This is a genomic window from Amycolatopsis sp. NPDC051102 (assembly GCF_040682815.1).
Taxonomy (GTDB): Bacteria; Actinomycetota; Actinomycetes; order Mycobacteriales; family Pseudonocardiaceae; genus Amycolatopsis.
In genome coordinates this window covers 1-111,078 of record NZ_JBFBBT010000017.1, presented here as the reverse complement: position 1 = coordinate 111,078, position 111,078 = coordinate 1, and the positions used below count along the sequence as shown (strand labels likewise).

The window sequence follows — 111,078 nt, the reverse complement described above, 5'->3', positions numbered from 1 at the left end:
CGGCCGCGGGTGTGGTTCGGCGAGCGCTGGATCACGTCGATCTTCGACCTGTTCGAGGAGAACGTCCGCTATTTCCCGGGCCTGCTCCCGGAAACCGACACCGAGGATCCGATCGAGGCGCTCGACGCGGGCCAGGCGCCGAAACTCACCGAGCTGCGCATGCACAACGGGACGATCTGGCGCTGGAACCGCCCGGTGTACGACGTCGTCGACGGCCTGCCGCACCTGCGCGTGGAGAACCGGGTGCTGCCGGCCGGGCCGACGGTGGTCGACACGGTGGCGAACGCGGCGTTCTTCTACGGCGCCCAGCGCGCGCTGGCCGAGGCGGAACGCCCGGTGTGGAGCCAGATGTCGTTCCAGGCGGCCGAGGAAAACCTGTACGCGGGCGCCCGCCGCTCCTTCGACGGGCAGCTGTACTGGCCGGGCATCGGCTGGATCCCGCCGGACGAGCTGGCGCTGCGCGTGCTGCTGCCCCTGGCCCACGAGGGCCTGCGCCGCTCCGACGTCTCCGACGAGGCCCGTGAGCGCTACCTCGGGATCATCGAACGCCGGTGCCTGGCGCGGCGGACCGGGGCGACCTGGCAGCGTGACTACGTGCTGCACGCCCAGGAACGCGGGCTGGACCGCGAGGCGGCGCTCAGCCTGATGCTGGGGCGCTACCTGGAGCTGTCGGAGTCGGGCGAGCCGGTGCACACCTGGCCGATCTCGGACTGAGCGCTAGCCTGGGTGGATGCCGAAGATTCTCGGTGCGTCACTGGAGGCGCACCGGCGTGAGGTGCGGACCCGGGTCTTCGACGTCCTGCGCGCCCAGCTCTACGAGCGCGGCTTCGACGCGATCACGCTCGCCGGCGTCGCGTCGGCGGCCGGCGTGGGCCGGACGGCGCTGTACAACCACTTCCCGGACAAGGAAAGCCTGCTCGTCGCGTTCGTCGAAGACGAGGCGGCGCGGTATGTCACGCGGCTGACCGACGCCGTCGAGGCGCAGGCCGACCCGGTCGAGCAGCTGGCCACCTTCGTCCGGCTGCAGCTGCGCGTGCTGGCCGAGTACCACATGCCACCGGGCACGGCGCTGGCGTCGGCGCTGGCCCCCGCGGCGTACCGGCGGATCAGCGCGCACGCGGACCCGATCACCGACCGCCTGCGCGCGATCCTCGCGGGCGGCGTCGACCTGGGCCGCTGGCCGGCCGAGGACCCGGACGTGCTGATCCCGATGATCACCGCGGCGCTGGGCAACCGCACCCTGGTCGACGGGCCGGCCGAGCAGCTGGAAGACGTCGTCGAAGCGGCGGTCCGGTTCGTCCTGCGGGCGGTGGGCGCGACGATTTAGGGTAGCCTAAGTCCGAGTCATGCCCTACGATCTTTCTGACAGCGTGTCAGATCGATCGCCGGGAGGCCTGCCCATGTCGGTGACCACGGACGCCCGCCCGTTCTCGGCCACCCTGCGCGCGTCGACGCTCGAGGTGCACGAAAAGGCGAACTACTCGACGTACATGCGCGCCCTGCTCGGCGGCGAGCTGACCCGGGACGGCTACACCCGGCTGGCGATCCAGTACTACTACATCTACGGCGCGATCGAGGCGGCGAGCGACGCGATGGCCGGCGACAGCGTCGGCAGCGCCTTCGTCTTCGACGAGCTGCGGCGGCTTCCGCTCCTCGAGCGCGACCTCGCCCACCTGGTCGGCCCGGACTGGCGGGCGACGATCTCGCCGCTCGCTTCCACGCGCGAGTACGTCTCGCGGATCCGCGAAGCGTCGGCGTGGGCCGGCGGGTACGTCGCCCACCACTACACGCGCTACCTCGGTGACATCGCCGGCGGCCAGGTCATCCGGCGGACGCTCGAGAAGAACTACGACGTCGCCGAAGCCGGCGCGCTCTTCTACCACTTCGACGGCATCGGCAGCGCGCCCCGCTTCCGCGATGCCTACCGGGCGAAGCTGGACAACGCGCCGTGGGACGAGGACGAGCGCGCCCGCGTGATCGACGAGACGCTGGTGGCGTTCGAGTGCAACGTCGCCGTGTTCGACGAGCTCGCGCAGCGGCTGGACGAGGTCCGCGCCTGAATGATCGATCTCACAGCTCGTTGACCTCCAGTTAAGTCCAAGTTGCAGGCTCGGTTTCGGGTGGTGCGCCTTCGGGGTACGCCACTTGCGAACCGCCGTCTCACGGTGTGACGGCCGCCCGCCCCCGCTCGCCGCGAGGGGGCATGTGCTACTAGGTTCGGTACCGGAAACTTGTGTCGAAGACAGAAGGAGGGCCAATGGCCCGCTACGAGCTGCCCGATCTCGACTACGACTACGGCGCCCTCGCGCCGCACATCTCCGGCGAGATCAACGAGCTGCACCACAGCAAGCACCACGCGACCTACGTCAAGGGCGCGAACGACACGCTCGACAAGCTCGAAGCCGCCCGCGAAGCGAACGACTTCGGCTCGATCGTCGGCCTGGAGACCACGCTGGCCTTCAACCTGGCCGGCCACGCCAACCACGTCGTGTGGTGGAAGATCCTGTCGCCGGAAGGCGGCGACAAGCCGACCGGCGAGCTGGCCGCGGCGATCGACGAGGCGTTCGGCTCCTTCGACAAGTTCAAGGCGCAGTTCACCGCCGTCTCCACCACGATCCAGGGCAACGGCTGGGGCGCGCTCTCCTGGGACCCGATCGGCAAGACGCTGATCACCCAGCAGCTGCGCGACCACCACAACAACCTGATCCTGCCGACCGTGCCGATCCTGCTGGTCGACGTCTGGGAGCACGCGTTCTACCTGGACTACAAGAACGTGAAGCCGGACTACGTCAAGGCCCTGTGGAACATCTTCAACTGGGCGGAGATCTCCAAGCGCTTCGACAACGCCGTCGCGGGCGGCAACGGCCTGCTGCTCGGCTGAGCTGCTTTTCGCCGAACGGGGCTCTCCCTTCCGGGAGGGCCCCGTTTTTCGTCGCCGGGTGAAAATCCCTTGACCTCGAGTGCGGTCGAGGTGTTTGGGTGGGCGGCATGGACATCGACGCGTACCTGGACCGCCTCGGCGTCGCCCGGCCGGCGGCGCCCGACCTCGCGACCCTGCTTCACCTGCAGGAACGCCACCTGGCCGCAGTGCCGTTCGAGAACCTGAGCAGCCACCTCGGCGAGCCCGTCGTGCTGGCCGAGGACGCGCTGTTCGACAAGATCGTGCACCGCCGCCGGGGCGGGTTCTGCTACGAACTGAACGGCCTGTTCGCCGCGCTGCTGCGCACGCTGGGGTACGACGCTTCGCTGCACGCGGCGCAGGTGTTCCGCGCCGACGGCACGCCCGGCCCGCCGCTGGACCACGCGGCGATCGTCGTGTCCCTGGCCGAGGACTGGCTGGTGGACGTCGGTTTCGGCCGGTTCGCCCGGCACCCGCTGCGGCTGACGGCCGTGGACCCGCAGATCGACCCCGAGGGCGAGTTCCTGCTGCTGGACGCGCCCCACGGTGACGTCGACGTGCTGCTGGACGGCAAGCCGCAGTACCGCCTTGAGCGCCGCCCCCGGCCGCTGACCGACTTCATCCCGATGGCGTGGTGGCAGACGACGTCACCGGAGTCGCACTTCACGCAGTCCCTGACGTGCTCCCGCCCGACCTCCCAGGGCCGCGTGACGCTGTCGGGCGACCGGCTGATCGAGACGGTCGACGGCGTCCGGAACGAGGTTCGCCTGCCTTCGCCGGACGCGATCCGGACGGCGTACCGCGTGTACTTCGGGGTGACGTTGACGCGGCTGCCGGTGCCACCGGGTGAGAGCCCCTTGACCAGCAGTGCGAGCCAGCCGGACACTGCGCTGACGTGAACGAAGCCCCGGCCTGGGGTTCCCAGGGCCGGGGCTCCGTCCGTTCCCGAACTGACTGCCGCTCCCACCACGAAGCGGACGTATATGAGGTTAGCCTAACCTCAACAATCACGGCAAGAGGTTCGGCTGGGAGACCCCGATCTCACTCTTTCGGGTGACATCAGGGCCTGGAACCGCCCATTTTTGTCGGTGCCCGCGGATACGGTCACGCCATGAACATGACCCGATACTTCCTGTCAGACCTTCGTCCGCTTCAGCACCCGCAGCCCGAGCCCGCGCTTCACCGGCCAGGAAACGCCACCCCGCCGGACCAGCACGAGCGCGCACACGACCGCGGCCACCGCCGAAACCGCCCCGCCGATGTAGAACGGAGACCGCCCGCCGAACTCCTGGGCCATCCACCCGACCATCGGGCCGCCGACCGGGTTGCCGCCGATCAGCACGAGCACGTACAGCCCCATCACGCGGCCGCGCATCTCCGGGCTGACCGACGTCTGCACCAGCGCGTTCGCCGTGTTGAGGAACGTCATCGTGGCGAAGCCGAGCGGGATCAGGCCGAGGCCGAACGTCAGGTACGTCGGCATGAACCCGGTGATCAGCTCGAACACGCCGAGGAAGAACGCCGACACGAGCATCAGCCGCACCCGCGGCCGGCCCTTGGTCCCCCGGCGGGCGGACATCACCGCGCCGGTGAAGGTGCCCACCGCGACCAGGGTCGACAGCAGGCCGTAGCCGTCGGCCGCGGTGTGGAAGACGTTCGCCGCGACGATCGGCAGCGAGCTGAAGTACGTGATGCCGAACGTGCTGACGAACAGCACCAGCACCATCACCGTCATCAGGTCCGACCGGCGGCGGACGTACCGCAGGCCCTCGGCCAGCTGCCCCTTTTCGCGCGGCACGGCCGCGACGCGGAACAGCTTGTCCGGGTTCATCAGGATCAGCCCGGTGATCACCGCGACCGTGCTGAGCGCGTTCGCGATGAACAGCCAGCCGGTGCCGATCCAGGTGATCGCGAACCCGGCGATCGCCGGCCCGACGATCCGCGCCATGTTGAAGATGGAGGAGTTCAGCGCGACCGCGTTGGCGATCTGGTCGCGGCCCACCATCTCGGCGACGAACGACTGCCGCGTCGGCACTTCGAGCGCCGCGGTCACGCCGAGGGTGAAGCACAGAACGTAGACCTGCCACAGGGCGACGACCCCGCTGATGTCGAGCACGCCCAGCACGGCGGCCTGCGCGCACGCCGCCGTCTGGATCCAGGTGAGCAGCCGGCGCTTGTCGACGCGGTCGGCGAGGACGCCGGCCCAGAGCGAAAGGAACAACGTCGGCGTGAACTGCAGCGCGACCGCGACGCCGAGGGCGATCGGGTTGTTGCCGCTGAGGGTGAACACCAGCCAGTCCTGGGCGATGCGCTGCATCCAGGTGCCGATGTTCGAGATGACCTGGCCGGTGAAGAACAGCCGGTAGTTGCGGACCCGCAGGGAGGCGAACATCCCGCCGCGCTTGGTTCCGGATGGCGGTGATGCGGACGGCGGTGGGGCCGTGTCCCGGGTAGCAGTGGTCTGGATCGAACGCTTCGTTTCGCTACCCGTGGCCGTCACCGTGGTTAGTTCCCCGCCATCCTGTCGATGATTTCGGCGGCTTGGGAGAGCACTTCGCGCTCTTCGTCGCCGAGTTCCGCCAATTGCCGGTCCAGCCACGCTTCCCGCACGGAGATGGCCTTCTGCACGTAGGCCAGTCCGCTCTCGGACAGCTCGACGATGGCCTGCCTGCCATCGGTCGGGTGCGGGCGCCGCTCGACGAACCCCAGCTCCTCGAGCGCGGCGATCACCCTCGTCATCGAAGGTGGCTGAACGCCTTCCTTCGCGGCGAGCTGACCCGGGGTCAGCGCACCGCACTTGTGCAGGGTGGACAGCGCGGCGACCTGCGTCAGCGTGAGGTCGTCCCCGACGCGCTGTGCCCGCAGCCGGCGGTTGAGCCGGACCACCGCGAGACGCAGACGGCCCGCCAAGGAGCGTTCGTGCGTGTCGCCGGACATATAGTTAGCATACCTTACGAAACTTCGGCCGCACGGGTGATCTCTGCCGCAACCCGGGCGCGGTCCGTGCGTCCTCCCGAGGACGAGACCTGGGGGTCGGATGAACAAAAAGCTGGCGGGCACGGCCGTGGTCGGCGCGGCGATCGCGGCGATCGTGGCGGCACAGTTCCTCGGCGGCGGTGACGACGCACCCGCGGCCGCGCCGCCGCCGTCGTCGTCGCACCCGCCGGCGATCGCCGTCGGCAAGCTGGAGATCTACCAGCTCGCCGACGGGACCGGGCCCGGCTCGGCCATCGAGATCCCGGTGCCGTCGTGGAGCGTGAGCCGTGACAAGGAGCGCGCGACCTACCGCCAAGGCGAGCTGCTGCTCGAGACCGACCGGGTGGCGATCACGCAGGAGGATCCGGTGAGCGGGCTGCGCGCGCTGGCCGGCTCACAGGGCGGCACAGTGGCCGGGCACGCCCCGATCGCCGACCGGGACACCGCGGAATGGGACTTCACCTACTCCCGCGATGGCGTGCCGCGGCGAGTGACCGTGGTCGGCCTCGGCGCCGGCGACGCCCTGGTGACGGTGCGGTTCGAAGCCCCGGTCGCCGAATTCGAGCGCAACCGGGGCGTCCTCGACGAAGCCCTGAAGATCCGGGGCTGACTACTTGAACGCCGCCTGGATCGGCCCGACCGCGAAGTACGCCACGAAGGCCAGCGCGATCACCCACATCAGCGGGTGCACCTGGCGGGCCTTGCCGGTGGCCGCGCGGATCACGACGTAGCTGACGAAGCCGGCGCCGATGCCGTTGGCGATCGAGTACGTGAACGGCATGACGACGATCGTCAGGAACGCCGGCAGCGCGATCGAATAGTCGGTGAAGTCGATGTCGCGGACCTGCGACATCAGCATCGCGCCGACCACGACCAGCGCCGGCGCGGCCGCCTCGACCGGCACCACCTGGTAGAGCGGGGTCAGGAACATCGCGGCGATGAACAGCACGCCGGTGACGACGTTGGCCAGGCCGGTCCGCGCGCCCTCGGCGATGCCGGAGGCCGACTCGACGAACACCGTGTTGGAGCTGGCCGAGCCGAAGCCGCCGGCCGCGCCCGCGAGGCCCTCGACGAACAGCGCCTTGCCGACGTTGGGCAGCTGGCCGTCGGCCGGCAGCAGGTCGGCCTCCTTCGCGAGGCCGGTCATGGTGCCCATCGCGTCGAAGAAGTCGGCCAGCACCAGCGTGAACACCAGCAGGCAGACGGTGATGATCGGCAGCCGCGTCCAGGCGCCGAACGAGACGTCGCCGACCAGCGACAGGTTCGGCAGGCCGAGCACCTGGTCCGGCAGCGCCGGGTAGCCGAGGTTCCACCCCTTCGGGTTGGTGCCCTGCGACGGCCCGGCCTTGACGATCGCCTCGACGACGATGGCCAGCACGGTCGAGGCGAGCACGCCGATCAGGATCGCGCCCTTGACCTTCCGCACGACGAGGACGCCGGTGACCAGCAGGCCGACGACGAACACCGCGGTCGGCCAGGAGGCGATCGAGCCGTTGATGCCGAGGCCCACCGGGACGGTGGTGTGCGCGGCGTCCGGCAGCCGGCGCACGAACCCGGCGTCGACCAGGCCGATCAGGCAGATGAACACGCCGATGCCGACGGCGATCGCCGACTTCAGCGCGGCCGGCACGGCCCGGAACACCGCGGTGCGGAACCCGGTGAGCACGAGCAGCACGATGATCACGCCCTCGATGACCACCAGGCCCATCGCCTCGGGCCAGGTCATCTGCGGGGCGATGGTGACCGCGACCAGGCTGTTGATGCCCAGGCCGGTGGCGATGGCGAACGGGTAGTTCGCGACCAGGCCCATCAGGATGGTCATCACCCCGGCGACGAGCGCCGTCACCGCGGCGACCTGCGGCACCGGGAGGATGCCGCCGAGGACGTCCTTGTGCGCGCCCGCGTCGTCGGCCGAGAAGCTGCCGATGATCAGCGGGTTCAGCACCACGATGTAGGCCATCGTGACGAAGGTGACCAGCCCGCCGCGCAGTTCGCGCGGCACGGTCGAACCCCGCTCGGTGATCTTGAAGAACCGGTCCAGTGTGGACGTCCCGGTGCGGGTCGTCTCCTGCTCCGCCATTCGCCTGCCCATTCTCTCGCTGCTGCGGAGTACCCTGCACCTCGTGAGTGAACCGATCAATCCACCGGAGGTTACGGGCTCGTTGCGGCCCACGCCGGAGCTGCCCAAGAGGCTGACCGACCTGACGCCGGTGGTGATCGTAGGCACCTCGATCTGGGCTGTCGCGCTGGTGGTGCTCTTCTTCACGACTTCGGGCCTGTGGGTGCAGACGGCGCTGTCCGGGTTCGCGCTCGGTTTCGTCGGCATGGCGATCATCGCCTGGCAGCGCGCCGCCGCCCGCCGCGGGTCGAAATCGGCCCAGCGGCTCTGACGCTTACGCGAGCAGCGTCCGCGGCGACGGGTCGTCGAGCAGAGCCGTGATCAGGTGCCGGTCGGGCCAGCGCCCGGCCGCCCAGGCGAACGCGCGCGCCAGGCCCTCGGACGTGTCGGCCGCGTGCAGCCGGTCGTCGGACCACCACTGGACGTCGTGCTCGGCGCCCTCGATGCGCACGGTGAGCGGGTCGTGCACCAGGACGCCGCCGTCGGGCAGCCGGATGCCGAGCTGGTCCGCGACGAGCTTCAGCGCGGGCAGCTCGGCCCAGGGCGCGTACTCGCCTTCGCTGGTCACCTCGGCGGGCGCGCCACTCGCGAGCGGCAGGTCGAGCAGGTCCGCGAGCCGCTCCGGCTCCTCGGGCGCGACCACGTACCGGTCGGGCTCGAGCGCCCCGGCCACCCACGGCACGTCCAGGACGAGCGCATCGTCCACAACGGACCCGTCCGCGGCCCGGACACCCCGCGGCGGGCGCGGCTCCACTCCGGACTCGACGACGGCGTCGTAGGCACGCGTCGCCAGCCCGGGCGAAACCACGCGTTCCGGATCGGCGAGCCGGTCGAGCAGATCAGCGGCTTCATCCACAGTGGACAGAGTGAGCTCGGCGCGCACCCCGGCGACCCGGAGGAGGTCTTCACTCAGGCCGACGTCGGGCACCTCGTCGAAGAGCCCCGCCAGATCGGCGTCCGGCAGCCGCCATTCGTTCGGCGCAGCCCCTTCGAGCACTGCGTACTGCGCGATCCACCAGGCAGCGTGCCCCAGCGGCGTGCGCAGGGCGTGCCAGGTTTCGGGCCGCGCGGCGAGCAACCGCAGCGCCGCGGGCCAGGCGTCATCGGCGACGAGATCGAGGTCCCGGATCGCGACCACCGTGCTCGGCGGTTCCACCAGGGAGTCCCACCAGATTTCCTCGTCGGGAAGAGCGTGGTCGGGCTCGTGCGGCTCGTCATCGACGACGACCGCGAAGGAATCGAGCACCCCGGCGGCTTCGAGCGTGCTCTGCGGCCAGTCTTCGGCGAAGTCCTCGTCGAGGACGTCGAGCGCGCCATCCTCCTCGAAGACCTCTTCGTCGAAGATCTCCAGCAGTGGCGACGTCGGAAGAACCAGCTCGTCGGCGCGGCGCCAGGTTTCGGTACCGGGCAGGGCCAGCGCGCCAACCCAGCGCGGAGCATCGTCCCCGCAGTCGGCGATCAGCCGCAGCACGGCCCCGGCGAGCGTCGTACCGTCCAAACCGGACCGAACGTCCTCGACACTGCGCTCGACGGCGTCGCGGAGCTGATCGGAGTTGAGCAGCTCTCGGGCGTCGGCGTGCTTGGCCCCCAACCGTTCCAGCAGCGGGTGCGACGCGGCGGGGTGCACCAGCCGCAGCCCAGGGATATCCACATCGGACAACAGGTCGAGCAGTTCCGCAGAACCCTCCACGAGCAGACAGCCACGGGCACCGGGCAGCGTCCGGCCGTCCGACAGCGGAACGGGCAGCCCATCCAGCCGTTCCGCGGCCAGGGCGTGCGACTCGACGGCGATCGCGAGGGCTGCGTAGACGTCCCGCCACCAGCCCGGATCCCGGCTGACACCGGTCAGCGTTTCCAGCACCTCTTCGATGCCGATCACCTGCGCCGAAACGGCTTTCAGCGTTTGCGCGGGCGCGGATCCCCCGAGCAGCCTCGGCACGAGGTCGGCGAGCAGCGCAGTCAGTCCGGGCACGTCGACGTCGAGCACCCGGGCCTGGCGGCCGGAGACCTCCACACCGTCCTGAGTGGACAGCCAGCGCTCATCGCTGAGCGTGACGAGCACCTCGTCCCGCAGCTTGGCATCCACAGTGGACTTCGGAAACCCCGGCTTGGGAACGAGGGCGAACCGGTGCTCGGCCGGCAGCAACCGGACGAGCTCGACGTACTCTTTCGCGGCTCGCTCGAGCACTTCCGTGAGTTCGGCCCCGGGCAGCACCCGGCGACGCGAGGGTTCGACGGGCACGGACGCGAGAAGCCGAGCGGGCAGCGACAGCCCGTCATCGGTCGGAGTGGGTGCGCGCAGAACGTCTTCTTCGAGCGGCTCCGGCGTACCTTCTGCGTTGACCGGAACGGCCCAAACGACGTCACCCCGGTGGGTCAGCCACCGCGTTTCCGTGACGGGGCCCCGAATCCGGACGACATCCCCGTCGGCCGTCCGTGTCCAAACGCGACCGTCCACTTCGAACTCGGCCAGCCACGGCAGGGCGAGCAGCAGATCACCGACGTCCTCGGCGAGTTCGGCCAGGAGCCGCGCCCCGTCGACGCCGTCCCGCAGCGGAAGCCGGACTTCGGTGTCGAAGCCGGCGGGGACGTCGGCGGGGAGGGGCCAGGGCAGGCGCAGGACGGGAACGTCGCCGTCGATGCCCGCGGCTTCCCGGGTGCGCTCGGCGGAGAAGGCGACCCCGCCGCTGGTGGAGAGAACGCGGGGTTCATCGGAAACGGTCCGCACGGCGGCGAAGCCGACACCGAAGCGCCCGACGGTGGCGCCGGTCTTGCCGGAGGCCCGCAGCGAAGCGAGCGACGCGACACCGCGGGCGTCGAGCGGAGCACCGGTGTTGGCGAACCGGAGTTCGGAGTCCACAAGGGACACCCGAACCCGCCCGGGAGAGCCACCGGCCATGGCGGCATCGGCGGCATTCTGGGCAAGCTCGACGAACAGCCGGTCCCGATAGGCACCAACGCGCAGATCCCGCTCGACGTTGGTGTCCTCGGTGAGCCGGGTGGGCGAATCCCGCCAGCCACGCAGGGTGGTCTCACGAAGCCGCGCGGTCCCGAAGGGATCACCCCCGGCGGCGGCCTCGGTGGCGAGGCCGCTCACCGATCGTTGTCGAGCTGGGCTTGCGCTTCATCAGCCTGCCCGGCTTCGGCGCCCTCGGTCACAACGGTGTCGGTAAGAGCGGCTTCGGGCACTTCGGCTTCATCACCGGCCTGCGCGGCCACGTCGGCGGGCAGCGGATCAACCTCGGCCGCATCGGATTCCGCAGCCACCGGCTCGGAGTCAGCGGCCGTCCCGACCAGTTCCGGAGCGGCCGGCAGTTCGACGGCATCGGTCACCTCGGCCTGGGCAGGCTCCGACTCAGCAGGCTCCGCCTCAACCGGCTCAGCCTGCGCAGCCTCCGGCGCTGCCCGCACCTCGGCCGCATCGGTCACCTCGGCCTGCGTCGGCTCCGCATCCGCGGGCTCCGGCACAACCGGCTCGACCTGCGCAGGCTCCGACGCTGCCCGCACCTCGGCCGCATCGGTCACATCGGCTTGCGTCGGCTCCGCTTCAGCGGGTTCCGGCACCTCGGCCGCAACCGCCTCCGGCGCTGTCCGGACCTCGACCGCATCGGTGACCTCCGCCTGCGTCGGCTCCGCATCCGCGGGCTCCGGCACCTCAGCCACCACCGGTTCGGCAACCTCACCAGCCGCAGCCGGGGCCTCCGCAGCCGGCTCAACCGACTCGGCCTCGACCGCCACCGACTCGGCCTCTGCCACAACCGGCGCGTCTGCCTCAACCGCTTCGGCCTCCGCCGCAGCCGGCGTCTCCGCCCCGGCCTCAACCGGCTCGGCCTCCACCGCAGCCGGCGCCTCGGCCCCAGCCTCAACCGGCGCCGCGGCCTCCGCAGCCACCGGCTCCGCAACCTCCGCCGCCTCCGACGCGGCCTCCGGCTCCACCTCCGCCGGCGACACGTCCGACTCCGCGACCCCCGTCTCGCCCTCCGCGACGGCCGCCTCCACGACCTCCGGGGCCGGTGCGAAGTCCAGCAGCGAGTCGTCGTACACCAGTTCCGCCACCGGGACCGATGACGTCACCTCGACCTCTACCTCCGAGTGCGCTCCGCAGCCGTACTCCACGTCCACCACGTGGCCGTCCGCCGGGGCTATGTCGTTGCTGCACACCCCGAACACTCCGCGCAACGAGCCCGCCAGCGGCACGAAGAACCCGCATGTCCCGCACACGTCCGGGGCACTCCGCGCCATGTCCGACCGGGGGCCGAACTCGCCCGCGTGCCAGCGTGACGCCGCTTCCGTGCGGCCGAAGCGGGACAGCACGTGGACGCGGCCCAAGCCCACCTCGCGGGCCGTCTCCTCCACCGCCGGGTCGTCCGACTGGAGGTACGCCGGGGCCAGGCGGGGGTCGTTCTCGTCCGTCGGGAAGATGTCGCCCACGCCCAGGTCGCCCGCGCGGACGCGGCGCTCCCACGGCACCCAGGCCGGCGCCACCAGGGCCGACGGGCCCGGGACCAGCACGACCTCGCTGACCGTCACCGGCTCGTCGTCGCCCGCCAGGGCCACCGTCACCGACCAGCGCCAGCCTCCGTAGCCCGGGACCTGGGCCTCGAACAGGTGACTCGCCGTGACCGCGTCTTCGCGGGTGACCCCCACGTGCGCGCCGAGCTGCTCCTCGGGTGCGTCCTCCAGCACCGCAGCTCGCGCGAACTCCACCGCATCGGCGAGTTTGCGCTGCACGGAGCCGTCGTCCAGGGTCAGCAGCAGAGTCATGTGGCCAATTGTGCCGCACGCATCCGCGGCGCCCGTGCCAGGCTGTTCATCGTGCGCACCCCGATCGTCACCTGCCTGCTGCTGGCCGCCGCGCTCGGCGGCTGCGCCGGCGCCCCGGCGCAGGAACCCGGCCCCGAACGCCTCACCGTCCAGGTGCTCTCGACCCTGCCCCACGACGCCGCCGCTTTCACCGAAGGCCTCGAGTTCGCCGGCGACACCCTCTACGAGAGCACCGGCCTGGCGGGACAGTCGACGCTCACCGCCGGACCACCCGGCGGCGCGCCCCGGACCACCGTCGCGCTGCCGTCGCCGCTGTTCGGCGAGGGCGTCACCGTTCTCGGGCCGAGGCTGTGGCAGCTCACCTGGCAGGACGGGTTCGCCATCGAACGTGACTCCCAGTCCCTCGCCGAGCTGCGGCGCGTGCCGTTCCAGGGTGAGGGCTGGGGCCTCTGCCACCAGGCCGACGGGCGGCTCGTGATGAGCAACGGCTCCGCGCGGCTCACCTTCCGCGATCCGAAGACCTTCGCGGTCACCGGGGGCGTCGACGTCGGCCGTGACCAGCTCAACGAGCTCGAGTGCGTCGCCGGCGACGTCTACGCAAACGTTTGGCACACCGACACCGTGCTGCGCATCGACGCCGCCTCCGGACGCGTGACCGGGACGATCGACGCAGGTCAGCTGCGTGCGCAGGTGAACGCGCCGGGCTCCGAAGCCGTGCTCAACGGTATCGCCGCCGTTCCGGGCACCGGCGATTTCCTCCTCACCGGGAAGCAGTGGCCGGTCACGTTCCGGGTGAGGTTCGTCCCGGCTCCGGCGTGAAAGCACGGATGAGCAGGCGGAACCGGCCCCCGGTAAGGCAGGATTGACACGTGGCACTCTTCGGCTCCCGCTCCGGCTCCGACGGCACCCGGTCGGGTCAGCCGCGCGGCCGGAAGTCCAAGCGGCGCTGGACGCCGGAGCCCGGCGCGGCGCAGGCCAGGGACTGGCGGGACGCGGCCGCGCCCGGCAGCCAGCCGCCGCCCACCCGCGTCGCCCACCAGAGCGCGCCGCCGCCCACCCGCGTCGACCGGCCCGTCCAGCCGCCGCGCGGCGGGTTCCGCGACGGCCGCGTGCCGAACGCGGACGAGGCACCCACCGCCGCCGCGCCGACCGGTCGCCGGCCGCCGCCACCGCGCGGGGCGCGGCCGTATGACCCGCACCGCACCGAACCGGTGCGCCGCGAGCCGCCCGGCGGCTTCTACCAGGGCGAACGCTATCCGGGCAGCGGTGAGTACGAGCACTACGACACCGGTGGCTACGCGGGTGAACCGCGGCCGCCGGAGCCGGAAGCGCCGCCGCATGAGGAACCGCGGACGCCGGGTGGCACGCCGAAGCTGCCGAAGAAGATCACCGTCACGCGGGTGGCGGCGATGCGCAGCCGCCAGCTCACCGGCCAGGCCGTCGACGCCTTCCAGCGCGCGACGAAGGCCGACGGCGCCGAGAAGTCCGGCCTCACTTCGCTGACCTACGCCGTGATGCTGAACTACGCCAGCGACGCGGCGATGGCGATCGCGCTGGCCAACACGCTGTTCTTCGCCGCGACCAGCGGCGAGAGCAAGGGCAAGGTGGCGCTCTACCTGCTCATCACGATCGCGCCGTTCGCGCTGGTCGCGCCGGTGATCGGCCCGGCGCTCGACAAGGTGCAGCGCGGCAGGCGGCTGGCGATGTGCGCGTCGTCGATCGGCCAAGGGCTGATGGCCGTCGTGATGGCGCTGCACTTCGACGACTGGCTGCTCTACCCGGCCGCGCTCGGCATGATGGTGCTGTCGAAGTCGTTCACCGTGCTCAAGGCCGCGGTGACGCCGCGGGTGCTGCCCTCCGAGATCACGCTCTCCAAGACGAACGCCCGGTTGACCACGTTCGGGCTGGTCGCCGCGGGCGTGTTCGGCGCGCTGGCCAGCGGCATCAACGCGATCAGCGGTTCGGCGGGCGCGCTCTGGTTCACCGCGCTGATCTGCGTCGCCGCGGCGGTGCAGTCGATGCGGATCCCGGCCTGGGTGGAGGCGACCGAGGGCGAGGTGCCGACGTCGCTTTCGGCCCACCCAAAGGAGAAGAAACGCCGTCAGCCGATGGGGCGCCACATCGTCGTCGCGCTGTGGGGCAACGGCTCGGTGCGCGTGCTCACCGGCTTCCTCATGATGTTCGCCGCGTTCGCGGTCAAGGCCCAGACCGAGGGCAGCGGGCAGACGCCGTTCATGCAGCTGCTGCTGCTCGGCGTGATCGGCGCCGCGGCGGGCGCCGGCGGGTTCCTCGGCAACGCGCTGGGCTCGCGCCTGCACTTCGGCAGCCCCGACCAGGTGATCGTCGGCTGCGTGGCGGGCTGCGTGCTGGCCGCGCTGGTCGCGACGATCCTGCCCGGGCTGGCCACGGCCGCGATCGTCGGCCTGGTCGGCGCCACGGCCAGCGCGCTGGCCAAGATCAGCCTCGACGCCGTCATCCAGGAAGACCTGCCCGAGGAGTCGCGCGCGTCGGCGTTCGGCCGCTCGGAAACCGTGCTGCAGCTGGCGTGGTGCCTCGGCGGGGCGGTCGGCCTGCTGCTGCCGCCGACGTACTGGATCGGCTTCCTGGTGATCACGGTCGTGCTGGCCGTCGGGTGCGCGCAGACGTTCCTCGTGCGCCGCGGCGGCTCGCTCGTGCCCGGCCTCGGCGGCGACCGGCCGCTGCGCCCCGAGCCGACCGGCAGCTTCCCGGCCCAGGGCCTGCCCGGCGACCCCAGGGCCCGCCGGTAGGCTCCGGCGCATGCGACGTTCCCGGGTGGTGGCCCTGCTTGCGGCCGGTGGGTTCGCGGTGGCCGGTTGCTCGGCACCCGGCCCGGCCGAGGTCACCTTCTACGCCGACGGCCACACGATCAACGCCACGCCGGTGCTCACGTGCGACTACTCGCAGCAGCTCGCCCAGCCGTGCAGCGCCAAGGGCGACACGCAGTCGCTGAAGGTCCGCCCCGGCAAGCCGGTGCAGATCTCGGTGCCCGGCGAGGTCGCCGACGCGCCGTGGCAGATCGTCTACGAGTACGTCACCCCGCAGGGCGAGTACAAGCAGAGCGACCCGATCCCGTTCACGTCACTGGACCGCTACGCCTACACGGTCACGCCGCCGACGCCCGCCGACCGCATCTCGGCGGTCGACGTCCAGAAGTACACCGCCGTGCTGAACGCGAGCACCGGCGAGTCGGGCCTGCTGCCCAGCGACGTCTGGGGTCTCCGGCTGGAGGCCTAGGGATCGATGTCCCGGGCCACCGCGCGCATGATCTCGGCGATCTGCTTGGTGTGCTTGCGGTCCGGGTAGCGGTTGCGCCGCAGGTCCGGCTGCACCTTGAGCTCCAGCAGCTTGATCATGTCCTCGATCAGGCCGTGCAGCTCTTCGGCGGGGCGACGGCGCGCCTCGGCGACGGACGGCGGCGGGTCGAGCAGCCGGACGGAGAGCGCCTGCGGACCGCGACGGCCGTCGGCGACGCCGAACTCCAGCCGCTGCCCGGCCTTCAGCCCCTCGACGCCCTGCGGCAGCGCGGCCTTGCGAATGTAGACGTCGGCGCCACCGTCCTGCGTGACGAACCCGAACCCCTTCTCCGCGTCGTACCACTTGACCTTGCCGGTCGGCACTTCCCTCACCAGTCCTTCTGCTGTCCGCTCACGACGAACGCGCCCGGGGCGTACCCAGGGCGCGCTGGGTAAAGGGTATCTCGCCACACGCCCTGGGGAGAAGTCGATACCGCCGGATACGCTCTTGCGTCATGAAGAGCACGACGAAGGAGGCGGGCGTGGCCGCTCCCGGCAAACCGTTCCTGATGCGCGTCGGCATCGGGCTTTTCGGGCTCGGCATGCTCGCCGTGCTGGCGGTGTTCATCATGTTCGCCGCCGGCCTGGAGAACCTGCCGGTGTGGCTGTCCCTCGCCGCCGGGGTGATCACGCCCCTGGGCCTGGCGCTGGGCTTGATCGCGCTGGTGATCGAGGCGCGCGCCAAGAAATAGCAGCGCAGCGCAGCTGCTCCGTTGAGGGCGGCGGCGGGGGCATGGATGGAATAGGGCTACGGCACCACGCTCCCCGCGAACGTCCGCTCGAACCACGGCAGGAACTCGGTCAGCGACTCGAACACCACCTCCGCCCCTTCGCTCAGCAGGAGCGTGCGATCACACGGCCCGGTGGTGACGCCGACCGCGATCGCCCCGGCGGCGAGCGCACCCCGGATGTCGCCGGCGTGATCTCCGACATAGACCCGGGCGTCGTGCGCCAGGAGCGCCTCGGCCTTCTGCGTGGACCACAGCTCGCCGACGACCTCGTCGACGTCGAGCCCCAGCGCGTCGACGTGCAGCTGTGCGTTGGGCCCGTACTTCCCGGTGACGACCAGCGTGCGGCCGCCTGCGGCCCGGACCGCCCGGAGCGACTCGACCGCGCCGGGCAGCGCGACCGTGCTCGGCACGACCACCTCGGGGTACATCGCGCGGAACCGGTCGACGAGCCCGGGAATGCGTTCCTCGGGCGCTTCGAAGCCGCGCAGGATGTCGTCGAGCGGCGGCCCGAGGTTGGCCGCGAACGCGTCGCCGTCCAGCGGCAGGCCGGATTCGGCGCCCAGCGCGTTCATCGCCGCGGCCATGCCCGGCCGGGCGTCGATCAGTGTCATGTCGAGGTCGAACCCCACGGTGATGCCCACGCCCCACACGGTAACCGCCACCACCGACAGTTTTACGCGCGAACCGAACGTGTACAGCGCCTTGACACGAGAGTGATCTGTGTCAAGGTGAGGGTGTGACCAGCTTCACCGAGCGGACGAAGGCGTCCCTGCGCGAAGCACTGCTCGACGCCGCCGCCGACCTGCTGCCCGACCGGGGCCACGCGGGCCTGCGGATGGCCGACGTCGCCGCGAAAGCCGGCGTGAGCAGGCAGACGGTCTACAACGAGTTCGGCAACAAGGCGGCGCTGACCCAGGCGGTGGCGCTGCGCACCGCGTCGGAGTTCCTCGACGGGATCCGGCAGCGGTTCGAAACGGCGGACGGGCTCCTGGCGGGCATCCACCACGCCGTCGTCTACACGATCGAGCACGCGCGGGAGAACCGCCTGGTCGCGGCGGCGCTCGGCACCGAAGCCGGCGAGGACCTGCTGCCCCTGCTCACGACCCGGGGCGAGCCGATCCTCACCGCGGCCGCAGACCTCGCCGCCGAGCAGTACCGCGAGTTCGAACCCGGGCTCTCCGCCGAAGCCGCGGCCCTGCTCGCCGAAACCGTCGTCCGGCTTTCCCTGTCGCACCTGGTGCTTTCCACGCATTCGGCGGCCGAAGCGGCCGACGCCGTCACCGCGGTCATGGAACCCGCCATCCGCCAATTCGCCCACTGAATCGCTATCGGAGTGAAACGATGACCGACACGCTTCCGGAGCTGCGGACCGGCTTCTCCTCGCTGCGCAAGGGCGGCCTGAACTGGGACTCGTTCCCGCTGCGCCTGTTCGTCAAAGGCAACAAGAAGTTCTGGAACCCGGCGGACATCGACTTCAGCCGCGAACGCGAAGGCTGGGACACGCTCAACCCGGAACAGCAGCGAAGCACGACGTACCTGGTCGCGCAGTTCATCGCCGGCGAAGAGGCCGTCACCGAGGACATCCAGCCGTTCATGCGGGCGATGTCGGCGACCGGCCGGTTCGGCGACGAGATGTACCTGACGCAGTTCTGCTTCGAGGAAGCCAAGCACACCGAGGTGTTCCGGCGCTGGATGGACGCGGTCGGGCTGACCGAGGACCTCCACCCGTACGTCGCCGAAAACCCGCACTACCGCAAGCTGTTCTACGAAGAGCTGCCGCAGTCGCTACGCGCGCTGGAGGACGATCCCAGCCCGCTCAACCAGATCCGCGCGAGCGTCACGTACAACCACGTCATCGAGGGCAGCCTGGCGCTGACGGGCTACTACTCGTGGCAGCTGATCTGCACCCAGCACGACATCCTGCCGGGCATGCAGGAACTGGTCCGCCGCATCGGCGACGACGAGCGCCGTCACATGGCCTGGGGCACGTTCACCTGCCGCCGGCACGTCGCCGCGGACGACTCCCTGTGGGACGCGGTGCAGCAGCGGATGGGCGAGCTGCTGCCGCACGCGCTCGACATGATCCAGTGGGTGCAGGACCAGTTCGAGGAACTGCCGTTCGACAACGACCCGCAGGAGATCGTCCAGTACGCGGCCGACCGGGCCCAGCGCCGGCTGGGCGCGATCGAATCGGCACGCGGGATGCCGGTGGAGCAGATCGACCTGGACTATTCGCCCGAGCACCTCGAGGAAACCTTCGGCGAGGAAGACGCGAAGGCGATCGCGGAGGCCGCCGCCGCGGTTTCGTGACAGCCCTTGGGCGGCCGGACCGGGTCCGGCCGCCCAGGGTGGCTCAGGCGTGCTTCGCCGCCGCCGCCTTTTCCAGGCCCAGCAGGCTGATCGACTTCTCGCGCATCTCCACCTTGCGGACCTTGCCGGTCACGGTCATCGGGAACTCCTCGACGACGTGGACGTACCGCGGGATCTTGTAGCGCGCCAGCTTGCCTTCGCAGAACTCGCGCACCTTCTCGGTGGTCAGCGGTTCCGCGCCCTCGCGCATGCGGACCCAGGCCATCAGCTCTTCGCCGTACTTCTCGTCCGGGACGCCGATGACCTGCGCGTCGAGGATGTCCGGGTGGGTGTAGAGGAACTCCTCGATTTCGCGCGGGTACAGGTTTTCGCCGCCGCGGATGACCATGTCCTTGATCCGGCCGGTGATGTTGAGGTAGCCGTCGGCGTCCATCACCGCCAGGTCGCCGGTGTGCATCCAGCGCGCCGCGTCGATCGCCTCGGCCGTCTTGTCCGGCTGCTCCCAGTACCCCAGCATCACCGAATACCCGCGGGTGCACAGCTCGCCCGGCTCGCCGCGCGGGACCGTCAGGCCGGTTTCCGGGTCGACGACCTTGACTTCAAGGTGCGGCCCGACCCGGCCGACCGTCGACACGCGGCGCTCGATCGAGTCGTCCGCCCGGGTCTGCGTCGACACCGGGGACGTCTCGGTCATGCCGTAGCAGATGGACACCTCACGCATCCCCATCCGGTCGATGACCTGCTTCATCACCTCGACCGGGCACGGCGAGCCCGCCATGATCCCGGTGCGCAGCGACGACAGGTCGAACTCGCCGAAGCGCGGGTGGCTGAGCTCGGCGATGAACATCGTCGGCACGCCGTAGAGCGACGTGCACCGCTCGGCCGCGACCGCTTCCAGCGTCGCTTCCGGGTCGAACGCGGGTGCCGGGATGACCATGCAGGCGCCGTGGCTGGTGCAGGCCAGGTTGCCCATCACCATGCCGAAGCAGTGGTAGAAGGGCACCGGGATGCACACCCGGTCCTGCTCGGTGTAGTTGCACAGCTCGCCGACGAAGTAGCCGTTGTTGAGGATGTTGTGGTGGGACAGCGTGGCGCCCTTGGGGAAGCCCGTCGTCCCGGACGTGTACTGGATGTTGATCGGGTCGTCGGCCGACAGCCCGGCCTGCAGGTGCGCCAGCTGCGCCCGGTCGCCGCCGCGGCCCGCCTCCAGCAGCGCCTGCCAGCCCTCGCCGCCGAGGATGACGACGTGTTCGAGCGCGGCGCACTTGTCGCGCACCTCGTCCACCATGGCCGGGTAGTCGGACGTCTTGAACTCGTCCGAGGCGACCAGCAGCCGGATCCCGGCCTGGTTCAGCACGTACGCCAGCTCGTGCGACCGGTAGGCGGGGTTGATGTTGACCAGGATGGCGCCGATCTTGGCCGTCGCGTACTGCAGGAAGGTCCACTCCGCCCGGTTCGGCGACCAGATCCCCACCCGGTCGCCCTTGCCGAGGCCCCGCGCGACCAGCCCCAGCGCCAGTGCGTCCACTTCGGCGGCCAGCTCCCGGTAGGTCCACCGGCGGCCGGCGGCCCGGTCGACCAGCGCGTCGCGATCACCGAAGGCGGCCACCGTCCGGTCGAAGTTGTCACCGATGGTGTCCCCGAGCAGCGGGACCTCCGAGGTCCCCGAGGCGTAGCTCGGCAGGGCGGGCGCGTCAGGCATGGTGCCTCCTGAAGTCGACGATGACTGCCGCCGAGTCTAGGAACCGCGGGACCCGGCAGCCAGCTCGGAAAAGCCCTCTCCGCGGACCCGCTGCCGGTGGCAGGATGCCGGTAGGGAACTAAGGGGAGGGACCCGATGCGAAGAGTGCTGGCCTTGGCCACTGCCGTCCTGCTGCTCGCGGTGGCCGCACCGGCGTCGGCGGCGCCCCGGGTGATCGTGCTGCCGGGCGCCACGTCCGCCGAAGGGATCACCGCGGCCGGCGGCGGCGAGTACTACACCGGCGACCTCATCGCCGGCACGATCTTCCGCGAGGACGTCCGCCGCGGCACCGCCGAACGCTTCATCGAGGCGCCACCCGGCACGATGGCGGCCGGCGTGGACCTGGACCACCGCCACGACCTGCTGTTCGTCGCCGGCGGCAAGGGCGGCAAGGCGTACGTCTACAACGTCCGCACGAAGGCGAAAGTCGCGGACTACACCTTCGGCGACCCGCAGACGTCCTTCGTCAACGACGTGGCGGTCACCCCGTACGGCGCGTGGTTCACCGACTCCTACCACCCGCAGCTGTTCTTCGTGCCGGTGGTGGCGGGCGTGCCCGGACCGCCGCGAACCCTGCCGCTGACCGGCCCGGGAGCGGGCGGTTCCCCGGAGAACTTCTTCATGAACGACGTCATCGCGACACCGTCCGGCGACAAGCTGCTGGTGGCCGCAACGACACCGGGCAAGGTGTACACGATCGACCCGCTCACCGGAGCCAGCAAGGAGATCGCCGGGCTGACGGCGCCCAGCGTGGCCAGCATGGTGCTCGAAGGGCACTGCCTCTGGGCGGTGCAGCTCGACGACAAAATCACCCGCTGGCACCTCGACGGCGACCTGAGCAACGCCACCCCCGCAGGCACGATCACGGACCCCCTGTTCGACCAACCGGTTTCGGCGGCGAAGATCGGCAACCACCTGGCGGTGGTCAATTCCCACATCTACAGCGGCTACCCGCCCACCAGCCCGACATACGAGGTCCTCATCGTCGACGCGTGACCCGATCGGCTCCGCTACGCTCGGGACGTGCCGGAGGAATTCTCACTGGGCCTGACGGAGGTAGCAGCGGCGGTCCGCCGCACGGGCCTCCCGGCGAACTGGCACCCGTTCGAGATCCGCAGCCCGGGCCACACGCTGGAAGAGCACGACCGCGTGCTGGCGGAAGCGTGGGAGTCGTTGCGGGCGCGGGGCTTGGCGGGACCGGAGAAGCTGGACATCGAGGTGGAGCAGACCCTCCGCGCGTGGACGCAGCCGGAGGTGCTGATCATCGTCCGCGCGGCGGAGGTGGCGGACGGCCGGCAGGTGTTCTACCGGGCCACCATCGGCCACGGCCTCGGCGTCTACTCGGAGCTGCTCCCGGACGCGATCAACTTCGTCCGGATCCGCCCCGACCACCTGGTCGATTCCCTGGTCGGGATCCTGCCCCGCTACGGACCCCTGCCGGTGGCCCCGGTGACGTTGACGCATGGCCCGAGCGGGCAGCCGGACGCGGAAGCGCTGAAGGAGTACGCCCAGTGGGCCACGCACCGCCACGGCACGTTCGAGCTGTCGACCCGCATGGGCCAGGCCGCCCTCCGCCCGGCGGGCACGGTGACATTCGCGGACACCGACGGCGGCCGGTACCTGACGTTCACGGAACAGCTGTCGGGCGGCGAGTCGAGGCTGAGGTTCGTCCCCTCGGACGGAGGACACCTGAGAGGGTGGTTGCACGAACGCATCGAGGAGACGACCCACCGGTGACCCGCATCCTCGCCTCGGCGTGGCGGCCTACCCGTAGTGTTCAGGTCGTGACCCGAGCAGTTCGCCTTCGCGCCACCGTCCTCGCCCTGGCCACCCTGGCGCTCGCGCTGAGCGCCTGCGACAGCAAGGTGGGGGGCACTCCGCAAGCCGCGGGCACCTCGTCGAGCAGCGCCAGCCCCACTTCGGCCACCACCGGCAGCTCGAGCGGTAACCCGTTCGAAGGTGTTAGCCCCTGCACCATTATCAACCAGGTCATGGAGGGCGAGGGGTTCCCGGCGGCCACGCCCGGCACCGTGGACAGCGAGCGAAGCTGCGCCTCGAACAAGCCAGGCGACGCCAACGTCGGCGTTGCGCTCCAGGACAACGCCGGTTACGACCAAGGCATCCCGGACCCTTCGAAGGCGTCGCGAGGCCACGTCGGGACGCGAAACGCGATCATCGAGCGCGAGGCCATCGGGGCCGTGGGCCAGTGCACCATTTCCATCGAGGTCAAGCCGAAGTCGCGGGCACTCGTGTCCGTTTCCGGCAACGGCACGACGCAGCAGGCGTGCGACCGAGTGACCGCGATCGCGGTCAAGGTGGAGAAATTGCTCCCGCCCGGCTCCTGAGCCGGGCCGAGGGAGTGACATACGTCCGGCTGTCGCCTCTGCCGCTGATCGCCGGTCACTACTACAGTAGGACCCGGGCACCGAGAGTACTGCTCGACGGGAGGGGACCTGACGTGAGCTCGGATGCGAGTTTCAGTGACCAGCCGATCGCCGCGCCCGCCTCGGGCGACGCAGGGTCGAACTTCCTTTCGGGGCTCCTCAACACCCCAACCGACCCGGACGGGGCGAAGCGCCTCAACGAAGGCGCCCAAGGGCTGAAGAATCTGGCGTTGAACGGTGGCTTCGCCATCAACCAGGCCGGACTCGACAAGTACACGAAGGTCTGCGACGAATTCATCGACGGTTACCGCGGCATCGAATACGAGCTCGAGGTGCTGGCCTGGAAACCGCGGATGGGATCCAGCGACTACGCCGACCAGGTAGCTCAGTTCAACGTGAAGGTCGCTGCGGGCGACGAGCAGTCCCTCGTCCCGAACCTCGAGTTGCTCATCAAAGGATTCCAGCAGGTCAAAGAGGCTTTGGCGATCGCTCGCAAGAACTATCGCGAGACCGAGGACGCCCACGCCCAGACGTTCGCCAAGCTGCGCGGGAGCGAGTGACGATGGCCCAGGGGCACGCCGGACATCGGCAGTACGAAGGGGACTTCTACGCCGAGACGCAGCAGAAACTCCAGCAGAACGTCCACCATTTCGGAGCCGAGGACCAGGGCGACGCTCGTGACGGCGTGACGCCGCAAACCCAGAACCAGGCGGCGCAGTACTCGGTCGAGCAGGGCAAGGTGCTCCTGCACAACCAATCCACCCGCGGCGACGCGCCTGCCCCGGGGCAGAACTACTCCGCCAGCACGCACGAAGACCTGTACAACATGGTCCACCAGAACATGGACCCCAAGGACCTCGACGACCGGGGACGACTGGCCAACCGGATCGGCAACTGGCTCGCCGATGTCTCCAACGCGGCGAACGACGCCGTCAACTCGAGCGAAATCCAGTGGCAGGGCTCAGGTGCCGCGCAGGCGCACGGGTTCTTCCAGAACACCGCCAGCTACACCGCCGAGACCGCCAACGCGGCCCAGCTCAGCTCCAACCGCTACTCGCAGCAAGCTGCCGCCGCTGACTACGCGCAGAAGAACATGCCCGAACCCACCGGGTTCAATCAGCAGGCCGAAATCAACAAGGCCACCCAGCAGTACCAGGCCGGTGACCTCGTCGGCGCGACGCAGACCATGACCAACGTCGCCGCCAAGCAGCAGCAGGCTGATGCCGCTCATCAGCAGGCCGTTCAGGTCCTCCAGAACCTCGACTCCACCTACCACGAGACCGCCAGCACCCAGCCCACCTACACTCCGCCGCCCCAGCTCGGGCAGGGTGACTCCACCTCCGCGAGCGGCTTCCACGGCACCAGCAGCACCGCCTTCACCGGCACCCCCACCCTCGGCGGCGCCGGCGGCACCGGCGGCCAAAGCGGCACCACCGGCACCTTCGTCCCCGGTGGCGCGAACCCGCCGACAGGAACGCCCGGAACCACCCCGCCCCCGACGTACGTCCCCCCGGGGACCACCAGCGGCACCGGCACCTTCAGCGGCAACACCAACTTCCGCGCCGCCCCTGCAGCCGGCGGTACCTTCGGGCGCATGACTCCCGATGGGCTTGCCCTGCCCGGGACCACCGCCGGTGGCACCACCGGCGGCAGCGGGGACATCACCCGCGGCAAGGGCATCGGGTCCGGGCGGGCCGGTACCGGGTTCGCCGGGTCCCGGGTGTCCGGTAGTGCCGGCGCCGCCGCCCCCAAGGAAGCGCCCGGGGAAGGTGGCGGCAAGACCGGCAGCAAGACCGGAGAACGGCTCGAGCGCGGGGCCACCGCCGCCGCGGCTGCCAAGGGCGGCAAGGGTGGCACTCCGGGCGCCGCCGGTGCCGCCGGGAAAAAGAAAGAAGACGACAAAGAACACAAGAACAAGTACGTCGTCGACGAAGACGTCTTCGAGCTCAAGGCCGAACGTGGGCCGGATGGGGAAAAGGTCGTCAAACCGACCATCGGGGAAACCTCCTAGGGGTCATCCCGGGAATCCGGATCAAGAGCACGCGCCGCGGCTACATTGGTGGCATGCGCTTCTTCATCGTCGACGCCTTCACCGATCGCGCCTTCGCCGGGAACTCCGCCGGGGTCGTCCTCCTGGACGAGCCCGCCGACGAGACCTGGATGCAGGCCGTTGCCGCCGAGATGAAACACGCCGAGACCGCTTTCTTCGTCAGGAAGACGAAGTCGCTCCGGTGGTTCACCCCCGCCGTCGAGGTTGCCCTCTGCGGGCACGCCACCCTCGCCGTCACCCACGTTCTCGGCGGCGCGCAGACCTACGCCACCAAGAGCGGGGAACTGCGGGCCCACGCCGAAAACGGCTGGGTCGAGATGGATTTCCCCGCCGATCCGCCGCAGCCGACCGGCGACGACCTGTCCGGAATCCTGCCCGGCGTCGAGATCGAATACACCGGCCGCGGCGTCGAGAACCTCTTCGCCGTCGTGAAGGACGCCGAGACCGTGCGCACCCTCGAACCGGACCTCGGCAAGCTCAAGCACACCTGGACCGGGCGGCTGCTGGTCACCGCACCCGGGGACAAAACTGACTACGTCAGCCGCTTCTTCGCCCCCGGCGTCGGCATCGACGAAGACCCCGTCACCGGCTCCGCGCACTGCATCCTGTCGCCCTACTGGTCCGCGCGACTCGGGAAAACCGACCTCATCGGCGAGCAAGCGTCCGAACGCGGCGGGATCGTCCGGACCCGGCAGGACGGCGACCGCGTCCACCTCGCCGGCCAGGCCATCACCGTGCTGAGCGGGGAGCTGCACGTCTGATGCGCACCCTGCTGAACATCATCTGGCTCATCCTCTGCGGCTTCTGGATGGCCGTCGGCTACCTCGTCGCCGGCGTCATCTGCTGCGTCCTCATCGTCACCATCCCGTTCGGGCTGGCGTCGTTCCGGATCGCGCAGTACGCGTTCTGGCCGTTCGGGCGCACCGTCGTCGACCGGCGGGACGCGGGCGTCGCCTCCTGTCTCGGCAACGTCGTCTGGTTCGTCTTCGCCGGGTGGTGGCTCGCTCTCGGACACGTCGTCACCGGCGTCATGCTGTGCCTGACGGTCGTCGGCATCCCGCTCGGCATCGCGAACTTCAAGATGATCCCCGTGTCGCTGGTGCCGCTCGGCAAGGAGATCGTCGAGATCGCCTAGGACTCCGGCTCGTACGGCAGCTTCACCACCAGGCACGGCCCGCCCACGAACAAGCCGCCGTCGACGCCCAGTGCCTTGCCGCCCGCGTACAGGAACGGGCCCTCGATCTGCGTCGGGTGGATCCCCAGCTGGTCCGCGATGACGCTGTGCCCGTGCACGATCCGCGACCCGCCGAGCACCTCCATCAGCTTCTGCGCGTTCTCCTCACCGTCCGGGCCGCGGAACGCGTACCGCGTCGTCATGCGGCGCCAGACGTCCCACCACGCCTCGATGTCGGACCCCGCGAGGATTTCGCCCGCCGCCTCGTTGATCTCCTCGATCGAGGACCCCCAGTCGAGGTACTCGAGCGTGTCCGAGTGCAGCAGCAGGTGGTCGGCGGCGAGCGCGGCCAGCGGGCGCGCGGCCAGCCACTCGATGTGCTGCGGGGTCAGGCGGTCCTGGTCCGACAGCAGGCCGCCGTTGATCTCCCAGCTGCGGGCGAAGCTGCGCGGGCCGAAGTCGGACGGCACCGGCTCGTCGCCGAAGTGGTACATCCCCAGCGCGAGGATCTCGTGGTTGCCCAGCAGCGTCTGGACCTGGCCGCCGGCCTCCGCCGCCTGCGCTTCCAGCCGCATGACCAGGTCGATCGCGCCGACGCCGTCCGGGCCGCGGTCGACGAAGTCGCCGAGGAACCACAGCTGGTCCTCACCGCCGGACCAGTTGTCCTCCTCGTCGACCAGGCCTTCGGATCTCAGCGCGTCGGCGAGTTCGTCACGGTGCCCGTGGACGTCGCCGACCACGTACGTCGACTTGCTCATCCGGTGACGATAAGCCCTGCTTCCGCCCGGCCCACGCTCAGCCTTCGCCGAACGGGTCCAGGGTCCGCCCGATCAGGTCGGCGATCGAGTCGATCACCAGTGTGGGGCGGTACGGATAGCGTTCGGCTGTCTCACGGGTGGAGATGCCGGTGAGCACCAGGATGGTCTGCAGTCCCGCCTCGATGCCGGAGTGCACGTCGGTGTCCATCCGGTCGCCGATCATCAGCGTCGACTCCGAGTGCGCGCCGAGCCGGCGCAGCGCCGAGCGCATCATCAGCGGGTTCGGCTTGCCGACGTAGTACGGCGAACGCCCGGTGGCCTTCTCGATCAGCGCCGCGACGGACCCGGTGGCGGGCATCGAGCCCTCCAGGCTGGGGCCGGTCGCGTCGGGGTTCGTCGCGATGAACTTCGCGCCGCCCTCGATCAGCCGGATCGCGCGCGTGATCGCGCTGAAGCTGTACGTGCGGGTTTCGCCCAGCACGACGTAATCGGGGTCACGCTCGGTGAGCACGTAGCCGACCTCGTGCAACGCCGTCGTCAGGCCCGCTTCGCCGATGACGTACGCGGAGCCGTTCGGCCGCTGCGAGGAGAGGAACTTCGCGGTCGCCAGCGCCGAGGTCCAGATCGACTCCTCGGGGATGTCGAGCCCGGTGCGCTCCAGCCGCGCCCGCAGGTCGCGCGGGGTGTAGATCGAGTTGTTCGTCAGCACCAGGAAGTCGATGCCGTTCGCCTTCAGCTCGGCGAGGAACTCGTCGGCCCCCGGGACGAGGTGCTCCTCCTTCACCAGGACGCCGTCCATGTCGGAGAGGTACGTCCACCGGCGTTCGTTCATGACGCGGAACCTATCACGCGCGCGAGACACCTGCGGGCCGCGCCGAAAAGGGTTACAGTGGGAATTGCCGGTTGCGCGCGGGGAGTCGCGTTGCCGGTCACCGAGGGGGTTCGGGGGAATACTTTTCGACGTCGACGGCGTGCGCGCCGTCGCGCTATTCGTCCTGCCCCCGCACCGAAGGGGGAAACAAATGACCGAAATCATCGAGCACCCGGCGGCGGCCGGGCCGATCACCGCGCCGAACTGGGGGCTCACCAAGTTCCTCGACCCGCTGCGCATTCCGCCGGTGCTCCGGCCGCATTCGTGGTGGGGCCAGGACATGATCACCATTCCGATGATCACGAAGCGGCAGCGGCTGCACTCAGAATTGCCCGAAAGCACGTTGTGGACGTACGCCGGGCATTTCCCGGGTCCGACGATCGAAGTGCGCAGCGGCAAGCAGCTGCGAATTTCGTGGTCGAACGAAATCGACGGCGAGTTCCCGTTGGTCGCCGTCCAGGGCCCGCTCACGGACGGGCCGACGAGCCGCCCCGGCCGGGACCTGGACCGGCCGGGCTATTCGATCATCGACGGCGTCGCCGACCTGCCGGCGTGGACCGTCGTCCACCTCCACGGCGCGCGCACCAACGCCGGCAACGACGGCTGGGCGCACAACGCGGGCCTCAAGCGGACGTCGCAGCTGGCCGAGTACCAGAACCAGCAGCAGGCGATGCCGCTGTGGTACCACGACCACGCCATGGCGATCACCCGCTTCAACGTCCACACGGGCCTCGCGGGCATGTACCTCGTCCGCGACGACGAGGAGGACGCGCTGGGCCTGCCGCACGGCGACCACGAGATCCCGCTGATCATCACCGACCGGAACCTCGACACCGACCCGGCGACCCAGGCGCTCACCGGGCAGCTGCTGTTCAAGGTCCCGGCCCTGCCGAACGGCACGCTGATTCCGTTCTCCGGGCCGTTCAACCTGGTCAACGGCGTGATCTGGCCGCACCTGGACGTCGACGCCCGGTGGTACCGCTTCCGCCTGCTCAACGCGGCGAACTCGCGGTTCTACACGCTCAACCTGGTCGACGAGAACAACGTCCCGCAGAACGACGCCGTCCGGCTGATCGGCACCGACGGCGGCCTGCTGCCGGCCCCCGCCGAGCTGCCGGCGGGCGGCCTGACCGTCGCCCCGGCCGAGCGGTTCGACGTGCTGATCGACTTCAGCCGCTTCAAGGGGCAGCACCTCAGGCTGCGCAACGCCGACCCGCTGCTGGGCATCGTCGAACCGGACCTGATGGAGTTCCGGGTGGACAGCCGGGCCAAGCACGACCCGTTCACGCTGCCGGAGAAGGTCTCGACGTCGTACGTCCGGCTGCAGCACGGCACGACGCTGCCGGAGGACCACGACCACGTCTGGGTCGCGCTGCTGCTCAACGCCCAGGGCCACCCGGAGATGTGGGACCTGCAGGAGGTCGACGCGGACCCGGGCGGCGCGGGGATCATCCAGCTCCAGGACCCGAACGGCGGGCTGAAGACGTTCCGGATGAACGGGCGGCTCTTCGACGACACCACCGGGATCTTCATCGACCACGACCGGTGGGCGGTGTGGAACCTGGTGCACGTGGCGAACGGCGGTCCCGCGCACCCGATCCACATCCACCTGACGGAGTTCCAGGCGCTGTTCCGGCGCAGCTTCACGACGACGTTCGACCAGGCCGCCGAGCGGACGACGACGCCGATCAGCGGCTTCACCGACGTCCCGCTGGAGAAGTACGAGGAGGGCTGGAAGGACACGATCATCGTGCGGCCCGGCCAGTGGGTGAGCGTCGCCGGCCGGTTCGGCGGCGGAACCGGCGAGTTCATGTTCCACTGCCACATCCTCGACCACGAGGACGAGGGGATGATGCGGCCGTTCGTCGTGCACCCGCCCGAGGTGGCGAAGTTCCACGTCCACCCGGGCGGCCACCACCACGACGGCTGACCCACCTGCTCGTGAGTGGTAAGGCGCGTTCTAACGCGCCTTACCACTCACGACGAGCCGGGAGGGGCCGCGGCCGGGTGGATCGTCACGGTCGCGGCCTTCACCGACAGCGTCACCGCCGAGCCGGGCTCGAGGGCGAGCTCGGCGACGGCGGCCGGGGTGAGGTCGGCGGTCAGGCCGTGGGCCCAGCCGTCGCCCTCGGCCCGGACGCGGATCACCGGCCCGTGCGGTTCCAGGGCCGCGACGACGCCGTCGGCGGTGTTGCGCGGGCTGCCGCGGTGCTCGCCGTCGCGGGAGTAGACGGCGACGGCGTTCGGCGGGAACACCGCCACCGCGGGCTCCCCGGGCACGACGTCGGCCGCCGGGAGCCCGCTGACCACCTCGCCGGACGCCGTCCGCAGCCCCTCGGGGACCGCCGTGCCGGCGACGAGGTTGAGCCCGGCGATCCGCGCGGTGAACGCCGTCCGCGGCGCCGAAAGGACTTCACGGGTGGGGCCGCGTTCGACGATGCGGCCGTCGTTCATCACCGCGACGTGGTCGGCGAGCGCGAGCGCGTCCAGCGGGTCGTGGGTGACGAGCACCGTCGTCGGCCCGGTCTTGAGCACCCGCCGCAGCAGGCCGCGGATCGCCGGGGCCGCGTCGACGTCGAGGGCGGCGAACGGCTCGTCGAGCAGGAGCAGGTCCGGTTCGGCGGCCAGCGCCCTGGCGATCGCGACGCGCTGCGCCTGCCCGCCGGACAGCTGCCCCGGCCGCCGGTCGGCCAGCGAAACGGCGTCCACCTCGGCCAGCCAGTAGTAGGCGCGCTCCCGGGCGGCGCGGCGGCCGGCGCCGGTCGACCGCGGCGCGAAGGCGACGTTGTCGACCGCCGAGAGGTGCGGGAAGAGCAGCGCGTCCTGGGAGAGCAGCCCGATCCCGCGGCGGTGCGGCGGCACGGCGGCCAGCGGGCGCCCGGCCACGGTGATCTCCGCCGACGACGGCGTGATCAGGCCCGAGAGGCAGCCCAGCACCGTCGACTTGCCCGAGCCGTTCGGGCCGAGCAGCGCGAGCACCGTCCCGGCGGGGACGTCGAGGTCCACCGCCAGCGCGAACGAGCCGCGGACGGCCTCGATCCGGGCGGTCAGGCTCACCGCAGGCCGCCTTCCCACGAACGCGGGCGGGCCACCGCGATGACGACGACCGCCACGACGATGAGCAGCAGGGACAGCGCGACGGCGCTGTCGATGTCCGCTTCGGCCTGCGTGTAGACCTCGAGCGGGAGGGTGCGCGTGACGTCTTCGAGGCTGCCGGCGAAGGTGATCGTCGCGCCGAACTCGCCGAGCGCGCGGGCGAAGCTCAGGACGACGCCGGAGCCGAGCGCGGGCAGCAGCAGCGGGAGCGTCACGCGCCGGAAGACGGTCCACGGGCGCGCGCCGAGCGTCGCGGCGACCTGCTCGTAGCGGTCGCCGGAGCCGCGCAGCGCGCCTTCGAGGCTGACCACGAGGAACGGCATCGCGACGAACGTCTGCGCGATGACCACCGCGGTCGTGGTGAACGGGACCGATTCCCCGGTCAGTGCGGTGATCAGCATGCCGAGGAAGCCCTTGCGGCCGAGCAGGTAGAGCAGCGCGAGGCCGCCGACCACCGGCGGCAGCACCAGCGGCAGCAGCACGATCGAGCGCAGCAGCCGGACGCCGCGGAACCGGGCCCTGGCCAGCACCACGGCCAGCGGCACCCCGAGCAGCACGCAGGCCAGCGTGGACAGGCCCGCGGTGAGCAGCGACAGCCGCAGCGCGTGCCACGACGACGGCGTGACGACCAGCGACGGCAGCCGCGTCAGGTTCGAGCGGACCAGCAGGCCGACGACCGGCAGCACGACGAGCGCCAGCGCCAGCGTGGCCGGGACGGCGAGCACCCACGGAACCCGCGCACGGCCGGCCGGGACGGATCCCGGCCGGCCGCTCGTGCCGCGCCTACTGAGCAGGGCCGAACCCGACCTTGGCCAGCTCGGTCTTGCCCTCGGTGCCGAGCACGAAGTCGTCGAACTCCTTGGCCAGCTCGGCCTGCCCGCCCTTGACCACGGCGATCGGGTAGCTGTTGATCGCCTGGGCCGCCTCGGGGAAGTCGACCTTGCCCGCGGACGAGGTGACGTCGGTGACGTAGACCAGGCCCGCGTCGGCGTCGCCGGAGGCGACCTTGTTCAGCACCTGCTTGACGTCCTGCTCCTCGCTCTTCGGCTTGAGCGTGACGCCGGTGGCGGTCTCCACCTTCTTGGTGGCCGAGCCGCACGGCACCTGCGGGGCGCAGGTGATCACGGTCAGCCCGGCCTTGTTCAGGTCCGCGAAGGACTTGATGCCCTTGGGATTGCCGGGCGCGACCGCGATGGCGAGCTTGTTGGTGGCGAAGACGGCCGGCTGGCCGTCGATCACGCCGCCCTGGACGGCCTTGTTCATGTTGGGCTGGTCGGCCGAGGCGAAGACGTCGGCCTTCGCGCCGTTGGTCAGCTGCTGGGCCAGGCCGGACGAGCCCGCGAAGCTGAACTTCACGGTGGTGCCGGGGTGCTTGGCCTCGAACTCCTTGCCGAGCGCGGTGAACGACTCGGTGAGCGACGCGGCGGCGAACACGGTCAGCGTGCCGCCGCCGCCCGCGTTGCCGGCCCCCTTGGGCGCGGGCGCGGTGACCGACGCGCCGCCGGACTGCGTGCTGGGCTCGTCCGAGCTGCTGCACGCGCCCGCGAACAGGGCGACAGCGGCCACGGCGAGAGCGAACTGTGTCATCCGGGGCTTCGCCCCGGGCCGGGGGCTCCGCCACCCGGACCCCCGAAAAGCGGGCTTGTTCATTTACTTCCTTCCGGTGTTTCCACCACGACGGTGGTCGCCTTGACCACCGCGACCGCGAGCACCCCGGGGCGCAGGCCCAGCTCGCGGACGGCTTCGGTACTCATCAGGGACACCACGCGGTGCGCCCCGCACTGCAGTTCCACCTGGGCCATCACCTTGTCGGTGATGACCTCGGTGACCAGCCCCACGAACCTATTGCGGGCGGACCGGCCGACCGCCGAGGGGTCGTCGGGGGCGGCGGCCTGCGCTCGGGCGAACCCGGCGAGCTGGGCGCCGTCGACGACCTTGCGGCCGGCGGCGTCGTCGGTCGCGGTCAGCTGCCCCGCGCGCACCCACCTCCGGACGGTGTCGTCGCTGACCCCGAGCAGGCGCGCGGCCTCGGACAACCGAAATTGCGGCATGCCGCAGACATTATCTCCGCAGTTGAGGAAAAGCTACGCGGGGCGCGAATTGTCCATGACTTCGGCGCGCAGCTCTTCGAGCATGACATTCTGATAACGCTCGATGACTTTTCGCTCGGCCGGGGAGAACTGCGCGAGCAGGTCGCGAAGGGCCCCGAAGGCCGACTCGAAGAGCGGGGCGAAGCGCTCCGCCGCCCCCGGGACCACCTCGACGAGGACCTTGCGGCGGTCGTGCGTGTCGCGCACCCGGCGGACCAGGCCGACCTTCTCCAGCCGGTCGACCACGCCGGTGACGGCGCCGGTCGACAGGCCCGTCAGCTCGGCGATCCGGCCGGCCGTGAGCGGGCCGCCCGCCTGGATGACCAGGTCGAACGCCTTGTGGTCGGTGCCGGACAGGCCCATCCGCTCGGCGATCCTGGCGTGCCGCAGGACGGTGAAGGTGCTGCTCGCACGACCCAGTTCCGCGAACCGGAAGAGCTCCTCTTCCGTGACCGGGTAAGTCTTTTCCGTCACAAGCCCTCGTTAGTTCGGCCACTGAACCACTCACTGCGCAAAGTATCCTAGAGAAGAGGCCAGTCCGCCCGTTCCGGAGCTACTCTGGGCCTAATGACGGCAGTGGATCTCGGGTTTCCTCGCGTCCCCGGTACACGAGGGTCTTCTCGCGTGCCCAGGCCCGAGAACCCGCACCTCATAGACACCTTCGGCCGGGTGGCCACCGATCTCCGGGTTTCCCTGACGGATCGGTGCAACCTGCGCTGCACCTACTGCATGCCCGCCGAGGGCCTCGACTGGATGCCCGGCGAGCAAGTGCTGACCGACGACGAGCTGATCCGGCTGATGCGGATCGCCGTCGAGCAGCTCGGGATCACCGACATCCGGCTCACCGGCGGGGAACCGCTGCTGCGGCAGGGTCTCGAAGACCTCGTCGCGCGGATCACGGCACTGGAACCGCGGCCGCGGTTGTCCATGACCACCAACGGGATCGGGCTGGCCCGCCGCGCCGCGGGTCTCGCCGCGGCCGGGCTGGACCGGATCAACGTCTCGCTCGACACGATCGATCCCGAGCTGTTCAAGACGATCACCCGGCGCGACCGGCTCTCGCACGTGCTCGCGGGCCTCGCCGCGGCGCGGGACGCCGGCATGTCGCCGGTCAAGGTCAACGCCGTGCTGATCCGCGGGCTCAACGAGACCGAAGCCGTGCCGCTGCTGAAGTTCTGCCTCGACGAGGGCTACCACCTGCGGTTCATCGAGCAGATGCCGCTGGACGCCCAGCACGGCTGGAACCGCGGCGAGATGATCACCGCGGCCGAGATCCTCGGGATGCTCGGTGAGTCGTTCACGCTGACGCCGTTCCCGGTGGCGCGGGGCGGCGCCCCGGCCGAGCGCTGGCTGGTCGACGGCGGCCCCGGCGACGTCGGCGTGATCGCGTCGGTGACGAGGCCGTTCTGCTCGGCCTGCGAGCGCACGCGGCTGACCGCGGACGGCGCGGTCCGATCCTGCCTGTTCAGCAACGACGAAACGGATCTGCGGTCCCTCGTGCGCGCGGGCGCGCGCGATGAGGAGGTGGCGGACGCTTGGCGGGCGACGATGTGGGGCAAGCTCGCCGGCCACGAGATCAACGACGCCGGGTTCGCGCAGCCGATCCGGCCGATGAGCGCGATCGGCGGTTGAGATGGGGCCCGTGACCATCGTGGTGCGGTACTTCGCGGCGGCGCGTGCGGCCGCGGGGACGGAAGAGGAGAAGGTGCAGCTGCCGGACGGCGCGACGGTCGCCGACGCGGTGGCCGAGCTGCGCCGCCGCCACCCGGACGGCCTGCCGCGGATCCTGGAGGCGGTCAGCTACCTGCTCGACGGCATCGCGGTCCGCGACCTCACCCGCCCCCTCACCGACGGCGCGGAGCTGGACGTCCTCCCGCCCTTCGCCGGCGGCTGACCCACCTCACGTCCCCAGACGGTCATCTCGCGTACCTGGACAGTCGGCTCGCGTACCTGGACGGTCGGCTCGCGTACCTGGACGGTCGGCTCGCGAGGGTAGCCAGTCGGCTTGGCGCGGCTGCGAGTCGCCCTCCGGGTGCGTGAACCGGCCGGCTGGGGGCGTGGGGCAGGCCGTCCGGCGGAGGGGTGACGACTTCGTCCTGGCTGTATCTCCGCGACCGCTCGGGTACGGCGGCCGACCACTCGCCGACGCGGGTTTCGGGCCCTCGGCGTGGCGCGTCACCGTTTCCGGGCGTTCGCGAGAAGCTGATCGCGACCGGCCACCACCCGTCCGGTGACCTGTTTCACCTGGTCCGCGCCCCGCGTCGAACCCGGCGAGCGAGGGCGGCGGCCGGCGCGGCTCCGGGCGTGGCCGCAAACCCCCCGAACAGGTGGGACTACTGTGACTCACGGGGCAAGTGGGGCACGATTGTCAAGTCTGGCGCCGTCCGGTCACTGGTCATAAGATGCGCGCTTCAATCGCGATCCGGGCGTCGCGAATGGCCCATTCGCTACGCGAAACACGTGATGCAAGCCTCACGATCCGTGTTTTATCTCGGCCAGGAAACGGGCAGATAACGGCCCGCTGACCTGCACAAACAAGGCTATCGGCCAGGGTTGCGTGTCGTTACTGTGACGTAGGTCACGCCCCGAATAATTTCCGATCACGGCCATCGTTACGTACCGTCGCTTTTCGGTTGGCCCCGACCGACCGCGCAACACCCGGGAATCCGTAGCGCCTAGCCCTGTCCGACGGATCCCCGGCCCATACCCCGAGCGAAAGCATTTCCGGACAGGGACGAGGGGACGAAGATGACGCGCCGTGCGTCGGACTCGTCTGCCGGTCTGAGACGGCCGGCGCCAGGACCCCGATCCTGACCCTCACCACCAGGTCGTAGGCGCTGGAAAACCGAGAAGCATTCAAATGTCTTACCGAGGCAAGCACCGCAAGATGTCCGCTGCCACCCGCACCGTCGCTCGCGTCGCCATCGCGGGCATCGCGGTCGGCGCGCCCATCGCGATCGCCGCGACCCCCGCGTCGGCGACCAACTGGGACGCCATCGCGCAGTGTGAGAGCAGCGGCAACTGGAACACCAACACCGGCAACGGCTACTACGGCGGCCTGCAGTTCACGCAGAGCACCTGGAAGGCCTACGGCGGTTCCGGCAGCGCGGCGAACGCTTCCCGCGAGGAGCAGATCGCCGTGGCCGAGCGCGTCCTGCAGGGTCAGGGCATCGGCGCGTGGCCGGTCTGCGGCAAGAAGGGCGGCGGCGGTTCGTCGGCCCCGAAGGCCACCCACAAGACCACCACGAAGCAGGCCACCCCGAAGAAGAGCACGACGACCGCCCCGAAGAAGGCGGCCGTGGCTCCGGCGGCCCCCGCGGCCCCGGCGGCGACCGGTGTGAGCAGCTCCAACCCGGCCGGTGACTACACCGTCGTGGCGGGCGACACGCTGTCCAAGATCGCCAAGCAGTTCAACGTCCAGGGCGGCTACCAGAAGCTGCAGGACCTGAACGCGAAGTACATCCCGAACGCGGACCTGATCCTCGTCGGCCAGAAGATCGCCACCAAGTGACGATCACGCAGTGATGCGCGAGTCCGGCCTCGAGCCGTGACCTGACAGGGCTCCCACCGCCGATCCCCCGGGCGGTGGGAGCCCTTCACGCGTTCCACGGCGCGCCGGCGCGGGTTTTCACCCGCGGGAGCTCCCCTGGCCGCACCGGGCAAATCGGGCGGCCCTACGGGCACTCACAGCGGCCGCGAGCCGCGAGGTGCTCCAGCGCTCCGGACGGTCCGCCGGGTCAGGGCGAGTTGACCCACTCGTCCGTGCCGTCGGTGAAGTGCTGGTGCTTCCACACCGGCAGCCGCGCCTTGACCTCGTCCACCAGCTCCGAGCACGCCGAGAACGCCTGGCCCCGGTGCTCCGCCGCGACCGCACACGCCAGTGCCACGTCGCCGATCGTCAGGGCGCCCAGGCGGTGGCTCACCGCCACCGCGCGGACCCCCGCCCAGCGGGCCGACAGGTCCGCCACCACGTCCGCGATCACCTGGCCCGCGCTCGGGTGGCCCTCGTACGTCAGGTCGCGGACGCCCTTGCCGCCGTCGTGGTCGCGGACCACCCCGGAGAACGTCACCACCGCGCCCGCCGCGTCGTCCTCGACCAGGCGGGCGTGCTCCTCCACCGACAGCGGCTCCTCGGTCACCAGGGCGCGCGCGACCCGCACCGAGGGAGCCGGGCTCGGGGTACGCGGGTGGTCGCCGCCCGCCAGCTGGTCCACCGCGTGCTCCAAAACGCCCTCCAGCACGCCCAGGCCGTCCCGGACGCCGCCGGTGGAGCCCGGGAGGTTCACCACCAGCGTCCGCCCCGCCACGCCCGCCACACCGCGCGACAGCACCGCCGTCGGCACCTTCGGCAGGCCGGCCGCGCGGATCGCGTCCGCCACGCCCGGCAGTTCGTGGTCGAGGACCGCGCGGGTGACGTCCGGGGTGCGGTCCGTCGGCGAGATGCCGGTGCCGCCCGTGGTGAGCACCACCGCGACGCCGTCGGCCAGCGCGGCCCGCAGCGCCGCGCCCACCGGGTCGCCGTCCTCGACGACGACCGGGGCCGGCACGTCGTACCCGCGGTCCGCCAGCCAGGCCGTGATGACCGGGCCCGTCTTGTCCTCGTAGACGCCCTTCGCGGCGCGGTTGGACGCCACGATCACGCGCGCGGTGCGCTTCACGGCCGCTCCCACGTTCCGGTCTTGCCGCCGTCCTTGCGGAGCAGGCGGACCTCGTCCAGGGTGGCCGCCGGGTCGACGGCCTTGATCATGTCGTGCAGCGTCAGCCCGGCGACCGCCACCGCGGTCAGGGCCTCCATCTCGACGCCGGTGACGTCGGTGGTCTTCGCGGTCGCGCGGATGCCGACCTCGGCCTCGCCGAGGGTGAACTCGACCTTGACCCCGGACAACGCGATCTGGTGGCACAGCGGGATCAGTTCGGGCACGCGCTTGGCGCCCATGATCCCGGCGATCCGGGCGGTGGCCAGCGCGTCGCCCTTCGGGAGGCCGTCGGTGGCCAGCAGCCGGAGCACCTCGGCGGTGGTCCGCACGGTCCCGGCGGCGAGCGCGGTGCGCGCGGTGGCGGTCTTGCCGGAGACGTCGACCATCCGGGCGGCGCCGGTCTCGTCGACGTGGCTGAGTTCACTCACGCCCCGAGGCTACTTCCGCCGCCGGGCCGGGGGTGCCGCACCTCGACGATCGTCGCGGTTCCCGCGATCGGCGATCGTTCGTGCATGGTGATCGAGTCCCCCGGTGCGAGATGGCGCCAGCTCGGCGGCACGAGCGGAGCGAGCCGGACGGAGCCGTGCCCACCGGGCTCGAGGGCGGGAGCGAACTCGACCCAGAGCCTCGCGACGTGCAGGTCATCGCGCCCTCCGGCGACAGACCGGCCGAGCGCCCACATCGGCCGCAGCTGTCCCTCCCCGGGAACCGGGGTGCGACGGCCGCCGGCTTCGGGCGGGACCAGCCGAAGGTCGGCCCTGATGATGCCGTGGCGGGTTTCCCAGCCCCGCCACCGGCACCAGGCGGCCTTGCGTTCGAGGAACATCTGCCGGGCGGCCTCCGCGAGGAGCTCCCAGTACTCGGCGGTCTGCCACCGGACGCCGTCGAAGTCCTCGAGGATGTCGAGCGCGACCTCCCATTCGTCTTCGCGGAGACAGTCGTGCACGTCGACGGCCCCGAACCCGGCGTCGCTCCTGGCCTCGTCCGGGACGAGGCCGGCAGCGCGCCGAAGCAGCTCGGTAGTGTCCATGAGCCGATTCCCGGCCCGGCTCAGCGCTCCGCGAGCACGGCCTTCCGGACCGCCTCGGCGACCGCCGGGGCCACCGCGCTGTCGAACACGCTCGGCACGATGAACGAGGCGTTCAGCTTGCCGTTGTCCACCACGTCCGCGATCGCGTCGGCCGCCGCCAGGAGCATCGTGTCGTCGATGTTGTGGGCGTGGGCGTCCAGCAGGCCGCGGAACACGCCCGGGAACGCCAGGACGTTGTTGATCTGGTTCGGGTAGTCGCTGCGGCCCGTCGCCACCACCGCGGCGTGCTTCTGGGCTTCCAGCGGGTCGACCTCCGGGTCCGGGTTCGCCAGCGCGAAGACCACCGCGTCGGACTTCATCGTCGCCACCTGCTCGGCGCCGAACAGGTTGGGCGCCGAGACGCCGATGAACACGTCCGCGCCCGCCAGTGCCTCGTGCAGCGTGCCGCTGACCTGCTCCTTGTTCGTGTGCGAGGCGATCCAGGTCAGGTTGTCGTCGAGGTTGCCGCGTGCCGAGTGGACGATGCCGTCGATGTCCGCCGCGACGATGTCGCCCGGGTTCTTCTGCAGCAGCAGGCGGATGATCGCCGAGCCGGCCGCGCCGACGCCGCTGATCACGATCTTGCAGTCCTCGATGTTCTTGCCGACCACGCGCAGGGCGTTGCGCAGCGCCGCGACCACCACGATCGCCGTGCCGTGCTGGTCGTCGTGGAACACCGGGATGTCCAGCTGCTCGCGCAGGCGCTTCTCGATCTCGAAGCAGCGCGGCGCGGCGATGTCCTCGAGGTTGATCCCCGCGTACACCGGGGCCAGCGCCTTGGCGATCATGATGATCTCTTCGGTGTCCTGGGTGTCCAGGCAGACCGGCCACGCGTCGACGTCGGCGAACTTCTTGAACAGCGCCGCCTTGCCCTCCATCACCGGCAGCGCCGCGGCCGGGCCGATGTTGCCCAGGCCGAGCACCGCGGACCCGTCGGTCAGCACCGCGACGGTGTTGCGCTTGATGGTCAGCCGGCGCGCGTCCTCGGGGTTGTTCGCGATCGCCTGGCAGACGCGGGCGACGCCCGGGGTGTAGGCGCGGGAGAGGTCGTCACGGTTGCGGAGCGCGACCTTCGGGGTGACCTCGATCTTGCCGCCGAGGTGGATCAGGAACGTCCGGTCGGAGACCTTGCGGACCTTCACGCCGGGCAGCGAGTCCAGCGTCTGGGTGATGTCGTTCGCGTGGTTCTCCGACAGCGCGTTCGCGCTGATGTCGACCACGATCGAGTCGGAGTGGGACTCCACGACGTCGAACGCGGTCAGCACGCCGCCGACACGCCCGACGGCGGTGGTCAGGTCACCGGCCGCGCTGGACGAGGCCGGGGCCTCGACCCGGACGGTGATCGAATATCCGGGACCGGGAACCGGCATGGCACTTACCCCCGCATGGGAAAGGTGGCTGGGACGGGAGGGAACCTACTCCCGTGACCGCCCTCACCAGGGGCCGATACCGGTACTGACCAGTAACGACCTCAGCGGTTGATCTCGGTCTCCGGGTGCACGTAGGGCACCGTGTCGAGGGGGAAGGTGATGTCGCCGAACGGCGACAGCGCGCCCTGGCGGTCGGCCGCGAGCTCGGTCACGGGGTGCTCGCCGTCCTCGCCCGGCCAGGTCGGGTCGACGCCCTTGTGCTTCTTCTCACCCTTGGCCACAACGTCCTCCACAGCCGTTCCTAGTCTGATACATCCGGGGCTTCGCCCCGGGCCGGGGGCTCCGCCACCCGGACCCCCGAAAGCTTCCGTGGGACAGTCTGCCTGAGCCCAGGCAGCGCGGCGCAACCGCCCGGTATCCTGGTCGTCTATGCCCGCGACCTCCTTGGCGGACTGGCTGCGTGCGGAGTCCGACGGCGCACTCGCGGAGCTGCTCCGCACGCGGCGCGACCTGTCCACGCCCCCGCCCTCCGACAGCACGGTGCTGGCCACCCGGGCCGGCACTCCGGGCTCGGTCGCGCGCGCCTGCGAAGACCTCGACACCGTCACCCTCGCCGTGCTCGAAGCCTGCCTGCTGGCCGGCGCGGACCGCGACCCCGTGCCGGTCGAAGACGTCGCGAAGCTCGTCGGCGCCGACGTCGGCGAACAGCTGGCCCGGCTGCGCGCGCGGGCGCTGGCCTGGGGGTCCGACGACGCGCTGCGCGTGCCGCCCGCCGCCCGCGAGGCGCTCGGGCCGTTCCCGGCCGGGCTGGGCGCCTCGGTGCCGTCGCTGGCCGGCGAAGATCTCGAAACCCGGCTCGCCGAGCTGTCCGACGACGAGCGCGGCGTGCTGAACGCCCTCGCCGCCGGTCCGCCGATCGGCCGCACCCGCGATGCCGGCCGGGAGTTCTCGCTCGAGAACGCCGAGACGCCGGTGCAGAAGCTGCTCGCCCGCGGCCTGCTGCTGCGGCGCGACGACCAGACTGTCGAGCTGCCGCGCGAACTCGGTGTCGCGCTGCGCGGCGGCGTGTTCGCGCCGGGCACGCTCACCGAGCCCGAGCTGCCCGTCCACCCGCACCAGCCGTCCACTTTGGACGAAGCGGCGGCCGGTGAAGCGATGGAGTTCCTGCGCCACACCGAAGCCCTGCTGCGCTCGTGGTCGGCGGCACCGCCGCCGGTGCTCAAGTCGGGCGGCCTCGGCGTGCGCGAGCTGAAGAAGCTCGCCAAGGACCTGGAGATCGACGAGACGCAGGCGGTGCTGCTGGCCGAGCTGGCCGTGGGCGCCGGGCTCGTCGCGGACAGCGAGGCGACGGTGCCCGAGTGGGTGCCGACGACGCTGACCGACTCGTGGCTCGCGTCGCCGACCGCGCAGCGGTGGATGACCCTCGCCCAGGCGTGGCTGGAACTGCCGCGGCTGCCGGGGCTGGCCGGCGGGCGCGACGCCAAGGACAAGCCCATCGCGCCGCTGTCGGAGGAGCTGCGGCGCCCGCTGGCGCCGGTCACCCGGCGGCGGGTCCTCACGGCGCTGGCCGACCTGCCCGCGGGCACCGGGGTGAAGAGCGTCGACGAGCTCGTCGCGGTGCTGGCCTGGCGTGCCCCGCGCCGCGGCGGGCGGCTGCGGGACGAGACCGTCCGCTGGACGATGGCCGAGGCGTCGGCGCTGGGCCTGGTCGCCCTCGGCGGCGTCACGACGGCGACGCGGGCGTTGCTCGCCGAAGACCGGCCGGCCGCGGTCGAGGCGATCCTGGACGCGCTGCCCGCGCCGGTCGGCCACGTGCTGCTGCAGGCGGACCTGACGGTCGTCGCGCCAGGGCCGCTGGAGCCGGAGCTGGCGACGGAGATGGCCGCGGTGGCCGACGTCGAGTCGGCCGGGCACGCGACGGTCTACCGGATCACCGAGGGCTCGGTGCGGCGGGCGCTGGACACCGGGCGCACGGCCGACGAGCTGCACGCGCTGTTCAAGGCGAAGTCGGCGACCCCGGTGCCGCAGGGCCTGAGTTACCTGGTCGACGACGTCGCCCGGCGGCACGGGCGGCTGCGCGGCGGCACGGCGGCGTCCTTCCTGCGGTGTGACGACGAGGCGTTGCTGGCCGAGGTGCTGGCCCACCCGATCGCGGCGGAGCACGCCCTGCGGCTGATCGCGCCGACGGTCGTGATCAGCCCGGACCCGCTGCACGAGGTCCTGGCGGGGCTGCGCGGAGCCGGCTTCGCGCCGGCCGCGGAAGGCCCGGACGGCCGGGTGGTCGACATCCGGCCCGGCGGCCGGCGCCTGCCGGCGAAGGCGCGGACGGCCCGCCGCAGCCCGGGCGAGCAGGCGGTGCTGACCGAGGACCAGGCGGCCCGGATCGTCTCCAACCTCCGGGCGGGCGACGCGGCCACGGCCCGGCGCCGGGGTTCGGCGGTCCGCGCGCCGGTCGGCGGCGGCGCGGACACGTCGGCGACGCTGGAGCTGCTGTCCCGAGCGACGCTCGAACGCCGTGAGGTGTGGATCGGGTTCGTGGACGCGAAGGGGACGGCGAGCCAGCGCGTGGTCCGGCCGGTGCGCGTCGGCGGCGGGGTGCTCGAAGGCGAGAACAACGAGCGCTACTCCCTCCACCGCATCACCTCCGCCGCGCTCGTGGAGGATTGACGCCGGATTCGGTGAATCCCCGCCGGAGCGTGCGGCGGAGTGGTAAGCCTGGTTCATGAAGTGGGGAACGCGCGTGACCGCCGTGGCGGCCACGACCGTCGTCTGCGGGGCGGTTTTCGCCGGAACGGCCGCCGCGGCCGGGCCGCCGGTCTACTCGAAGTACACCGCCACCGGGACCACGCACATCGCGAAACCGGACGCCGGCCTGCACCTCGGGCCGGGGCAGTTCGACATGTACACGCTGATCGGGCCGTACAGCTTCACCGGGACGATCACCCTGCCGCCGGTGCCGGTCACCCGGTCCGTGCTGGGGATCGGCAAGGTCAGCGGCACCGTCACGTTCGGCCCCGGCCACGCCGAGGGCTCGGTGTTCGGCGGCTTCTCCGGCTCGGCGACCTGGCCGGTGAAGATCTCCGACGTCCGGGTCAACGGCGTGCCGTTCGACGTCGGTACCGGCTGCGGCACGGCCGAGCCGGTGACGACCGAGCTCGCGTCGGACGACTTCGCCGAGGGCAAGGGCGGCCGTCTCGAATCGACTTACCCGATCGGCGCCTTCGAGAACTGCGGGGCGGCGACGCCGCTGATCAACGGCTTCGTGCCGGGCGAGGGCAACACCCTGGCCCTCGACCTCGCCGCGGCCGGTTAGAGGGCGCGCAGGCCGGCCAGCACGCGTTCCATGAACTCGCGGGACGACCGGTCCCCGAGAACCAGCTCGGTCTGGTGGATCAGCACCAGGCCGATGTCGGCCATGTCGCCGACCAGCACCTTCACCACGCCCAGGGGCAGGCGCAGGTGCGCGGCGATCTCCGCCACGGAGCGGGTGTCCAGACACAGGTCGCAGATGCGGCGGTGCTCGACCGAGCGGACCCCGCGGTAGCGGCGCCCGTCGTCGGACGTCGAGACCAGTGCCTCCAGCGCCAGGTTGTGGTCGGACCGCGTGCGGCCGCCCGTGCGGGTGTACGGGCGGACCCGCGAGTTCACGACGGGCACCGGGCTCGCGACGCGGGCGCGCTCGTTCCACGGTGGCTCTTCCCACGCCTCCGGCTGCGGGATCCAGCGGGTCTCCGGGTCCGGCGGGGGCGTCCAGTCGGCCGGCGGCGGGGCCCACGAGGGCGGCGGCGCGGCCTGCGAGCGCTGGGTGGGCGGGCGGGGTGCCAGTGGCCGGGGTGCCGGTGGCCGGGGCGCCAGGGGACGCGGCGGAGGGGGCGGGTGCGCACCCCGCGGCGGGGTCCACGCCGGCTCCAGCGGCGGCGGTTCCGGCTGGTAGGTCTCCTCGTCCTGCCACTCCGGCTCGACGGGGTCGTAGCCGTCGTCGGCGAACTCGCGCGCGGCCGTGCCCGGGTAGTCCGGGTAGTCCGCGGGCTCGGGACGCGCGTAACCGTTGCCGTACTCCGCCGGACGCCGGCCCGGGTAACCCCCGGGTTCAGGACGGCCGTAGTCGTCGACCGCGGGCGAGTGCGGGCCCGCGTAGCCCGTGGGCTCCGGAGCGGCGTAGTCGTCGTCCTCGTCGGACGAGCCCCACTCGCGGGTGTCCTCGTCGGTGTAGCCCTGCGGATCCGGCTGCGGGCGCGCCGGCTTGCGCTTGGGCATGATCATCGACAGCGTCGACATGTCGAACTTGCTGGGCGAATCGAAACCCTCGCGCTCGGTGCCGCGGTGCAGTGCGTCCCAGCCGCTGGAGTCAGGATCGTCGAATCCCGAAATCCTCATCTCGTCCTACCCACGCACGCCGCCCTGGAGCTGCGCGCGCAACTCGGGGGTGATCTGCTGGCCGACCCGCTCGACGAGCAGGGTCATCTCGTAGGCGACCGTGCCGATGTCGCACGTCGGCGCGGCCAGCACCGCCAGCGACGAACCGTCCGAGACCGACATCAGGAACAGGTAGCCGCGCTCCATCTCGACCACGGTCTGGTTGACGCCGCCCGCCTCGAAGCAGCGCGCGGCCCCCGCCGTCAGGCTGATCAGCCCGGACGCGACCGCCGACAGCTGCTCGGCGCGTTCCTGGGGCAGCCCTTCGGAGGGCGCCAGGAGCAGACCGTCCGCGGACACCAGAACGGCGTGCGCGGCGCCGGGTACCCGGCGCACGAAGTCCGTGATGAGCCAGCCGAATGTGCCCTGGCCGGAAGCCGTCACTACTGCTCCTCCTTGCTCGTGCGGCACCGCGCGCCGCACCCCGGAGCGCCCGGCACGGCCGGTCGGCGACGCCACCGTAAAGCGTATTCGCACCACCGGCGGTGTCGAGCCCGCCACCGCCCGGCCGCTGCGCACCCTACGTGTGCGGGCGGCCGTGTCCGGCGCCGACCCGGCCCGCGACCCGCGTCCGGACGTCACTCCGCGACGTCGCCCGTGATCCGCGTCGGCACACTGTCCGTGCAGGTCAACCCCGGTGACAGCGACCCAGGTGGGTGACCCCGGCCCGGGGCGCACCCGGCGAGAGTGGCCTGATCTTCCTTCGGACGGGGGTAGCACTCCCCGAAAGGGGTGAAGCACGCGGAGTTCACTCCAACGGCCGCATCCGGATCGGGGCGTCATGGGCTAGCCCGCGCGCAACGCCGAATCGTGCGCGATCGCGTGCTGGACGACCGAGATCAACACCTGCTTCGCGGACTCGCGCTCACGCGCGTCGCACGCCATGATCGGGACCGACGGCGCGATGGTGAGCGCGTGCCGGACGTCCTCGATCTGGTGGTGCAGCAGCCGGTCGAAGCAGTTGATGGCCACGACGTAGGGCAGCTTCCGGTTCTCGAAGAAGTCGATCGAGGGGAACGCGTCGGCGAGCCGCCGCGTGTCCACCAGCACGACCGCGCCGATGGCGCCGACCGCGAGGTCGTCCCACATGAACCAGAACCGGTGCTGGCCCGGGGTGCCGAACACGTACAGCACCAGGTCCGAGTCCAGCGAGATGCGCCCGAAGTCCATCGCCACGGTCGTGGTGGTCTTGTTGGGCGTGGCCGAGGTGTCGTCGTGTCCGACGCTCGCCTCGGTCATCATGGCCTCGGTGGTCAGCGGGTCGATCTCGGAGATCGCTCCGACCAGCGTTGTCTTCCCCGAACCGAACCCGCCGGCGACCACGATCTTGGCCGACGAGGTCGGACCCGTCACCTGCGGCGCGTTCGCGTCGGAGTCAAATTCTCCGAAGCCCACTGAGCACCCTTTCCATGAACTCGATACTCGGGCGGTCGCCCACGGTCGCGCTGCTGGAGTGCACCAGCACCAGCCCGAGGCCCGCCACGTCACCAATCAACACCCGCACCACGCCGAGCGGCAGGCGCAGCAGCGCCGCCACCTCGGCCACCGACCGGGTGTCGAGGCACAGGTCGCAGATCGACCGGTGCTCGGGCACCCGGACCCGGTCGAGCATCCGGCCCTGTTCGCTCGTCGAAATCAGCGCCTCGATCGCCAGATCGAGGGTCGCCTTCGTCCGGCCCCGGGTCCGGAAGTACGGCCGGACCAGGCCCGACGTCTCCATCTCGGTCGGTGCCGGCTCGTCGACGTACTCCTGGCTCGCCTGCCGCGGCAGCGCCGCGGCGAACTCACCGGAGTCCGGCCCCGCGCCGAAGTCACGCTCGGTCGTGTACGCCGCGAAATCGCGTGCGTCGTACAGCGGCCCGCTCGACCCGCCGAACAGCTCCGCACCCGGTCCGCCGAGCAGGCGGTCACGGTACTCCGTGCCGCCGGCGATCGGCCGGATCGGTTCCTGCCCGGCGTTGCTGTCGGTCAGCCAGTTGGGTGGTTCCCGCACCGGGTCGCTGTCGGAGGCCTGCACCCGCCGCGCCCGCCACTCCCGGTCGACGCGGTCCCGGAACGACTGCCAGTCCTCCCGGCCGTCGTCCGCTTGGTCGGACCACCCGCCGGAGAAGTCGTCACCGAGCCGGCCATCACCCCTCAAGCGCCCGTCGTCCACGGCTCTCTCCTCGGTTCCCAGGTCCTCAGCGCCGGACTGCTGCGCCCTGCAGTTGCGCCCGCATCTCCGGAGTCAGCTGCTGGCCGACCCGCTCCACCAGCAGGGTCATCTCGTAGACGACCAGGCCGATGTCACTCTCCGGCGACCCGAGGACCGCCAGGCACGAACCGTCGGATACCGACATGAGGAAGAGGAAACCGTTGGCCATCTCGACCACGGTCTGCGCCACCGTGCCGCCTTCGAACACCTTGGCGGCGCCGCGCGCGAGGCTGGTCAGCCCCGACGCCACCGCCGCCAGCTGGTCGGCCCGGTCCTTCGGAAGGCCACGCGAAGCCGCCAGGAGCAGGCCGTCGGCCGACACCACGACCGCGTGGGCCGCGCCGGGCACCCGGTGCACGAAATCCGTGATCAGCCAAGCGAAGCTGCCGGCATTGTTCGCCTTGGCATGCGCCTGGCCGTTCGGCTGCGCGGAGCCACCCGGCTGCATTGCACCCGCCCGTGTCACTTTCACTCCTCACTGCTGTCTGTGGTGTTGCCACGCCCCGGAACCCTGCTGGTTTCCAGCTGTTCTTCGCCCGGGAGTTCCTTCAACGCATGCCGTCCCGAGGTGTAGCCCCGCTGGAAGCTTGCCATCCGGCTCCGCGCCGCGGACGCCGAGCGGGTGATCGCACCCGTTCCGGGCATCCCCGCGGTGTTGTCCGCGAAGCTGTTCTGCGGCGGTGCGTCGGCCGAAGGACTGCTGATCGACCCCGGCACCAGGTAGGCGTTCGGGACGCGCTTCGGCAGCCCGGCCGGGGTGATCTCCTCGTTCTTCGCCTCCAGCAGCGACTGCGCCGCCTGCCAGCCGTCGTCGGAGGCACTGTGCCAGCCGTCGTCGGGCGGGAGGAGCGGGTGCCGGGTCGCGGCGGTCGGCTGCAGCTCGTCGCGGGGCCGCTCGGCCGGTTCGACCCGGGCGGCCGGCTCGGGGGAGCCGGTGAGCGGCGGCAGGTTCGGGTCGTCGCCCTCGCTCTGCGGTGCCACCGGGTCGGCAGCCGAGTCGTCGCCCTCACTGAACCAGCGTGACAGCACCGACTGGTAGATCGGCAACCGCCGGGTGGGTACATCGTCTTCGAGGGCCGACGAACCGACCTCGGGGACGGGCGGCGGCGCCGGGGGCGGCTCCTCGGGCGGGACGAACTTCGGCTCGCGCTTGGGCAGCACCAGCGGCGCGAACTGGGTGTCACCGGCCCGCGAGCTGGCGCCGTCGCCGTTCGCCGACGGCGTCAGCGGCGCCAGGTCCTCGGCGGTCGGCCAGGCCGGCGGCTCGGGCTTCGGCAGCTCCGGCGACAGGAACGGGCCCGCCGCGCGGCCGCCGCTGACCAGGTCGTCCAGGCTGATCGGCTGGTCGAGCGGCACCAGGCCGCCCTGGTTGGGCACGGGTTCGTGCACCGGTGGCGGCGGAGGTGGCGGTGGTGCCGACGGCGGCGGAGGCGTCTGCGCGAACGTCTGCGTCTGGTCGAAGTCGGACCGGGCCGCCGGGATCGGGATGCTCGGCATCGACATCGACGTCTCGGAGCGGTTCGCCGGCGGCGGGGTCTGCCGCTGCATGCCCGGGCGGAGCTGGGTCAGCAGCTCGGCCGGGACGACGACGCGGGCGATGACGCCGCCCTCGATGTCCTCGTTCTCACGCAGCCGGACCTCGATGCCGTGGCGCTTGGCCAGCCGCGAAACCACGTACAGACCCATTCGCCGGGTCACCGACACGTCCAGGTCCGGCGGGTCGGCCAAGCGCGCGTTGACTTCGGCCAGGCGCTCCTCGCTCATGCCGACACCGTGGTCGGTGACCTGGATGGCCAGCGCCTTGCGGCGGGTCACCACGGCCCGGACGATGACCTTCGTCTCCGGCTCGGAGAAGTAGGTCGCGTTGTCCAGCAGCTCGGCGAGGACGTGCACGAGGTCGTGGATCGCCAGGCCCTGGACCGCGACGTCGGGCACGATGCCGACCTCGATCCGGGCGTACTGCTCGATCTCCGACACCGCGGCGCCGATGACGTCGGCGGCGGGCACCGGCTTGGGCACCGACTTCGCCAGGCCGGCGCCGGAGAGCACCAGCAGCGACTCACCGTTGCGCCGCAGCCGCGTCGCGAGGTGGTCGAGCTCGAACAGGCTGGCCAAGTGGTCCGGGTCCTGCTCGTCGGCCTCGAGGCGGTCGATGACGCCGAGCTGGCGTTCCACCAGCCGCTGCGACCGCCGGGAGAGGTTCACGAAGATGCCGTTGACGTTCTCGCGCAGGAGGGCCTGCTCGGCGGCCATCTTGACGGCCTGTTCGTGGACGATGTCGAACGACCGCGCGACCTCGCCGATCTCGTCGCGGGAGGTGACGGGCACCGGCTGGACGGCCTTCTTCGAGGCGCCGACCGGGTCCGGGTCGTCGAGGATCGCCTGCACGGTTTCCGGCAGCCGGGTGTAGGCGACGTCCAGCGCGCTCTTCCGCAGGATCCGCAGCGGGCGCAGCATCAGGCGGGCGACGACGAGCATCAGCGCGATCGCGGCGGCCAGCGCGGCGAGCACGCCGGCACCGCCGAGCCAGGCCGAGTTGACCGCCTGCGTGGCGCGGTCGTCGGCGGTCGTCTTCAGCTGGGCCAGCAGGTTCGACTCGACCGCGTGCAGCTTGTCGGCCGACACGGTGCTGTCCTTGCCGAGCGCGGTGGTGTCGATGCTCGGCGGGTCGTTCTGCTGGGCCAGCGAGAACGCGTTGGTCTGGATCCGGCGGCGGTCGTCGACCTCCGGGCCGGAGTAGGTGTCGTTGTAGAGCTGGCGCTGGTCGTCGTCGGCGTTCGCGAGGAACGCCGCGACGGAGGCGTCCGCGCTGGAGGCCGACGCGTGCGTCTGGTCCAGGAGGTCGCCGGGGAAGACGCCGCGGAACGCGGCGATCTGCAGCTGGGCGTCGGCGCGGGTGGTGAACTCCTTCGCCTCGCTGATCGCCTGCGTGCTCGTGCCGAGGCGCAGCACCTCCCGGTCGGTGACCGCGGTGGTCACCTCGCGGCCGAGCTCGATGAGCGAGTCGAGGACGCCCGAGTAGGCGGTCAGCACCGTGATGTCGGGCAGGCCGTTCTGGGCGTTGAACGCCGCCCGCAGCGGACGCAGCGCGTCGAGGCGCTGGAGACCGCGCGTGTAGCGGTCCTTCGTCGCCTGGTCGTCGTACTGGAGGGTGCCCGCCGCGTTGCGCAGGTCCGAGACCTCGCGGTCGACCTTGGCGATCTGCGCGTCCAGGCCGGTCTGCAGCAGCGGGTTGTTCGACGCGATCCGCGCGACGGCGAGGGAGCGCTCGTTCTGCAGCTCGTGCACCACTGTGGTGACCTTGACGGCGAACGCCACCTGGTCGGCGGTGCGCTGGAACTCGGCCGCCTCCCGGGCGTCGTCGACCACGCGCAGCGCCCCCAGCGCGAGCGCGGTCAACGTCGGGATGATCAGGACGGCGGCCAGCTTGGAACGCAGCCGCCAGTCGCGCATGCCGGAGAAGAACCCGGCCTTCCTGCCCGGACTCTCACCGGGTGACTGCGCAGGGGCCCCTCCCACCCCCGCGGTGTCTTCGTTCGGCACCGCCGCACCACCATCATCGTTCGTGCTCGTGAAGCCCTGGTCGGTCCAGCGCCCGCCAGGGCGCATCGCGTTCTCCTCAGTCACTCGTCTGCACGCTCCCGGCGCTCCGGCGCTCCGGCCGATCGGAAGGAGCCCAGCGCGAGACGCTACCCGTACGGGTGAAAAGATCGTCTCCAGTGTCGGCACTGGGGGTACCTGAACCCCGTCCGGCCGGACGGAATCGGTTCAGCTCGAGCATCACGGTCGGGTCCCTGCGCTGGTGTTGCATCGTCTGTTGGTCCGGCCTAGCCCACCGGCGCGGCGGCTGTCGCCGGCCGGGCTGTGGCCAGTGCGGGGAAGTTTCTCTCAGGAAAAGCACAGCCTGCCCTGGTAAACCGAAGGTCGGTTGGCTCGGCCATCCAGGCACTCTCTCTCACTACATCGGAGGTTGTTACCTCCCCGCAGGTGCAGAGGGTAGCGAACGCCCGGGGAAGATGTAACCCTCCCGACTCGACCCGCTCGATGTTGCACAGCGTTCGCTCAGCCGACACACAGCTGGTCATCCCCGATTCCGAACCTGCCCCCTACGCTGGGTGAACCGTTACGGCGAGTGGAGCAGTGGGTCTAGACCAGAGGCCGCGAGAGTGACGTGCGCCACTCTATCCGGTAGTGATTCCACCCATTGTGAGCAAGCTGTCACGTTCTCTACAGTGGCCCGCGTGGTTCCGAGAATGAGTCACGCACTTCCACTGAAATCGGTTCCCCAACCGTCACTTTTCTTCAAGGAGCAGGCCTTGCTTGGAAACGCCATGAGCAGTGGCCGGGTTCGCACTCGCCGCGCCGCGCTCGGGCTCGCCCTCACCGTCGCAGCCGCCACGGCCCTCACCGGCTGCAGTGCGCTCGGCTCGGACAGCTCGAACGCCTCGTCGAACGGGGGCGGCCTGGAGAAGTCGAAGATCAAGGTCTCGATCATGCCGACCACGGACCTCGGTCCCTTCTGGCTCGCCCAGGACGGCGGCTACTTCAAGGCCGAGGGTCTCGAGGTCGAGCAGATCGTCGCCAAGAGCGGCCAGGAGTCGATGCAGAAAGCGATCTCCGGCGAGGCCGACATCGCCCTCTCGACGTACACGCCGTTCTTCATCGCCAAGAGCAAGGGCGCCGCGGACATCCAGCTCGTGGCCGACGGCACGTCCGTCAACGCGAAGAGCAACGCCATCGTCACCGTGCCGACCTCGAACGTGAAGACGGTCAACGACCTGGCCGGCAAGCGGATCGCGATCACGGCCAAGAACACCGCGTCCGACATCCTCACCAAGTCCGTCATGAAGGACCACGGCGTCGACTTCAACGGGGTCCAGTGGACCCTGGTCCCGCTGCCGAACATGGCGGCGGCGCTGAAGGACAACCAAGTGGACGCGGCCTACATGCCGGAGCCGATGCTCTCGCAGGCGGCGAAGACCGTCGGCGCGACGCCGGTCATCGACATCAACACCGGTGCCAGCCAGGACTTCCCCCTGACCGGCTACGGCGCGATGACGAAGTGGGTGCAGGCGAACCCGAAGACCCTCGCGGCGTTCCAGCGGGCGATGAAGAAGGCCACCGGCGACGCGATCAACGACCGGTCGAAGGTCGAGCCGCTGCTGGTCAAGTACGCGAAGATCGACGAGGACACGGCCAAGCTGCTCACCCTGCCCGGGTACGGCTCCACGCTGGACGCCCGGCGCCTGCAGCGGGTGCCCGACCTGCTGCTGCAGATGGGCGTCATCACCAGCAAGGTCGACGCCGCGCCGATGATCGCCCCGCAGGCGACCAGCTGACGTGAAGAAACTGCTTCGCGGCCTGGCCGGTCTGGTCGGCTTCCTCCTGTTGTGGGAGGTCGTCGTCCAGGTCGGCCTGGTCAGCAGGACGTTCACCCCGCCGCCGAGCGTCGTCCTGGTCACCGTCGGGCACCTGCTGGGCGACCCCGAATTCCTCCGCGACGTCGTCGCCACCATGCTGGCCTGGCTGATCGCCATCGTCATCGCGATCGCCATCGGCGTCCCCGCCGGGCTGCTGCTGGGCAGCATCCCGGCGCTGCGCTCGGCCACCGCCGCGATCGTGGAGTTCCTCCGGCCGATCCCGGTCACCGCGCTGGTCCCCCTGGTGCTGCTGGTGATCGGCTCCGGGCCCGACGCGAAGATCACCCTCGCCGTCTACGCCTCGCTGTGGCCGATCATGTTCAACACGATCTACGGCATGGGCGAGATCGACCCGGTGCTGATGGAGACCGCCCGTGCGTGCGGGACGAGCCGGTTCCGCATCCTCACGTCGGTCGCGCTGCCGCAGACCGCGCCGTTCGTCTTCACCGGCGTCCGGCTGTCGGCGACCATCTCGCTGATCGCCGTCGTCAGCGTCGAGTTCCTGGCCGGTTCCCAGGTCGGTCTCGGCAGCTTCATCATCGTCGCCAGCACCGGTTCGACCCGGTTCGACCTGGTACTGGCCGGCACGGTGGTCGCCGGGACGCTGGGCTACCTGATCAACGAGGGACTCGAACAGCTCGGCAAGCGGCTGTTCCGCTGGAGCACCGTGGACCGGGAGGCGATCGCATGACCGCGGCGACTCTGTCCGGCCGGGTCGGCAGGCGCGCCGCGCGCGGTGCCACCGCGGTCGTGCGCAACTGGCTGCTGTTCGCGGTCCTGGTGGTCGGCTGGGAGTTCGCCGCCCGGGCCGGCGGCAGCAAGTTCTTCCCCCCGCCGTCGGAGATCGCGGTCACCGCGGCCAAGCTGTGGTTCACCGGGCCGGCGTCCCACCTGTTCCTCACCGCCGCGGTGTTCGACAACGTGGTCCCCAGCCTCGCCCGGACGCTCGGCGGCTGGGCGCTGGCGGCCGTCGTCGGCATCGTCCTCGGCGTGCTGATCGGCCGGTCCCGGACGGCGATGGACTACGTCGGCCCGCTGTTCGCGTTCTTCCGCTCGATCCCGCCGCCCACGCTGATCCCGGTGTTCGCGGTGCTGTTCGGGCTGAGCTCGGGCATGCAGATCGGGTCGATCATCTTCGGTGCGGTGTGGCCGGTGCTGCTCAACACCGTCGACGGCGTCCGCTCGGTCGACCAGGTGAAGGTGGAGACGGCCCGTTCGTTCCGCACGCCCAAGCGGTACTGGGTCGGCATGGTGGTGCTGCCGGCGGCGGCGCCGAAGATCTTCGCCGGGATGCGGGTGAGCCTGTCGATCTCGCTGCTGCTGATGGTCGTGTCCGAACTGGTCGGCGCCTACAACGGCATCGGCCGGTCACTGCTGAACGCCCAGCAGGACTTCGACTTCCCGACCATGTGGTCGTGGCTGGTGCTGCTGGGCATCCTCGGCTACGTCTTCAACACGATCTTCCTGGCCGCGGAACGGCGGGTGCTGGCCTGGCAGCCGGCCCGTCTCGGCCGCGACTGACGCTCGGAAAGGCCTCTCCCCATGGCAACCATGCTCGAAGTGTCCGGCCTCAGTCACACTTACGGCAGCGGCGCGAAGGCACACACCGCGGTCAACGACCTGTCGTTCACCGTCGAGGCCGGGCAGCTGGCCAGCATCGTGGGCCCGTCCGGCTGCGGGAAGTCCACGCTGCTGCGCTGCATCGCCGGGCTCACCCCGTCGACCAAGGGCACGGTGAGCCTGCACGGCGACCGGGTCTCGGGCGTGCCCGACGACCTCGCCGTCGTGTTCCAGGACTACAGCCGGTCGCTGTTCCCGTGGCTTTCGGTGCAGAAGAACGTCGAATTCCCGTTGCGGTGGCGGCCGATCTCCCGCGCGGAACGGCGTTCGCGGGCGGCCGAAGCGCTGGAGCAGGTCGGGCTGTCCGGCGTCGGCGGCAAGTACCCGTGGCAGCTGTCCGGCGGCATGCAGCAGCGGGTGTCGATCGCCCGCGCGCTGGCCAGCCGCCCGGCGCTGCTGCTGATGGACGAGCCGTTCGCCTCGGTCGACGCCCAGACGCGGTTCGAGCTCGAGGACCTGACCCGGCGCGTGCAGCGCGAACAGGGCAGCACGATCCTGGTCGTCACGCACGACATCGACGAGAGCGTCTACCTGTCCGACCGGGTGCTGGTGCTGTCGAAGTCGCCGGCGTCGATCGTGGCGGACCTGCCCGTCGGCCTGCCCGCCGCGCGGGACCAGATCACCACGCGCGAATCGGCGGAGTTCGTGACGCTGCGCGGCGAAGTGGCGCGGCTGCTGCACGGCGGCACCCCGGCGGAGGCGGCCACGGCCGCGTCCGACGCCGCCGAGTGGGACCTGGCCGAGCGGTCTTCGGACGTCACGGAAAGCCGGGCCGCGAACTAGCTGCAGTGCCCTGCCGCGGCTTGTCGTGAGTGGTAAGGCGAGTTAGAACTCGCCTTACCACTCACGAGGCGTCAGTACAGGGACTTCGTCGACGCGACGACCCGGACGTGCACCAGCGTCGGCCGCGGGTCGGCCAGGGCCGCCGTCAGGCCGGGGACCAGCTCCGCCGGCTCGGTGATCGTCACGCCGTGACAGCCCATGCTCTCCGCCAGGGCCGCGAAGCCGATGCCGCCCAGTTCGGTGCCCGGCAGCTTCTCGCCGCCGATCGCGTCGCCGAGGATGCGAACGGCCGCGTACTCGGAGTTGTCCATGATGACGAACGTGACCGGCAGTTCCTGGCGCGCCGCCGTCCAGAGCGCCTGGATGCCGTACATGCTCGAGCCGTCGCCGATGACGCCGACGACCTTGCGGTCCGGCCGGGCGAGCGCGGCGCCGACCGCGCCGGGGACGCCGTAGCCGAGCGTGCCGCTGGCCATCGTCAGGAACCCGGTGTCGGTGGCCGTGATCGGCAGGTGGTCGTGCAGGATCCCGCGGTGGCTGGGCGTCTCCTCGACGACCAAGGCGTTGTCCGGCAACAGGTCCGCGAGCGTCGAATAGACGAACTCGCCGGTGAGCGCGTCACCGCTGGGCTTGGCGGGCCGCTTCCGCGGCGCCGGCGCGGGCCGGCTGCTCTGCTCGACGACGTCGAGCAGAGCCCGGATCCCCAGCTTCGGCGTGGCCCGGATGCCGGTGCCTTCGAAGGCACGCGCGAGGACCTGCTCGTCGTCGCTGACGATGAACAGCGGCGGCAGCGGAGCTTCCCCGCGCCCGCGGTCGACGTGGTAGGTGAAGGCGGGCGCGCCGAGCACGACGACGAGATCGTGCGGCGCAAGGGCATCGGCGACGGCACCGCGTTCGGGGTCGAGGAACCCCTGGAACAGCGGGTGGTCCTCGGGGAACGAGCACCGGAAGGACATCGGCGCAACCCACACGGCGGCGTTGAGCCGTTCGGCAAGCGCAACGGTTTCGGGGACGGCCCCGTCCTGGTCGACGGCACCCCCGACGACGATCGCCGGCCGTTCGGCGGCTTCGAGAGCGGCCTTGAGCTCGTCGACGGCCTCGGGATCGGGCGCGAACCCCCGGATCCGCGGGCGCGAGACGATGGGCCGTTCGGTGGCGGCGGTCCAGTCATCGGCGGGAACGGACACGAAAACGGGCCCGGACGGCGCCTGGGTCGCGACGTGGTAAGCCCGGGCGAGCGCGGCCGGGACGTCCTCGGCGCAGGCGGGCTCGACCGACCACTTGACGTAGGGCTTGGGGAATTCGGGCGCATCCATGGCCCCGAGGAAGGGTTCGTGCGGGATGAGCGACCGGATCTGCTGCCCGGCGACGATGATCATCGGCGTCCGGTTCCGGTAGGCGTTGAAGAGGCTGCCGAGCCCGTGCCCGACCCCACCGGCGGAGTGCAGGTTGACGAGCACGGCCCGCCGGGTGGCCTGGGCATAGGCATCGGCCATCGCGACGACGGCGGATTCCTGCAGGCCAAGGACGTAGTCGAAGTCGTCGGGCCAGTCGGTGAGGAACGGCACCTCGGTGGTGCCGGGATTGCCGAACACCGTGGTGAGACCGAGTTCGCGGAGGAGTTCACGGGTGGCGTCCAGCACCGTGCGCTTGATCATGCGGACAGGTTAACGCTTAGCCTTGCGAAGGAAAGCCCGCCAAGCGGCCGAACCGACGGTGAGAGAGCCCCCGGAGCGGTCCTTGGTGTCGCGGATCTGCGACACCGGCCCGAGCTTGACCTCGACACAGTTCTCTTCGCTGCCGCTATAGCTGGACTTATGCCACATCACGCCTCCAAGTCGGCGATCACCTCCCCGAGGAGCGCGCAGGATTCCTGCTCACTCAGGGCCAGTGCCGCCATCGCCCGCTGGGCCGCCCGGTAATCGGCCACCTGCTGCTCATCGTAGAGGTAGGCGCTGCCACGGTACTGCTCCACGAAGACGATCGGAGGCAGGTCGGCGTAGTCGAAGATGACGAAAGAACCGTTGAGGCCGGGGTGAAACTCCTCGGTCTCGGGCAGAACCCGCAGGCTGATGTTCCGCCGAGCGGCCAGCTCGGCGAGGTGCCTCAGCTGCGGAAGCATGATCTCGCGGCCGCCGAGGCGCTGCCGGATCACGGGCTCGGCGAGGAACACGGTGTAGGGAGAAGGGTCGCGACCGGTCAAAACCTCCTGCCGCAGCAGGCGAACCTTCAGCCTCAGCCGCAGCTCCTCCTCCGCCCGCCGCCGACCGCCGGTGCCGAGGATCGCCCAAGCGTATTCCGGGGTCTGCAGCAGCCCGGGGATCAGCAGCGGCTCCCACGCGAAGATCGCCGAGGCCGTGCGCTCGTACTCGATGAAGGCCGAGAGCCTCGGTGAGATCCCGGGAACGCTGTGCTCGAGCCAGTTGGGCTCGCGAGCGTTGCTCGCCAGCTCCAGCAACCGCTTCCGCTCCACCGGATCCACCCGCAACGCCCCGAGCAGCAGCGCCACCTGCTCGATCTTGGGCACGCGAGTCCCGCTCTCCCAGTGCGAGAGGTTCTGCGCCGCCACCTTCGCCATCCGGGCGAGTTCGCGCACGCCCAGATTGCGCGTCTCTCTCGCCGTCCGGAGGCCGAAGCCCAGCGCGCGGGACCTCGGTGTCGCTACCAGTACTGCCATGTACGCATTCTGTCACCGGGCACCGACCAAACCGGGAAACCGGGGCCGTCGCGAACTCGCGACGGCCCCGGTCCACCACACTCAGCCGATCAGGCCGGACAGGCCGCTCGCCTTGAACGAACCCCAGCCCGTGACCTGGTCATACCCCGTCCCGGCGCTGAACCCGGTCGTCCCGTGCAGGGTGTTGTTGCCCGTCGTCACGTCGTGGAAGCCCGTCCCGTACGACGTCCCGTTCCCGATCGAGTAGAACTTCGGGTTCAGGTTGCCCAGCCCGCCGCCGTGGACCTGGTTCTGCAGCGTCGCGAACGCTGCCCACAGCGGGGCCGCGCCCGACGTTCCGCCCACCGTTCCCCAGCTGCCCGCGCTGTAGACGTAGTAACCCGACGTCGGGGAGGCGTCCGCCGAGACGTCCGGGACCTTGCGGTACGTCGTGCTCTGCGACGACTGCCACGACGGGGCCGTGAACACCGTCGAGATGCCGCCGCCCGTCGAACCGCCGCTGCTGCCGTCGTTCCACGTCGTCTCGCTGCTGTAGCCGTTGGACGACGTCACCGTCAGCTTCGTGCCGCCGACGCCCGTCACGTTCGGGCTCGACGCCGGGAAGTCCACGCCGCGCGCCGCCGATCCCGTCTGGCGGTAGCAGTCCGTCGTGCCGTCGTCGCCGGCCGCCGCGAAGTACGAGATGCCCTCCGCCGTGCCGGTCGCGATCGCGCTGCTGACGCTCTTCGCCGCGCTCGATCCCTCCGCCGCTTCGCAGGCACCCCAGGAGATCGAGACGACGTTGACCTTCGCGTCCGAGGCGATCTTCTGGTACATCGCCAGTTCGCCGGCGCTGGAGTTCGGTGCTTCGTAGACGTAGTCGTTGGCCGCCGCCGCCAGTGCGTGCACGACCTCGATGTCGAGCTCGACCTCGATCTGGCCGTCGCCCGGCGAGGAGTCGTAGTTCGCGCCGCTGACGCCGACCGTCGTCAGCGAACCCGCGGAAAGGCCGTACGTGCTGTCGTACCTGGTGATGTTGGACTTCTGGTAGCCGTCGAATTCGACGAAACCGACGTTCACGCCCTGGCCGGTCGCCGACAGGCCGCTGGTGCCGTAGGCGGTCTTGAGCACCGGCGGTGTCACGGACTTGACGACGTTCGGCTGGGCGAGCGGCTTGGCCGAATGCGTCCGCACGGCGTGGTTGTCGAGGCCGACGACGTTGCCCACGACGTCCGACACGCCCGCGGGCACGGCCGGCGCGGCGTCGTTGGCGAAGAAGTCCCGGCCGGACACCTTGTCGTGGTAGGTCCCGATCCGGGTGCGGAACGCCGATTCCAGCCGGGCCGCCGAGCCGGTGAACGTGACCGCCTGCCGGTTTCCGGAAACCTCGATCCCGGTGGCACCCGATTTCCCGAGGAATGAGACGACCTTGTCGACGTCGGCCTGGGTCGGGCCGAACTCGGCATTGAACTGCGCCGGGCTCAGGAAGTGGTGATATTGCGGCGAAGCGGGGTTCTGCACGTCGGCGAGGAACTTTTCCAGCGCCTGCTGGTTGTGCAGTTTCAGGGAGACCGCCGCGGTGATCGGCCGGTCGGCCGGGACCTCGCCGGTGCGGTCGCTGTTGACCAGCGGGGCGACGTTGTCAGCCAGCGTGACCAGCGGTTCCGGCGCGGCGGCGGCCGGCACGGCCACGGCGAGGCCGAGCAACGCAGGCAGCGGCACAGCGGCCGCGACGAGCTTGCGCAAGCGCATGGGGGAATTTCCTCTCGGCGGTGGGGACCGGGCCTGCGCGGAATGCTCGCCGCAGGTTGCCGAGAAGCATAAGAAGACGTGATCACGTCGAGGAACCTACTTTTGGCCGGTCTTCGACGGGATCCCATTTTCATTTTTAGAATTGTTTACCTTTGCATGATCATTCGATTATCGTCCGGAATGCCGGAGATCGTCGATGCGATCCACGATCTCCCGCGCGTCCGCGTTGCCGGAGAACCGGCCGGCGGCCGCCGAAAGCGGGTGCAGCCGCTGCCGCACCCGCGGCGACCGCAGCGCGCCGGCCAGCTCGACCGCCTCCTCGCCGACGGTGGCGGCGACGTCGAGATCACCATCGAGCGCGTGCACGGTGGCCAGCCAGATCAACGTCAGCGAGCGGCTGCGCGTCATGCCCCGCGGGTAGCCCTCGATCGCCTCGGCGAGGGCGGGGATGCCGTCGCGGCCGTGGCGGACGTCGACCACCTGGGCCAGTTCGCCGTGCACCGTCCCGATCATCGCCGCCATGTCGGCCGGCCCGAAGAACGCGGCCCACGGCGACGGCTCCCGGCCCGCGGCCTCCGCGAACTCCTCGCGGGCGCGGCGCAGGTAGGACAGCGCACCGGTGACGTCGGCCTTCTTGGCGTACGCCCACGCCTGGTTGGCCGACAGGATCGCCTGCGCGAGCTTGGAGTGGGCCAGCAACGCCGCTTCCCGGCCGCGCGCGAACTCCACCAGCGCCGCGTCGACGGCGTCGTAGTGCAGGTGCAGCCGGCCGACGCGGTACCGGATGTTGGCCTGCAGGTCGTCGTTGCCCGCTTCGACGGCCAGCTCCAGCGCCCGCGCGAACGCCGCCAGCGCGGCGCCCGGGCGGTCCTGGTCGAAGTTCGTCCAGCCGGCCAGGTTGTACAGGTCGGCGACGGCGGTGTAGAGCCGCGCCTTGACCACGGCCTTCGTCACGCTGTCCAGCTGGGCCGCGGCGGCGGGCAGCCGCGACTCCACGGCCACCCGGCACGAGCCACCGCCGTAGCGGTAGTCCAGCGCCCTGAGCTCGGCGACGACGTCTTCGAGCCGGCGCGCGTCGGCGAGACCCACCCGCGTGCCCTGCCGTTCGTCCCGTCCTCCACTGCCGGTCATGGCAGCCCTCCGTCCGTAGAGAGCTGCCGATCGGGCAGCTCCGCTCATTCCCCGCCAGGCCAGGCCGGAGCCCGCTCCTTCGAGGGACTGGCACCGGGCAGCACCCCGGTGGCGGTCAGCACCACGCCCGTGGCGGTTTCCGCGATCTTGACGACGGCCAGCAGCCCGGTCAGGGCGAGGGAGCCGCCGAGCCCCAGTTTCGCGAAATCGTCTTCGGAGGTTTCGGTTCCGCGTTGCCGCGGTATCGTGCCGGTCACGATTCCGCCTTCCGGCTCACCGCGGATACGCTCGGGCGACACTCGCGAGGAATCAACCACTCCAAGGCGAGCGAAACCCACCGAATGGCCGAACTCCTGGCTTCCTGTTGTCCACGCAACGAGTTCTCGAACTGAATACGCGCGCACACGGCGACGCCTCCTGCACTGCAGATCGATTACTGTAGATCGCCCGGATCGCGAAATGCGGGACCACCGTAGCCAGCCGATCGCCTCGAAATCAGCCACCAACCAGGTCATAACTCGAACTGCTTGTGCAGTCGCACGCGCAGTTCCGGACGCGACTCTGCACAGGACGGACGCAATTCCGGCTGCCCGGTTCAAGGCGGCCGCGAGAACGCGAAAACATCGGCGGAAATCGTTTTATCCCGCCGATGTTCCGGACGGTCGGCGGAGTCGATCAGGATTTGACGAGTTCGACCCAGGTGCGCACCGCGGCGGCGTCGACCGGCGCCTGCCAGCCACCCGGCCGCACCGCGCTCCCGACATGGAACCCGCGCACCCCGCCCGCGCGCAAGAGGTGGACCTGCTGGGCGCGCAGGCCGCCGCCCACGAGCAGTTCCGGCCCGCTCTCGCGCTGCGCGAGCCGCTGCAGCACGGAAAGCCCGCTGCCCACGCCGTTGGGGTGGCCGGCGGCGAGCACGGTGTCACAACCGAGCGACGCCAGCTGGTCGTAGGCGCGCAGCGGGTCGCGGGTGCGGTCGATGGCCCGGTGGAACGTCCAGGGCAGGTCGCCGACCTCCTTGATCAGCACCTCACAGGCGTCGAGGTCGATCTCGCTGTCGACGGTGAGGAAGCCGAAGACGAACTCGCGGGCACCCGCGTCGATCAGGCGGCCGGTGTCCGCGCGCAGCCCTTCGAGGTCCCCGACGGCGAAGGAACCGTTGTCCCGCAGCATGACCCGCACCGGGAGGTCGGTCGCCGAAAGCACGTCACGCAGGGTCTCGAGGGACGGCGTCAGGCCGTCCTGCGCCATGTCCGCAACCAGTTCGAGGCGGTCCGCTCCACCCGCCTGCGCGCTTTCGGCGTCCGCCGCGTCCAGCGCGATCACTTCCAGCAGGGGCGTTTTCGAGCTCATGCCTCATCCGTTCACTGGTTCCGGGTGTCGTCTCCCCTCGCGTGCCGCCCTCGCCGGAAGCCGCCTTGAAGGCTCGTCATCCGCTCGCGTACCGCTTCCGGGGAAAGAGAGAGTATCGGCCGCTGCTCCGGCACCGCTCCCGGGCCAGCCGCGGAATCCAGCGGCTGCAGGAACGGCCAGGTGTCCTCCGCGCCGTCCTCCTGCTCCAGTTCGGCCGGGGTGGGCCATTCGTACGAGGGCTGGACCGCGGGCGGCGGAGCGACGGGCGTCAGCCGCGGTTCGGTGTCTTCGTCGTCGGGCCGCGACACGACGGGCACCGGTGGCGGCGGGGGTGGCGGCGGCGGTGGGGGTGGCGGCGCCGGGACCGGCTCGGGCGCGCGGACCGGCGCGGGCTCGCGGATCGCTCCCTGCGAGGTGAGCGCGTGCCGCGGCTGGGCCTCGGCCGGGCGCGGCTGCTCGGCGACCGGACGCGGCTCCGCCGGCCGCCGCGGCGCTTCGGGCGCGGCGGAGGCGTCGAACCAGCGGGACAGGACGTCGCGGTAGGCGGGCATCCGCTCGGTCGGGGCGTCGAGGTCCAGGTGGGCCTCGGCGTCCACGGTCGGCCACTCCGGCGCGTGGTCGCGGGCCACCACCGGCGCGCGGCGCGGCGGGCCGGCCTCGATCGACGGCGGGCTCAGTTCCCCCCGCTCCGGCTCCGGCTCAGGCTCGGGTTCCGGCTCCGGCGGCGTCAGCGGCGCGAGCGGCGCCAGCAGCTCGGGTTCCGGGGCCGCGGGCGGCTCCGCGGGCGGGGGCGGCGCGGGCATCGGCGGCAGCTCGACGATCAGCGCGGCGGGCACCAGCACCGTCGCGACCAGCCCGGAATCCGCACCGGCGCTGAGGCTGACGTCGATGTGGTGGCGCCTGGCCAGCGTCGCGACGACGAACAGGCCCATCCGGCGGGACACCTCGACGTCGACGTCCGGCGGGTGCGCCAGCCGCTCGTTGGTGCGGTCGATCTCCGCCTGCGGCATGCCGGCGCCGTGGTCGATGATTTCGATCTGCCAGTCGCCGTCGTGGGTTTCGGCGCTCGCCACGGTGACCACTTCGTCGCCCGAGTAGCGCGTCGCGTTCTCCAGCAGCTCCGAAACGACGTGCACGAGGTCGTTGACGGCCTCGCCGCGGACCGCGACCTGCGGCGCCGGCCCGAGTTCGATGCGCTGGTAGTGCTCGACCTCCGACAGCGCGGCGCCGACGATCTCGTCGGCCGCGACCGAGCCGGCGTCCTCGCGCGCCGAGTCGTGACCGGACAGGACCAGCAGGTTTTCGCTGTTGCGCCGCATCCGCGTCGCGAGGTGGTCGAGTTCGAACAGCCCGGCGAGGGTGTCCGGGTCCTGCTCGTCGGCCTCCATCCGGTCGAGCACCGACAGCTGCCGTTCGACCAGGTCCTGGCTGCGCTGCGAGAGGTTGACGAACATCGCGTTGACGTTCTCGCGCAGCATCGCCTGCTCGCCGGCGAGCCGGACGGCCTCGCCGTGCACGGCGTCGAACGCGCGCGCCACCTGGCCGAGCTCTTCGCGCGTGAACACCGGCACCGGCGCGACGGCCAGCCGTTTCCGCAGGTTCTCCGGGGCGGGTTCGGGTTCGGTGAGCAGGTTCTGCACCGCCGCCGGCAGCCGGTGCTCGGCGACCTCGAGGGCCGTCCGGCGCAGGATCCGCAAGGGGCGCAACAAGGACCGCGCGATGACCACCGACAGCACGCCCGCGACGAGCAGGACGCCGAGCACGACACCGCCGTCCCACAGCGCGGCCGTGCGGGCCTGCGCCGCCAAGGAGTCCGTGCGTTCCTGCAACTGGACCAGCAGCGCCTGCTGCACCTGGTGGGCGAGGTTCACCGTGTGGGTCGCCGAAGTGTCCCACTGGTTCGGGTCGAGGCCCGAGAGGTTCTGGCCGTTTTCGGTGCGGGTCAGCGCGGATTCGACCATGTCGTTGCCGATGTCGACGACCAGGCCGATCACCGTGTCGTCGAACATCCGCTGCTGGTCGGGGGTGGCGAAGGTGCGGTAGTCGCTGCGCGCGGCGGCCAGCTCGGCTTCGGCGCCGAGCAGCGCGCGCGTGCGGTCGCGGTTGAGGGTGCCTTCCGCGAGCGCCTCGGCCATCACCGCGCGCTTGACCGACATCTGGTCCTTGATCCGGGCCAGCGCGTTGCCCGCCAGCCGCATCCGCGCGAGCTCCGGGTCGGAGACGTCGGCGGCCGCGGAGTCGCTGATGTCGAGCAGGCCGGAGATCAGCTCGCTGTAGGAACGCAGCACGGCGTCGGCGGGGAACGCCGAATGCTCCGCGGAAAACCGCAGGCCACCGAGCACGCGCAGCCGGTCGTCGGTCTGCTGCAGGCTTTCCGCGGCCTTCGCGTCGAGCCGCGGCTTGCTCTCGGCGAGCGTCCGTTCGAAGGCGCCGATGGCCTGGTCGACGCGGTTGCGCTGGGCGGTGAGGTCCGCGGTGTCGCCCTGCCGGTTCTGCGCGACGAAGCGCACGGTGAGGTCGCGCTCGCGTTGCAGCTCGTGCAAGGCTTCGGCGACCGTGCTGTCGACGCGGCCGCGCGTGGCGAACTCGGCGAGCTGCCGGGCGTCCCGCAGGTCGGAGCTGATCCGGAGGCCGACGAGCGCGATCACGGCCAGCGCGGGGATGAGGAGGACGGCGAAGAGCTTCGTGCCGAGACGCCAGTTCCGCAACCGCCAGCGGCCGCCCGCCGGACGCGGATCCGCCGCGTCGCCGCCCTTGCGGGGACGCTTGTCGCGACGGGTCACCTGGTTTCCTTTTCCGCCGCGGGCGGGAACCCGCGGATCGAACGACACTCGAACCTACTGAACGGTAGCCCGCCCCATGAAGATCCGAAAGCCGCGCTGGCACGATACGGCCCTGCCCGCGATCGTATGGGGCGCGGACCATACGATCCAGCACGAGAACCAGATTCTCGCGGTAGGTGAAGGTTCATGATCAGACGCGGACGGACGATTCCGCTGGTAGCGGCGCTTCTGGCGACCGCGGGCTGCAGCGTGTTCTCTTCCGGCTCCGCCACGGCCCCGCCGCCCTTGGAACGGACCACCCTGCGCGTGGGTGTGGGCAACGCCATCGACACGGCCCCGCTGCGGATCGCCGTCGCGGGCGGGAAGTTCGGCTCCGCGGGGCTGACCGTGCGGCTGGTCGAACTCGGCGCCGACGACGGGCTCGCGAAGCTGGCCTCCGGCGATCTCGACGTCACCTTCGCCTCCGACATCGCGATGTTCCGCGCCGCGGCCGGCGGGACGCCGTTGCAGCTGCAGGGGGAGGCCTACACGGCAGGCCCGAACACGATGGCCCTGGTCACGCTGCCGGACTCGGACTACACCGTGCCGACGGGGAAGCGGGCGCCCAAGATCGCGGTGAACATGCTCGACGACGTCGGCTCGCTCGTCGCGCGCTCGGTGCTGGGCACCGCGGGCGTCGACGTGACGAAGATCAAGTTCAGCGCGGTGCCGTTCGACCGGATGCCGCAGGCGCTGCAGGCGGGCGACGCCGATGCCGCGCTGATGATCGAGCCGTACATCACCCGCGCCGAGAAGGACCTCGGCGCGCACATCCTCGCCGACGGCGCCCGCGGCTCGACGCTCGACTTCCCGCTGTCCGGCTACGCGGCGGCCAAGCCGTTCGCGCAGGCCAACCCCCGGACGCTGGCGGCGTTCCGCACCGCGCTCGGCACGGCCCAGCAGAGCGCGACGGACCCGGCGGTCGTGCGCGACGCGCTGCCGAAGTTCTCCGACATCGACACGACGACGGCCGCGCTGATCTCACTCGGCTCGTACCCGGCGTCGCTCAATGGCATCCGGCTGCAGCGCGTCGCCGACCTGATGCACAACTCCGGACTGCTCGACAGCCGCCTCGACGTCCAGGCCCTGCTCCCCGACAAAGCCGGGTATTAGCTACCGCGAAATCTGCACTTGGTCTACTTTTGCACTCAGTCTACTTGAGGAGTGCACGATGACCGACGTCCTGATCGCCGGAGCCGGCCCGACGGGCCTGCTGCTGGCCGCCGAACTCGCCCTGGCCGGCGTCGAAGTGACCGTGCTCGAACGCCGCGCCGGGCCGGGCCTGCCGCGGCCGGTCGGGCTCCAGCCCCGCACCGCCGAGCTGCTGGACATGCGCGGCCTGGCCCCGGCCGAGCAGGTGATCGACGGGCCGAGCGGGCACTTCGCCGGGTTGCCCGTGCCGCTGGACTACGGCGTCTGGCGGACGCGTCACCCGCGGGTGCTCAACCGGACCCAGGACGACGTCGAGGCGATGCTGGCCGAGCACGCCGTCAAGCAGGGGGCCGTGCTGCGCCGGGGGCACGAAGTGACCGCCGTCGACGTCGGCACCGAAGGCGTCACCGTCGACGGGCTCCGGGCGCGCTGGCTGGTGGCGTGCGACGGCGCGCACAGCACCGTGCGGCGGCTGCTCGGCGTGCCGTTCCCCGGCCGCACCGAGACCTACGTCGCCACGCTCGCGCACATCCGGCTCACCGCGGCGTCCGACTTGGTCCCGGCTCGCGCCGCGCACTTCAGCCAGGTCACCCGGCAGGCCGACGGCTACTGGTCGATGCTCACGCCGCTTGAGGACGGCGGCCACCGGTTCGTCTTCGGCACCACGGCGGAACAGCCGGGCCGCGACGCGCCGGTGTCGGACACCGAAGTGACCGAAGCGCTGACGGCCCTGTACGGCGCCGAGACGCGCCTGGGCGAGGTGTACGGCGCTTCGCGGTTCAACGACGCGACGCGGCAGCTGGCGCAGTACCGGCACGGCCCGGTCCTGTTCGCCGGCGACGCCGCGCACATCCACCCGCCGCTCGGCGGGCAGGGGCTCAACCTCGGCGTCCAGGACGCGATGAACCTCGGCTGGAAGCTGGCCGCGACGGTCCGCGGCACCGCGCCGGCCGGGCTGCTGGACACCTACCACGCCGAGCGCCACCCGGCCGCCGAACGCGTCCTGCGGCACACGGCGGCGCAACGCGTGTTCACGGCCCCTGGGCGCAGCGAGAACGTCGAGGCGCTGCGCGAGATCTTCGTCGACCTCATGCGGCTGCCGGACGCGAACCGCTACTTCAGCGGCCTGCTGTCCGGCCTCGGCCTGGACTACCCCGGGGCGCACCGCGTCCCCGACCTGGACCTGACGACGGCGTCCGGGCCCACGCGGCTTTCGGCGTTGCTGCACGGCGGCCGCGGGCTGCTGCTCGACCTCGGCGACCACACGACCCCGGCCGGCTGCAACGGCCAGGTCGACGTCGTGCGCGCGGCCACCGCCGACGACGAGTACCGCGGGCGGCTGCTGCTCGTCCGGCCGGACGGGTACGCCGCCGACCCCGCCGAGCTGGGCAGGTGGTTCGGCTAGATGTTCTCGCCGGGCGGCAGCAGGCACACCACGCGGGCCGGCGGACCGTAGTAGACCCGCACGTCGTCAGCGTTTTCGCAGGCCTCCCCGTGGCTGTAGCCGGTGACCACCTGGGCGCGTTCCTTCGCCGCCGGGTCGGTACAGCTCACCTTGGCGATCGTGGCCTCGTCGTCGACGTCGCGGAGGCAGTCGCCGGTGCGGACGTTCAGGGCGAGGCAGAGCGTCCGCCCGGCCCCGGAACCGCTCGAGGTCCTGAACCGCACGTAGCCTTCGGAGGGGCAGGTCAAGGTGCTGGTGTAGGACCGGTCGACCGTGTACGTCGCTTCGGCCGCGGTGCAGCCGGCGCGGTGGTAGGCGAGCTTGCCGCCGGCTTCGCGCGTCAAGTACAGGCAGTCGCCTTCCGACGGCGGGCCGCTGCGGACGGCCCAGGAGATGCCCAGCGCACCGAGCGCGCCCAGGCCCAGCGCCGCGACGACGCACGCGATCAGCGTGATCCGCACCTTGGTGCTGAACCAGTGCGGGATCGGCTGGTGGCCGGGCACCGGCGGCATCGGGGCCGGTGGCGCCGCGTAGTCCGGCGACCGGAACGGGTTGTCGTCGAACGGTGGCGTGGTCAACGTGCCTCCCAGTGATCCCCTCGGCACCTCGGCCCACCGGCGGACCCGCGACGGGAGCGGGCCGGAGCGAGGCACGTATAACAGTAGTTGTGACTGATGGCCCGCTGATCGTCCAGTCCGACAAGACCGTGCTCCTGGAGGTCGACCACCCCCAGGCCGATGACGCGCGCGTCGCGATCGCGCCGTTCGCGGAGCTGGAACGGGCGCCGGAGCACGTGCACACCTACCGGATCACGCCGCTGGCGTTGTGGAACGCGCGCGCCGCGGGGCACGACGCCGAGCAGGTCGTCGACGCGCTGACGACGTACTCGCGCTTCCCGGTGCCGCAGCCGCTGCTGATCGACGTCGTCGACGTGATGGGCCGGTTCGGGCGGCTGCAGATCGCCAACCACCCGGCGCACGGGCTGGTCATGTCGACCACCGACCGCGCGGTGCTGACCGAGGTGATCCGGAACAAGAAGATCAGCCCGATGCTCGGCGCCCGGATCGACGAGGACACGGTCATCGTGCACCCGTCCGAGCGCGGGCGGCTCAAGCAGGCGCTGCTGAAGGTCGGCTGGCCGGCCGAGGACCTCGCCGGGTACGTCGACGGCGAAGCGCACCCGATCGCCCTCGACGAGACGGACTGGCAGCTGCGCGACTACCAGCGCCAGGCCGCGGAGGCGTTCTGGGCAGGCGGTTCCGGCGTCGTCGTGCTGCCGTGCGGCGCGGGCAAGACGATGGTCGGCGCGGCGGCCATGGCGAAGGCGGCGGCGACGACGCTGATCCTGGTGACGAACACGGTCGCCGGACGGCAGTGGAAGCGCGAGCTGATCGCGCGGACGTCGCTGACCGAGGAGGAGATCGGCGAGTACTCCGGGGAGAAGAAGGAGATCCGGCCGGTCACCATCGCCACCTACCAGGTGATCACCCGCAAGACCAAGGGCGAGTACAAGCACCTGGAGCTGTTCGACTCCCGCGACTGGGGCCTGGTCGTTTACGACGAGGTCCACCTGCTGCCGGCACCGGTGTTCCGGATGACGGCGGACCTGCAGTCCCGGCGCCGGCTCGGCCTGACCGCGACGCTGGTGCGCGAGGACGGCCGCGAGGGCGACGTCTTCTCGCTGATCGGGCCGAAGCGCTACGACGTGCCGTGGCGCGACATCGAGGCACAGGGCTGGATCGCGCCCGCGGAGTGCACCGAGGTCCGCGTGACGCTGACCGACGCGGAACGGCTCGAGTACGCCACGGCCGAGGCCGACGAGCGGTACAAGCTGGCGGCGACGGCGATGACGAAGACCCCGGTGATCAAGTCGATCGTGGAGAAGCACGCGGGCGAGCCGACGCTGGTGATCGGCGCGTACCTCGACCAGCTGGAGATGCTGGGCGACGAGCTCGACGCCCCGGTGATCCAGGGCGCGACCCGCAACAAGGAGCGCGAGGAGCTGTTCGACAAGTTCCGCCGCGGCGAGATCCGGACGCTCGTGGTGTCGAAGGTGGCGAACTTCTCGATCGACCTGCCCGAAGCGTCGGTGGCGATCCAGATCTCGGGCACGTTCGGCTCGCGGCAGGAGGAGGCCCAGCGGCTGGGACGCCTCCTGCGTCCCAAGGGCGACGGCCGGCAGGCGCACTTCTACTCGATCGTCTCGCGCGACACGGTCGACACGGAGTACGCGGCGCACCGGCAGCGGTTCCTCGCGGAACAGGGCTACGCGTACCACATCGTGGACGCCGACGACCTGCTCCGGCCGCTGTGAGGGACCTGCTCGACGACCTCGCCGCCGCGTCCGCCGCAGCCCGCGACCTGCTCGACCGGATCGGCCCGGAGCAGTGGACGGCGCCCACACCGTGCGACGAGTGGGACGTGCGGGCGCTGACCGGCCACCTCGTCGGGATGGACCTGCTGCTCACGGCGATGTTCACGGGTTCCGAGCCACCTCCACGCGAAGCGGACCACCTCGGCGAGGATCCGGCAGCGGCGTTCCGCCGGTCGTCCGCGGCGCTACGGGAGGCGGCCGCTTTGCCGGGTGTGCTGGACCGCGTGCAGACGACGCCGGTGGGCACCACGACCGGCCGGGAGCGGCTGCGGTGGCGGGTCACGGACCTGCTGACGCACTGCTGGGACCTGGCGCAGGCGACCGGCCTGGCGGTGAACCTGCCGGACGACGCCGTCGAGCGGGCGCTGGCTTTCGCGCAGGCTCAGCTGCCTTCGCAGCAGCGAGGCAGCCGCTTCGCCTCGCCACGGCCGGTGGCGGCCGGCGCACCCGCGCTCGACCGGCTGGCGGCGTTCACCGGACGCACGGTGCCCCCTTCGGACTAGCGGATCGTCACAGGAGCAACTTCCGCCACTTGCCTCTCACATAGGGCTTTGACCTGCGGTTTTCCGGATTCACTCGAACGGATGAGCGGCCGGAACGCTGGAAAATGTCAGACCCTCGAACTACTGTTCGACATGCACCAGCCGAACACAAGTTCGAGGGGACGTCCATGACGATCGCACCGCTCCGCCCCGGTACGCCAGCGCCGCCGGTCCAGACCCTCCCACCGGGGTCGTGGCACGGCCGGCTGTGGGTGTCCGACCTGCCGCTGACCCGGCCCGAGCGTTACCTCGGCTGCGTGGCCGAGTTCGAGCGGTCGGGCCTGTGGCCGGTGCTGATCCCCCACGACCAGCGTTTCGCGGCGAACGGCGAGGACTGGATAGACGACCGCGGCCGCCTCGCCCCGGCAGGCCACCGCGTCCCGACGGCGGACCCGGCGGCAGCCCTGTCCCGCTGGTGGGACGGTTCCTGCTGCGACGGCGCATGCCTGCGCCCGTTCGGCGCCCGCTTCCCGGGCCTGGCCAAGCGCAGCCCCCGCCGGTCGGACCCGCTGGCAGAGGCGGGCAACACGGGCTCGATCCTGGCCAACCGAGCCCCCCACCGGCTCGGCCTGGTCCAGACAGAGCGCCCGGCGGACATCCCGGCCCTGCTGGGCTGGACGGGCATGATCAAGTGCACGGACCAGGTGGCCGAGCTGTCGGCGGTGCTGCGGAGCTGGGAGGACAGGTTCGGAGCAACGCTGGTGGTGTTGGGCTTCGACGCGATAGAGCTGTCGGTGGCGGCACCCCCGAGGAACCAGGCCCGGGCGTTGACGGTGGCGGCGGAGCATCGGGCGTTTTGCTTGCCGACGTTCGCCGGGCAGCCGGGAAACCTGCGGGAGTACGCGTCGGGGTTGGTGCAGTCGCGGCATTGGCGATTTTCCTGGGCGTGAGGCGGGGAGCGGGAGGGGGGTTGCGGCGGTTTGCGCCGACCAAGCGGCGGCGCGAGCCGCCAGGCGACGAGCGGCGGCCCCAGCCATCCCAAGAAGAGCGGGGTGGTCATCCCGTCGCCTGAGGCCGTCAAATCACTTTGAGCCAGGCCCGCAACCCACAGCCCAAGGCAAGCCAACAACGCACCCTTGCGGGCCTGGCTCAAAGTGATAGGCCTCAATCAGGCGACGGGATGACCACCCAGCGGCCCACCCCCCGAACGAGAGATGACAGCGGCAAGGGATGGCCATCCCAGAGCCTGCCCGTCCGGCGAGGACAGCCCTTCCCCCACAGCAACCCACCCAGGGCGGCAAGATGAGCAAACGCTTCAAAGGCCCAGCCAGACGCGCGCCCGACAACTTGGGTCAACCGTCCCGATTCCCAGGCCGGCCATCCCGCCCCCGCCGCCGCGTTTGGCGCCCCCACCGAACGGGAATCACCTCCCGCGGAAAGGCGGTGAGGGCGATCGCCGAGATCCGGATCGGGACCTCCGGGTGGCGCTACGCACCCTGGCGCGGGGTCTTCTACCCACCCAAACTCGCCCAGCGGCGCGAGCTCGAATACCTCTCCCGGCGGATGAACTCCGTCGAAATCAACGGTTCCTTCTACTCCCTCCAGCGACCCGAGCGGTACCGAGCCTGGTTCGACGAAACCCCGGCCGACTTCCTCTTCGCCGTCAAAGGCGGCCGCTTCATCACCCACATGAAGCAGCTTCGGGACGTCGAGAGCGCGCTCGCCAACTTCTACGCCTCCGGTGTGCTCGCGCTCGGGGCGAAGCTCGGGCCCTTCCTCTGGCAACTGCCGCCCCGGCTGGCGTTCGACCCCGATCGGCTCACGAACTTCTTCGACCTGCTGCCGCGGACCACCACCGAAGCCGCGCAGCTCGCCACCAAGCACGATGACAAGCTCAAGGGCATCCCGTTCCTCGAAGCCGGCCCGAGCCGGCCCTTGAAGCACGCTCTCGAAGTCCGGCATCCCAGCTTCGAGCAGCCGGCCGCGAAACAGCTCCTGCAGGAACACGGCATCGCCCTCGTGGTCGCCGACACCGCCGGGAAGTGGCCGTTCCTCGAAGACCAGACCGCCGACTTCGCCTACGTCCGGCTGCACGGGGACGAGGAGCTCTACGTCAGCGGCTACTCCGACCGGGCCTTGCGGAACTGGGCGAGCAAGATCCGGGCGTGGCACGACGGTGGGCGGCGGGACGTGCACGTCTACTTCGACAACGACGTCAAGGTCGAGGCGCCGCGCAACGCCGAATGCCTCGCCGATCTGCTCGGGGTGGCTCCGCCGACTGGACAGTGAGTGGACAGTGAGCGCCGTCGGCTTGGATGAGCGCTACGGGCCGGACCGGCTTGGGTGCTGTCGCTGGGGGTCGGCACGCGAGCCGTCCGGAACCCTCACGGTCCCCGGACGACCAGTGCCGCCAGCTTGGCGCGGACGTCGTCCGCGTCCGGGTGGCCCAGCTCCGTCAGCAGCCGCACCGATCTGACCCAGCACTCGCGGGCCAGTGCCGGGTCGCCGTGGCGGAGGTGGATCGAGCCCAGCTGGGCCAGTACGTCCGCCGCCTCGTACTGCTCGTCCATCGCGAAGAACATCTCGACCGACTCCCGGATGCACGCGATGCCCTCGTCGAGACGGCCCAGGCCGACCAGGGCCAAGCCACGCGTGTGCTGTGTGAACCGCGTGTCCGTCGGCCGCCCGTCCGGGTCCAGGATCGCCAGCGCCGCGTCGGCCAGGCGCAGCGCCTGCTCGTGGTCGCCCATCGACGTGCAGATGTCGCCCAGCGCGCGCAAGACGCTCGCCTCGAAGTGGCCCAGCCCCAGCTCGCGGACGATCTCCAGCGCCTGCATCCCGTGCTCGTACGCCCAGGCGCAGTCCTCGCCGTGGTGCGCCGCCATCGCCAGGTTGTACTGCGCCCGCGCCTCGCCTTCGCGCGCGCCGAGCTCGCGCTGGATCGCCAGCACCTGCTCCAGGTACCGCCGGGACTCGGCGTACTGCCGGGCGACGCCGTTGACGACGCCGAGGCCGCTCAGGATCCCCGCCTCCCCGGGCCGGTGGCCGCTCGCCCGCGCGGCTTCGAGCGCCACCGCGAACACCGACCGCCAGTCGTCGAGCCGCGAGCGCGTCACGAAGTAGCTCTGCAGCAGCCACGCCAGCTTCCAGCAGACGTCGTCGCGGCCCCGGCGCCGCGCCAGGTGCACCGCCGCGATGAGGTTGCCGTACTCCTCGCCGAACCAGTCCAGCCCGTCGTGGTACGAATCGAACGAAAGGCCGCCCTCGAGGCCGTCGAGCTCCAGCAGCCGGTAGTAGCGCTCCGGCCGCATCCGCCGTGACGCGTTCAGCGCCGACGCGAGGTACCAGCCGAGCAGCCGGTCCAAAGCGGACTCGCGCTCGGCCTCCGGGTCCAGCTGCGAAGCGGCTTCGCCGGCGTAGGCGCGGATGAGGTCGTGGAACTGGTAGCGGCCCGGCCGCGGCTGGGCGAGCAGGTGCGCCGCGGCCAGGGTTTCGAGCATCGGGCGGGTCGCCGCGACGTCCAGCCCGGCGACCGCGGCCGCCGCCGGCGCGGTGAAGTCGACGCCGGTGGGCAGCCCGAGCAGCCGCAGCAGCCGAGCCGTCGACGGCTGAAGGGCCTGGTAGGAGTAGGAAAACACCGACCGGATGTTGGTGCCTTCGCCGTCGGCGAGGTCGAACGAACCGAGCAGGTCGGCGGCGAGGGAGCCGGCGAACTCGTCGAGCGGCAGGTCGGGGAACTGCGCCGCGCGCACGGCGAGGATCCGGATCGCCAGCGGCAGCCCGCCGCAGTAGCGCACGAACCGCGCGGCCGCCGCCGGGTCGCGGGCGACGCGGTCGAAACCGATCGTGGACGCCAGCAGCTCGACCGCGTCCTCGTCGCCGAGCTCCTCCAGCGCGATCCGGCGCGCGCCGTGCGTCGCGACCAGCGCACGCAGCTGCCAGCGGCTGGTGACCAGCACCAGGCAGCCCGGCCCGGGCAGCAGCGGGCTCACCTGCTCGCTGCGGTTGGCGTTGTCGAGCAGGAGCAGCAGCCGCCGTCCCGCGGTGTGCGTCCGCCAGCTCGCCGCGCGGCCGTCGAGGTCGCCGGGGATCTGGTCGCACGGCACGCCCAGGGCGGTGAGCATGGCCTCCAGCGCCACTGACGGCTCGACGGGCTCGCCGGGCCCGTAGCCGCGCAGGTTGAGGTGGACCTGCCCGCCGGGGAACCGGTCGGCGACTTCGTGCGCGAAGTGCACAGCCAGCGTCGTCTTCCCGATGCCGCCCATGCCTTCGACGGACGCGATCGGCGTCGACGCGGTGGCGTCGACGGCCTCCGGCAGCAGCGCGTGCAACGCCTTGAGGTCGCACTCGCGGCCGGAGAACGCCGGCAGGTCGGCGGGCAGCTGGTGCGGCACCTGCGGGTCGACGCCGAGCCGGTAGCGCGCGCCCGGATCACCGGCGCCGGTGAGGATCGCCTGGCGGGTGCGCTGCAGCGACGGGCCCGGGTCGAGGCCGAGCTCGTCGGCCAGCACGCGGCTGATCCGGCGGTGGACCTCGAGCGCCTCGGCCTGGCGGCCCGATCGGTACAGCGCGATCATCAGCTGCTCGTGCAGCCGCTCCCGCAGCGGGTTCTCCCTGGTCAGCCGGGTGAGTTCAGGGATGACGGTGCCGTACTCGCCGACTTCGAGCAGCGCGTCCGCCCACTGCTCGCGCACGCGCAGCCGTTCCTCGGCCAGCTGGCCGGCTTCGTCGCGGTGCAGCGCGTCGGACTCGACGTTCAGCAGCGCCGGCCCGCGCCATTGCGCGAGCGCCTCGGCGAAGTGCGCGGCCGCCCGGCGGCTCTCGCCGCGGTCCATCGCCGCCTTGCCGCGGACGGCGAGCGCGCGGAAGCGGGTGAGGTCGAGCAGGTCGTCGTCGACTTCGATCAGGTAGCCGCCGCTCTCGGTGCGGATCGCGACCTGGTCGCCCAGCGCCCGGCGCAGGCGCAGCACGTACGTCTGGAGCGCGCCCTTGGAACGGCGGCGGTCGTCGTTCCACAGCCAGCGGCCCAGCTCGTCGACCGGCACGACCCGGTTCGCGCGCAGCAGCAGGCCGGCCAGCACGATCAGCGGCCGGCTGCCCCCGAGCGGTACCGGGCGGCCGTCGGCCGTGACCTCGGCCGGACCCAGCACGCGGAAATCGAGGACCACGGGGTCATTCTGGCCGGAAACGCGCAGTTCGGCACCTGTTTGCCCAACCCGGGCGGGTGGCATGATCGGCCTCGATGAAGGTCTACGCGATCCCCCTGCGCACCCGGTTCCGCGGCATCACCGTCCGTGAAGGCGTGCTGCTGCACGGCCCGGCGGGCTGGGGCGAGTTCTGCCCGTTCGCCGACTACTCCGACGCCGAAAGCGTGCCGTGGCTGCGGGCGGCGCTGGAAGCGACCGAAGCCGGCTGGCCCGCGCCGGTCCGCGACCGGGTCGAGGTCAACACGACGGTCCCGGTGGTCGGGCCGGAGCAGGCGTACGAGCTGGTCCGCGCGTCCGGCTGCCGGACGGCCAAGGTGAAGGTCGCCGACCCGCGCGTCTCCCTGGCCGACGACTGCGCGCGGGTGGAAGCGGTCCGCGCCGCGCTGGGCCCGGACGGCGCGATCCGCGTCGACGCCAACACGGCCTGGGACGTCGACACGGCGGTGCGGGCGATCACCGACCTCGACAAGGCGGCGGGCGGCCTGGAGTACGCGGAACAGCCGTGCCCGTCGATCGAGGAGCTGGCCGCGGTGCGGCGCCGGGTGGGCGTCCGGATCGCGGCCGACGAGTCGATCCGCCGGGCCGAGGACCCGCTGAAGGTGGCGGTCGCCGGAGCGGCGGACATCGCGGTCCTGAAGGTCTCCCCCCTCGGCGGCGTGCGGCGCGCGCTGGAGGTCGCCGAGGCGTGCGGGCTGCCGTGCGTGGTGTCGTCGGCGGTGGAGACGAGCGTGGGCCTGGCGGCGGGACTGGCGCTGGCGGGCGCGCTGCCGTCGCTGGAATTCGCTTGTGGACTGGGCACGATTTCGTTGCTGCAAGGCGATGTTGCCGCGAATCCACTGTCTCCTGTGGACGGATACCTGCCGGTTCCGCGGCGCGCACCGGAGCCCGCGGACGCGTACCCGGCGCCCCCCGAGGTCGCGGCCGCGTGGGAAGCGCGGCTGAGCCGGGTGCGTGCGCTCACCTGACCCCGAGGGCGAAGTTCAGGGTCGGGGTCGGGGCCGTTCCGGATGTGGTCAGGGTGCTCCCGGCGCCAGTATTGAGCCATGACGAACAGCGTGTACACCCCGGAAACCACCAAGAAGCTCCGCCGCAGCCGGAGCGACAAGATGCTCACCGGCGTCTGCGGCGGCTGGGCCACCTACCTCGGCATCGACGCGAACGTGCTGCGCATCGGCCTCGTCGCCGCCGTGTTCCTCTCGGTCGGCATCGCCATCCCGATCTACGTCGCCGCCGCCATCCTGACGCCGGAAGAGGACTCCTGAACCGGGGCGGGCGCCGGTTCGCAGGGGGAACCGGAGCCCGCCCGACGACGGGGGTGCACGAAGAGGAGAACGGCCCGGGCGCCAGGGGACGCCCGGGCCGTTCGGCCGATGCGGCTGGGCCGAACGGCAGAAATGCGCGGCGCGGATCCCGTTCGAGGGGTTAGGGTTCGCGCTCGTGGATCAAGGGAGCAAAACGGCCGCGAAGGTCGTCGTCGGGATCCTCGGCGGGCTGTACCTGATCGCCGGGCTGGGGCTGACCGCCTTCGCCGCGTTCCACGCGCTCGACGACCCCGGTAGCCGGTCCGCGGCCAAGGTCGTGCTCTACAGCGCCGCCGCGTTCGCGATCTGGGTGATGCTGACCGGGATCGGCGCGGTCGTCCTCGCGATGGAAGCGGACGAACCGAGCACGGCGTGGCTCGGGGGCCTCTTCGTGCTCGCGCTCGGCGTTGTCACCGTCGGCGCGTTCGCCGTCTGGTTCTTCACCAAGCCATAGCAAAGAAAAAGCCCGGCCCGCCGAAGCGGACCGGGCTTTCCCTGCGTGGATCAGAAGTCCATGCCACCCATGCCACCGGACGGGTCGGCGGGAGCGGCCGAAGCCTTCTCCGGCTTGTCCGCCACGACGGCCTCGGTGGTCAGGAACAGCGCCGCGATGGACGCGGCGTTCTGCAGCGCGGAGCGGGTGACCTTCGTCGGGTCCGGCACGCCGGCGGCGAGCAGGTCCTCGTAGACACCCGTGGCGGCGTTGAGGCCGTGACCCTGCGGCAGGCCCTTGACCTTCTCCACCACGACGCCGCCCTCGAGGCCGGCGTTGATCGCGATCTGCTTGAGCGGGGCCTCGACGGCCACCTTGACGATGTTGGCGCCAGTGGCCTCGTCGCCCTCGAGCTTCAGGCCCGCGAACGCGGCCTCGGCGGCCTGGATCAGGGCCACGCCACCACCGGCGACGATGCCCTCTTCCACGGCGGCCTTCGCGTTGCGCACCGCGTCCTCGATGCGGTGCTTGCGCTCCTTGAGCTCGACCTCGGTCGCGGCGCCGGCCTTGATGACGGCCACGCCGCCGGCCAGCTTCGCGAGCCGCTCCTGCAGCTTCTCGCGGTCGTAGTCCGAGTCCGAGTTGTCGATCTCGGCGCGGATCTGGTTGACGCGACCCTGGATCTGGTCGGCGTCGCCCGCACCCTCGACGATGGTCGTCTCGTCCTTGGTGATGACGGCCTTGCGGGCCTTGCCCAGCAGGGACAGGTCCGCGTTCTCCAGCTTGAGGCCGACGTCCTCGGAGATGACCTGGCCACCGGTCAGGATCGCGATGTCCTGCAGGATCGCCTTGCGGCGGTCACCGAAGCCCGGGGCCTTGACGGCGACGGACTTGAAGGTGCCGCGCATCTTGTTGACGATGAGGGTGGCCAGGGCCTCGCCCTCGACGTCCTCGGCGATGATCAGCAGCGGCTTGCCGGACTGGATGACCTTCTCCAGCAGCGGCAGGACGTCCTTGACGGTGGAGATCTTGGAGCCGAAGAGGAGGATGTACGGGTCCTCGAGCTCGGCTTCCTGACGCTCCGGGTCGGTCACGAAGTAACCGGAGATGTAGCCCTTGTCGAAGCGCATGCCCTCGGTGAGCTCGAGCTCGAGGCCGAAGGTGTTGCTCTCCTCGACGGTGACGACGCCTTCCTTGCCGACCTTGTCCAGCGCCTCGGCGATCAGCTCGCCGATGGTGCGGTCAGCGGCCGAGATCGAGGCGGTAGCAGCGATCTGCTCCTTGGTCTCGATCTGGACGGCGGCCTTGTGCAGCTGCTCGGTGATGGCCTCGACGGCCGCCTCGATGCCGCGCTTCAGGCTGATCGGGTCGGCGCCGGCGGCAACGTTGCGCAGGCCTTCCTTGACCAGGGCCTGGGCGAGCACGGTGGCGGTGGTGGTGCCGTCACCCGCGACGTCGTCGGTCTTCTTGGCAACTTCCTTGACGAGCTCGGCCCCGATCTTCTCCCACGGGTCTTCGAGCTCGATCTCCTTGGCGATGGAGACGCCGTCGTTGGTGATGGTCGGCGCGCCCCACTTCTTTTCGAGCACGACGTTCCGGCCCCGCGGGCCGAGGGTCACCTTGACGGCTTCGGCGAGGATGTTCAAGCCACGCTCGAGACCGCGGCGGGCGTCCTCGTCGAACGCGATCAGTTTGGCCATTGCGGTGTGGTCCTCCGGTATTGGGCGCCACCGCCGCGCTGTATCTCATGCAGCGGCGGCAGCAGGACTCTTTCCTCGGCCAGGCTCGGTGCCCGCGACGGACGACTGGACCCGGGTGGGGGTTCAGCCTCACCGTCCCGACCTTTGGCACTCGACGGCGTCGAGTGCCAAGTTCGTGTTTAGCACTCTCGGGGGGAGAGTGCAAGAAGCCCAGCTCAGCGTCGCACGATCAGGAGCTTGTTCTCTCACCCTATGCCTCCTCCGACACCTGAGGACCACGGGCTTCGACCGGCTGAAACACGCGCTGCCTGCCCTACGACTACCTCACATGCCTGGAATGGAAGCCGCCATCGGCCAAGTGGTCGTTCGCGCACTGATCGCCGGCTCCAAAGGTGGCAGCGACCTTCCCTGGCGGTCGGCCCGCTCCCGGCTCAAGAAGCAGCTTCGGGAAGCACTCGGCACAGCCCCGGCCGAGCCGCTGGGCGTGCTCGAATCGGTCATGGCAGAAGCGGACCTCAACGCTTTTGACGCACGACGTTCGAGCTTGCGCTGGGGCCGCGCCTACTACCTCCTCGGCGTACCGGCGGTCATCCTCGCGACCACCGCCGGCGCCACCGGCCTCGCGACCGCGGCGGGACGAGTCGTCGCCGCCGTCATAGCCCTGGCCTCAGCCGGGCTCTCGGCCGCAGCAACCTTCCTCAACAGTCAAGAGCAGAGGAAGACCACCGGGCAGCTGTGCGCCGCCTGGCAAGAGCTGGCCGACGACGCACGGATGGAATTGATCCAGCGGGCACAAGCCCTGAAGGCAGGCAGATCTCCAGACGACGTGTTCGAGTCGACCTACTGGGAGCAAGTCCTCGAACTGCACCGCAGGAAAGGCCACCTCCTGCGCGGCGACCTGCCTCCAGGCAAGTCCACCGGCGAAAGCGGCCTCCGTGCCCTCAGGAACTCGGCTTGATGCTGATCGACGTCGGAGGCGCGTTCAGCGACGACGTCGGCTTGCCCTGGGAGTCGCCGCCCGGGCCGACCGGGATGTTCGGGGCCGTCGTCTGGGTGCCGCCGCCACCACCGCTGCCGCCGTCGCTGAAGAGGAAGATCGCGCCCACCACCAGGCCGGCCACCACGACCAGGCCCAGCACGAGGAAGATCCACTTCTTGCCGCCGCCGCTCTTCGGCTGGTGGAACGCGCCCGCGCCGCCGGCGGGCATGGGCGGGCGCAGCCGCATCGGGTCCTGGCCGTAGCCCGGCGGGGGCATGCCCGGCTGCTGCGGGTAGCCGTAGCCCGGCGGGGGTCCCTGGGGCGGCATGCCCTGGGGCGGCATCCCGGGCGGCGGGCCCTGCTGGGGGTAGCCGTAGCCGGGCGGCGGGCCCTGGGGCGGCGGACCCTGCGGTCCGGGGCCCGGGCCGTAACCGGGCTGCTGCTGTCCTCCGTACGGGTGCACGGGGGCCCCCTCTCCCTGCGGTGCGCTGTTCTGGTGCGGCCCCTGTTGTACCTGACCAGGACGCTGCGGCGCCGGGATTCCGCCCGAATGGGACCCGGGCGGGCTCGGCGGGGTGTCGGACGTCGCCAGCGGGCCGAGCGCGCGGCGGGCGGCCGCGACCATCTCGACGCAGCTGGGGTAGCGGTCGGCCGGGTTCTTGGCCATGCCGCGCCGGATCACCTCGTCGATCGACGGCGGCAGCGCGACGGCGCGGGAGATCGCCGGCGGCTCGCCGTTGAGGTGGCCCTTGATCACCGTCGGCACGTCACCCTTGAACGGCGGGCTGCCGGTGAGGCAGGCGTAGAGGACGCACGTCAGCGCGTACTGGTCGGTGCGCCCGTCCAGCGGCTCCCCGCGCAGGTGCTCCGGCGCCGCGTAGGTGGGCGAGCCGAGGAAGTCGCCGCCGCGCGTCCGGTGCCCGGTCGCGCCGCGGCGCGTCAGCCCGAAGTCGGCGACGTACACGTGCTCGCGCGAGGTCTCCTTCTTCGTCACGAGCACGTTCGCCGGCTTGACGTCGAGGTGGACCAGACCACGGTTGTGCAGCGTGTCGAGAGCGTCGGCGACCTGGTCCAGCATCGTCAGGGCGCGCGCGGGCGCGATGGGACCGCCGGAGATCAGCCCGGCGAGATCGCCGCCGTCGACCATCCGCATGGCGATGTAGAGCATGCCGTCGAGCTCGCCGAAGTCGTACAGCGGCACGACATTGGCGTGGTCGATCGCGGACGTGTTGCGCGCCTCGTCGACGAACCGCTCGCGGAACTCGGCGTCGGCCCCGAGGTGGTCACCGATGACCTTCAGCGCCACCTTGCGGCCGAGCCGCACATCGGTGGCCTTGTAGGTCACACTCATGCCGCCCTTGCCGAGCACCCCGTCGATGCGGTAGTTGCCCAGCCGGCGACCGGTGAGGTCCCCCGACACATCGCCTGTCACGCCCGCAGCCTAACGCCCCTGGTTCGGCGCCTGCCGGGGGTTCACCGATCAGCTGAGGGCCCTCGCTACGAAACCTTGCGCACGTCGGCTGCCTGGCTACGACCATCGCGGCCCGACTGCACTTCGAACTCGACGCGATCGCCTTCGTCCAGAGTGCGGAATCCTTCGGACTGGATGGCCGAATAGTGGACGAACACGTCCGGCCCCTCCGTGGATTCGATGAACCCGTAGCCCTTTTCCGAGTTGAACCATTTGACGGTGCCGACAGCCACGGCGCCCTCCCTCAGCACAAAGGATCCGCTGGCCCGAGCGGATGCCAGCGGCGGAGTGCCAATCACGCTACCGGAATTATTCCCCTCGGCAATGGGCAATTCGTCCGAAGATCACGAACCCGAAAGGCGTCGGTTCCGCGCGTGCACGAGCACCGTCCCGGGACCCGCGAAGTCGACCGCCAGCCCTTCGCCCGTGCGAAGCGACTGCGGGCCGCCCGGATCGAGGGCCCGCAGCCGGCACTGCACGGTGTCCGGGTAGGCCAGCAGGTAGTCCGGCCGGACGGTGACCAGCTCGCCCTTGCCGAGCTCGAACGCGTCCACCGGGCCGGGCGCGGCCAGCACGAGCGGCCCGGTTCCGCTGTAGTGCTCGAGGAACCCCGAATCGGCGCCGAAGAGCTGCTGCAGCGGCACCCACCCGGTGTCGTGCCGGACCGACGAAGGTCGCACCAGCACGGCGTCGCGGTGCACCGACCAGCCCGTGCCGCCGCCGAGTTCGAGCGGGTAGACGTCGCCGGGGCGCAGCGGCGCGAAGTCGATCCAGCCGCCGTCGGAGGGCGCGGTGTAGACGGCCGTCGCGGCCTTGCCCGCGCGGACGCCGCCGCGGCCCGCGGGTGTCTCGGTGACGCCGAACCGGCTGGCGAGCAGGGTTTCCGGCGCGGCGCGCACGGCCTCGCCCGGGTCCAGCAGGACGCGGGCGACGCCGAAGGCCGGGGTGTGCCGGGTCTGGACGCGCATCAGCGTGACGGGACGTGGGAGACGATCCAGCCGACCAGCGCGGACGGGTTGCGCGTCTGCGTCATGATCTGGCCGGGGCCGACGAAGTCGAACACGAGGCCCTCGCCGCTCTTCATCGACTGGATGATGCCCTGCGCGACCTTCCGGATCTGGTACTGCACGGTGTCGGCGTACGCGACGACGTGCCCGGTGTCGATGGTCACCATCTCGCCCTGCTGCAGCGTGATGGTCTCGACCGCGCCGTAGCAGCTGACGAGCAGCTGGCCCTGTCCGGTGGCGTGCGTGAGGAACCCGCCTTCGCCGCCCATCAGGTTCTTCATCCCGCCCCACTTGGTCTCGGTCTGCACGCCGTGCGACGACGCGAGCCAGCAGCCGCGGGTGACGGCCCAGCCGGTCCGGCCGTCGAGGGTGATCACCTGGATGTCGCCGGGCAGGTTGGCGGCGACGTCGACCCAGCCGCCGTTCTGCGGGGCGGTGAAAGTGGAGATGAAGAAGGACTCGCCGGAGAGGAACGCGCGGCCGAGGCCCTTCATGATCCCGCCCTGCGCCTGCGACTGCACCTGCACGCCGTAGCTGGTGGCCATCATCGCGCCGGACTCGACCTGGCACGGTTCGCCGGGCGCCAGCATCAGCCGGGCGACGGCGAACGAGGGCTGTTGACGGATTCCGACCTGCATGCGTACTCCCCATCGGCGTGCTCGTGACGGGGCAGAGTCTTGCATGCGCCGAGAACACGGGGAGGATGGTCCGGTGATCTCCGTCGACGACTACCGCGACCGGGTTGCCGCGCTCCTCGGCACCGCTCCCGCGACCGCCCTGCCCCTCGCCGCCGCGGCCGGTCTCGTCCTGGCCGAGGACGTGACGGCGACCGTGTCCCTGCCGCCCTTCGACAACTCCGCGATGGACGGTTACGCGGTCCGCGCGGCCGATGTCGCCACCGCGCCGGTGACCCTGCCGGTCGCCGACGACATCCCGGCCGGCCGGGTCGACGTGCAGCCCCTCGAGCCGGGCACCGCGCACCGGATCATGACCGGCGCGCCGCTGCCGCCGGGCGCGGACGCGGTCGTGATGGTCGAGGACACCGACGGCGGCACCGCGCAGGTGACCATTTCGGCGCCCGCGCGCGAAGGGGCGCACATCCGCCGGACCGGCGAGGACGTCGTCGAAGGCAGCATCGCCCTGCACGCGGGCACGGTCCTGGGCCACTCGCAGCTGGGCCTGGCGGCCGCGGTCGGGCTCGCGGAGGTGCGGGTCCACCGGCCGCTGCGGGTGCTGGTGGCCTCGACCGGCACCGAGCTGATCGACGCCCCGGCCCCGCTGCGCCACGGCCAGATCTACGAGTCCAACAGCGTGATGCTCGCGGCGGCGATCCGCGGCCTCGGCTGCGAGGTCGACGTGGTCCGCAGCGTCGTCGACGACGTCGAGGAGTTCCGGAAGGTCATCGAGCCGAAGCTGGCCGACGCGGACCTGCTGGTGACGTCCGGCGGCGTCAGCGCGGGCGCGTACGAGGTGGTGAAGGACGCCCTGACCGGCCAGGGCGTCGAGTTCGCGAAGGTCGCGATGCAGCCGGGCGGCCCGCAGGGCTGCGGGCGCTGGCACGGCGTGCCCGTGGTGACGTTGCCCGGCAACCCGGTCAGCGTGCTGGTGTCGTTCGAGGCGTTCCTGCGCCCGGCGATCCTGACGGCGCTGGGCCACACGGACGTCTCCCGCCGCCGGGTGCGGGCCCGGCTCACCGAGGAGATGGCCTCGCCGGCCGGGCGCCGCCAGTACCGCCGCGGCGTGTTCGCCCCGTCCGACCGCGAGGTCACCGGCATCGTCGGACCGCGCGGCGGCCCGGGCTCGCACCTGCTCGGCGCCTTCACCCAGGCGAACTGCCTGATCGTGCTGCCCGAGGACGTCACATCGGCTGGGGAAGGGGAAGAGGTGGACGTCCTGCTGCTCTGACCGGGAACTCGCGCAGCTTCCGGTAGGGCGCGAGCAGCGGCAACGCGAGGATGAGCACCCCTGACGCCACCCACAACGTCTCCCGGACACCGATCGCTTCGCCCAACGTGCCACCGAGCACCCCGGCCAGCGGGATCGTGCCGTACGCGACGAGCGAGGCGCTCGAGGTGATCCGGCCGAACAGCTCGGGCGGGCAGTACTGCTGCCGGAACGTCGTGGTCAGCACGTTCGAGGCGACGACACCGGCGCAGACGCCGAAGACCGCGAGCACGAACAGCGCCAGTCCCCACCCGGGACCGCTCAGCGGGCCGAGCAGCATCATCGGGGCCGCGAAGATCTCGCAGAGCAGGAACGCCCTCGCGGCGCCGAAGCGCGCGCCGAGCCGCCGGGCCAGCGCCGCGCCGAGCATCCCGCCGGCCGCGGCCAGCGCCAGGACCAGGCCCACCAGCCCGGGGCCGGCGCCGAGCGTGCGGGACAGGAAGACGATCTGGATGGAGCTGTACCCGCTGAGCGCGAGGTTCGAGACGGCGGCGAACGTCATCATCGACCGCAGGTAGCGGTCCCCGGCGACGAACCGCAGGCCCTCGGCGATCTGGGTGCGCAGCGGCGTGCGCTCGGCCACGGCCTGGGTCTCTCGCGCCCGGATCGCGCGCACGCAGAGCACCGAGACCCCGAAGCTGATCGCGTCCGCGAGGATGCCGCTGACCGGGCCGAACAGCTGGGCCAGCAGACCGGCCAGCCCCGGCCCGGCGACCTGCGTCGCGGATTCGCTGCCGTGCAGCTTCGCGTTGCCTTCCAGGAGATCCTCGTCCCCGACGAGGGCCGGGAGGTACGCGCGGTAGGCGAGGGTGAAGAACACCTTCGCGAAGCCGCCGAGCAAGGCGGCGGCCAGCAGGTACGGCATGGTCAGCATTCCGAAGACGGCGGCGAGCGGGACACTGCCGAACACCGCCATCGAGACCGTGTTGCAGACCAGCATCACCGGCCGCTTCGGCAGCCGGTCGACCCAGGCGCCGGCGGGCAGGCCCACGATCAGCCACGGCAGCCAGGCCGCGGCCGTCAGCAGCGCGACCTCGAAGGTGCTCGACTGCAGCGTGACCACCGCGACCAGCGGCAACGCCGTGCTCGCGACCATGCTGCCGAGCATGCTGGTGGTCTCGCCGGTCCAGAGCAGCCGGAAGTCCCTGTTCCCCCAGAGCCCCTTCACGGCTGGCCCAGCGACGCTCGCGCAGCGAAGAAGACCGGCCGCCGTTCGACCCCGTCATCGGGCAGGGCCCGATCGCGGTACTCGGCGAGCATGGCGACGATCCGGTCGTTCAGCTCGTCCAGTTCGGCGATGGAGAGGCGGGCCCAGCCGTCGATGCTGAACAGCGCGCCACGCCACTCCGGGGGGTAGGTGTCCCGCTTGGCCAGCCACTCGCGGGCCATCGTGTGCTGGTAGTTGAGCGTCAGCGCCTCGGCGGTTTCGGCGATCGGGTCGCCGGGGAAGTCCTGCGCGCCCCACTTGATCGCGCTGGAGGTCCGCCGCCACCAGCGTTCCCGGCGGTCACGGGCCAGCTCCGCCGCCTCCTCGACGAGTTCGCTCGCCGCCAGCACCTTCAGGTGGTGACTGATGTTCCCGACGGCCTGATCGGTCCGCGCCGCGAGCGCCGACGCCGTCGCCGGGCCGTCGAGGTGCAGCAGGTCCAGCAGCCGCCGACGCAAGGGGTGCGCGATGGCCGCAAGCGCTTTCGAGTCGCGGATCTCCCGGACGTTCTCCTCTTCCATGAAGCACAAGAGTAGTTGTACAACAGCTCTTGTGCAATGACGCTTGTGCATCTCCTCCCGTAAACTCCGGGCATGGGTTTCGTCGCATGGGTGATCTTCGGCGCGATCGTCGGCTGGGCCGCGAACCTGGTCGTCGGCGGGCGCGCCCGGCGTCGGCAGGGATGCCTGGTCAGCGTGCTCGTCGGGGTCGTCGGCGCGGCGCTGGGCGGGCTGTTCTACCGGCTCGCGACCGGCCAGGCGAAGACGTTCGACTTCGACTTCCCCAGCTTCGGCGTGGCCATCCTCGGCGCCGTCGTGCTGCTGGCGATCCTGCGGCTGATCAACGGGCGCACCCGGCGTCCGAGTGACCGTTGGTAACTTTTCCCTCGGCGAACAGTGATCAAGCGGGCCCCGGCCGCTAGACTGCTTCCTCACGCGCATCTCCCGGTGGCCGGGTGCGTGCGCCGTCGGGGGGCGGATGCACCCGGCCCCTCTTTCCCGCTTCGATGACCACGTCGACCGCGCGGACCGGGTCGACGAGCGGCGGCACCGGCACCTCGTCGATCTCCTGACGCCACGCGCCCAGGAGCTCGCAAAGCCGGGCCTCGGCAAGATCGCGGCGATCAGTCATCGATCCTCACAGGGTCAGGCGGGCAGCGTCCCGAGCGGCGGCAACTACTTAGAGTCATCGGTGAAATTGACCTTGCGTTACGACCGGGCGATCTTTCCCACCCGCCGCGGTGACCCCCTCCGGGTGGGGCGCGCGGACACGCTCACCTGGGGCAGCGGTAGCGTGGGGGCGCCCGTACGCGGCCGCCGGACCTCCGGCGCCCACAGTCCTTCCGACACGAAACCAGGGGACCCGACCATGAGCGGCACCCGGCCGGAGCCCGCCGGCAACCCAGTCGCGCACGCCCTCCAGCTCGCCCGCGAGACGCTGCCGCCGATGCACCCCGCGGGTCGCCCGTTCGTGGCGGGCGGCGTCGCCGCGACGCTGCTGGCCCGCCGGTTCTCCAAGCGCCTCGGGCTCGTCGGGGCGCTGGCGACGGTGGCGACGGCCGCGTTCTTCCGCGAGCCGAAGCGCGTCCCGCCGCCGCGTGACGGCGTCGCGCTCGCTTCGGCCGACGGTCTCGTGTCGCTGATCGAGGAAGCCGTGCCACCCGCCGAGCTCGGCCTGCCCGCCGAGCCGCGGATGCGCGTGTCGGTGTTCCTCTCGGTGTTCGACGTGCACGTCCAGCGCGTGCCGGCGAACGGCGTGATCGAGCGCGTGGCCTACCGGCCGGGCAAGTTCCTCTCCGCCGACCTGGACAAGGCCAGCGACGACAACGAACGCAACTCCGTGCTGATGCGCACCGAGGACGGCCACGAGCTCGTCGTCGTGCAGATCGCCGGGCTGGTCGCGCGCCGCATCCTCTGCGAGATCCGCGAGGGCGACAAGGTCGGCGCCGCTTCGACGTACGGCATCATCCGGTTCGGCTCGCGGGTCGACCTCTACCTCCCGCCCGGCTCGACGGTGCTGGTCAGCAAGGGCCAGCGCACGATCGGCGGCGAGACGGTCATCGCGGAGCTCCCTGCCACGCCTTCGAAGGGCTGATCGATGGTCCGCGTGACCACCCCGGGCGTCCGGCTGCTGCCGAACGCCATCACCGTGCTGGCGCTGTGCGCGGGCCTGTCGGCCGTGCAGTTCGCGCTGACCAGGAACTACGCGATGGCCATCGCCTCGATCGGCATCGCGGCGGTGCTCGACAGCCTGGACGGCCGCATCGCCCGCCTGCTGGACGCGACGTCGAAGATGGGCGCGGAGCTGGACTCGCTGTCCGACGGCATCTCGTTCGGCGTCGCGCCGGCGCTGGTGATCTACGTCTGGCAGACGGGTGCCGACCGGATCGGCTGGGTGGCGTCGCTGATCTTCGCCGTCTGCATGATCCTGCGGCTGGCCCGGTTCAACACGCTGCTCGACGACACCGAGCAGCCGCCGTACGCGAGCGAGTTCTTCGTCGGCGTCCCGGCGCCGGCGGGCGGCCTGCTGGCGATGCTGCCACTGGTCGCCTACCTGCAGTGGGGCGAAGGCTGGTGGTCGACGCAGTACGTCGTGTGGGCGTGGACGGTCGCCATCGCCGCGCTGCTGATCAGCCGCATCCCGACGCTGTCGCTGAAGACGGTCAAGGCGCCGGCCAGGGCGATCGCGCCGCTGCTGATCGGCGTCGCCCTGCTGGCCGCGGCGATCATCCAGTTCCCGCTGGTCGCCCTGGTCGCGGCGATGCTGCTGTACCTGGCGCACATCCCGTACTCGATCCACCGGCACCGCTGGCTGGCGGCGCACCCGGAGGCCTGGACGGTCCCGCCGCGCGAGCGCCGCGCGATCCGCCGCGCCCGCTCCTCGCGCCGCCTGGGCCTGCGTCCCCCGCTGCGCCGCCGCGTGGCAGGCGCGGCAATGCGCGCGGTCCGCCTCCCCCGCGAGACGGTCCGCACCCCCCGCGGCAGCGAAAACGGCCAGGGCCCCCGCCGCCGTTCATGGCGCCAGATCGGCCTCCGCCGCAAGTAAGCAGGCCGTGTCGACCCTCCAGACACGCGAGTCGACCCTCCAGACACGCGAGTCGACCCGCCAATCACGCGAGTCGACCCTCCAGGCACGGCGATCGGGCTCAATGCCCGTGATCGAAGAGCCGACACGCGTGATTGAGGAGCCGACACGCGTGATTGAAGGGACGACACGGGTTCTCGGGTCCTCCGGGGGCGTCGGCTCGCTAGGGTGAACGGCGTGAGCCACCCGCAGATCACGCTGACCGTCCGGCACACGCCGTCCGCGCTGGACACGCGCCGGGGCGTCGTCCGGCTGCATCCCGAAGTCCTCGACGCGCTCGGCCTGCGGGCCTGGGACGCCGTGCACCTCACCGGGGCGCGGGTCAGCGCCGCGCTCGCCGCGCCCGCCGACGAGACCGGCGTGCCCGGCGTGCTGCTCACCGACGACGTCACGATGTCGAACCTGGGCGTCACCGAGGGCTCGGAGGTCGTGGTCGCGCCCGCCGAGGTCGCGGCGGCCAAGACGGTGACCGTCGCCGGGTCGCGGCTGGCCAGCGTCTCGGTCAGCCCGCACATGCTGCGGCTCGCGCTGATCGGCAAGGTGCTCACCGTCGGCGACGCCGTTTCGCTGCTGCCGCAGGACCTCGCGCCGTCGCCGGGGTCGGACCCCGCCGGCCTGCGCGGCCAGCTGTCGCGGGCGGTCGGCGCCACCTGGACGAACGAGCTGCTCACCGTCACCGCCACCGAGCCCGCCGGCACCGTCGCGGTCGGACCGTCCACAGTGGTCACCTGGCGTGACGGCGCGCGCCCGGCCGCCGAACCCGCCGCGCCCCGGACGGCGACCGCGCTGGTCCGCACCTCCGCCGTCACCGCGGCCGAGGAGTGGATCGACGCCGAGGTCGTCGAGGACGAGGTCGCCACCACCGAAGAAGAGCCGGCCGTGCCGCTGGCCGACCTGATCGGCGCCGAGGCCGCCGCGCGCAAGCTCGGCGAGTGGTTCGACCTCGCCTTCCACCGGCCCGAGCTGCTGGCCCGGCTCGGCGCGCCCGCCCACCTCGGCGTTCTGCTCTCCGGTCCCGAGGGCGTCGGCAAGTCGACACTCGTGCGGTCGGTGGCCCACGACGCCGACATCAAGATCATCCCGCTGGCCGCGCCGAACCTCGCGGTGCTGGACCCGAACGTCGCGGTCGCGCGGCTGCGCGAGGCCGTCCGCACCGCCGAAGGCCCGTCGGTCCTCCTGCTCACCGACGTCGACGCGCTGCTGCCCGCGACGAGCCCGCCGCCGGTCGCCACCGTCGTGCTGGAGGAATTGAGGACCGCTCTCAAACGCGAGCGCTTCGCCGTCGTCGCGACGACGGCCCGTGCGGAGTCCGCCGACCCGCGGCTGCGCGCCGCCGACCTGCTGGACCGCGAGCTCGGCCTGCCCCTTCCGGACGCGAAGACCCGCCGTGAGCTGCTGAACGTCCTGCTCCGGGACGTCCCGCTGGACCAGGGCATCGACTGCGGCCTCCTCGCCGAGCGGACGCCGGGCTTCGTCGCGGCGGACCTGATCGCCCTGCGCCGGGACGCCGCGCTGCGGGCGGCGCTGCGCCAGCGCGACACCGACGAACCGCGCATCTCCCAGCAGGACCTGCTGGACGCGCTGGCCACCGTCCGGCCGGTCTCGATGTCCACTTCGGACAACCTGGCCACCGGCGGGCTGACCCTGGACGACGTCGGGAACATGGTCGACGTCAAGCAGTCCCTCACCGAAGCCGTGCTGTGGCCGCTGCGGTACCCGGACTCGTTCGCGCGGCTCGGCGTCGAACCGCCGCGCGGGGTGCTGCTGTACGGGCCGCCCGGCGGCGGCAAGACGTTCCTCGTGCGGGCGCTGGCCGGCACCGGCGCGCTGAACGTCTTCGCGGTCAAGGGCGCCGAGCTGATGGACAAGTGGGTCGGCGAGTCCGAACGCGCGGTGCGCGAGCTGTTCCGCCGGGCCGCCGAGGCCGCGCCCGCGCTGATCTTCCTGGACGAGATCGACGCGCTGGCCCCGCGCCGCGGCCAGTCGTCCGACTCCGGCGTCGCCGACCGCGTGGTCGCGGCCCTGCTCACCGAGCTCGACGGCGTCGAGCCGATGCGCGAGGTCGTCGTCCTGGGTGCGACGAACCGGCCGGAATTGGTCGACCCCGCGCTGCTGCGGCCGGGACGGCTCGAGCGCCGCGTCTACGTGCCGCCGCCGGACGCCGAGGCCCGCGCGGCGATCCTCGCGGCCAGTTCGAAGAACACGCCGCTGGCCGAGGACGTCGACCTCGCCGAGGTGGCGTCCACTCTGGACGGTTACTCGGCCGCCGACTGCGCGGCGCTGATCCGCGAAGCGGCGTTGACGGCGATGCGCGAGTCGCTGGAGGCCCGCGAAGTCACCGCGGCCCACCTGGAGGCGGCCCGCAAGGCTGTCCGGCCGAGTCTCGACCCGGCCCAGCTGGCGGCACTCGAGGCGTACGCGAAGAACCAGGCCGGCGAATGAAAGAGGCGGCCGTCGGTGACGGCCGCCTCTCCGGGATTCAGCTGCCCTTGTGGCCCGACTGGTACTCCTTCGTCACGATGACGATCACGCCGGGGCTCGCGCTCTGGATGCCCTCGAAGCGCGGCTCGGCCTTGATGTCGAACTCCTGCGCCAGCTGCTTGGCCGCCGCTTCCTCGTCGGTGCCCGGCCGGTAGTACGCCGTGGTCGTCGGGATGATGCCCTGGGAGTAGTTGCTGACCTCGTTGACGTTCCAGCCCCCGTTGCGGAAGTCGTCCGCCGCCCGGTCGGCCAGGCCCTTGATCGTCGAGTTGTTGAAGACCCGGACGGTCACCCACTTGTTGGACGCCTGCTGGTCACCGCCCGGCTGACCGGGCTGCCCTGGCTGGCCCGACTGGCCGGGAGGGGCCGAGGTCGCGCCGCCCGGCGCCGGCGAAGTCGACGGCGGCGGAACCGGCGACGAAGGACTCGCCGAGGTGGAAGGGGGTGTCGAAGAAGTACCCGACGACGGCGCCGACGTCCCGCCGGGCGTGCCCGGCTGCGTCGAAGTGCCGCTCGGGCCGGCTTCGTTCGACCCGTTGCCTCCGCCCAGCGCGGTGATCCCGCCGATCACGGCCGCGACGATCGCCACGCCGACCAACACGACGCCCGCGGCCTTCATCGGCCGGGACATGCCCGAAAACACACTCATTTCAGCTCGATCCCCAGTCGCCGGGCGCCTCGCTTGCGCTGGCGGGCGGCGCGTGTCTTTTGCAACCGCTTCACCAGCATCGGGTCGGCTTCGATCGCCTCCGGCTTCTCCAGCAGCTTGTTGAGCAGCTGGTAGTAGCGCGTCGCAGACAAGTCGAAGCGTTCGCGGATGGCGTTCTCCTTCGCCCCGGCGTGCCGCCACCACTGACGCTCGAAGGCGAGGATCTCGACCTCGCGTTCGGTCAGGCCGGGCACGGGCTTCGGCGGCGACGGCTGCGGCTCAGCCATCGACTCCGCGGCGTCCATCCGAGTCCCTCTCAATCGGGCGTCCTGGCGATTCAGACCTAGCTCTTCCGCGGGCGCCATTCAACCACGGAAGCCAGTGCCGACGTGGGCATCGACGTCGGCGCGTCACGGTCTGATGCAGGTCTACCAGAGGGGTCCGACTAAACTGGCTCGCCGTGACCATCCACCCCATCGTGATCGCCGGCGAACCCGTGCTGCACCAGCCGACTCGGGAGATCACCGAGTTCGACGAGAAGCTGAGCACGCTCGTGGACGACATGTTCGAGACGATGTACGCCGCCGAGGGCGTCGGCCTCGCGGCCAACCAGATCGGCCTCGACCTGCGGGTGTTCGTCTACGACTGCCCGGACGACGAGGGCGTGCGCCACAAGGGCGTCGTCGTCAACCCGAAGCTGGAGACGTCGGAGATCCCGGAGACCATGCCGGACCCGGACGACGACTGGGAGGGCTGCCTCTCGGCGCCCGGCGAGTCGTACCCGACGGGCCGCGCGAAGTGGGCGAAGGTGACCGGCTCCGACATCGAGGGCAACCCGATCGAGGTCGAGGGCACCGGCTACTTCGCGCGCTGCCTGCAGCACGAGACCGACCACCTGGACGGCTACATCTACCTGGACCGCCTGGTCGGGCGGCACGCGCGCGCGGCGAAGAAGATGCTGAAGCACAACAAGTGGGGCGTCCCCGGCAACTCGTGGCTGCCGCCGCGGACCCCCGAGGACGACGGCGCCGTCATCTGACCGCCCACGGTCGTGAGTGTTTAGACGAGTTAGAACTCGCCTAAACACTCACGACAAGCCGCGGCAGACCTCAGCAGCCGAGGAAGTGGCAGCGGACCACCTTCGGCGTCTCCAGGACCGAGCCCGCCCTGACGTCCCAGGCGAGCCGGACGTACTGGGCGTGCGTCCAGGCCAGCGGGGTCGCCGACGTGTTCGGCGTGCCGGCCGGGAAGCCGGTCTGCCCGGACGGCGGGTTCTCGTCCCACACCTGCTCCGGCATGGTCTCCGCCGAGCTGCTCACCCGGCCGAGGTCACGCAGCCGCCGCGTGGCCGACGCCGGATCGCCGAGCGTCAGCTCGTACTCGCCGCGCTCACCGGCGAGCAGCGGCCACAGCCGGCCGAACGTCGTGCGGCTCTCCGCGGGGAAGGTGTAGTCCCACGGCGAGCCGTCGGCCTGCTCGCCGTAGCCGTCCTTCGTGTAGCGGTGCCAGAACTGGCCGGTCGGCGTGGTGAAGGCGATTTCCTTGTCCGTGACGCGCACGCTGTTGCGGATCACCGGGTCGTCGGCGCGGTAGACGCCGAGCCGGACCAGGTCGAGGAAGCCCGCGTCGGTGACCGCGCGCTGGTCCATCGTCACGCTCGAGTTGCCGAGGTTGTACGTCGTCCCGTTGTTCGCGTTGGCGTCCTTCGTGAGCCGGACGAAGTACGGGTCCTTCGACAGCGGCCCGTTCGTGGTGATCGTCTGCTTGGGCAGGTCGGCCTTCATCTTGTCGGCCGCGGCGAGGTACCGGGCCGCATCGGCGGCCGCACCGTTGTGCTTCGCCAGGTCGGCGGCGCAGACGAGCCCGGCGATCACCGAGGCGATGGTCGACGGGGACCAGCCGTCCTGCTCCTCCCAGCGCTCCTGCTGGGTGTACGGCGACGCCTGCCCGTCCGGACCCTTGTACCCGAGGATGAAGTCGGCGGCCTTGCGGACGCCGGGCCACAGGTCGTTCCGGCCGAGCTGCTGGGCGAGCACGATCGGGAACGCGGTCTCGTCGAGCTGCACCGACGTCCAGTACGGGACGCCGTCGACGCGGCTGTTCTGCGGCATGTGCCCGTCGGCCTGCTGCTGCGTGCCGAACATGTAGCTGACGGCCCGGTTCGCGGCCGCCTGGTCGCCGCCGGCGGCCAGGCCGGTCGCGATCTGGTAGAGGTCACGCGGCCAGACGAGGTGGTAGGTGCCGGACGGCGACCACTCCGGGTCGTTGTTCCCGAATCGCCACGGCATGCTCGGCGACGCGATGAACGCGCCCGGGTGGTGCTTGTCCTCGCTGGCGGCGAGGGTCAGCATCGACGCCTTGTAGAGGTCGCGCTCGGCATCGGTCTTCAGCGACGAGGGCGGCTTGCTGATCCCCCGCAGGTACTGCTGCCAGCCGCGGTCGTACGCGCGGGTGATGTCGCGGACGCCGCGTCGCTGCGACGCCTGCGCGCTGCCGAGCGCGCCGGCGGCCTTCGCGCCCATGCCGAGGGCGAGGGTGACGTGCCGGTTCCACAGCCCGTCGGCGTTCGTCTGCCCGGTCAGCACGACGTTGCCCTTCTCGGCGGTGTCGTACTGCGCCAGTTTGAAGGTCTTCGTGAGCTGCGTGTTCCCGTCGGACGCGCCCGCGTAGCCGACGCTCGTCTTCGTGAACGCGGGCTTCGCGGTCAGCGCGGCGGCGTTGGTCGCGTCCTGCGCGGTGACGGCATCGCCTTGGCGGGCGGCGGAGTCGTCCGAGCCGTCGTTGGTGAGGTCCGGGTCGGCGACCGCGTAGAGCTGGTAGGGCCGCCCGGTGAGCGACTGGAAGTCGACGTCCACCAGCACGGTCGTGGCGGCCGGGTCGGTGACGTAGGTCTTGCGCAGCCGCCAGCGGTGCTGGTCGTCGGTGATGGTCTGCTCGTAGGTGAGACTGTCGTCGTCGGTTCGCCGGACCTGCTGGGACTTCGCCGTGTAGTCGGCGACGGCGAAGCTGCGGCCGTCCGTGACGACGAAGTTCAGCGAACGGACGCTCGGCGTCGACAGGTCCGGGTAGTAGACCTCGGACAGCTGTCCGCCCTGGAGGGTGAACCAGACGTTGCTCGACCGGTCGTGGGCCGTGCCGAACCCGGTCTTGTTCGCGGGCAGCCAGCTCGGGTGGGCCCCGGGTGCGCCGGGAGCCTGGGTCGCGGCCACCGCGGTCGCCGGGATCAGGCCGGTGACCAGCAGTCCGGCGAAGGCGCCGGAAATGAGTTTGCGCATATCAACCCCACAGAAGATCGCTTCTGCACCGTTACAGAAGCGACTTGGGAGTCTGCCGCCGATCCTTCACCGGCGCATGGTCCGATCCGGTGAACCACTGACCGTCACTGGTCCGGCCGCCGGTTCACGGACAGCGAACGTTCCCGTCCGGTTTCCGGGCGCAGAATTGTAGTACCTGCAACGCTGTAATCGAGGTACGCATGGATGAGGCGATGGACGCCTACTCGCGCGCGGTCAGCACCGTCGCGAAGACCGTCACCCCGCACGTCGCCGGCGTGCAGCTCGCGCGCGGCGGCGGCTCGGCGGTCGTCTTCGCCGACGACGGCCACCTGCTCACCAACGCCCACGTCGTCAGCGACCACCGACGCGGCGTCGCCACGTTCGCCGACGGCAGCGAAGTGCCCTTCGACGTCGTCGGCGCCGACCCGCTGTCCGATCTCGCCGTGCTGAGGGCGCGCGGCGAGACGCCGTCGGCCGTCCGGCTGGGCGACGCCGATCGGCTCGTCGTCGGGCAGCTCGTCGTGGCCGTCGGCAGCCCGCTCGGCTTCTCCGGCACCGTCACCGCCGGGGTCGTCAGCGCGCTCGGGCGGGCGCTGCCGGTGCGGCAGGGGCGCACGACCCGCGTGATCGAGGACGTCATCCAGACCGACGCCGCGCTGAACCCCGGCAACTCCGGCGGCGCGCTCGCCGACTCCGCCGGCCGGGTCGTCGGCGTCAACACCGCCGTCGCCGGGATCGGGCTCGGGCTCGCCGTGCCGATCAACGCCACCACGCGGCGGATCATCGACACGCTCGTCGTCGAGGGGCGCGTGCGGCGCGCGTACCTCGGCGTCGTCGGCGTGCCCGCGCCGCTGCCGGACGACGTCGCCGAACGCACCGGGCAGCACGCCGGGCTGCGGGTGCACGAGGTCGTGTCCGGCGGTCCCGCGGACCGGGCGGGGCTCAAGGCCGGCGACCTCGTGCTGACCGTCGGACGCACGCGCGTCTCGGACGCCCAGGGCATCCAGCGGCAGCTGTTCGCGGAAGTGATCGGCACCGCACTGCCGATCACCGTGCTGCGGGGCGGCGCCATGGTCGACGTCTACGCCACCCCGGCCGAACTGGTCGGGTGAGGTGACCTGACTTGAGTATCGCGCTCCGGCGTGGCATGGTCGGTGGCACAACACCAACGCGGGAGCTCGCGCCATGGCGGGCTGAGAGGGTGACTTGCGTTTCGCAGGCGTCACCGACCGCATGAACCTGACCGGGTAATGCCGGCGTAGGGAGTGAAAGTCGTTGACGACGCTCGAAAACAATGCTGCCGTAAAGGTGACCACTGGCCCGATCACCGGCTCGCACAAGGCGTACCACCAGACGGAATCCGGGCTCCGCGTCCCCGTCCGGCGGATCGACCTCTCCAACGGTGAACAGTTCGACGTCTACGACACTTCGGGCCCGTACACCGATCCCGAAGCCACCATCGACGTCCACAGTGGACTCCACCGGCTGCGGGCCGGCTGGGCCGACGGACGCGAGCACAACACCCAGCTCGGCTGGGCCAAACAGGGCGTCATCACCCGCGAAATGGAGTACGTCGCGGCCCGCGAACGGGTTTCGCCGGAGTTCGTGCGGGACGAGGTGGCCCGCGGCCGCGCGGTGATCCCGGCCAACCGCAAGCACCCCGAGACCGAGCCGATGATCATCGGCAAGAACTTCCTGGTGAAGATCAACGCCAACATGGGCAACTCGGCCGTCTGGTCGTCGGTCGAGGAAGAGGTCGACAAGATGGTGTGGGCCACCCGCTGGGGTGCCGACACGATCATGGACCTGTCCACCGGCAAGCGGATCCACGAGACGCGCGAGTGGATCATCCGCAACTCGCCGGTCCCGGTCGGCACCGTGCCGATCTACCAGGCACTGGAAAAGGTCGACGGCGAACCGGAAAAGCTGTCGTGGGAGGTCTACCGCGACACGATCATCGAGCAGTGCGAACAAGGTGTCGACTACGTCACCGTGCACGCCGGCGTGCTGCTGCGCTACATCCCGCTGACCGCGCGGCGCGTCACCGGGATCGTCAGCCGCGGCGGGTCGATCATGGCGGCCTGGTGCCTGGCGCACCACCAAGAGTCCTTTTTGTACACCCACTTCGAAGAACTCTGCGAGATCCTCCGGCAGTACGACGTCACGTTCTCCCTCGGCGACGGCCTGCGCCCCGGCTCGATCGCCGACGCCAACGACCGCGCCCAGTTCGCCGAGCTGGAAACCCTCGGCGAGCTGACGCACATCGCGCGCTCGCACGACGTCCAGGTGATGATCGAGGGCCCCGGTCACGTGCCGATGCACAAGATCAAGGAGAACGTCGAACTCGAGGAAAAGCTCTGCGGCGAGGCGCCGTTCTACACCCTCGGTCCACTAGCGACGGACATCGCCCCGGCGTACGACCACATCACCTCGGCCATCGGCGCGGCGCAGATCGGCTGGTACGGCACGGCGATGCTGTGCTACGTCACGCCGAAGGAGCACCTCGGCCTGCCCAACCGCGACGACGTCAAGACCGGCGTGATCACGTACAAGATCGCCGCGCACGCCGCCGACCTGGCCAAGGGGCACCAGTACGCGCAGGAGTGGGACGACGAGCTGTCCAAGGCACGCTTCGAGTTCCGCTGGAACGACCAGTTCAACCTCTCGCTCGACCCGGACACCGCCCGGTCGTTCCACGACGAGACGCTGCCCGCCGAGCCGGCCAAGACCGCGCACTTCTGCTCGATGTGCGGCCCGAAGTTCTGCTCGATGCGGATCACCCAGGACGTCCGCAAGTACGCCGAGGAGCACGGACTGTCCACCGTGGAGGCGATCGAGGCCGGGATGGCTTCGAAGTCGGCGGAGTTCACCGAGTCCGGCGGCAAGGTCTATTTGCCGGTGGTGCAGCCGTGACACCGAGGACCGCCCTCACCATCGCCGGATCCGATTCCGGCGGCGGTGCGGGCATCCAGGCGGACCTGCGCACGTTCTTCGCGAACGGGGTCCACGGCCTGGTGGCGTTGACGGCGGTCACGGTGCAGAACTCGCTGGGCGTGCAGGGTTTCACGGAGATCCCGGCCGACGTCGTCACCGCGCAGATCAAGGCGGTGGCGTCGGACATGGGCGTCGACGCGGCGAAGACGGGCATGCTGGCGACGGCGGAGATCATCCGTGCGGTGGCGAAGACCCTGGACGAAGTCGGGCCGTTCCCGTTCGTGGTCGACCCGGTGGCGGCTTCGATGACGGGACACTCGCTCCTGCATGAGGACGCCCTGGAGGCAATCCGCACGGAGCTGTTCCCCCGCGCAACGCTGATCACGCCGAACCTGGACGAGGTCCGATTGCTGACCGGTGTGAATGTCGTGGACCCGGCTACCCAGCGCGAGGCGGCTGAGGCGTTGCTGGCCTTCGGCTCGCAGTGGGTCCTGGTGAAGGGCGGCCACATGCAGGGCACGGAAAACTGCGTGGACCTGCTCTCGGACGGCCGCGAACTCATCGAGCTGACCGGTCCGAGGTACAAGACGGAGAACACCCACGGCGGCGGCGACACCCTGGCGTCGGCGATCACGGCATCGCTCGCGAAGGGCGCCTCGGTGCCGGACGCCGTGGCGGCGGGGAAGAAGTTCATCGAGCGGTGCGTCGCGGAGGCCTACCCGCTGGGTGCGGGCGTGGGGCCGGTCTCGCCGTTCTGGGCGCTGGACAAGGACTAACGGACCGGCTGCAGCTCGCGGCCGTCGTATTCCTCGCGGGCCGAGCGGATGCGGCCGAAGTTCGCCTGCGACCACGCGCTCAGCGCGATCAGGTGCGCGCCCACCTCGGCCCCCATCTCCGTCAGGGCGTACTCCACCGTCGGCGGGGTCGTCGGGTAGACCGTGCGCGTCACGAAGCCGTCGCGCTCCAGCTGGCGGAGGTTCTGCGTCAGCATCTTCTGGCTGATGCCGTCGACCGCGCGGCGCAGCTCGCCGAACCGGTGCGGGCCGCGGGCCAGCGCGCCCAGCACCAGGGCCGTCCACTTGTTGGCCAGCAGGTCCAGCACGTCCCGGCACGGGCAGTTGCGGAGGTACACATCCCAGGGTCCGCCCTGGTCACAGGTGGTATCCATCAGGTACCTACGATACAGGCAAGTGCCTTCTGGCGAAAAGTGACCAAGGATCCGAAGATGGAGGCGACCCCGAACTCCGAAGGAGAGAACCGATGCGCATCGTGACCCAGCAGGCCCTCGGCGGCCCGGAGGTGCTCCGCGTCACCGAGGCACCGCGCCCCGAACCCGGGCCCACGGAGGTCCTGGTGCGGGTGAAGGCCGCCGGCATCAACCCGGTCGACTGGAAGGTGCGGCGCGGCGGCGGATTCCTCGGCGAGCCGCCGTTCACCGTCGGCTGGGACGTCGCCGGCGTCGTCGAAGAGACCGGCTTCGGCGCCACCGGCCTCGAGAAGGGCGACGAAGTCCTCGGCATGCCGTGGTTCCCGCGGCCGGCCAACGCCTACGCCGAGTACGTCACCGCGCCCTCAAGGCACTTCGTGCGCAAGCCGGCCGGGCTGTCGTTCGCCGAGGCCGCCGCGCTGCCGCTGGCCGGGCTGACCGCGTGGCAGGGGCTGGTCGACGTCGCCGGCGTCCACAAGGGACAACGCGTGTTCGTCGACGCCGCCGCGGGCGGCGTCGGCCACCTCGCCGTGCAGATCGCCAAGGCGCGCGGCGCGTACGTCATCGGCACGGCCAGCGCGAAGAAGCACGAATTCCTGCGCGAACTCGGCGTGGACGAGGCGATCGACTACCACGACACCGAAGCCACGGCGTCCGATGTGGACGTCTACTTCGGACTCGTCGGCGAGGACAGCGACCTGCGCTGGCTGCCCGCGATCAAGGAGGGCAGCCTGCTGATCGGCGTGCCCAGCGGTGTCGGCGACCGGGTCGAAAAAGCCGCCGAGGCCAGGAACGTGCGCACGAGGCGGATCCTCGTCGAACCGGACCGCGGCGGGCTGACCGGCCTCGTCGAACTCGTCGAGGCCGGTCAGCTGAAGGTCCACGTCGAGCGGACCTTCCCGCTGGCGGACGCCGCCAAGGCGCACGAGCTGGGCGAAGCGGGCCGGGTGTCCGGCAAGCTCGTGCTGACCGTCTAACCCCGCGCGAGCACCTGCGGCAGCACCGTCGTGAGCCCGGTCCAGTCCGAAGTGACCACCGACGCGTGCTGCTTCGCCAGCTCGGCGACGCGCTGGCCGGCCTGGTCGACCGTCGGGTTGTGGGCGTCGATGGCCGGCGCGACGTTCTGCCCGTCGGTCATCACCAGGTAGTAGTGGTTGGCGTCGTACCACCACGGCCCGGTCTGGGTCACCCACGCGTTCGCGTCGCCGTCGAAGACGACGAACCACGGCTTGAGGTCGGCGGTGTACTTGTCCCGCGGGTCACCGCCGGCCGCGCCGTGCACGGTCGGGAAGATGTTCGCGTCGCCGAGCTTGCCCGCGTTCTTGAGGCCGACCAGGTACCGCGCGTACTCGACGTCGGTGTGCAGCGTGTCGGTCGGGTTCCCCTCCTCGACCGTGCCCGGGATGATCTCGGTGATCACCCGGCCCCGCAACGCGTCCACGGACGGCCAGTTGTCCGCTTTGGCCGCGTCGTCGAGCGTGCCGTAGCCGCCGAGCAGCTCCGCCGGACGGAAGGCGACGCTGCCGAGGTGCGCCCGGAACGTGGCGTCCAGCTCGTCCGGGCCCAGGCCGGTGTTGTCCGAAAAGCCCGTCTTCATCTCGATCTTGAGCGTGATCGGCATGTGCCCGGGGTGCGCGGCCAGCCAGATCCGGATGTCGTCGAGGCAGTACTCCAGGTTCTTGTTCGTGCCGCCGGAGTACAGCTGCGACGCCGAAGTCGCGGCGACGCAGTTGTTCTGGTTCCCCAGCGGGTTCGAGTGGCTGACCTTCCACTCGTGGGTGAAGAAGTCCGGCCAGACGTCCAGCTCGATCAGCGACGAGCCGGCGTCGAGCGCCTGGGCGAGGTAGCCGTAGGCCGCCGGGTCGTAGGTGTTGTGCACGCCGACGGTCGTGACGTGGGAAAGCTTGGGACTGTCGGCATGCGCGGCGGTCGCTCCGGAGAGCGTGAGCGCGGCCGTGAGGAGTGCCACCGAGAAGAGCTTCATCCAGGCTCCTTCGAACGTGAGTAACGTTCACAATGTCCCACCGTGGTTGACTGTTGATGAAGCAAAAGAGGCTGATTGGCCTAGACCAGAAGTCGGGAAACCACCATGACGACGAGCCTTCCGACCGCCTTGACGATCGCCGGGTCGGACTCCGGGGGTGCCGCGGGGCTGCAGGCGGACCTGCGCACGTTCCTGACCTGCGGCGTGCACGGCCTGGTCGCGGTCACCGCCGTCACCGTGCAGAACACCCTGGGCGTGCACGACCGCGCCGACCTGCCGCCGCACATCGTGGCCGGGCAGATCGAGGCCGTGGCGGCGGACATGGGCGTCGGCGCGGCGAAGACCGGCATGCTGGCCTCGGCCGAGATCATCCACGCCGTCGCGGCGGCGTGCGACAAGGCGGGGATCGGGCGGGACGAGAAGATCCCGTTCGTGGTGGACCCGGTCGCGGCGTCGATGCACGGCCACCCCCTGTTCGACGAGGCCGGCCTGCACGCCCTGCGCGACGAACTGCTGCCCCGGGCGACGGTGCTGACCCCGAACCTCGACGAGGTCCGGCTGCTCACCGGGATGACGGTGACCGACCGCGAGGGCATGCACACCGCGGCGGTGGTGCTGCACCGGATGGGCCCGCGGTACGTCCTGGTCAAGAGCGGCCACCTGCAGGCCGACCCGGAGTGCGTGGACCTGCTGTTCGACGGTTCGACGTTCGTGGAGCTGCCGGGCAAGCGGTATTCGACGCCGCACACGCACGGCGCGGGCGACACGATGGCGTCGGCGCTGACGGCGGGCCTGGCCAAGGGGATGTCCGTGGTCGAGGCCGCGCGCTACGGCAAGTGGTTCGTCTCGCACGCGGTCGAGCACGCGTACCCGATGGGCGCGAAGGTCGGCCCGGTCTCGGCCTTCTGGCGGCTGGCTCCCGAGGAGCGCTGAGGTTCAGCCGATCGACTGATGGCCGAGCGCGCGCAGGACGTCGGCCAGCCAGACCAGGCCGTACCCGACCACCCGATCGGGGTCGTCGGCCATCGCCGACAGCTGCGCCCACGATTCGCTCAGCGCACCGAGCGTGAGCCCGGTGGGCTCGTGGCCGGGGTCGTGGCGCTGTTCCGGCGGCACCTCCCAGAACAGGTCGTGCTCGAGCGTGACCGAAGCACCGGCGCGTTCCGCGTGCGCCAGCAGGAGCTCGGTCACCTCGCGCAGCCGCGCCAGCGGGACCTCCGGGCCCTCACTCATGCATTTCCCTCTCCGCTCGCAAGAAACCTTTGCCGCCGCACGCGTTCTGCGGCTGATCCCGGTCGGGCCGTCGATGCGGAAAGTGGTCAGCGGCGTGGAGGGCGAGCTGCGCCGGAGAGCGGCTCAGTCGTCGGCGATCAGGGCTTCGAGCGCCGGGATCGCCGCTGTCAGGGCTTCGCGGTGCTCGGGTGAGAGCCGGTCGAGGCGCCGGTTCAGCTCCTGGACCCGCGTCGAGCGGACGCCGGAGACGAGCCGCTCACCCTCTTCGGTCGCCTTCGCCAGCCAAGCCCGCCGGTCGATCGGATCGGACTCGCGGCTGACGTACCCCGCCTCGACCAGGGACGCGATGATCCGCGACATGGTCGCCGCGGCCACGCCCTCCTTGGCCGCGAGGTCACCGAGCCGGAGCTGGCCCGCGTGCACCAGCGTCGCCAGCGCCGAGATGGCGCCGTGGCCCGGCCCCGGCACGCCGGCCTGCCGCAGTGACCGGGACAGCCTGCCCACGGCGAGGTACAACCTGCCCGAGACGTCCTGGACCGATGTGCTCGTCACGGCTGGCTCCTTCTGCCGGTGCGCCGGGAAATGCCGTCCACCTTACGGGCTGGTGGTGCACACTCGGCGTGAAGGCGCTCCGGTTCACCGTGGTGGACTCGACGCTTGCGCCCAGAAGCGCTGCGGCACGCGCCCGGCCTCGCGGGCCAGCCGTCCGGCGACGACGCCCGCGCGCATCGCCGCGGCCATCCGCTCGGGATCGGCCGCCCGGGTGACGGCCGTCGACAGCAGGACGGCGTCGCAGCCGAGCTCCATCGCCAGCGTCGCGTCCGACGCCGTGCCGATTCCGGCGTCCAGGATCACCGGCACACCCGCCCGCGACACGATCAGCTCGATGTTGTGCGGATTCCGGATGCCGAGGCCGGTGCCGATCGGCGCGCCCAGCGGCATCACCGCGGCACAGCCGGCCTCCTCCAGGCGCAGCGCGAGCACCGGGTCGTCGTTCGTGTAGGCGAACACGGTGAACCCGTCGGCGGCCAGCCGTTCGGCGGCGTCGAGGGTTTCGATGGGGTCCGGCAGCAGCGTCCGGTCGTCGGCGTGCACCTCGAGCTTGATGAGGTCGGTTCCCAGCGCCTCGCGGGCGAGCTGCGCGGTGAGCACGGCTTCGGCGGCCGTCCGGCAGCCCGCGGTGTTCGGCAGCAGCTCGATGCCCAGCCGGTTCAGGAGTTCGAGGACGCCGGAGCCGCCCTCGGCGTCGGCGCGGCGCATGGCGACGGTGGTCAGCTCGGTGCCGGACGCCACCAGCGCGCGTTCCAGCACGGCCAGGTTGGCCGCGCCGCCGGTGCCGATGATCAGCCGGGACGTCAGCTTGGTCGTGCCGATGACCAGTGGTTCTTCGTCCATTTCAGCCTCCCTGGACCGCGGTGAGCACGTCGAGGACCGCGCCCTTGGGGACGGCGGTGGTGGCCCATTCGGCTCGGCGGACGACGACGCCGTCGACCGCGACGGCGATCCCGGGCCGTTGCCCGCCCGACGCGTCGAGGACGTCGGCGACGGTGGCGCCGTCCGGGAACGCCGTCCACTCGCCGTTGAGCTTGATCTCCATCACACGTGCTCCTTCTGGTGCAGGCGGGCGGGGGACGCCGCTTCGGTGCCTTCCGGCGGCTTCTCCCCCTCGAGCCAGGCGACCACGGCGTCCGCGGTCACCGGGGCCATCAGCAGGCCGTTGCGGTGGTGCCCGGTCGCGGCAAACACCCTGCCGTCCAAGGCGCCGAGGTACGGCAGCGCGTCCCGGCTGCCGGCCCGCAGGCCCGCGGCGGTCTCGGCCAGCTCGTACTCGGTGATCGCGGGGAAGACGCGCTCGGCGCCTTCGAGCAGCTCGCGCACGCCGCGGACGGTGACGGTCTGGTCGAACCCGGCCTCGTACTGGGTGGCGCCGAGGACGAGCTCGCGGTCGCCGCGCGGCACGAGGTAGATCGGGCGGCCTTCGACGACGGCCCGGACGGTGTGCGCGGGCGGCGGCAGGCAGCCACGGCGGGGCCGCAGCCGCAGGATTTCGCCCTTGAGCGGGCGCACGGCGTCGGCGAGCAGCGGGTGCAGCTGCCCGGTCCAGGCGCCCGCGGCGAGCACGACGGCTTCGGCGTCCGGCAGTTCTCCGACGCGCTCGCGGACGAACCTGACTCGGCGGTTGACGCAGGCCGCGTACAGCGCGTCGAGCAGTTTCCGGTTGTCCACGGCCAGGTCGCCGGGCACGTGGAGTCCACTTCGGACAGACCCGAGGCCGGGTTCGAGCCGCTTGGCCTCCCGGCCGGTGAGCCGCTCGGCCGCGCGGCCGAGGGAGTGCAGGTGGCCGGCCAGGATGTCCAGGTAACCGGCGTCGGCGCTGTCGAAGGCGACGACGAGCGTCCCGTGCCCGGCCAGGCCGGGATCGACCCCCTCTGCCGCGAGGTCACGGGCGAAATCCGGCCAGCGTTTGAGCGACGCTTCGCCGAGGCGGAGGACGCCTTCCTCGCCCGGCCACGCCTCGGTGACCGGGGCGAGCATGCCGCCGGCCAGCCAGGACGCACCACCGCGGGCGGGTTCGGGGTCGTAGAGGGTGACACTTCGGCCGGTGCGCGCGGCACGCCACGCGGTGGCGAGGCCGATCACGCCGCCGCCCACCACTGCCAGGTTCGTCATGGAATCACGCTCCCTGCGCCGGCATGACCCGGATCAGGTTCCACGGTCGGAGCGGCAGCTCCCTCTCAGCCCGTGCCTCGGGCTCCCGTGCGGACTCCTCCACCTTACTGTGCCGTTCGTTGATAATCCAACCGCAGTCACGGCCGGATGGCTTTCGTGGCAACGGGCGCGCACCGCTCGCCGGGCGGCCTGCTTTGGTCGGATTACCAACGGCGCCAGGTACGGTCGCCGCTATGCCCGCCCTCTCCGGTGACAAGATCCGCGCCCGCCTCGACGCGGCGCGCCTGTACCTGTGCACGGACGCCCGCACGGACCGCGGCGACCTCGCCGCCTTCGCCGACGCGGCCCTCGCGGGCGGCGTCGACGTCATCCAGCTGCGCGACAAGACCGGCGCCTTGGAGGCGGCCGGCGAGATCGCGGCGCTGGAGGTGCTGGCCGAGGCGTGCGCCCGCCACGGCGCCCTGCTGTCGGTGAACGACCGCGCCGACGTGGCCTTGGCCGTCGGTGCCGACGTGCTCCACCTCGGACAGGACGACATCCCGGTGCCGCTGGCCCGGCGCATCCTGGGCGACGACGTCGTGATCGGCCGCTCGACGCACTCGCTCGACCAGGCGCTCGCCGCGGCCGCGGAGCCCGGCGTGGACTACTTCTGCACCGGCCCGTGCTGGCCGACGCCGACCAAGCCGGGCCGCCCGGCCCCGGGCCTGGACCTGGTGCGCGCGACGGCGGCCTGGGCCCCCGACCGGCCGTGGTTCGCGATCGGCGGCATCGACGGCGACCGGCTGCCCGAGGTGCTGGAGGCGGGGGCGTCCCGGATCGTGGTGGTCCGGGCGATCACCGAGGCCGAGGACCCCGAAGCCGCGGCACGCGACCTGCGAGCCCGGCTGCCCTGATCACGGGGTCGGCGTCGTCGCCGCGCCCTTGCTGGTCGGCGGGGTCGCCGTCGTGGCCGGGGCCGAGGTCGACGGCTGCTCGGTCGTCGTGCTCGGGGTGGTCGTCGTCGGGGTGCCGGAGGACGTCGTCGGCGGGGTCGAAGTCTCCGTCGGTGTCGTCTCCGTCGGGGACACCTGCGTGTCGTTCGTCGAGGTCGGCGGGGTCGTCGACGGGGTCTTGTCCTCGTGGCCGGCGCCGCCGCCGAAGATCTTGCCGACGCTCGCGCCCGTGCCGCCCGCCACCTTGCCCCCCGTGGCCGCGTCCACCCCCACCATCGACAGGATCGCCACCGCGAACGCCGCCAGGCTCGTGCCGATGATCAACGGCCAGCGCAGCTTCCGCAGCCGCGCCGACAGCCGTGACGGCTCTTCCTCCGGCGGTTTCAGCTGGACCGTCGGCTGCTCGGTGATGTCGACCGCGGGCCCGCGCCGCCGGATTCCCGACGTCGCCAGCTGGCGCGCCTTGAGCGCCGCCGCGCGGGTGCGCTCCAGCGAGCGCAGGTACAGCTCGCTGCCGACCGTCGACACCACGCTCGCCACGCCGGCACCGATCACCGTGCCCGCCACGCCCAGCGTCGAACCGAGCAGCGCCGCGGTCACCGCCGCCAGCGCCGCCGCCAGTACCTGCGCGATCCGCAGGCCCGGCTTCTGTTCCTTTTCTTCCGAAGCCGCTACGTTCTCCTTGCTCATGATCCCGATCTAGGTAGTCCGTGTTCTCCCCTGTCCAACGTCTAAGGCGCGCGAAGCACTCCCCTCGTTGCCGCAGCGTGAGGAGGACCACTTCGTCTGTCCATAATAGACACTCCAGATCGAACGTTTTCTTGACATACTCGGCACATGGAACTGGTGACGATCTCTGACATCGAGGCCGCCGCGAAGCGCGTCGCCGATGTCGCCGTGCGCACGCCCCTGTTGCTCCAGACCTGGGATCCCCGCGGAACCCTGTGGCTCAAACCCGAAAACCTGCAACCGGTCGGGGCGTTCAAGGTGCGCGGCGCGTTCAACGCCATCGCCACCCTGGACGACGCGGCCCGCGCCCGCGGCGTCATCGCGTACTCGAGCGGCAACCACGCGCAGGCAGTCGCGTACGCCGCGCAGCGGTACGGCGTGCCCGCGGTGATCGTCGTGCCGGACGTCGCGCCGCGGATCAAGGTCGAGGCCACCCGCGCGTACGGCGCCGAGGTGATCGAGGTGCCGATCGGCGAACACGAGGGCAAAGCGCGCGAACTGGCCGCCGAACGCGGGCTGACCCTCGTCCCGCCCTTCGACCACGCGGCCATCATCGCCGGGCAGGGCACGGCGGGCCTGGAGATCGCCGAAGACCTGCCGGACGTCGACGTCGTGCTGGTGCCGATCAGCGGCGGCGGGCTGGCGGCCGGCGTGGGCACCGCGCTCCGGGCCCGCTGCCCGCGGGCGCGCGTGATCGGCGTCGAACCGGCGCTGGCCGCGGACGTCGCCGACAGCCTCCGGCGGGGCCAGCTGGTCCGGTGGCCGCAGGCCGACCGCGCCCGCACGATCGCCGACGGCCTGCGCTCGGAGCCGTCGGAGCTGACCTTCGCCCACCTCCGGGAGGTCGTCGACGACATGGTGACGGTCACCGAGGACGAGATCCGCGAAGCCGTCCGCGTCCTCGCCACCAAGGCCCGGCTGGTCGCCGAGCCCAGCGGCGCGGTGACGACGGCGGCGTACCTGTCCCACGCCGCCGAGCTGCCGGCCGGGAAGACGGTCGCGCTCGTCTCGGGCGGCAACGCCGACCCGGCGATGTTCGCCGGGATCCTCGCGGGCTAGGCCCCGGCGACCGGGGCCCCGCCGCCGCGGATGTGCGTCGGCGGGCCCTCGACGCCGCAGTGGTAGCACTCGCCCAGGTGGGGGCACTCGTCGTCGGGCTTGGCTTCCGCCGGCGACGGTGGCGCGAGGACGCCGTTGTGGATGCCCAGCGCGATCAGGCCGCCGGCGATCGCCAGGGCCGCGCAGATGACCAGCGCCGTCCGCCAGCCCGCCGTCAGCGCCACCGGGTCCGCGTACGCCTCGCCGGTCAGCCCGGCCGCCGCCGGCAGCACCGCGACCGCCAGCAGGCCCCCTGACCGGGCGATGGCGTTGTTGACGCCGGACGCGACACCGGCGTAGCGGTCCGGGGCCGCGGCGAGCACCGTCGCCGTCACCGGCGCCACCACCGTCGCCAGGCCGAGGCCGAACACGACGACCGCGGGCAGCACCGTCCCGAGGTAGGACGCGCCGGGCGCGATGCGCAGCATCAGCAGCATCCCGATGCCGACGACGATCGGGCCGACGACCAGCTGCGTCCGCGGGCCGATGCGCTGCGCGAGCGCGCCGGAGCGGCCCGAAAGCAGCAGCATGATCACCGTCAACGGCAGCCCGGCCAGCCCGGACGCGGTCGGCGAGTAGCCGAGCGACACCTGCAGCTGCATGACCAGCAGCATCATCACGCCGCCGAGCGCCGCGTAGACCACGAACGTCAGCGCGTTCGAGAGGGTGAACGTGCGGTCGCGGAACAGCGACGGCGGCACGAGCGGCTCACGCGAGCGGTGCTGGACGTACCCGAACGCGGCCAGCCCCCCGATTCCCAGCAGGCCCGCGACCAGCACGATCGGGTCGCCGATGCCGCGGGCGGGCGCCTCCACCAGCGCGCCGGTCACCCCGGCGAGGCCGAGGGCGCCGAGCGCGGCGGCGCCGAAGTCCGGGTGCCCGGTGGCGTCCGGGTCACGGGATTCGGGGACGAATTTCCGCGCCATCAGCACCACGGCGACCGCGATCGGCACGTTGATGAGGAACGCCAGCCGCCACGACCACACCTGCACGAGGAATCCGCCGAGCAGCGGCCCGGCGGCGGCCGCGATGCCACCGAGGCCGGACCAGGCGCCGATCGCGCGGGCGCGCGCGTCGTGCGCGAAGGACGACTGGAGGATCGCGAGCGACCCGGGCGTCAGCAGCGCGCCGCCGATGCCCTGGAGGATCCGGGTCGCGACGAGCATCTCGGTGGACGTCGCGGCGGCGCACAGCCCGGACGCGACGCCGAACCAGACGACGCCGACGAGGTACATGCGACGACGGCCGTACCGGTCGCCGAGCGAGCCCGCGACGAGGATGAGCGCGGCGAGCGCCAGCATGTAGCCGTCGAGGATCCACTGGAGCCCCGCGACGGAAGCGTTGAGCTCGGCGCCGATGCGGGGCAGGGCGACGTTGACGATCGTGCCGTCGAGCATCGCCATGCCGGAACCGAGGATGGTGGTGGCCAGCAGGCCGCGGGCGGCACCGGTACCCCACCGGATCCCGGTGTCTTCAGTCGCAGTCACCCGGTCACTCCACCGCGACCGGGGACTGTCGTCAACCGCGCGCTTACGGCAGCAGCGTCGTCACGAACTTGTAGCGGTCACCGCGGTAGACCGAGCGGGCGAATTCGACCGGCTTGCCGTCGGTGGCGAACGAGTGCCGGGTCAGCATCAGCACCGGCATGCCGACGTCGGCGCCGAGCATCTCCGCTTCCTGCGGCCCCGCCAGCGACGTCTCGATCGTCTCTTCCGCGCGCTCGAGTTCGACGCCGTAGTGCTCGCGCAGAACGGCGTACAACGAACCGCCGGCGGAGACGTGCTTGCGCAGCCCGCGGAAACGGCCGAGCGGCAGGTGCGTCGTCTCGAGCGCCATCGGCTGCGAGTCCGCCAGTCGAAGCCGTCGAAGGCGAAGGATTTTCGCGCCGGTCCGGATTCCGAGCAGCTTCGCGAGATCGCCCTCGACCGGCATTTCCTCGACTTCGAGCAGCTTCGACGACGGCTTCAGCCCCTGCTTGCGCATGTCCTCGGTGTAGGAGGACAACTGCAGCCGCTGCGCGAGCTTCGGTTCGGCCGCGAACGTGCCTTTTCCCTGCACACGGTGCAGGCGGCCCTCGGCGGTCAGGTCGGCCAGCGCCTGGCGCACGGTGGTGCGGGAGACCGTGAACTCCCCGGCGAGCGCGCGTTCGGTCGGGATCGGCGACCCCGGCGGCAGCACGTCCAGGAGATCGAGGAGGTGCTGTTTCAACGCCCAGTACTTGGGCTCGCGCTGCCCGCGCATCCCGGCGACGGCGCCCGCCTCGCCCGTGGTGGTGGTCTCCAACATGCCCGGCTCCCTATGTCTTCCCTCATCGCACGCCACGTCCCCGTAAGAAACGTACCCTTTTCCCCAAACGCGCCGCCCCTATAACATTGGTCTAGACCTGACCGACGCCGCCTGAGTCCGGTACATAATGCCGGAGGTGGAGAGGAAAATGATGACCGAACAACGGCCCGGCGAGCACATGGCCGCGGAGATCGCCCAGCAACCGGACGTCCTGGCCGGACTGGTGGCTCGTCAGGCGGAAATCGCCGAGGTGGCGGAAAAGATCTCACAACGCCCCCCGCGGTTCGCGTTGCTCGCCGCGCGTGGATCAAGCGACCACGCAGCGTTGTACGCGAAGTACCTGATCGAGGTACTCCTCGGCCTTCCGGCCGGTCTGGTTTCCCCGTCCACGGCCACGCTGTACGGCGCGCGGCCGGATCTGCGGGACGTGCTGTTCGTCACGGTCAGCCAGAGCGGCGGCTCGCCTGACCTGATCGAGGTCACCGAAACGGCGCGGCGCCAGGGCGCGCTGACGGTGTCGGTCACCAACACGCCGGACTCGCCGCTGCGGGCGGCGTCCGAGCTCGGCGTCGACATCGGCGCGGGGGTGGAGAAGGCCGTCGCCGCGACCAAGACGTACTCCGCGACGCTGATGGCGCTGTACCTGTTGATCGACGCCGTCCGCGGGGGCAAGGCCGCCGACGCCGAGCAGATCGGCGAGCTGGCCCAGCAGACCCTGGACGGCGCCGACGAGGGCGTGCAGCGCGCGGTCGACCGGTACCGGTTCGTGGACCGGGTCCTCACCACCGGCCGCGGCTACTCCTACGCCAGCGCGCTCGAGGGTTCCCTCAAGCTCGCCGAGACCAGCTACCTCGCCGCCCGCGCGTACAGCGGCGCGGACCTGCTGCACGGCCCGGTCGCGGCGGTGGACGGCGAGACCGCCGTGCTCGCGGTGACCAGCGCCGGCCACGGCGGCCGGGCGATGCACGAGGTCCTCGAGGCCGTCGGCAAGCGCGGCGCGGACGTCCTCGCGGTCGGTTCGGCCGCCGCCGAGGTGCCCGCGGCGCTGCGCATCGACGTCGCCCCGACGGCCGAGGAGCTGGCGCCGATCCTGGAGATCCTGCCGATCCAGCGGATCGCGCTCGGCCTGTCGCTGGCCCGCGGCGGCGACCCGGACAGCCCGCGCGGCCTGCTGAAGGTGACCAAGACCCGGTGAGCTTCGCGGTGGGCGTCGACGCCGGCGGCACGTCGACCAGGGCCGCCCTGGTCGACGCCG

The 111,078-nt window shown here is 71.2% G+C and carries 111 protein-coding genes and 2 riboswitches (1 of these 113 only partly in view); of the genes, 54 read left to right on the top strand and 57 right to left on the bottom strand.

Features of this window, described 5'->3' with window-relative positions:
• From AB0M93_RS35035 to AB0M93_RS35015, 5 genes are all read left to right on the top strand, one after another.
• A protein-coding gene (locus AB0M93_RS35035) for a glutamate--cysteine ligase (protein WP_364281839.1) crosses the window boundary here: on the top strand, positions 1–714 show its end. It extends 786 nt beyond the left edge of the window; only the last 714 of its 1,500 coding nucleotides appear in the window; the start codon falls outside the window, past its left edge; its stop codon occupies positions 712–714.
• A gap of 16 nt (positions 715–730) precedes the next feature.
• Positions 731–1,327, top strand: coding sequence for a TetR/AcrR family transcriptional regulator (locus tag AB0M93_RS35030; RefSeq protein WP_364281836.1), 597 nt, complete (start codon positions 731–733; stop codon positions 1,325–1,327).
• A gap of 73 nt (positions 1,328–1,400) precedes the next feature.
• Complete coding sequence (locus AB0M93_RS35025; RefSeq protein ID WP_364281834.1) at positions 1,401–2,060, top strand: biliverdin-producing heme oxygenase; 660 nt, start codon at positions 1,401–1,403, stop codon at positions 2,058–2,060.
• Positions 2,061–2,257: 197 nt separating this feature from the next.
• Positions 2,258–2,881: a superoxide dismutase gene (locus AB0M93_RS35020; protein ID WP_003088226.1), complete on the top strand. Its 624-nt coding sequence runs from the start codon at positions 2,258–2,260 to the stop codon at positions 2,879–2,881.
• Between the two features lie 107 nt (positions 2,882–2,988).
• Positions 2,989–3,798 carry an arylamine N-acetyltransferase gene (locus AB0M93_RS35015; RefSeq protein WP_364281831.1) on the top strand — a complete coding sequence of 270 codons (810 nt, stop codon included), beginning with the start codon at positions 2,989–2,991 and terminating at the stop codon, positions 3,796–3,798.
• 236 nt (positions 3,799–4,034) lie between these two features.
• On the opposite strand, the gene AB0M93_RS35010 is transcribed toward AB0M93_RS35015, so the two are convergent.
• Positions 4,035–5,291 carry an MFS transporter gene (locus AB0M93_RS35010; RefSeq protein ID WP_364281828.1) on the bottom strand — a complete coding sequence of 419 codons (1,257 nt, stop codon included), beginning with the start codon at positions 5,289–5,291 and terminating at the stop codon, positions 4,035–4,037.
• Between the two features lie 113 nt (positions 5,292–5,404).
• On the bottom strand, positions 5,405–5,836 hold the full coding sequence (locus tag AB0M93_RS35005; protein ID WP_364281825.1) for a MarR family transcriptional regulator: 432 nt from the start codon (positions 5,834–5,836) through the stop codon (positions 5,405–5,407).
• Between the two features lie 100 nt (positions 5,837–5,936).
• Between AB0M93_RS35005 and AB0M93_RS35000 the strand changes: the two genes are divergently transcribed.
• Positions 5,937–6,485 carry a hypothetical protein gene (locus tag AB0M93_RS35000; RefSeq protein ID WP_364281822.1) on the top strand — a complete coding sequence of 183 codons (549 nt, stop codon included), beginning with the start codon at positions 5,937–5,939 and terminating at the stop codon, positions 6,483–6,485.
• Here the strand turns inward: AB0M93_RS35000 and AB0M93_RS34995 are convergent, their stop codons facing one another.
• On the bottom strand, positions 6,486–7,955 hold the full coding sequence (locus tag AB0M93_RS34995) for an NCS2 family permease (protein ID WP_364282046.1): 1,470 nt from the start codon (positions 7,953–7,955) through the stop codon (positions 6,486–6,488).
• Between the two features lie 82 nt (positions 7,956–8,037).
• Between AB0M93_RS34995 and AB0M93_RS34990 the strand changes: the two genes are divergently transcribed.
• Positions 8,038–8,265 (top strand): DUF2530 domain-containing protein, encoded by a 228-nt coding sequence (locus tag AB0M93_RS34990; protein ID WP_364282043.1) that lies wholly within the window; start codon positions 8,038–8,040, stop codon positions 8,263–8,265.
• A gap of 3 nt (positions 8,266–8,268) precedes the next feature.
• Here AB0M93_RS34990 and AB0M93_RS34985 read toward each other — a convergent pair whose 3' ends face one another.
• Together AB0M93_RS34985 and AB0M93_RS34980 are read right to left on the bottom strand one after the other, a co-directional pair.
• Entirely contained in the window at positions 8,269–11,091 is a 2,823-nt protein-coding gene (locus AB0M93_RS34985) for a molecular chaperone Hsp90 (RefSeq protein WP_364281820.1), read from the bottom strand.
• Positions 11,088–12,758: a DUF3027 domain-containing protein gene (locus AB0M93_RS34980; protein ID WP_364281817.1), complete on the bottom strand. Its 1,671-nt coding sequence runs from the start codon at positions 12,756–12,758 to the stop codon at positions 11,088–11,090. Before AB0M93_RS34980 ends, AB0M93_RS34985 begins: the two co-directional genes overlap by 4 nt.
• A 51-nt stretch (positions 12,759–12,809) precedes the next feature.
• Between AB0M93_RS34980 and AB0M93_RS34975 the strand changes: the two genes are divergently transcribed.
• From AB0M93_RS34975 to AB0M93_RS34965, 3 genes are read left to right on the top strand one after another with little or no spacing between them, the layout of a single operon-like run.
• Positions 12,810–13,577 (top strand): glutaminyl-peptide cyclotransferase, encoded by a 768-nt coding sequence (locus tag AB0M93_RS34975; protein ID WP_364281814.1) that lies wholly within the window; start codon positions 12,810–12,812, stop codon positions 13,575–13,577.
• Between the two features lie 50 nt (positions 13,578–13,627).
• Complete coding sequence (locus AB0M93_RS34970; RefSeq protein WP_364281811.1) at positions 13,628–15,526, top strand: MFS transporter; 1,899 nt, start codon at positions 13,628–13,630, stop codon at positions 15,524–15,526.
• A gap of 10 nt (positions 15,527–15,536) precedes the next feature.
• Complete coding sequence (locus tag AB0M93_RS34965) at positions 15,537–16,013, top strand: DUF2771 family protein (protein ID WP_364281808.1); 477 nt, start codon at positions 15,537–15,539, stop codon at positions 16,011–16,013.
• Here the strand turns inward: AB0M93_RS34965 and AB0M93_RS34960 are convergent.
• Positions 16,010–16,396: a cold-shock protein gene (locus AB0M93_RS34960; protein ID WP_013230216.1), complete on the bottom strand. Its 387-nt coding sequence runs from the start codon at positions 16,394–16,396 to the stop codon at positions 16,010–16,012. The two genes, AB0M93_RS34965 and AB0M93_RS34960, sit on opposite strands and share 4 nt — an antisense overlap.
• A 131-nt stretch (positions 16,397–16,527) precedes the next feature.
• Here AB0M93_RS34960 and AB0M93_RS34955 point away from each other — a divergent pair, with 131 nt between their 5' ends.
• Positions 16,528–16,764: a hypothetical protein gene (locus tag AB0M93_RS34955; protein ID WP_364281805.1), complete on the top strand. Its 237-nt coding sequence runs from the start codon at positions 16,528–16,530 to the stop codon at positions 16,762–16,764.
• A 56-nt stretch (positions 16,765–16,820) separates the two neighbouring features.
• On the opposite strand, the gene AB0M93_RS34950 is transcribed toward AB0M93_RS34955, so the two are convergent.
• Complete coding sequence (locus tag AB0M93_RS34950) at positions 16,821–17,444, bottom strand: HAD family hydrolase (RefSeq protein ID WP_364281803.1); 624 nt, start codon at positions 17,442–17,444, stop codon at positions 16,821–16,823.
• A gap of 95 nt (positions 17,445–17,539) precedes the next feature.
• On the opposite strand from AB0M93_RS34950, the gene AB0M93_RS34945 reads away from it, so the two are divergent.
• Positions 17,540–18,124: a TetR family transcriptional regulator gene (locus AB0M93_RS34945; protein WP_364281800.1), complete on the top strand. Its 585-nt coding sequence runs from the start codon at positions 17,540–17,542 to the stop codon at positions 18,122–18,124.
• A 20-nt stretch (positions 18,125–18,144) separates the two neighbouring features.
• Positions 18,145–19,113, top strand: coding sequence for a R2-like ligand-binding oxidase (locus AB0M93_RS34940; RefSeq protein WP_364281797.1), 969 nt, complete (start codon positions 18,145–18,147; stop codon positions 19,111–19,113).
• Positions 19,114–19,156: 43 nt separating this feature from the next.
• Here AB0M93_RS34940 and AB0M93_RS34935 read toward each other — a convergent pair whose 3' ends face one another.
• On the bottom strand, positions 19,157–20,815 hold the full coding sequence (locus tag AB0M93_RS34935; protein ID WP_364281794.1) for an AMP-binding protein: 1,659 nt from the start codon (positions 20,813–20,815) through the stop codon (positions 19,157–19,159).
• 135 nt (positions 20,816–20,950) lie between these two features.
• Between AB0M93_RS34935 and AB0M93_RS34930 the strand changes: the two genes are divergently transcribed.
• From AB0M93_RS34930 to AB0M93_RS34900, 7 genes are all read left to right on the top strand, one after another.
• Positions 20,951–21,850 carry a hypothetical protein gene (locus AB0M93_RS34930; RefSeq protein WP_364281792.1) on the top strand — a complete coding sequence of 300 codons (900 nt, stop codon included), beginning with the start codon at positions 20,951–20,953 and terminating at the stop codon, positions 21,848–21,850.
• A gap of 27 nt (positions 21,851–21,877) precedes the next feature.
• Entirely contained in the window at positions 21,878–22,591 is a 714-nt protein-coding gene (locus AB0M93_RS34925; protein ID WP_364281789.1) for an ESX secretion-associated protein EspG, read from the top strand.
• On the top strand, positions 22,588–23,199 hold the full coding sequence (locus tag AB0M93_RS34920; protein WP_364281786.1) for a DUF3558 family protein: 612 nt from the start codon (positions 22,588–22,590) through the stop codon (positions 23,197–23,199). Before AB0M93_RS34925 ends, AB0M93_RS34920 begins: the two co-directional genes overlap by 4 nt.
• Before the next feature lie 113 nt (positions 23,200–23,312).
• Positions 23,313–23,798, top strand: a complete 486-nt coding sequence (locus AB0M93_RS34915) for a hypothetical protein (protein ID WP_364281784.1) — start codon at positions 23,313–23,315, stop codon at positions 23,796–23,798.
• Positions 23,799–23,800: 2 nt separating this feature from the next.
• A complete protein-coding gene (locus AB0M93_RS34910; RefSeq protein WP_364281781.1) occupies positions 23,801–25,249 on the top strand; it encodes a hypothetical protein in 1,449 nt (482 codons plus the stop codon).
• 53 nt (positions 25,250–25,302) lie between these two features.
• Positions 25,303–26,049: a PhzF family phenazine biosynthesis protein gene (locus tag AB0M93_RS34905; RefSeq protein WP_364281778.1), complete on the top strand. Its 747-nt coding sequence runs from the start codon at positions 25,303–25,305 to the stop codon at positions 26,047–26,049.
• Positions 26,049–26,423 (top strand): YccF domain-containing protein, encoded by a 375-nt coding sequence (locus AB0M93_RS34900; RefSeq protein ID WP_364281775.1) that lies wholly within the window; start codon positions 26,049–26,051, stop codon positions 26,421–26,423. The genes AB0M93_RS34905 and AB0M93_RS34900 overlap by 1 nt, the downstream gene beginning before the upstream one ends.
• Here the strand turns inward: AB0M93_RS34900 and AB0M93_RS34895 are convergent.
• Entirely contained in the window at positions 26,420–27,220 is an 801-nt protein-coding gene (locus tag AB0M93_RS34895; protein ID WP_364281772.1) for a metallophosphoesterase, read from the bottom strand. The two genes, AB0M93_RS34900 and AB0M93_RS34895, sit on opposite strands and share 4 nt — an antisense overlap.
• 37 nt (positions 27,221–27,257) lie before the next feature.
• Positions 27,258–28,052 carry an HAD-IIA family hydrolase gene (locus tag AB0M93_RS34890; RefSeq protein WP_364281769.1) on the bottom strand — a complete coding sequence of 265 codons (795 nt, stop codon included), beginning with the start codon at positions 28,050–28,052 and terminating at the stop codon, positions 27,258–27,260.
• Positions 28,053–28,242: 190 nt separating this feature from the next.
• Between AB0M93_RS34890 and AB0M93_RS34885 the strand changes: the two genes are divergently transcribed.
• The gene (locus AB0M93_RS34885) at positions 28,243–30,021 is read left to right on the top strand and encodes a multicopper oxidase domain-containing protein (RefSeq protein WP_364281766.1); all 1,779 of its coding nucleotides are present in this window, start codon (positions 28,243–28,245) and stop codon (positions 30,019–30,021) included.
• Positions 30,022–30,068: 47 nt separating this feature from the next.
• Here AB0M93_RS34885 and AB0M93_RS34880 read toward each other — a convergent pair whose 3' ends face one another.
• From AB0M93_RS34880 to AB0M93_RS34860, 5 genes are read right to left on the bottom strand one after another with little or no spacing between them, the layout of a single operon-like run.
• The gene (locus AB0M93_RS34880; RefSeq protein WP_364281764.1) at positions 30,069–31,148 is read right to left on the bottom strand and encodes an ABC transporter ATP-binding protein; all 1,080 of its coding nucleotides are present in this window, start codon (positions 31,146–31,148) and stop codon (positions 30,069–30,071) included.
• Positions 31,145–31,912, bottom strand: coding sequence for an ABC transporter permease (locus AB0M93_RS34875; protein ID WP_364281761.1), 768 nt, complete (start codon positions 31,910–31,912; stop codon positions 31,145–31,147). Before AB0M93_RS34875 ends, AB0M93_RS34880 begins: the two co-directional genes overlap by 4 nt.
• Positions 31,913–31,970: 58 nt before the next feature.
• A complete protein-coding gene (gene modA, locus AB0M93_RS34870) occupies positions 31,971–32,774 on the bottom strand; it encodes a molybdate ABC transporter substrate-binding protein (protein ID WP_364281758.1) in 804 nt (267 codons plus the stop codon).
• Between the two features lie 59 nt (positions 32,775–32,833).
• Entirely contained in the window at positions 32,834–33,238 is a 405-nt protein-coding gene (locus AB0M93_RS34865) for a TOBE domain-containing protein (protein WP_086852751.1), read from the bottom strand.
• A 33-nt stretch (positions 33,239–33,271) separates the two neighbouring features.
• Entirely contained in the window at positions 33,272–33,751 is a 480-nt protein-coding gene (locus tag AB0M93_RS34860; protein ID WP_364281755.1) for a MarR family transcriptional regulator, read from the bottom strand.
• A gap of 150 nt (positions 33,752–33,901) precedes the next feature.
• On the opposite strand from AB0M93_RS34860, the gene moaA reads away from it, so the two are divergent.
• From moaA to AB0M93_RS34845, 3 genes are all read left to right on the top strand, one after another.
• Entirely contained in the window at positions 33,902–34,909 is a 1,008-nt protein-coding gene (moaA, locus tag AB0M93_RS34855) for a GTP 3',8-cyclase MoaA (protein WP_364281752.1), read from the top strand.
• Position 34,910: 1 nt separating this feature from the next.
• Entirely contained in the window at positions 34,911–35,171 is a 261-nt protein-coding gene (locus AB0M93_RS34850) for a MoaD/ThiS family protein (RefSeq protein WP_364281749.1), read from the top strand.
• Positions 35,172–36,137: 966 nt separating this feature from the next.
• Positions 36,138–36,788, top strand: coding sequence for a transglycosylase family protein (locus tag AB0M93_RS34845; protein ID WP_364281746.1), 651 nt, complete (start codon positions 36,138–36,140; stop codon positions 36,786–36,788).
• A gap of 226 nt (positions 36,789–37,014) precedes the next feature.
• On the opposite strand, the gene AB0M93_RS34840 is transcribed toward AB0M93_RS34845, so the two are convergent.
• The 5 genes from AB0M93_RS34840 to AB0M93_RS34820 all read right to left on the bottom strand — a co-directional run bounded on the left by AB0M93_RS34840 (position 37,015) and on the right by AB0M93_RS34820 (position 40,694).
• Positions 37,015–37,935: a molybdenum cofactor biosynthesis protein MoaE gene (locus AB0M93_RS34840; RefSeq protein ID WP_364281743.1), complete on the bottom strand. Its 921-nt coding sequence runs from the start codon at positions 37,933–37,935 to the stop codon at positions 37,015–37,017.
• Complete coding sequence (gene moaC / locus AB0M93_RS34835) at positions 37,932–38,402, bottom strand: cyclic pyranopterin monophosphate synthase MoaC (protein ID WP_086852742.1); 471 nt, start codon at positions 38,400–38,402, stop codon at positions 37,932–37,934. Before moaC ends, AB0M93_RS34840 begins: the two co-directional genes overlap by 4 nt.
• Positions 38,399–39,004, bottom strand: a complete 606-nt coding sequence (locus tag AB0M93_RS34830) for a hypothetical protein (RefSeq protein ID WP_364281740.1) — start codon at positions 39,002–39,004, stop codon at positions 38,399–38,401. Before AB0M93_RS34830 ends, moaC begins: the two co-directional genes overlap by 4 nt.
• Before the next feature lie 20 nt (positions 39,005–39,024).
• On the bottom strand, positions 39,025–40,413 hold the full coding sequence (locus AB0M93_RS34825) for an NAD-dependent malic enzyme (RefSeq protein WP_364281738.1): 1,389 nt from the start codon (positions 40,411–40,413) through the stop codon (positions 39,025–39,027).
• 101 nt (positions 40,414–40,514) lie between these two features.
• Positions 40,515–40,694 carry a hypothetical protein gene (locus tag AB0M93_RS34820; RefSeq protein ID WP_086852738.1) on the bottom strand — a complete coding sequence of 60 codons (180 nt, stop codon included), beginning with the start codon at positions 40,692–40,694 and terminating at the stop codon, positions 40,515–40,517.
• A 148-nt stretch (positions 40,695–40,842) separates the two neighbouring features.
• On the opposite strand from AB0M93_RS34820, the gene AB0M93_RS34815 reads away from it, so the two are divergent.
• Both AB0M93_RS34815 and AB0M93_RS34810 read left to right on the top strand, forming a co-directional pair.
• Positions 40,843–43,080: a helicase-associated domain-containing protein gene (locus tag AB0M93_RS34815; RefSeq protein WP_364281735.1), complete on the top strand. Its 2,238-nt coding sequence runs from the start codon at positions 40,843–40,845 to the stop codon at positions 43,078–43,080.
• Between the two features lie 55 nt (positions 43,081–43,135).
• Positions 43,136–43,726 carry a hypothetical protein gene (locus AB0M93_RS34810; RefSeq protein ID WP_364281732.1) on the top strand — a complete coding sequence of 197 codons (591 nt, stop codon included), beginning with the start codon at positions 43,136–43,138 and terminating at the stop codon, positions 43,724–43,726.
• Here the strand turns inward: AB0M93_RS34810 and AB0M93_RS34805 are convergent.
• The 6 genes from AB0M93_RS34805 to AB0M93_RS34780 all read right to left on the bottom strand — a co-directional run bounded on the left by AB0M93_RS34805 (position 43,723) and on the right by AB0M93_RS34780 (position 50,632).
• Complete coding sequence (locus AB0M93_RS34805) at positions 43,723–44,790, bottom strand: DUF742 domain-containing protein (protein ID WP_364281729.1); 1,068 nt, start codon at positions 44,788–44,790, stop codon at positions 43,723–43,725. The genes AB0M93_RS34810 and AB0M93_RS34805 overlap by 4 nt on opposite strands.
• A 6-nt stretch (positions 44,791–44,796) precedes the next feature.
• A complete protein-coding gene (locus AB0M93_RS34800; protein ID WP_003085368.1) occupies positions 44,797–45,213 on the bottom strand; it encodes a roadblock/LC7 domain-containing protein in 417 nt (138 codons plus the stop codon).
• A 402-nt stretch (positions 45,214–45,615) separates the two neighbouring features.
• Positions 45,616–46,224, bottom strand: coding sequence for an ATP/GTP-binding protein (locus AB0M93_RS34795; RefSeq protein ID WP_043776338.1), 609 nt, complete (start codon positions 46,222–46,224; stop codon positions 45,616–45,618).
• Complete coding sequence (locus AB0M93_RS34790; protein WP_364281725.1) at positions 46,205–46,984, bottom strand: DUF742 domain-containing protein; 780 nt, start codon at positions 46,982–46,984, stop codon at positions 46,205–46,207. Before AB0M93_RS34790 ends, AB0M93_RS34795 begins: the two co-directional genes overlap by 20 nt.
• Before the next feature lie 25 nt (positions 46,985–47,009).
• Positions 47,010–47,471: a roadblock/LC7 domain-containing protein gene (locus tag AB0M93_RS34785; protein ID WP_003085376.1), complete on the bottom strand. Its 462-nt coding sequence runs from the start codon at positions 47,469–47,471 to the stop codon at positions 47,010–47,012.
• Positions 47,472–47,491: 20 nt separating this feature from the next.
• Positions 47,492–50,632 carry a nitrate- and nitrite sensing domain-containing protein gene (locus AB0M93_RS34780; RefSeq protein ID WP_364281722.1) on the bottom strand — a complete coding sequence of 1,047 codons (3,141 nt, stop codon included), beginning with the start codon at positions 50,630–50,632 and terminating at the stop codon, positions 47,492–47,494.
• Positions 50,633–51,354: 722 nt separating this feature from the next.
• Here AB0M93_RS34780 and AB0M93_RS34775 point away from each other — a divergent pair.
• The 4 genes from AB0M93_RS34775 to AB0M93_RS34760 are packed head-to-tail and all read left to right on the top strand — an operon-like array spanning position 51,355 to position 54,846.
• Entirely contained in the window at positions 51,355–52,362 is a 1,008-nt protein-coding gene (locus tag AB0M93_RS34775; RefSeq protein WP_364281719.1) for an ABC transporter substrate-binding protein, read from the top strand.
• Between the two features lies 1 nt (position 52,363).
• Positions 52,364–53,134 (top strand): ABC transporter permease, encoded by a 771-nt coding sequence (locus AB0M93_RS34770; RefSeq protein ID WP_364281716.1) that lies wholly within the window; start codon positions 52,364–52,366, stop codon positions 53,132–53,134.
• The gene (locus tag AB0M93_RS34765; protein WP_364281714.1) at positions 53,131–53,964 is read left to right on the top strand and encodes an ABC transporter permease; all 834 of its coding nucleotides are present in this window, start codon (positions 53,131–53,133) and stop codon (positions 53,962–53,964) included. The genes AB0M93_RS34770 and AB0M93_RS34765 overlap by 4 nt, the downstream gene beginning before the upstream one ends.
• A 21-nt stretch (positions 53,965–53,985) precedes the next feature.
• Positions 53,986–54,846, top strand: coding sequence for an ABC transporter ATP-binding protein (locus AB0M93_RS34760; RefSeq protein WP_364281712.1), 861 nt, complete (start codon positions 53,986–53,988; stop codon positions 54,844–54,846).
• Between the two features lie 71 nt (positions 54,847–54,917).
• Here AB0M93_RS34760 and mdlC read toward each other — a convergent pair whose 3' ends face one another.
• The 8 genes from mdlC to AB0M93_RS34720 all read right to left on the bottom strand — a co-directional run bounded on the left by mdlC (position 54,918) and on the right by AB0M93_RS34720 (position 64,521).
• Entirely contained in the window at positions 54,918–56,504 is a 1,587-nt protein-coding gene (gene mdlC / locus AB0M93_RS34755; RefSeq protein ID WP_364281709.1) for a benzoylformate decarboxylase, read from the bottom strand.
• A 9-nt stretch (positions 56,505–56,513) separates the two neighbouring features.
• Positions 56,514–56,672, bottom strand: a complete 159-nt coding sequence (locus tag AB0M93_RS34750) for a DUF397 domain-containing protein (protein ID WP_364281706.1) — start codon at positions 56,670–56,672, stop codon at positions 56,514–56,516.
• On the bottom strand, positions 56,672–57,523 hold the full coding sequence (locus tag AB0M93_RS34745; RefSeq protein WP_364281703.1) for a helix-turn-helix transcriptional regulator: 852 nt from the start codon (positions 57,521–57,523) through the stop codon (positions 56,672–56,674). The genes AB0M93_RS34750 and AB0M93_RS34745 overlap by 1 nt, the downstream gene beginning before the upstream one ends.
• Positions 57,524–57,604: 81 nt before the next feature.
• Entirely contained in the window at positions 57,605–59,254 is a 1,650-nt protein-coding gene (locus AB0M93_RS34740) for a S53 family peptidase (RefSeq protein WP_364281700.1), read from the bottom strand.
• Between the two features lie 168 nt (positions 59,255–59,422).
• Positions 59,423–60,385, bottom strand: a complete 963-nt coding sequence (locus AB0M93_RS34735) for a hypothetical protein (RefSeq protein ID WP_364281697.1) — start codon at positions 60,383–60,385, stop codon at positions 59,423–59,425.
• Positions 60,386–60,429: 44 nt separating this feature from the next.
• Entirely contained in the window at positions 60,430–60,642 is a 213-nt protein-coding gene (locus AB0M93_RS34730) for a hypothetical protein (protein WP_364281694.1), read from the bottom strand.
• 418 nt (positions 60,643–61,060) lie between these two features.
• Positions 61,061–61,738 (bottom strand): copper homeostasis protein CutC, encoded by a 678-nt coding sequence (locus tag AB0M93_RS34725; protein ID WP_364281692.1) that lies wholly within the window; start codon positions 61,736–61,738, stop codon positions 61,061–61,063.
• An 11-nt stretch (positions 61,739–61,749) separates the two neighbouring features.
• Complete coding sequence (locus AB0M93_RS34720) at positions 61,750–64,521, bottom strand: nitrate- and nitrite sensing domain-containing protein (protein ID WP_364281689.1); 2,772 nt, start codon at positions 64,519–64,521, stop codon at positions 61,750–61,752.
• A 186-nt stretch (positions 64,522–64,707) separates the two neighbouring features.
• Here AB0M93_RS34720 and AB0M93_RS34715 point away from each other — a divergent pair, with 186 nt between their 5' ends.
• Both AB0M93_RS34715 and AB0M93_RS34710 read left to right on the top strand, forming a co-directional pair.
• Positions 64,708–65,673: an ABC transporter substrate-binding protein gene (locus tag AB0M93_RS34715; protein WP_364281686.1), complete on the top strand. Its 966-nt coding sequence runs from the start codon at positions 64,708–64,710 to the stop codon at positions 65,671–65,673.
• 58 nt (positions 65,674–65,731) lie between these two features.
• Positions 65,732–67,117: an FAD-dependent oxidoreductase gene (locus AB0M93_RS34710; RefSeq protein WP_364281684.1), complete on the top strand. Its 1,386-nt coding sequence runs from the start codon at positions 65,732–65,734 to the stop codon at positions 67,115–67,117.
• Here AB0M93_RS34710 and AB0M93_RS34705 read toward each other — a convergent pair.
• Positions 67,114–67,734 (bottom strand): hypothetical protein, encoded by a 621-nt coding sequence (locus AB0M93_RS34705; RefSeq protein ID WP_364281681.1) that lies wholly within the window; start codon positions 67,732–67,734, stop codon positions 67,114–67,116. The two genes, AB0M93_RS34710 and AB0M93_RS34705, sit on opposite strands and share 4 nt — an antisense overlap.
• A gap of 89 nt (positions 67,735–67,823) precedes the next feature.
• On the opposite strand from AB0M93_RS34705, the gene AB0M93_RS34700 reads away from it, so the two are divergent.
• From AB0M93_RS34700 to AB0M93_RS34685, 4 genes are all read left to right on the top strand, one after another.
• Positions 67,824–69,470 (top strand): DNA repair helicase XPB, encoded by a 1,647-nt coding sequence (locus AB0M93_RS34700; RefSeq protein ID WP_364281679.1) that lies wholly within the window; start codon positions 67,824–67,826, stop codon positions 69,468–69,470.
• Positions 69,467–70,033 carry a TIGR03086 family metal-binding protein gene (locus AB0M93_RS34695; protein WP_364281676.1) on the top strand — a complete coding sequence of 189 codons (567 nt, stop codon included), beginning with the start codon at positions 69,467–69,469 and terminating at the stop codon, positions 70,031–70,033. The genes AB0M93_RS34700 and AB0M93_RS34695 overlap by 4 nt, the downstream gene beginning before the upstream one ends.
• A 167-nt stretch (positions 70,034–70,200) precedes the next feature.
• A complete protein-coding gene (locus AB0M93_RS34690; protein ID WP_364281673.1) occupies positions 70,201–70,962 on the top strand; it encodes a DUF4253 domain-containing protein in 762 nt (253 codons plus the stop codon).
• Positions 70,963–71,455: 493 nt separating this feature from the next.
• Complete coding sequence (locus AB0M93_RS34685) at positions 71,456–72,301, top strand: DUF72 domain-containing protein (RefSeq protein WP_364281670.1); 846 nt, start codon at positions 71,456–71,458, stop codon at positions 72,299–72,301.
• 95 nt (positions 72,302–72,396) lie between these two features.
• Here the strand turns inward: AB0M93_RS34685 and AB0M93_RS34680 are convergent, their stop codons facing one another.
• Positions 72,397–75,180, bottom strand: coding sequence for a BTAD domain-containing putative transcriptional regulator (locus tag AB0M93_RS34680; protein ID WP_364281667.1), 2,784 nt, complete (start codon positions 75,178–75,180; stop codon positions 72,397–72,399).
• 74 nt (positions 75,181–75,254) lie between these two features.
• On the opposite strand from AB0M93_RS34680, the gene AB0M93_RS34675 reads away from it, so the two are divergent.
• From AB0M93_RS34675 to AB0M93_RS34665, 3 genes are all read left to right on the top strand, one after another.
• Positions 75,255–76,184, top strand: coding sequence for an o-succinylbenzoate synthase (locus tag AB0M93_RS34675; protein ID WP_364281665.1), 930 nt, complete (start codon positions 75,255–75,257; stop codon positions 76,182–76,184).
• A gap of 78 nt (positions 76,185–76,262) precedes the next feature.
• Positions 76,263–76,481, top strand: coding sequence for a PspC domain-containing protein (locus AB0M93_RS34670; RefSeq protein WP_364281662.1), 219 nt, complete (start codon positions 76,263–76,265; stop codon positions 76,479–76,481).
• Positions 76,482–76,656: 175 nt separating this feature from the next.
• The gene (locus AB0M93_RS34665) at positions 76,657–76,974 is read left to right on the top strand and encodes a hypothetical protein (RefSeq protein ID WP_364281659.1); all 318 of its coding nucleotides are present in this window, start codon (positions 76,657–76,659) and stop codon (positions 76,972–76,974) included.
• 50 nt (positions 76,975–77,024) lie between these two features.
• On the opposite strand, the gene groL is transcribed toward AB0M93_RS34665, so the two are convergent.
• Positions 77,025–78,653 (bottom strand): chaperonin GroEL, encoded by a 1,629-nt coding sequence (groL, locus tag AB0M93_RS34660; RefSeq protein WP_155540626.1) that lies wholly within the window; start codon positions 78,651–78,653, stop codon positions 77,025–77,027.
• Positions 78,654–78,990: 337 nt separating this feature from the next.
• Here groL and AB0M93_RS34655 point away from each other — a divergent pair, with 337 nt between their 5' ends.
• Positions 78,991–79,611, top strand: a complete 621-nt coding sequence (locus AB0M93_RS34655) for a hypothetical protein (protein ID WP_364281657.1) — start codon at positions 78,991–78,993, stop codon at positions 79,609–79,611.
• Here the strand turns inward: AB0M93_RS34655 and AB0M93_RS34650 are convergent.
• From AB0M93_RS34650 to AB0M93_RS34635, 4 genes are all read right to left on the bottom strand, one after another.
• Positions 79,595–81,064 carry a serine/threonine-protein kinase gene (locus AB0M93_RS34650; protein ID WP_364281655.1) on the bottom strand — a complete coding sequence of 490 codons (1,470 nt, stop codon included), beginning with the start codon at positions 81,062–81,064 and terminating at the stop codon, positions 79,595–79,597. The genes AB0M93_RS34655 and AB0M93_RS34650 overlap by 17 nt on opposite strands.
• A gap of 65 nt (positions 81,065–81,129) precedes the next feature.
• A complete protein-coding gene (locus tag AB0M93_RS34645; protein WP_003085446.1) occupies positions 81,130–81,336 on the bottom strand; it encodes a cold-shock protein in 207 nt (68 codons plus the stop codon).
• A gap of 111 nt (positions 81,337–81,447) precedes the next feature.
• Positions 81,448–82,071, bottom strand: coding sequence for an AIM24 family protein (locus AB0M93_RS34640; protein ID WP_103351250.1), 624 nt, complete (start codon positions 82,069–82,071; stop codon positions 81,448–81,450).
• Positions 82,071–82,748, bottom strand: a complete 678-nt coding sequence (locus AB0M93_RS34635; RefSeq protein ID WP_364281652.1) for a TIGR00266 family protein — start codon at positions 82,746–82,748, stop codon at positions 82,071–82,073. The genes AB0M93_RS34640 and AB0M93_RS34635 overlap by 1 nt, the downstream gene beginning before the upstream one ends.
• Positions 82,749–82,821: 73 nt before the next feature.
• Between AB0M93_RS34635 and glp the strand changes: the two genes are divergently transcribed.
• Positions 82,822–84,015, top strand: a complete 1,194-nt coding sequence (gene glp, locus AB0M93_RS34630) for a gephyrin-like molybdotransferase Glp (protein ID WP_364281649.1) — start codon at positions 82,822–82,824, stop codon at positions 84,013–84,015.
• Here the strand turns inward: glp and AB0M93_RS34625 are convergent.
• The gene (locus AB0M93_RS34625; RefSeq protein ID WP_364281646.1) at positions 83,969–85,222 is read right to left on the bottom strand and encodes an MFS transporter; all 1,254 of its coding nucleotides are present in this window, start codon (positions 85,220–85,222) and stop codon (positions 83,969–83,971) included. The genes glp and AB0M93_RS34625 overlap by 47 nt on opposite strands.
• On the bottom strand, positions 85,219–85,782 hold the full coding sequence (locus tag AB0M93_RS34620) for a helix-turn-helix domain-containing protein (protein WP_364281643.1): 564 nt from the start codon (positions 85,780–85,782) through the stop codon (positions 85,219–85,221). The genes AB0M93_RS34625 and AB0M93_RS34620 overlap by 4 nt, the downstream gene beginning before the upstream one ends.
• 72 nt (positions 85,783–85,854) lie before the next feature.
• Here AB0M93_RS34620 and AB0M93_RS34615 point away from each other — a divergent pair, with 72 nt between their 5' ends.
• Positions 85,855–86,139: a GlsB/YeaQ/YmgE family stress response membrane protein gene (locus tag AB0M93_RS34615; protein WP_364281640.1), complete on the top strand. Its 285-nt coding sequence runs from the start codon at positions 85,855–85,857 to the stop codon at positions 86,137–86,139.
• Positions 86,140–86,179: 40 nt separating this feature from the next.
• On the opposite strand, the gene AB0M93_RS34610 is transcribed toward AB0M93_RS34615, so the two are convergent.
• Positions 86,180–86,392, bottom strand: coding sequence for a hypothetical protein (locus AB0M93_RS34610; RefSeq protein WP_364281637.1), 213 nt, complete (start codon positions 86,390–86,392; stop codon positions 86,180–86,182).
• A gap of 237 nt (positions 86,393–86,629) precedes the next feature.
• Between AB0M93_RS34610 and AB0M93_RS34605 the strand changes: the two genes are divergently transcribed.
• The 3 genes from AB0M93_RS34605 to AB0M93_RS34595 all read left to right on the top strand — a co-directional run bounded on the left by AB0M93_RS34605 (position 86,630) and on the right by AB0M93_RS34595 (position 90,787).
• Positions 86,630–87,355, top strand: a complete 726-nt coding sequence (locus tag AB0M93_RS34605; protein WP_364281634.1) for a phosphatidylserine decarboxylase — start codon at positions 86,630–86,632, stop codon at positions 87,353–87,355.
• A gap of 3 nt (positions 87,356–87,358) precedes the next feature.
• Positions 87,359–88,306 carry a CDP-diacylglycerol--serine O-phosphatidyltransferase gene (gene pssA, locus AB0M93_RS34600; RefSeq protein WP_364281632.1) on the top strand — a complete coding sequence of 316 codons (948 nt, stop codon included), beginning with the start codon at positions 87,359–87,361 and terminating at the stop codon, positions 88,304–88,306.
• A 216-nt stretch (positions 88,307–88,522) separates the two neighbouring features.
• The gene (locus tag AB0M93_RS34595; RefSeq protein WP_364281629.1) at positions 88,523–90,787 is read left to right on the top strand and encodes an AAA family ATPase; all 2,265 of its coding nucleotides are present in this window, start codon (positions 88,523–88,525) and stop codon (positions 90,785–90,787) included.
• 37 nt (positions 90,788–90,824) lie between these two features.
• Here AB0M93_RS34595 and AB0M93_RS34590 read toward each other — a convergent pair whose 3' ends face one another.
• Both AB0M93_RS34590 and AB0M93_RS34585 read right to left on the bottom strand, forming a co-directional pair.
• Positions 90,825–91,475: a LytR C-terminal domain-containing protein gene (locus tag AB0M93_RS34590; protein ID WP_364281627.1), complete on the bottom strand. Its 651-nt coding sequence runs from the start codon at positions 91,473–91,475 to the stop codon at positions 90,825–90,827.
• Positions 91,472–91,780 carry a DUF3263 domain-containing protein gene (locus AB0M93_RS34585; RefSeq protein WP_364281624.1) on the bottom strand — a complete coding sequence of 103 codons (309 nt, stop codon included), beginning with the start codon at positions 91,778–91,780 and terminating at the stop codon, positions 91,472–91,474. The genes AB0M93_RS34590 and AB0M93_RS34585 overlap by 4 nt, the downstream gene beginning before the upstream one ends.
• Positions 91,781–91,935: 155 nt before the next feature.
• Between AB0M93_RS34585 and AB0M93_RS34580 the strand changes: the two genes are divergently transcribed.
• Positions 91,936–92,514, top strand: coding sequence for a peptide deformylase (locus AB0M93_RS34580; protein WP_364281621.1), 579 nt, complete (start codon positions 91,936–91,938; stop codon positions 92,512–92,514).
• 70 nt (positions 92,515–92,584) lie between these two features.
• Here the strand turns inward: AB0M93_RS34580 and AB0M93_RS34575 are convergent, their stop codons facing one another.
• A complete protein-coding gene (locus AB0M93_RS34575; protein WP_364281618.1) occupies positions 92,585–94,750 on the bottom strand; it encodes a glycoside hydrolase family 15 protein in 2,166 nt (721 codons plus the stop codon).
• A 200-nt stretch (positions 94,751–94,950) separates the two neighbouring features.
• Here AB0M93_RS34575 and AB0M93_RS34570 point away from each other — a divergent pair, with 200 nt between their 5' ends.
• The 3 genes from AB0M93_RS34570 (at position 94,951) to thiD (AB0M93_RS34560) (ending at position 98,460) form a co-directional block, all read left to right on the top strand.
• The gene (locus tag AB0M93_RS34570; RefSeq protein WP_364281615.1) at positions 94,951–95,862 is read left to right on the top strand and encodes a trypsin-like peptidase domain-containing protein; all 912 of its coding nucleotides are present in this window, start codon (positions 94,951–94,953) and stop codon (positions 95,860–95,862) included.
• Between the two features lie 48 nt (positions 95,863–95,910).
• A riboswitch (TPP riboswitch) is annotated at positions 95,911–96,032 on the top strand.
• Positions 96,026–97,663, top strand: coding sequence for a phosphomethylpyrimidine synthase ThiC (thiC, locus tag AB0M93_RS34565; protein WP_364281613.1), 1,638 nt, complete (start codon positions 96,026–96,028; stop codon positions 97,661–97,663). Its footprint overlaps the riboswitch before it by 7 nt.
• Positions 97,660–98,460 (top strand): bifunctional hydroxymethylpyrimidine kinase/phosphomethylpyrimidine kinase, encoded by an 801-nt coding sequence (gene thiD, locus AB0M93_RS34560; RefSeq protein ID WP_364281610.1) that lies wholly within the window; start codon positions 97,660–97,662, stop codon positions 98,458–98,460. The genes thiC and thiD (AB0M93_RS34560) overlap by 4 nt, the downstream gene beginning before the upstream one ends.
• On the opposite strand, the gene AB0M93_RS34555 is transcribed toward thiD (AB0M93_RS34560), so the two are convergent.
• Positions 98,457–98,852 (bottom strand): helix-turn-helix domain-containing protein, encoded by a 396-nt coding sequence (locus AB0M93_RS34555; protein ID WP_364281608.1) that lies wholly within the window; start codon positions 98,850–98,852, stop codon positions 98,457–98,459. The genes thiD (AB0M93_RS34560) and AB0M93_RS34555 overlap by 4 nt on opposite strands.
• A gap of 92 nt (positions 98,853–98,944) precedes the next feature.
• Between AB0M93_RS34555 and AB0M93_RS34550 the strand changes: the two genes are divergently transcribed.
• Positions 98,945–99,868 carry an NADP-dependent oxidoreductase gene (locus AB0M93_RS34550; RefSeq protein ID WP_364281606.1) on the top strand — a complete coding sequence of 308 codons (924 nt, stop codon included), beginning with the start codon at positions 98,945–98,947 and terminating at the stop codon, positions 99,866–99,868.
• Here AB0M93_RS34550 and AB0M93_RS34545 read toward each other — a convergent pair.
• The gene (locus tag AB0M93_RS34545; RefSeq protein WP_364281603.1) at positions 99,865–100,875 is read right to left on the bottom strand and encodes a phosphatidylinositol-specific phospholipase C domain-containing protein; all 1,011 of its coding nucleotides are present in this window, start codon (positions 100,873–100,875) and stop codon (positions 99,865–99,867) included. The two genes, AB0M93_RS34550 and AB0M93_RS34545, sit on opposite strands and share 4 nt — an antisense overlap.
• A 105-nt stretch (positions 100,876–100,980) precedes the next feature.
• Here AB0M93_RS34545 and thiD (AB0M93_RS34540) point away from each other — a divergent pair, with 105 nt between their 5' ends.
• Positions 100,981–101,808, top strand: a complete 828-nt coding sequence (gene thiD / locus AB0M93_RS34540) for a bifunctional hydroxymethylpyrimidine kinase/phosphomethylpyrimidine kinase (protein ID WP_364281601.1) — start codon at positions 100,981–100,983, stop codon at positions 101,806–101,808.
• A gap of 3 nt (positions 101,809–101,811) precedes the next feature.
• On the opposite strand, the gene AB0M93_RS34535 is transcribed toward thiD (AB0M93_RS34540), so the two are convergent.
• From AB0M93_RS34535 to thiO, 5 genes are all read right to left on the bottom strand, one after another.
• A complete protein-coding gene (locus tag AB0M93_RS34535) occupies positions 101,812–102,108 on the bottom strand; it encodes a hypothetical protein (protein ID WP_364281598.1) in 297 nt (98 codons plus the stop codon).
• A 123-nt stretch (positions 102,109–102,231) separates the two neighbouring features.
• Positions 102,232–102,660 carry a MarR family transcriptional regulator gene (locus tag AB0M93_RS34530; RefSeq protein WP_013230299.1) on the bottom strand — a complete coding sequence of 143 codons (429 nt, stop codon included), beginning with the start codon at positions 102,658–102,660 and terminating at the stop codon, positions 102,232–102,234.
• An 84-nt stretch (positions 102,661–102,744) separates the two neighbouring features.
• On the bottom strand, positions 102,745–103,503 hold the full coding sequence (locus AB0M93_RS34525; protein ID WP_364281594.1) for a thiazole synthase: 759 nt from the start codon (positions 103,501–103,503) through the stop codon (positions 102,745–102,747).
• Position 103,504: 1 nt separating this feature from the next.
• Positions 103,505–103,705 (bottom strand): sulfur carrier protein ThiS, encoded by a 201-nt coding sequence (gene thiS, locus AB0M93_RS34520; RefSeq protein ID WP_364281591.1) that lies wholly within the window; start codon positions 103,703–103,705, stop codon positions 103,505–103,507.
• Complete coding sequence (gene thiO, locus AB0M93_RS34515) at positions 103,705–104,778, bottom strand: glycine oxidase ThiO (protein ID WP_364281589.1); 1,074 nt, start codon at positions 104,776–104,778, stop codon at positions 103,705–103,707. The genes thiS and thiO overlap by 1 nt, the downstream gene beginning before the upstream one ends.
• Positions 104,772–104,877: riboswitch (TPP riboswitch) on the bottom strand. (Overlaps the previous gene by 7 nt.)
• A gap of 134 nt (positions 104,878–105,011) precedes the next feature.
• On the opposite strand from thiO, the gene thiE reads away from it, so the two are divergent.
• A complete protein-coding gene (gene thiE, locus AB0M93_RS34510; RefSeq protein WP_364281586.1) occupies positions 105,012–105,671 on the top strand; it encodes a thiamine phosphate synthase in 660 nt (219 codons plus the stop codon).
• Here the strand turns inward: thiE and AB0M93_RS34505 are convergent, their stop codons facing one another.
• Positions 105,672–106,400, bottom strand: coding sequence for a hypothetical protein (locus AB0M93_RS34505; RefSeq protein ID WP_364281584.1), 729 nt, complete (start codon positions 106,398–106,400; stop codon positions 105,672–105,674). It lies immediately after the preceding gene.
• A gap of 147 nt (positions 106,401–106,547) precedes the next feature.
• On the opposite strand from AB0M93_RS34505, the gene AB0M93_RS34500 reads away from it, so the two are divergent.
• Positions 106,548–107,498, top strand: a complete 951-nt coding sequence (locus AB0M93_RS34500; RefSeq protein WP_364281581.1) for a threonine/serine dehydratase — start codon at positions 106,548–106,550, stop codon at positions 107,496–107,498.
• On the opposite strand, the gene AB0M93_RS34495 is transcribed toward AB0M93_RS34500, so the two are convergent.
• Together AB0M93_RS34495 and AB0M93_RS34490 are read right to left on the bottom strand one after the other, a co-directional pair.
• Complete coding sequence (locus AB0M93_RS34495) at positions 107,495–109,024, bottom strand: MFS transporter (RefSeq protein ID WP_364281578.1); 1,530 nt, start codon at positions 109,022–109,024, stop codon at positions 107,495–107,497. The two genes, AB0M93_RS34500 and AB0M93_RS34495, sit on opposite strands and share 4 nt — an antisense overlap.
• Before the next feature lie 43 nt (positions 109,025–109,067).
• Positions 109,068–109,823: a GntR family transcriptional regulator gene (locus tag AB0M93_RS34490; protein WP_086846871.1), complete on the bottom strand. Its 756-nt coding sequence runs from the start codon at positions 109,821–109,823 to the stop codon at positions 109,068–109,070.
• A gap of 148 nt (positions 109,824–109,971) precedes the next feature.
• Here AB0M93_RS34490 and AB0M93_RS34485 point away from each other — a divergent pair, with 148 nt between their 5' ends.
• Positions 109,972–111,018, top strand: coding sequence for an SIS domain-containing protein (locus AB0M93_RS34485; protein ID WP_364281575.1), 1,047 nt, complete (start codon positions 109,972–109,974; stop codon positions 111,016–111,018).
• Positions 111,019–111,078 lie beyond the last annotated feature (60 nt).

Bases quoted from the DNA above. Each gene is read 5' to 3' on its own strand.
- AB0M93_RS34590 (WP_364281627.1), bottom strand. From the start codon at position 91,475: ATGAGTGTGTTTTCGGGCATGTCCCGGCCGATGAAGGCCGCGGGCGTC.
- AB0M93_RS34545 (WP_364281603.1), bottom strand. From the start codon at position 100,875: ATGAAGCTCTTCTCGGTGGCACTCCTCACGGCCGCGCTCACGCTCTCC.
- AB0M93_RS34815 (WP_364281735.1), top strand. From the start codon at position 40,843: ATGCCCGCGACCTCCTTGGCGGACTGGCTGCGTGCGGAGTCCGACGGC.
- AB0M93_RS34865 (WP_086852751.1), bottom strand. From the start codon at position 33,238: ATGCCGCAATTTCGGTTGTCCGAGGCCGCGCGCCTGCTCGGGGTCAGC.
- AB0M93_RS34690 (WP_364281673.1), top strand. From the start codon at position 70,201: ATGACGATCGCACCGCTCCGCCCCGGTACGCCAGCGCCGCCGGTCCAG.
- thiS (WP_364281591.1), bottom strand. From the start codon at position 103,705: ATGGAGATCAAGCTCAACGGCGAGTGGACGGCGTTCCCGGACGGCGCC.
- AB0M93_RS34885 (WP_364281766.1), top strand. From the start codon at position 28,243: ATGACCGAAATCATCGAGCACCCGGCGGCGGCCGGGCCGATCACCGCG.
- AB0M93_RS34955 (WP_364281805.1), top strand. From the start codon at position 16,528: ATGAAGAGCACGACGAAGGAGGCGGGCGTGGCCGCTCCCGGCAAACCG.
- AB0M93_RS34725 (WP_364281692.1), bottom strand. From the start codon at position 61,738: ATGAGCTCGAAAACGCCCCTGCTGGAAGTGATCGCGCTGGACGCGGCG.
- AB0M93_RS34910 (WP_364281781.1), top strand. From the start codon at position 23,801: ATGGCCCAGGGGCACGCCGGACATCGGCAGTACGAAGGGGACTTCTAC.
- AB0M93_RS34805 (WP_364281729.1), bottom strand. From the start codon at position 44,790: ATGAGGATTTCGGGATTCGACGATCCTGACTCCAGCGGCTGGGACGCA.
- AB0M93_RS34570 (WP_364281615.1), top strand. From the start codon at position 94,951: ATGGATGAGGCGATGGACGCCTACTCGCGCGCGGTCAGCACCGTCGCG.
- AB0M93_RS34890 (WP_364281769.1), bottom strand. From the start codon at position 28,052: ATGAACGAACGCCGGTGGACGTACCTCTCCGACATGGACGGCGTCCTG.
- AB0M93_RS34825 (WP_364281738.1), bottom strand. From the start codon at position 40,413: ATGCCGGTTCCCGGTCCCGGATATTCGATCACCGTCCGGGTCGAGGCC.
- groL (WP_155540626.1), bottom strand. From the start codon at position 78,653: ATGGCCAAACTGATCGCGTTCGACGAGGACGCCCGCCGCGGTCTCGAG.
- AB0M93_RS35000 (WP_364281822.1), top strand. From the start codon at position 5,937: ATGAACAAAAAGCTGGCGGGCACGGCCGTGGTCGGCGCGGCGATCGCG.
- AB0M93_RS34745 (WP_364281703.1), bottom strand. From the start codon at position 57,523: ATGGCAGTACTGGTAGCGACACCGAGGTCCCGCGCGCTGGGCTTCGGC.
- AB0M93_RS34675 (WP_364281665.1), top strand. From the start codon at position 75,255: ATGAAGGTCTACGCGATCCCCCTGCGCACCCGGTTCCGCGGCATCACC.
- AB0M93_RS34995 (WP_364282046.1), bottom strand. From the start codon at position 7,955: ATGGCGGAGCAGGAGACGACCCGCACCGGGACGTCCACACTGGACCGG.
- AB0M93_RS34765 (WP_364281714.1), top strand. From the start codon at position 53,131: ATGACCGCGGCGACTCTGTCCGGCCGGGTCGGCAGGCGCGCCGCGCGC.
- AB0M93_RS34535 (WP_364281598.1), bottom strand. From the start codon at position 102,108: ATGAGTGAGGGCCCGGAGGTCCCGCTGGCGCGGCTGCGCGAGGTGACC.
- AB0M93_RS34830 (WP_364281740.1), bottom strand. From the start codon at position 39,004: ATGGACACTACCGAGCTGCTTCGGCGCGCTGCCGGCCTCGTCCCGGAC.
- AB0M93_RS34810 (WP_364281732.1), top strand. From the start codon at position 43,136: ATGAAGTGGGGAACGCGCGTGACCGCCGTGGCGGCCACGACCGTCGTC.
- AB0M93_RS34740 (WP_364281700.1), bottom strand. From the start codon at position 59,254: ATGCGCTTGCGCAAGCTCGTCGCGGCCGCTGTGCCGCTGCCTGCGTTG.
- AB0M93_RS34845 (WP_364281746.1), top strand. From the start codon at position 36,138: ATGTCTTACCGAGGCAAGCACCGCAAGATGTCCGCTGCCACCCGCACC.
- AB0M93_RS34490 (WP_086846871.1), bottom strand. From the start codon at position 109,823: ATGTTGGAGACCACCACCACGGGCGAGGCGGGCGCCGTCGCCGGGATG.
- AB0M93_RS34850 (WP_364281749.1), top strand. From the start codon at position 34,911: ATGGGGCCCGTGACCATCGTGGTGCGGTACTTCGCGGCGGCGCGTGCG.
- AB0M93_RS34715 (WP_364281686.1), top strand. From the start codon at position 64,708: ATGATCAGACGCGGACGGACGATTCCGCTGGTAGCGGCGCTTCTGGCG.
- AB0M93_RS34750 (WP_364281706.1), bottom strand. From the start codon at position 56,672: ATGTGGCATAAGTCCAGCTATAGCGGCAGCGAAGAGAACTGTGTCGAG.
- AB0M93_RS35030 (WP_364281836.1), top strand. From the start codon at position 731: ATGCCGAAGATTCTCGGTGCGTCACTGGAGGCGCACCGGCGTGAGGTG.
- AB0M93_RS35025 (WP_364281834.1), top strand. From the start codon at position 1,401: ATGTCGGTGACCACGGACGCCCGCCCGTTCTCGGCCACCCTGCGCGCG.
- AB0M93_RS34900 (WP_364281775.1), top strand. From the start codon at position 26,049: ATGCGCACCCTGCTGAACATCATCTGGCTCATCCTCTGCGGCTTCTGG.
- AB0M93_RS34895 (WP_364281772.1), bottom strand. From the start codon at position 27,220: ATGAGCAAGTCGACGTACGTGGTCGGCGACGTCCACGGGCACCGTGAC.
- AB0M93_RS34575 (WP_364281618.1), bottom strand. From the start codon at position 94,750: ATGCGCAAACTCATTTCCGGCGCCTTCGCCGGACTGCTGGTCACCGGC.
- AB0M93_RS34555 (WP_364281608.1), bottom strand. From the start codon at position 98,852: ATGGATACCACCTGTGACCAGGGCGGACCCTGGGATGTGTACCTCCGC.
- AB0M93_RS35005 (WP_364281825.1), bottom strand. From the start codon at position 5,836: ATGTCCGGCGACACGCACGAACGCTCCTTGGCGGGCCGTCTGCGTCTC.
- AB0M93_RS35010 (WP_364281828.1), bottom strand. From the start codon at position 5,291: ATGTTCGCCTCCCTGCGGGTCCGCAACTACCGGCTGTTCTTCACCGGC.
- mdlC (WP_364281709.1), bottom strand. From the start codon at position 56,504: ATGATCAAGCGCACGGTGCTGGACGCCACCCGTGAACTCCTCCGCGAA.
- AB0M93_RS34640 (WP_103351250.1), bottom strand. From the start codon at position 82,071: ATGCGCGTCCAGACCCGGCACACCCCGGCCTTCGGCGTCGCCCGCGTC.
- AB0M93_RS34500 (WP_364281581.1), top strand. From the start codon at position 106,548: ATGGAACTGGTGACGATCTCTGACATCGAGGCCGCCGCGAAGCGCGTC.
- AB0M93_RS34635 (WP_364281652.1), bottom strand. From the start codon at position 82,748: ATGCAGGTCGGAATCCGTCAACAGCCCTCGTTCGCCGTCGCCCGGCTG.
- AB0M93_RS34615 (WP_364281640.1), top strand. From the start codon at position 85,855: ATGGGTTTCGTCGCATGGGTGATCTTCGGCGCGATCGTCGGCTGGGCC.
- AB0M93_RS34980 (WP_364281817.1), bottom strand. From the start codon at position 12,758: ATGACTCTGCTGCTGACCCTGGACGACGGCTCCGTGCAGCGCAAACTC.
- AB0M93_RS34735 (WP_364281697.1), bottom strand. From the start codon at position 60,385: ATGACCGGCAGTGGAGGACGGGACGAACGGCAGGGCACGCGGGTGGGT.
- thiO (WP_364281589.1), bottom strand. From the start codon at position 104,778: ATGACGAACCTGGCAGTGGTGGGCGGCGGCGTGATCGGCCTCGCCACC.
- AB0M93_RS34525 (WP_364281594.1), bottom strand. From the start codon at position 103,503: ATGGACGAAGAACCACTGGTCATCGGCACGACCAAGCTGACGTCCCGG.
- AB0M93_RS34505 (WP_364281584.1), bottom strand. From the start codon at position 106,400: ATGAGCAAGGAGAACGTAGCGGCTTCGGAAGAAAAGGAACAGAAGCCG.
- pssA (WP_364281632.1), top strand. From the start codon at position 87,359: ATGGTCCGCGTGACCACCCCGGGCGTCCGGCTGCTGCCGAACGCCATC.
- AB0M93_RS34965 (WP_364281808.1), top strand. From the start codon at position 15,537: ATGCGACGTTCCCGGGTGGTGGCCCTGCTTGCGGCCGGTGGGTTCGCG.
- AB0M93_RS34620 (WP_364281643.1), bottom strand. From the start codon at position 85,782: ATGGAAGAGGAGAACGTCCGGGAGATCCGCGACTCGAAAGCGCTTGCG.
- AB0M93_RS34930 (WP_364281792.1), top strand. From the start codon at position 20,951: ATGCGAAGAGTGCTGGCCTTGGCCACTGCCGTCCTGCTGCTCGCGGTG.
- AB0M93_RS34610 (WP_364281637.1), bottom strand. From the start codon at position 86,392: ATGACTGATCGCCGCGATCTTGCCGAGGCCCGGCTTTGCGAGCTCCTG.
- AB0M93_RS34585 (WP_364281624.1), bottom strand. From the start codon at position 91,780: ATGGACGCCGCGGAGTCGATGGCTGAGCCGCAGCCGTCGCCGCCGAAG.
- AB0M93_RS34550 (WP_364281606.1), top strand. From the start codon at position 98,945: ATGCGCATCGTGACCCAGCAGGCCCTCGGCGGCCCGGAGGTGCTCCGC.
- AB0M93_RS34710 (WP_364281684.1), top strand. From the start codon at position 65,732: ATGACCGACGTCCTGATCGCCGGAGCCGGCCCGACGGGCCTGCTGCTG.
- AB0M93_RS34775 (WP_364281719.1), top strand. From the start codon at position 51,355: ATGAGCAGTGGCCGGGTTCGCACTCGCCGCGCCGCGCTCGGGCTCGCC.
- AB0M93_RS34655 (WP_364281657.1), top strand. From the start codon at position 78,991: ATGGAAGCCGCCATCGGCCAAGTGGTCGTTCGCGCACTGATCGCCGGC.
- AB0M93_RS34940 (WP_364281797.1), top strand. From the start codon at position 18,145: ATGACCGACACGCTTCCGGAGCTGCGGACCGGCTTCTCCTCGCTGCGC.
- AB0M93_RS34905 (WP_364281778.1), top strand. From the start codon at position 25,303: ATGCGCTTCTTCATCGTCGACGCCTTCACCGATCGCGCCTTCGCCGGG.
- thiE (WP_364281586.1), top strand. From the start codon at position 105,012: ATGCCCGCCCTCTCCGGTGACAAGATCCGCGCCCGCCTCGACGCGGCG.
- modA (WP_364281758.1), bottom strand. From the start codon at position 32,774: ATGACACAGTTCGCTCTCGCCGTGGCCGCTGTCGCCCTGTTCGCGGGC.
- AB0M93_RS34935 (WP_364281794.1), bottom strand. From the start codon at position 20,815: ATGCCTGACGCGCCCGCCCTGCCGAGCTACGCCTCGGGGACCTCGGAG.
- AB0M93_RS34605 (WP_364281634.1), top strand. From the start codon at position 86,630: ATGAGCGGCACCCGGCCGGAGCCCGCCGGCAACCCAGTCGCGCACGCC.
- AB0M93_RS34670 (WP_364281662.1), top strand. From the start codon at position 76,263: ATGACGAACAGCGTGTACACCCCGGAAACCACCAAGAAGCTCCGCCGC.
- thiD (WP_364281601.1), top strand. From the start codon at position 100,981: ATGACGACGAGCCTTCCGACCGCCTTGACGATCGCCGGGTCGGACTCC.
- AB0M93_RS35020 (WP_003088226.1), top strand. From the start codon at position 2,258: ATGGCCCGCTACGAGCTGCCCGATCTCGACTACGACTACGGCGCCCTC.
- AB0M93_RS34785 (WP_003085376.1), bottom strand. From the start codon at position 47,471: ATGCAGCCGGGTGGCTCCGCGCAGCCGAACGGCCAGGCGCATGCCAAG.
- AB0M93_RS34485 (WP_364281575.1), top strand. From the start codon at position 109,972: ATGATGACCGAACAACGGCCCGGCGAGCACATGGCCGCGGAGATCGCC.
- AB0M93_RS34780 (WP_364281722.1), bottom strand. From the start codon at position 50,632: ATGCGCCCTGGCGGGCGCTGGACCGACCAGGGCTTCACGAGCACGAAC.
- AB0M93_RS35015 (WP_364281831.1), top strand. From the start codon at position 2,989: ATGGACATCGACGCGTACCTGGACCGCCTCGGCGTCGCCCGGCCGGCG.
- AB0M93_RS34760 (WP_364281712.1), top strand. From the start codon at position 53,986: ATGGCAACCATGCTCGAAGTGTCCGGCCTCAGTCACACTTACGGCAGC.